At 70.0% G+C, this 111082-nt stretch carries 107 protein-coding genes and 1 tRNA gene (1 of these 108 running past the window's edge); 66 read left to right on the top strand and 42 right to left on the bottom strand.

Features of this window, described 5'->3' with window-relative positions; genetic code table 11:
* Window positions 1–20: 20 nt before the first annotated feature.
* Window positions 21–1145 carry a 2-methylaconitate cis-trans isomerase PrpF family protein gene (locus GT007_RS05955; RefSeq protein ID WP_160120663.1) on the bottom strand — a complete coding sequence of 375 codons (1125 nt, stop codon included), beginning with the start codon at window positions 1143–1145 and terminating at the stop codon, window positions 21–23.
* Window positions 1142–3442, bottom strand: a complete 2301-nt coding sequence (locus GT007_RS05950) for a xanthine dehydrogenase family protein molybdopterin-binding subunit (protein ID WP_160120662.1) — start codon at window positions 3440–3442, stop codon at window positions 1142–1144. The genes GT007_RS05955 and GT007_RS05950 overlap by 4 nt, the downstream gene beginning before the upstream one ends.
* A gap of 34 nt (window positions 3443–3476) precedes the next feature.
* On the opposite strand from GT007_RS05950, the gene GT007_RS05945 reads away from it, so the two are divergent.
* The 3 genes from GT007_RS05945 to GT007_RS05935 are packed head-to-tail and all read left to right on the top strand — an operon-like array spanning window position 3477 to window position 6381.
* Window positions 3477–4628, top strand: coding sequence for an acyl-CoA dehydrogenase family protein (locus tag GT007_RS05945; protein ID WP_328798938.1), 1152 nt, complete (start codon window positions 3477–3479; stop codon window positions 4626–4628).
* Complete coding sequence (locus tag GT007_RS05940) at window positions 4625–5581, top strand: acyl-CoA dehydrogenase family protein (protein WP_160120660.1); 957 nt, start codon at window positions 4625–4627, stop codon at window positions 5579–5581. Before GT007_RS05945 ends, GT007_RS05940 begins: the two co-directional genes overlap by 4 nt.
* Window positions 5578–6381: a crotonase/enoyl-CoA hydratase family protein gene (locus GT007_RS05935; protein WP_160120659.1), complete on the top strand. Its 804-nt coding sequence runs from the start codon at window positions 5578–5580 to the stop codon at window positions 6379–6381. The genes GT007_RS05940 and GT007_RS05935 overlap by 4 nt, the downstream gene beginning before the upstream one ends.
* Here GT007_RS05935 and queE read toward each other — a convergent pair.
* The 6 genes from queE to lepA form a co-directional block, all read right to left on the bottom strand.
* Window positions 6378–7010: a 7-carboxy-7-deazaguanine synthase gene (gene queE, locus GT007_RS05930; RefSeq protein WP_160120658.1), complete on the bottom strand. Its 633-nt coding sequence runs from the start codon at window positions 7008–7010 to the stop codon at window positions 6378–6380. The genes GT007_RS05935 and queE overlap by 4 nt on opposite strands.
* Window positions 7007–7546: a 6-pyruvoyl trahydropterin synthase family protein gene (locus GT007_RS05925; protein WP_160120657.1), complete on the bottom strand. Its 540-nt coding sequence runs from the start codon at window positions 7544–7546 to the stop codon at window positions 7007–7009. Before GT007_RS05925 ends, queE begins: the two co-directional genes overlap by 4 nt.
* Before the next feature lie 58 nt (window positions 7547–7604).
* On the bottom strand, window positions 7605–8858 hold the full coding sequence (locus GT007_RS05920; RefSeq protein WP_160120656.1) for an NRAMP family divalent metal transporter: 1254 nt from the start codon (window positions 8856–8858) through the stop codon (window positions 7605–7607).
* Between the two features lie 55 nt (window positions 8859–8913).
* Window positions 8914–10056, bottom strand: a complete 1143-nt coding sequence (locus GT007_RS05915; RefSeq protein ID WP_160120655.1) for a PepSY-associated TM helix domain-containing protein — start codon at window positions 10054–10056, stop codon at window positions 8914–8916.
* Window positions 10056–12125 (bottom strand): TonB-dependent siderophore receptor, encoded by a 2070-nt coding sequence (locus GT007_RS05910; RefSeq protein WP_160120654.1) that lies wholly within the window; start codon window positions 12123–12125, stop codon window positions 10056–10058. Before GT007_RS05910 ends, GT007_RS05915 begins: the two co-directional genes overlap by 1 nt.
* Before the next feature lie 104 nt (window positions 12126–12229).
* Window positions 12230–14035: a translation elongation factor 4 gene (gene lepA, locus GT007_RS05905; RefSeq protein WP_160120653.1), complete on the bottom strand. Its 1806-nt coding sequence runs from the start codon at window positions 14033–14035 to the stop codon at window positions 12230–12232.
* An 89-nt stretch (window positions 14036–14124) separates the two neighbouring features.
* Between lepA and GT007_RS05900 the strand changes: the two genes are divergently transcribed.
* The gene (locus tag GT007_RS05900; protein ID WP_236571525.1) at window positions 14125–15891 is read left to right on the top strand and encodes an aminopeptidase P family protein; all 1767 of its coding nucleotides are present in this window, start codon (window positions 14125–14127) and stop codon (window positions 15889–15891) included.
* A 42-nt stretch (window positions 15892–15933) separates the two neighbouring features.
* On the opposite strand, the gene GT007_RS05895 is transcribed toward GT007_RS05900, so the two are convergent.
* Both GT007_RS05895 and GT007_RS05890 read right to left on the bottom strand, forming a co-directional pair.
* Window positions 15934–19068: an efflux RND transporter permease subunit gene (locus GT007_RS05895; protein WP_160120652.1), complete on the bottom strand. Its 3135-nt coding sequence runs from the start codon at window positions 19066–19068 to the stop codon at window positions 15934–15936.
* 12 nt (window positions 19069–19080) lie between these two features.
* A complete protein-coding gene (locus tag GT007_RS05890; protein WP_160120651.1) occupies window positions 19081–20247 on the bottom strand; it encodes an efflux RND transporter periplasmic adaptor subunit in 1167 nt (388 codons plus the stop codon).
* A 146-nt stretch (window positions 20248–20393) separates the two neighbouring features.
* Here GT007_RS05890 and pbpC point away from each other — a divergent pair, with 146 nt between their 5' ends.
* The 4 genes from pbpC to GT007_RS05870 are packed head-to-tail and all read left to right on the top strand — an operon-like array spanning window position 20394 to window position 24119.
* Window positions 20394–22328 carry a penicillin-binding protein 1C gene (pbpC, locus tag GT007_RS05885; RefSeq protein WP_160120650.1) on the top strand — a complete coding sequence of 645 codons (1935 nt, stop codon included), beginning with the start codon at window positions 20394–20396 and terminating at the stop codon, window positions 22326–22328.
* A 45-nt stretch (window positions 22329–22373) separates the two neighbouring features.
* Window positions 22374–22862, top strand: coding sequence for a YcgN family cysteine cluster protein (locus GT007_RS05880; protein ID WP_160120649.1), 489 nt, complete (start codon window positions 22374–22376; stop codon window positions 22860–22862).
* Entirely contained in the window at window positions 22859–23797 is a 939-nt protein-coding gene (locus tag GT007_RS05875) for a dihydrodipicolinate synthase family protein (RefSeq protein WP_160120648.1), read from the top strand. Before GT007_RS05880 ends, GT007_RS05875 begins: the two co-directional genes overlap by 4 nt.
* Window positions 23798–23801: 4 nt before the next feature.
* The gene (locus GT007_RS05870; protein WP_160120647.1) at window positions 23802–24119 is read left to right on the top strand and encodes a cupin domain-containing protein; all 318 of its coding nucleotides are present in this window, start codon (window positions 23802–23804) and stop codon (window positions 24117–24119) included.
* Between the two features lie 32 nt (window positions 24120–24151).
* Here GT007_RS05870 and dps read toward each other — a convergent pair whose 3' ends face one another.
* Together dps and GT007_RS05860 are read right to left on the bottom strand one after the other, a co-directional pair.
* Window positions 24152–24643 (bottom strand): DNA starvation/stationary phase protection protein Dps, encoded by a 492-nt coding sequence (gene dps, locus GT007_RS05865; protein ID WP_160120646.1) that lies wholly within the window; start codon window positions 24641–24643, stop codon window positions 24152–24154.
* 96 nt (window positions 24644–24739) lie between these two features.
* Window positions 24740–25285, bottom strand: coding sequence for a DUF1643 domain-containing protein (locus tag GT007_RS05860; RefSeq protein WP_160120645.1), 546 nt, complete (start codon window positions 25283–25285; stop codon window positions 24740–24742).
* Between the two features lie 99 nt (window positions 25286–25384).
* Between GT007_RS05860 and GT007_RS05855 the strand changes: the two genes are divergently transcribed.
* The 3 genes from GT007_RS05855 to GT007_RS05845 are packed head-to-tail and all read left to right on the top strand — an operon-like array spanning window position 25385 to window position 28100.
* Window positions 25385–26374, top strand: coding sequence for a TRAP transporter substrate-binding protein (locus tag GT007_RS05855; protein ID WP_160120644.1), 990 nt, complete (start codon window positions 25385–25387; stop codon window positions 26372–26374).
* Window positions 26374–26838 (top strand): TRAP transporter small permease, encoded by a 465-nt coding sequence (locus GT007_RS05850; protein WP_160120643.1) that lies wholly within the window; start codon window positions 26374–26376, stop codon window positions 26836–26838. The genes GT007_RS05855 and GT007_RS05850 overlap by 1 nt, the downstream gene beginning before the upstream one ends.
* Window positions 26835–28100 (top strand): TRAP transporter large permease, encoded by a 1266-nt coding sequence (locus tag GT007_RS05845; protein ID WP_160120642.1) that lies wholly within the window; start codon window positions 26835–26837, stop codon window positions 28098–28100. The genes GT007_RS05850 and GT007_RS05845 overlap by 4 nt, the downstream gene beginning before the upstream one ends.
* A 5-nt stretch (window positions 28101–28105) precedes the next feature.
* Here GT007_RS05845 and GT007_RS05840 read toward each other — a convergent pair whose 3' ends face one another.
* From GT007_RS05840 to panC, 4 genes are all read right to left on the bottom strand, one after another.
* A complete protein-coding gene (locus GT007_RS05840; protein WP_160120641.1) occupies window positions 28106–29224 on the bottom strand; it encodes an alginate O-acetyltransferase AlgX-related protein in 1119 nt (372 codons plus the stop codon).
* Window positions 29225–29236: 12 nt separating this feature from the next.
* Window positions 29237–30649, bottom strand: coding sequence for an MBOAT family O-acyltransferase (locus GT007_RS05835; RefSeq protein WP_160120640.1), 1413 nt, complete (start codon window positions 30647–30649; stop codon window positions 29237–29239).
* An 84-nt stretch (window positions 30650–30733) separates the two neighbouring features.
* On the bottom strand, window positions 30734–31699 hold the full coding sequence (locus GT007_RS05830) for a Bug family tripartite tricarboxylate transporter substrate binding protein (protein ID WP_160120639.1): 966 nt from the start codon (window positions 31697–31699) through the stop codon (window positions 30734–30736).
* A gap of 26 nt (window positions 31700–31725) precedes the next feature.
* Window positions 31726–32565 carry a pantoate--beta-alanine ligase gene (gene panC / locus GT007_RS05825; RefSeq protein WP_160120638.1) on the bottom strand — a complete coding sequence of 280 codons (840 nt, stop codon included), beginning with the start codon at window positions 32563–32565 and terminating at the stop codon, window positions 31726–31728.
* 84 nt (window positions 32566–32649) lie between these two features.
* On the opposite strand from panC, the gene GT007_RS05820 reads away from it, so the two are divergent.
* From GT007_RS05820 to GT007_RS05800, 5 genes are read left to right on the top strand one after another with little or no spacing between them, the layout of a single operon-like run.
* The gene (locus GT007_RS05820) at window positions 32650–33582 is read left to right on the top strand and encodes an ABC transporter permease (protein ID WP_457852335.1); all 933 of its coding nucleotides are present in this window, start codon (window positions 32650–32652) and stop codon (window positions 33580–33582) included.
* Window positions 33579–34397, top strand: a complete 819-nt coding sequence (locus tag GT007_RS05815) for an ABC transporter permease (RefSeq protein ID WP_160120637.1) — start codon at window positions 33579–33581, stop codon at window positions 34395–34397. The genes GT007_RS05820 and GT007_RS05815 overlap by 4 nt, the downstream gene beginning before the upstream one ends.
* The gene (locus GT007_RS05810) at window positions 34394–35338 is read left to right on the top strand and encodes an ABC transporter ATP-binding protein (protein ID WP_160120636.1); all 945 of its coding nucleotides are present in this window, start codon (window positions 34394–34396) and stop codon (window positions 35336–35338) included. Before GT007_RS05815 ends, GT007_RS05810 begins: the two co-directional genes overlap by 4 nt.
* The gene (locus GT007_RS05805; RefSeq protein WP_160120635.1) at window positions 35335–36276 is read left to right on the top strand and encodes an ABC transporter ATP-binding protein; all 942 of its coding nucleotides are present in this window, start codon (window positions 35335–35337) and stop codon (window positions 36274–36276) included. The genes GT007_RS05810 and GT007_RS05805 overlap by 4 nt, the downstream gene beginning before the upstream one ends.
* Window positions 36255–37127 (top strand): DMT family transporter, encoded by an 873-nt coding sequence (locus tag GT007_RS05800; protein ID WP_236571523.1) that lies wholly within the window; start codon window positions 36255–36257, stop codon window positions 37125–37127. The genes GT007_RS05805 and GT007_RS05800 overlap by 22 nt, the downstream gene beginning before the upstream one ends.
* A gap of 24 nt (window positions 37128–37151) precedes the next feature.
* Here the strand turns inward: GT007_RS05800 and GT007_RS05795 are convergent, their stop codons facing one another.
* The 3 genes from GT007_RS05795 to rlmB form a co-directional block, all read right to left on the bottom strand.
* Entirely contained in the window at window positions 37152–37436 is a 285-nt protein-coding gene (locus GT007_RS05795) for a hypothetical protein (protein ID WP_236571522.1), read from the bottom strand.
* A 77-nt stretch (window positions 37437–37513) separates the two neighbouring features.
* Window positions 37514–38278, bottom strand: a complete 765-nt coding sequence (locus GT007_RS05790; protein ID WP_160120634.1) for a 2-keto-4-pentenoate hydratase — start codon at window positions 38276–38278, stop codon at window positions 37514–37516.
* Window positions 38275–39315 (bottom strand): 23S rRNA (guanosine(2251)-2'-O)-methyltransferase RlmB, encoded by a 1041-nt coding sequence (gene rlmB, locus GT007_RS05785; RefSeq protein WP_160120633.1) that lies wholly within the window; start codon window positions 39313–39315, stop codon window positions 38275–38277. Before rlmB ends, GT007_RS05790 begins: the two co-directional genes overlap by 4 nt.
* Before the next feature lie 83 nt (window positions 39316–39398).
* Here rlmB and GT007_RS05780 point away from each other — a divergent pair, with 83 nt between their 5' ends.
* Together GT007_RS05780 and GT007_RS05775 are read left to right on the top strand one after the other, a co-directional pair.
* The gene (locus GT007_RS05780; protein ID WP_160120632.1) at window positions 39399–39776 is read left to right on the top strand and encodes a hypothetical protein; all 378 of its coding nucleotides are present in this window, start codon (window positions 39399–39401) and stop codon (window positions 39774–39776) included.
* 23 nt (window positions 39777–39799) lie between these two features.
* A complete protein-coding gene (locus GT007_RS05775) occupies window positions 39800–40789 on the top strand; it encodes a Bug family tripartite tricarboxylate transporter substrate binding protein (RefSeq protein ID WP_160120631.1) in 990 nt (329 codons plus the stop codon).
* A 26-nt stretch (window positions 40790–40815) separates the two neighbouring features.
* On the opposite strand, the gene metC is transcribed toward GT007_RS05775, so the two are convergent.
* The 4 genes from metC to GT007_RS05755 are packed head-to-tail and all read right to left on the bottom strand — an operon-like array spanning window position 40816 to window position 44202.
* Entirely contained in the window at window positions 40816–41997 is a 1182-nt protein-coding gene (gene metC / locus GT007_RS05770; protein WP_160120630.1) for a cystathionine beta-lyase, read from the bottom strand.
* 2 nt (window positions 41998–41999) lie between these two features.
* A complete protein-coding gene (locus GT007_RS05765; RefSeq protein WP_160120629.1) occupies window positions 42000–42839 on the bottom strand; it encodes a sulfurtransferase in 840 nt (279 codons plus the stop codon).
* A gap of 2 nt (window positions 42840–42841) precedes the next feature.
* Window positions 42842–43561, bottom strand: coding sequence for an alanyl-tRNA editing protein (locus tag GT007_RS05760; protein ID WP_160120628.1), 720 nt, complete (start codon window positions 43559–43561; stop codon window positions 42842–42844).
* Window positions 43558–44202 carry an NUDIX domain-containing protein gene (locus tag GT007_RS05755; protein WP_160120627.1) on the bottom strand — a complete coding sequence of 215 codons (645 nt, stop codon included), beginning with the start codon at window positions 44200–44202 and terminating at the stop codon, window positions 43558–43560. The genes GT007_RS05760 and GT007_RS05755 overlap by 4 nt, the downstream gene beginning before the upstream one ends.
* A gap of 37 nt (window positions 44203–44239) precedes the next feature.
* Between GT007_RS05755 and GT007_RS05750 the strand changes: the two genes are divergently transcribed.
* A complete protein-coding gene (locus GT007_RS05750; RefSeq protein WP_160120626.1) occupies window positions 44240–45133 on the top strand; it encodes a DMT family transporter in 894 nt (297 codons plus the stop codon).
* Window positions 45134–45186: 53 nt separating this feature from the next.
* A complete protein-coding gene (locus GT007_RS05745) occupies window positions 45187–45732 on the top strand; it encodes an RICIN domain-containing protein (RefSeq protein WP_160120625.1) in 546 nt (181 codons plus the stop codon).
* A 12-nt stretch (window positions 45733–45744) separates the two neighbouring features.
* Here GT007_RS05745 and GT007_RS05740 read toward each other — a convergent pair whose 3' ends face one another.
* Together GT007_RS05740 and GT007_RS05735 are read right to left on the bottom strand one after the other, a co-directional pair.
* Window positions 45745–46728: a dipeptidase gene (locus GT007_RS05740; protein WP_236571521.1), complete on the bottom strand. Its 984-nt coding sequence runs from the start codon at window positions 46726–46728 to the stop codon at window positions 45745–45747.
* Complete coding sequence (locus GT007_RS05735) at window positions 46725–47741, bottom strand: histone deacetylase family protein (protein WP_160120623.1); 1017 nt, start codon at window positions 47739–47741, stop codon at window positions 46725–46727. Before GT007_RS05735 ends, GT007_RS05740 begins: the two co-directional genes overlap by 4 nt.
* A gap of 49 nt (window positions 47742–47790) precedes the next feature.
* On the opposite strand from GT007_RS05735, the gene GT007_RS05730 reads away from it, so the two are divergent.
* The 4 genes from GT007_RS05730 (at window position 47791) to GT007_RS05715 (ending at window position 52509) form a co-directional block, all read left to right on the top strand.
* Complete coding sequence (locus tag GT007_RS05730; RefSeq protein ID WP_236571520.1) at window positions 47791–49074, top strand: ArgE/DapE family deacylase; 1284 nt, start codon at window positions 47791–47793, stop codon at window positions 49072–49074.
* Complete coding sequence (locus GT007_RS05725) at window positions 49071–50327, top strand: Zn-dependent hydrolase (protein WP_160120622.1); 1257 nt, start codon at window positions 49071–49073, stop codon at window positions 50325–50327. Before GT007_RS05730 ends, GT007_RS05725 begins: the two co-directional genes overlap by 4 nt.
* Before the next feature lie 118 nt (window positions 50328–50445).
* Window positions 50446–51000: a cytochrome P460 family protein gene (locus GT007_RS05720; protein ID WP_160120621.1), complete on the top strand. Its 555-nt coding sequence runs from the start codon at window positions 50446–50448 to the stop codon at window positions 50998–51000.
* 12 nt (window positions 51001–51012) lie between these two features.
* The gene (locus tag GT007_RS05715; protein WP_160120620.1) at window positions 51013–52509 is read left to right on the top strand and encodes a M81 family metallopeptidase; all 1497 of its coding nucleotides are present in this window, start codon (window positions 51013–51015) and stop codon (window positions 52507–52509) included.
* A gap of 97 nt (window positions 52510–52606) precedes the next feature.
* Here GT007_RS05715 and GT007_RS22880 read toward each other — a convergent pair whose 3' ends face one another.
* From GT007_RS22880 to GT007_RS05680, 7 genes are read right to left on the bottom strand one after another with little or no spacing between them, the layout of a single operon-like run.
* Window positions 52607–53641 (bottom strand): 2Fe-2S iron-sulfur cluster-binding protein, encoded by a 1035-nt coding sequence (locus tag GT007_RS22880; protein ID WP_201451806.1) that lies wholly within the window; start codon window positions 53639–53641, stop codon window positions 52607–52609.
* Window positions 53638–54381 carry an FAD binding domain-containing protein gene (locus GT007_RS05705; protein ID WP_160120619.1) on the bottom strand — a complete coding sequence of 248 codons (744 nt, stop codon included), beginning with the start codon at window positions 54379–54381 and terminating at the stop codon, window positions 53638–53640. The genes GT007_RS22880 and GT007_RS05705 overlap by 4 nt, the downstream gene beginning before the upstream one ends.
* On the bottom strand, window positions 54378–56681 hold the full coding sequence (locus GT007_RS05700) for a xanthine dehydrogenase family protein molybdopterin-binding subunit (RefSeq protein WP_160120618.1): 2304 nt from the start codon (window positions 56679–56681) through the stop codon (window positions 54378–54380). Before GT007_RS05700 ends, GT007_RS05705 begins: the two co-directional genes overlap by 4 nt.
* Window positions 56681–57952: an amidohydrolase/deacetylase family metallohydrolase gene (locus tag GT007_RS05695; RefSeq protein WP_160120617.1), complete on the bottom strand. Its 1272-nt coding sequence runs from the start codon at window positions 57950–57952 to the stop codon at window positions 56681–56683. The genes GT007_RS05700 and GT007_RS05695 overlap by 1 nt, the downstream gene beginning before the upstream one ends.
* Before the next feature lie 10 nt (window positions 57953–57962).
* A complete protein-coding gene (locus GT007_RS05690; protein WP_160120616.1) occupies window positions 57963–58769 on the bottom strand; it encodes an ABC transporter permease in 807 nt (268 codons plus the stop codon).
* Window positions 58766–59530, bottom strand: coding sequence for an ABC transporter ATP-binding protein (locus GT007_RS05685; RefSeq protein WP_160120615.1), 765 nt, complete (start codon window positions 59528–59530; stop codon window positions 58766–58768). The genes GT007_RS05690 and GT007_RS05685 overlap by 4 nt, the downstream gene beginning before the upstream one ends.
* A 4-nt stretch (window positions 59531–59534) precedes the next feature.
* On the bottom strand, window positions 59535–60602 hold the full coding sequence (locus GT007_RS05680; RefSeq protein ID WP_160120614.1) for an ABC transporter substrate-binding protein: 1068 nt from the start codon (window positions 60600–60602) through the stop codon (window positions 59535–59537).
* A gap of 242 nt (window positions 60603–60844) precedes the next feature.
* Between GT007_RS05680 and GT007_RS05675 the strand changes: the two genes are divergently transcribed.
* The 10 genes from GT007_RS05675 to GT007_RS05630 all read left to right on the top strand — a co-directional run bounded on the left by GT007_RS05675 (window position 60845) and on the right by GT007_RS05630 (window position 71312).
* Complete coding sequence (locus tag GT007_RS05675; protein WP_201451805.1) at window positions 60845–61204, top strand: MarR family winged helix-turn-helix transcriptional regulator; 360 nt, start codon at window positions 60845–60847, stop codon at window positions 61202–61204.
* 121 nt (window positions 61205–61325) lie between these two features.
* Window positions 61326–64061: a DNA gyrase subunit A gene (gyrA, locus tag GT007_RS05670; protein ID WP_160120612.1), complete on the top strand. Its 2736-nt coding sequence runs from the start codon at window positions 61326–61328 to the stop codon at window positions 64059–64061.
* Window positions 64054–64569, top strand: a complete 516-nt coding sequence (coaD, locus tag GT007_RS05665; RefSeq protein ID WP_160120611.1) for a pantetheine-phosphate adenylyltransferase — start codon at window positions 64054–64056, stop codon at window positions 64567–64569. The genes gyrA and coaD overlap by 8 nt, the downstream gene beginning before the upstream one ends.
* A 121-nt stretch (window positions 64570–64690) precedes the next feature.
* On the top strand, window positions 64691–65152 hold the full coding sequence (locus tag GT007_RS05660) for a peptidylprolyl isomerase (protein WP_457852334.1): 462 nt from the start codon (window positions 64691–64693) through the stop codon (window positions 65150–65152).
* Window positions 65153–65235: 83 nt separating this feature from the next.
* Window positions 65236–65311 (top strand) — tRNA-Lys (locus GT007_RS05655).
* A gap of 147 nt (window positions 65312–65458) precedes the next feature.
* On the top strand, window positions 65459–67033 hold the full coding sequence (locus GT007_RS05650) for a serine/threonine-protein kinase (RefSeq protein WP_160120609.1): 1575 nt from the start codon (window positions 65459–65461) through the stop codon (window positions 67031–67033).
* A 62-nt stretch (window positions 67034–67095) separates the two neighbouring features.
* Window positions 67096–68412, top strand: coding sequence for an oxygen-independent coproporphyrinogen III oxidase (hemN, locus tag GT007_RS05645; protein WP_160120608.1), 1317 nt, complete (start codon window positions 67096–67098; stop codon window positions 68410–68412).
* Between the two features lie 75 nt (window positions 68413–68487).
* Window positions 68488–69213 (top strand): sulfite exporter TauE/SafE family protein, encoded by a 726-nt coding sequence (locus GT007_RS05640; protein WP_160120607.1) that lies wholly within the window; start codon window positions 68488–68490, stop codon window positions 69211–69213.
* A 111-nt stretch (window positions 69214–69324) separates the two neighbouring features.
* Window positions 69325–70986, top strand: coding sequence for an FAD-binding protein (locus GT007_RS05635; RefSeq protein WP_160120606.1), 1662 nt, complete (start codon window positions 69325–69327; stop codon window positions 70984–70986).
* Window positions 70986–71312, top strand: a complete 327-nt coding sequence (locus GT007_RS05630) for a 2Fe-2S iron-sulfur cluster-binding protein (protein ID WP_236571519.1) — start codon at window positions 70986–70988, stop codon at window positions 71310–71312. Before GT007_RS05635 ends, GT007_RS05630 begins: the two co-directional genes overlap by 1 nt.
* Before the next feature lie 60 nt (window positions 71313–71372).
* On the opposite strand, the gene GT007_RS05625 is transcribed toward GT007_RS05630, so the two are convergent.
* Complete coding sequence (locus GT007_RS05625) at window positions 71373–72161, bottom strand: DUF2189 domain-containing protein (RefSeq protein WP_160120605.1); 789 nt, start codon at window positions 72159–72161, stop codon at window positions 71373–71375.
* A 131-nt stretch (window positions 72162–72292) separates the two neighbouring features.
* Between GT007_RS05625 and ccoN the strand changes: the two genes are divergently transcribed.
* The 10 genes from ccoN to GT007_RS05575 all read left to right on the top strand — a co-directional run bounded on the left by ccoN (window position 72293) and on the right by GT007_RS05575 (window position 80992).
* Window positions 72293–73762: a cytochrome-c oxidase, cbb3-type subunit I gene (gene ccoN / locus GT007_RS05620; RefSeq protein ID WP_160120604.1), complete on the top strand. Its 1470-nt coding sequence runs from the start codon at window positions 72293–72295 to the stop codon at window positions 73760–73762.
* Window positions 73763–73774: 12 nt separating this feature from the next.
* On the top strand, window positions 73775–74506 hold the full coding sequence (gene ccoO / locus GT007_RS05615) for a cytochrome-c oxidase, cbb3-type subunit II (protein WP_160120603.1): 732 nt from the start codon (window positions 73775–73777) through the stop codon (window positions 74504–74506).
* Window positions 74507–74519: 13 nt separating this feature from the next.
* Window positions 74520–74678, top strand: coding sequence for a cbb3-type cytochrome oxidase subunit 3 (locus GT007_RS05610; protein WP_160120602.1), 159 nt, complete (start codon window positions 74520–74522; stop codon window positions 74676–74678).
* 1 nt (window position 74679) lies between these two features.
* Window positions 74680–75549 carry a cytochrome-c oxidase, cbb3-type subunit III gene (gene ccoP / locus GT007_RS05605; RefSeq protein ID WP_160120601.1) on the top strand — a complete coding sequence of 290 codons (870 nt, stop codon included), beginning with the start codon at window positions 74680–74682 and terminating at the stop codon, window positions 75547–75549.
* Window positions 75550–75555: 6 nt separating this feature from the next.
* Window positions 75556–77040 (top strand): cytochrome c oxidase accessory protein CcoG, encoded by a 1485-nt coding sequence (gene ccoG, locus GT007_RS05600; protein ID WP_160120600.1) that lies wholly within the window; start codon window positions 75556–75558, stop codon window positions 77038–77040.
* Complete coding sequence (locus GT007_RS05595) at window positions 77037–77507, top strand: FixH family protein (protein WP_160120599.1); 471 nt, start codon at window positions 77037–77039, stop codon at window positions 77505–77507. Before ccoG ends, GT007_RS05595 begins: the two co-directional genes overlap by 4 nt.
* Window positions 77504–79843, top strand: coding sequence for a heavy metal translocating P-type ATPase metal-binding domain-containing protein (locus GT007_RS05590; protein ID WP_160120598.1), 2340 nt, complete (start codon window positions 77504–77506; stop codon window positions 79841–79843). Before GT007_RS05595 ends, GT007_RS05590 begins: the two co-directional genes overlap by 4 nt.
* Window positions 79840–79998 (top strand): cbb3-type cytochrome oxidase assembly protein CcoS, encoded by a 159-nt coding sequence (gene ccoS, locus GT007_RS05585; protein ID WP_160120597.1) that lies wholly within the window; start codon window positions 79840–79842, stop codon window positions 79996–79998. Before GT007_RS05590 ends, ccoS begins: the two co-directional genes overlap by 4 nt.
* Before the next feature lies 1 nt (window position 79999).
* Entirely contained in the window at window positions 80000–80179 is a 180-nt protein-coding gene (locus GT007_RS05580) for a hypothetical protein (protein WP_160120596.1), read from the top strand.
* 150 nt (window positions 80180–80329) lie between these two features.
* Window positions 80330–80992 (top strand): Crp/Fnr family transcriptional regulator, encoded by a 663-nt coding sequence (locus GT007_RS05575; protein WP_160120595.1) that lies wholly within the window; start codon window positions 80330–80332, stop codon window positions 80990–80992.
* A gap of 164 nt (window positions 80993–81156) precedes the next feature.
* On the opposite strand, the gene GT007_RS05570 is transcribed toward GT007_RS05575, so the two are convergent.
* From GT007_RS05570 to GT007_RS05560, 3 genes are read right to left on the bottom strand one after another with little or no spacing between them, the layout of a single operon-like run.
* Window positions 81157–81444, bottom strand: coding sequence for a hypothetical protein (locus GT007_RS05570; RefSeq protein WP_160120594.1), 288 nt, complete (start codon window positions 81442–81444; stop codon window positions 81157–81159).
* Between the two features lie 12 nt (window positions 81445–81456).
* Window positions 81457–82833 (bottom strand): MBOAT family O-acyltransferase, encoded by a 1377-nt coding sequence (locus GT007_RS05565; protein WP_160120593.1) that lies wholly within the window; start codon window positions 82831–82833, stop codon window positions 81457–81459.
* A gap of 19 nt (window positions 82834–82852) precedes the next feature.
* The gene (locus GT007_RS05560) at window positions 82853–83989 is read right to left on the bottom strand and encodes a GDSL-type esterase/lipase family protein (protein WP_160120592.1); all 1137 of its coding nucleotides are present in this window, start codon (window positions 83987–83989) and stop codon (window positions 82853–82855) included.
* A gap of 267 nt (window positions 83990–84256) precedes the next feature.
* Between GT007_RS05560 and GT007_RS05555 the strand changes: the two genes are divergently transcribed.
* From GT007_RS05555 to GT007_RS05545, 3 genes are all read left to right on the top strand, one after another.
* Entirely contained in the window at window positions 84257–85141 is an 885-nt protein-coding gene (locus GT007_RS05555) for a DUF459 domain-containing protein (protein ID WP_160120591.1), read from the top strand.
* A gap of 89 nt (window positions 85142–85230) precedes the next feature.
* Window positions 85231–86205, top strand: coding sequence for a Gfo/Idh/MocA family protein (locus GT007_RS05550; protein WP_160120590.1), 975 nt, complete (start codon window positions 85231–85233; stop codon window positions 86203–86205).
* A gap of 57 nt (window positions 86206–86262) precedes the next feature.
* Window positions 86263–86613, top strand: coding sequence for a RidA family protein (locus GT007_RS05545; RefSeq protein ID WP_160120589.1), 351 nt, complete (start codon window positions 86263–86265; stop codon window positions 86611–86613).
* 63 nt (window positions 86614–86676) lie between these two features.
* On the opposite strand, the gene GT007_RS05540 is transcribed toward GT007_RS05545, so the two are convergent.
* Entirely contained in the window at window positions 86677–87810 is a 1134-nt protein-coding gene (locus tag GT007_RS05540; RefSeq protein ID WP_160120588.1) for a CaiB/BaiF CoA transferase family protein, read from the bottom strand.
* 168 nt (window positions 87811–87978) lie between these two features.
* Here GT007_RS05540 and GT007_RS05535 point away from each other — a divergent pair, with 168 nt between their 5' ends.
* The 5 genes from GT007_RS05535 (at window position 87979) to GT007_RS05515 (ending at window position 92219) form a co-directional block, all read left to right on the top strand.
* Window positions 87979–89163: a PA0069 family radical SAM protein gene (locus tag GT007_RS05535; protein ID WP_160120587.1), complete on the top strand. Its 1185-nt coding sequence runs from the start codon at window positions 87979–87981 to the stop codon at window positions 89161–89163.
* 128 nt (window positions 89164–89291) lie between these two features.
* Window positions 89292–89591 (top strand): PAAR domain-containing protein, encoded by a 300-nt coding sequence (locus tag GT007_RS05530; protein WP_160120586.1) that lies wholly within the window; start codon window positions 89292–89294, stop codon window positions 89589–89591.
* 56 nt (window positions 89592–89647) lie between these two features.
* Window positions 89648–90718, top strand: a complete 1071-nt coding sequence (locus tag GT007_RS05525; protein WP_160120585.1) for an amidohydrolase family protein — start codon at window positions 89648–89650, stop codon at window positions 90716–90718.
* The gene (locus tag GT007_RS05520; RefSeq protein ID WP_160120584.1) at window positions 90715–91821 is read left to right on the top strand and encodes an amidohydrolase family protein; all 1107 of its coding nucleotides are present in this window, start codon (window positions 90715–90717) and stop codon (window positions 91819–91821) included. Before GT007_RS05525 ends, GT007_RS05520 begins: the two co-directional genes overlap by 4 nt.
* Complete coding sequence (locus tag GT007_RS05515; protein ID WP_160120583.1) at window positions 91821–92219, top strand: Rieske (2Fe-2S) protein; 399 nt, start codon at window positions 91821–91823, stop codon at window positions 92217–92219. The genes GT007_RS05520 and GT007_RS05515 overlap by 1 nt, the downstream gene beginning before the upstream one ends.
* Here GT007_RS05515 and GT007_RS05510 read toward each other — a convergent pair.
* On the bottom strand, window positions 92198–92644 hold the full coding sequence (locus tag GT007_RS05510) for a hypothetical protein (protein WP_160120582.1): 447 nt from the start codon (window positions 92642–92644) through the stop codon (window positions 92198–92200). The two genes, GT007_RS05515 and GT007_RS05510, sit on opposite strands and share 22 nt — an antisense overlap.
* Window positions 92645–92791: 147 nt before the next feature.
* Between GT007_RS05510 and purL the strand changes: the two genes are divergently transcribed.
* The 3 genes from purL to grxD are packed head-to-tail and all read left to right on the top strand — an operon-like array spanning window position 92792 to window position 95574.
* Window positions 92792–94975 carry a phosphoribosylformylglycinamidine synthase subunit PurL gene (gene purL, locus GT007_RS05505; protein WP_160120581.1) on the top strand — a complete coding sequence of 728 codons (2184 nt, stop codon included), beginning with the start codon at window positions 92792–92794 and terminating at the stop codon, window positions 94973–94975.
* Window positions 94976–94984: 9 nt separating this feature from the next.
* Window positions 94985–95224 carry a BolA family protein gene (locus GT007_RS05500; RefSeq protein WP_160120744.1) on the top strand — a complete coding sequence of 80 codons (240 nt, stop codon included), beginning with the start codon at window positions 94985–94987 and terminating at the stop codon, window positions 95222–95224.
* A gap of 11 nt (window positions 95225–95235) precedes the next feature.
* Window positions 95236–95574: a Grx4 family monothiol glutaredoxin gene (grxD, locus tag GT007_RS05495; protein ID WP_160120580.1), complete on the top strand. Its 339-nt coding sequence runs from the start codon at window positions 95236–95238 to the stop codon at window positions 95572–95574.
* 46 nt (window positions 95575–95620) lie between these two features.
* Here the strand turns inward: grxD and GT007_RS05490 are convergent, their stop codons facing one another.
* The gene (locus GT007_RS05490) at window positions 95621–96775 is read right to left on the bottom strand and encodes a phosphoserine transaminase (protein WP_160120579.1); all 1155 of its coding nucleotides are present in this window, start codon (window positions 96773–96775) and stop codon (window positions 95621–95623) included.
* A 45-nt stretch (window positions 96776–96820) separates the two neighbouring features.
* Here GT007_RS05490 and GT007_RS05485 point away from each other — a divergent pair, with 45 nt between their 5' ends.
* From GT007_RS05485 to ybaL, 10 genes are all read left to right on the top strand, one after another.
* The gene (locus tag GT007_RS05485) at window positions 96821–97861 is read left to right on the top strand and encodes an adenosine deaminase family protein (RefSeq protein ID WP_160120578.1); all 1041 of its coding nucleotides are present in this window, start codon (window positions 96821–96823) and stop codon (window positions 97859–97861) included.
* Complete coding sequence (locus GT007_RS05480) at window positions 97858–98826, top strand: Bug family tripartite tricarboxylate transporter substrate binding protein (RefSeq protein ID WP_160120577.1); 969 nt, start codon at window positions 97858–97860, stop codon at window positions 98824–98826. The genes GT007_RS05485 and GT007_RS05480 overlap by 4 nt, the downstream gene beginning before the upstream one ends.
* A 97-nt stretch (window positions 98827–98923) precedes the next feature.
* Window positions 98924–99145: a hypothetical protein gene (locus GT007_RS05475; protein ID WP_160120576.1), complete on the top strand. Its 222-nt coding sequence runs from the start codon at window positions 98924–98926 to the stop codon at window positions 99143–99145.
* 70 nt (window positions 99146–99215) lie between these two features.
* Window positions 99216–100385, top strand: a complete 1170-nt coding sequence (locus tag GT007_RS05470; RefSeq protein ID WP_160120575.1) for an MFS transporter — start codon at window positions 99216–99218, stop codon at window positions 100383–100385.
* A 59-nt stretch (window positions 100386–100444) separates the two neighbouring features.
* On the top strand, window positions 100445–101215 hold the full coding sequence (gene modA, locus GT007_RS05465; RefSeq protein ID WP_160120574.1) for a molybdate ABC transporter substrate-binding protein: 771 nt from the start codon (window positions 100445–100447) through the stop codon (window positions 101213–101215).
* Between the two features lie 4 nt (window positions 101216–101219).
* Complete coding sequence (gene modB / locus GT007_RS05460) at window positions 101220–101915, top strand: molybdate ABC transporter permease subunit (RefSeq protein WP_160120573.1); 696 nt, start codon at window positions 101220–101222, stop codon at window positions 101913–101915.
* Window positions 101915–103015, top strand: coding sequence for a molybdenum ABC transporter ATP-binding protein (gene modC, locus GT007_RS05455; protein WP_160120572.1), 1101 nt, complete (start codon window positions 101915–101917; stop codon window positions 103013–103015). Before modB ends, modC begins: the two co-directional genes overlap by 1 nt.
* A gap of 16 nt (window positions 103016–103031) precedes the next feature.
* The gene (locus GT007_RS05450) at window positions 103032–104513 is read left to right on the top strand and encodes an aldehyde dehydrogenase family protein (RefSeq protein WP_201451802.1); all 1482 of its coding nucleotides are present in this window, start codon (window positions 103032–103034) and stop codon (window positions 104511–104513) included.
* An 11-nt stretch (window positions 104514–104524) separates the two neighbouring features.
* Window positions 104525–104893 carry a winged helix-turn-helix domain-containing protein gene (locus tag GT007_RS05445; protein ID WP_160120570.1) on the top strand — a complete coding sequence of 123 codons (369 nt, stop codon included), beginning with the start codon at window positions 104525–104527 and terminating at the stop codon, window positions 104891–104893.
* A gap of 70 nt (window positions 104894–104963) precedes the next feature.
* A complete protein-coding gene (gene ybaL / locus GT007_RS05440) occupies window positions 104964–106706 on the top strand; it encodes a cation:proton antiporter domain-containing protein (RefSeq protein ID WP_160120569.1) in 1743 nt (580 codons plus the stop codon).
* Window position 106707: 1 nt separating this feature from the next.
* On the opposite strand, the gene GT007_RS05435 is transcribed toward ybaL, so the two are convergent.
* Window positions 106708–109131, bottom strand: a complete 2424-nt coding sequence (locus GT007_RS05435; RefSeq protein WP_160120568.1) for a glycosyltransferase — start codon at window positions 109129–109131, stop codon at window positions 106708–106710.
* A 36-nt stretch (window positions 109132–109167) separates the two neighbouring features.
* On the opposite strand from GT007_RS05435, the gene GT007_RS05430 reads away from it, so the two are divergent.
* On the top strand, window positions 109168–110139 hold the full coding sequence (locus GT007_RS05430; protein ID WP_160120567.1) for a LysR family transcriptional regulator: 972 nt from the start codon (window positions 109168–109170) through the stop codon (window positions 110137–110139).
* Here GT007_RS05430 and GT007_RS05425 read toward each other — a convergent pair.
* Together GT007_RS05425 and GT007_RS05420 are read right to left on the bottom strand one after the other, a co-directional pair.
* Window positions 110136–110879, bottom strand: a complete 744-nt coding sequence (locus GT007_RS05425; protein ID WP_160120566.1) for an enoyl-CoA hydratase — start codon at window positions 110877–110879, stop codon at window positions 110136–110138. The two genes, GT007_RS05430 and GT007_RS05425, sit on opposite strands and share 4 nt — an antisense overlap.
* Window positions 110876–111082, bottom strand: partial view of an SDR family NAD(P)-dependent oxidoreductase gene (locus GT007_RS05420; RefSeq protein WP_160120565.1) — the 3' portion only. 546 nt of this gene lie beyond the right edge of the window; only the last 207 of its 753 coding nucleotides appear in the window; the start codon falls outside the window, past its right edge — the gene reads right to left on this strand; its stop codon occupies window positions 110876–110878. Before GT007_RS05420 ends, GT007_RS05425 begins: the two co-directional genes overlap by 4 nt.

Below are 111082 nucleotides of genomic sequence, written 5' to 3'. Positions count from 1 at the left end.
CAAAGAAAGCGATTATTTTTTCAGTCTTCCCGGATGGACACGGCGCCGATCATCAGGGTGCGCGCGGTCCGATACACGACGGCACTTTCGGCGCGCCAGCCAGTATTGTCGTGGCGCACCTCCGCCCCCACGGCCAGCATGCCGCTGGGCTGGGCCACGCGGATCTCGTCGGGGCGCGGCAGCGGGCCGCACAGGCTGGCCGGCAGGCTGCCCGCCACCTTGCAGGCGCAGGCCAGGCCCAGCGCGCCCGTCAGCGGCACGGCGCGGTGCACGCGCTCCATGGACAGCATGCGCACCTGGATGTCGTGGCTGTCGGGCGTCATGACAGAGCCATCCAGCAGCTTCGGTGCGCCGGGGCGGGCCAGCAGCGCCACGCGGGGCGCGGCGAGGCCCACCTTCTCCGGCGTTTCGGCCAGGCCCATGCGCACGCCCGCCAGGCGCCGCAGATGGTCCAGCCGCGCCATCATGCCGGGGATGGCCTCGATCTGGTCGGGGGTCTCCTCGCCAGTCAGGCCCAGGTCGCTGGCGGCGAAAAACACCGCCGGGTTGGCGGCATCGACCAGGGTGCAGGGCAGGCCCTCGATCTCCTCGATCACCTGGCCGGTGGGCAGCAGGGCGCCGGTCTGGGTGCCGCCCGGGGCCAGGAAATCCAGGCGGATGCGCGCGCCCGTGCCCGCCACGCCCGCGATGGCGTAGTCGCCGCGCACCTCGGCCTTGCCGTTCCTCACCGGGAAGCGGGCGTGGATGATCTTTTTCGTGTTCACCTGATGGATGCGCACCAGCGCCTCGCCATCCGCGACCTGCACCAGCCCGGTATCGACGGCGAATGGCCCGACCGCGGAGGACAAATTCCCGCAATTGCCCTTCCAGTCCACGATCGGCTTGTCCACCGCGACCTGGGCGAAGGTGTAGTCCACATCGGCGTCAGGATGCGTCGGCGGGCCGATGATGACGCCCTTGGAGAGCGAGGAAATCCCGCCCCCCATCCCATCCAGCTGCCGCTGATACGGGTCGGGCGAGCCCAGCACCTCCAGCAGGATCGGGTCCAGCGCGGCCCGGTCGCTGGGCACGTCCTTGGCGTGGAAGAACACGCCCTTGGAGGAACCGCCGCGAATGAAGGTGGCGGGGATGAACTTCTGGCTCATGCGGCGGCGGTCCGGCTTTCAAGCGCGCGCCAGACCTTTTCCGGCGTCGCGGGCATGTCGATGTGTGCCACGCCCAGCGCATCGCACAAGGCCGAGACGATGGCCGGCGGCGCGCCGCAGGCCCCGCCCTCCCCTGCGCCCTTCACGCCCAGGTCGTTGCTGGGGCACGGCACCACATTCAGGTCCACGTTGAACGCCGGCGCGTCCGAGGCACGCGGCATGCAGTAATCCTGGAAGGTGGCGGTCAGGAACTGGCCGGTCTCGTCGTCGTAGCGCGCGTGCTCCAGCAGCGCCTGGCCGAGCCCGGCCATGATGCCGCCATGGCACTGCCCATGCACCAGCAGCGGGTTGATGGGCACGCCCACGTCATCGACGGCGGCATAGCGCACCACCTCCACCAGCCCGGTGTCGGGGTCCACCTCCACCTCGGCCACATGGCAGCCATTGGGGAAGTTGCACTCGGTGTCGCGCTTGTAGACGTGCTGTTCGTCCAGGTTGGGTGCCTCGCCGGCCGCGATCAGCTCGTCCCAGCCGGCGGAGATGTCGGTGCCCGCCACACGGAAGCGGCCGGCCTCGAACTCGATGTCGTCCACGCCGGCTTCCAGCAGGGTGGCGGCGATGCGCCGCGCCTTCTGGATCACCAGCTCGGCGGTGCGCACGGTGGCGACACCGCCCATCTGGGAGGAGCGCGAACCGCCAGTGCCGCCGCCATTTGGCACCACATCGCTGTCGCCCTGCACCAGCCGCACCTTGTCGAAGGGCACGCCCAGCTTGTCGTGCAGCAATTGCGCGAAGGCGGTTTCATGCCCCTGGCCGTGGCTGAAGGTGCCGACCGAAAGGTTCACCATGCCATCGGGCTGGAACGCCACCCGCGCCCATTCGAAGGGCTGCCCGCCCGAGGCCTCGACGAAATAGCCGAGGCCCCTGCCCCGCAGCTTGCCGCGCGCGGCGCTCTCGGCGCGGCGGGCGGCAAAGCCGTCCCAATCGGCCAGTTTCAGGGCCAGCCCCTGGGTTTCCTCGAAATGCCCGCTGTCGATCACGTTGCCGACGCAGTTGGTGTAGGGGATCTGGTCCGGGCGAATGAAGTTGCGGGCGCGGATCGCCTCCCGGCTGAGCCCGAAATCGGGCGCGGCCAGGTCCAGCAGGCGCTCGATCACATAGGCGGTCTCGGGGCGCCCGGCGCCGCGATAGGCATCGGTGGGTGCGGTGTTGGTGAAGACGCAGCGCACCTGCACATCCACCGCCTGCATGTCATAGACCGTGCCCAGGATGCGCCCGCCCGCCACGGTGGGCACGCGGGGCCCGAAATCCAGCAGATAGGCGCCCACCGCCGCATTGGTCCGCACCCGCATGCCCAGGATGCGGGCATTGGCGTCGAAGGCCATCTCGGCCTCGGTCACATGGTCGCGGCCATGGGGGTCGCACAGGAAGGTCTCGGTGCGGTCGGCGCGCCATTTGATGGGCCGGCCCAGGCGCTTCGCCGCCCACAGCACCATCGCCGATTCCGGGAACAGCTTGCCCCGCAGGCCGAAGCCGCCGCCGACATCGGGCGAGATAACGCGCACCTGCGCCTTGTCCACGCCGAACACGTATTGGGCCAGGGCCTCCCGCACGCGGACCACGCCCTGGGTGGGGCTGGTCAGGGTGAAGCGGCCCGTTCCGGCATCGTATTCGCCGACGGCCACGCGCGGTTCCATCGGGTTGCCGACCAGCCGGTTCTGTACCAGCCGGATGCGGGAGACCTTCGCGGCCTTGGCGAAGGCCTCATCCGCCAGGGCCTCGCGCCCGTTGGACCACAACACGCAGGTGTTGCGCGGGGCCTCGGGCCAGATCTGGGGCGCGCCCTCGGCGTCCGCCGCACCCGTGTCGGTGATGCTGGGCAGGATGTCGTAGTCGACCAGGATCAGCTCGGCCGCGTCCTGCGCCTGGGCGCGGGTTTCGGCCACGACCAGGGCCACCGGGTCCCCCACGAAGCGCACCGTGTCCTTTTGCAGGATGGCGCGCGGGGGTGCCGCCAGCTTGGTGCCGCCCTTGCCGGGCACATCCACCATCACGGGGAACAGGCCGAGGCCATCGGCCGCCGCCTCATCGGCCGTCAGCACCGCCAGAACGCCGGGGGCGGCGCGCGCCTCCGTCACATCCAGGGACAGAATCCGGGCATGGGCGTGCGGGGAACGCAGCACCACCAGATGCGCCTGGCCCTCGCGGTTCAGGTCGTCGGTGTAGTGGCCACGGCCGGTCAGGAGCCTCGTATCCTCCTTGCGGCGTACGGGCTGGCCCATGCCGAATTTTTCCATGATGATGCTCCCGGTTTCCTCGGCCGCGCAGCCTATGGCAGCGTTCGGGGACGTAAAGGGGGAAACAATGCGGTTCGACATACCGAACCTGCCGGAAGGCACAGACGCCTTGCGTGCCAACGTGCGCGCATTCCTGGCCGGATATGATTGGGGGCCCGCCGTGCGCGCCCGTTCCTGGATGGGTTTTGACCGCGGCTTCTCGCGCGAACTGGGCAAGCGCGGCTGGATCGGCATGGTCTGGCCGAAGGAATATGGCGGGCATGAACGCTCCGGCCTGGAACGCACCGTGGTGCTGGAGGAACTGCTGGCCCAGGGCGCGCCGGTCGGTGCGCATTGGATCGGCGACCGGCAATCGGGGCCGCTGATCCTGCGCCTGGGCACCGAGGAGCAGAAGCGCCGCATCCTGCCCGGCATCGCGGCGGGCGAACTCGCCTTCTGCATCGGTCTGTCCGAGCCCGATTCCGGTAGCGACCTGGCCAGCCTGCGCACCAAGGCCGAACGCACCAACGAAGGCTGGAAGATCAACGGCCGGAAAATCTGGACCACCTTCGCGCATCTGTCGGACTACATGATCGCGCTGGTGCGGACATCGCCGGCGCCGGAGGGCGGGTCGCGCCATGCGGGGCTCTCGCAATTCCTGGTGGACCTGCGCACGCCCGGCATCACCATCCGCCCCATCAAGGACATGCTGGGCGAGGAAAGCTTCAACGAAGTCACCTTCGACGACGTGCTGCTGCCCGCCGACGCGCTGCTGGGCCGGGAGGGCGCGGGGTGGGAACAGGCCACCGCCGAACTCGCCTTCGAGCGCAGCGGGCCGGACCGGGTGCTGTCCTCCTTCCCCGCACTGAGCGCGGGGATCGACGCGGTGGGGCCGGAGGCCGCCGTGCCCATCGGCCGGCTGGTCGCGCGGCTGAACACGCTGCGCGGCATGTCGCTGTCGGTCGCCGGCATGCTGGAGCAAGGCCAATCCCCCGCGCGGGAGGCCGCCCTGGTGAAGGATGTCGGCAACAGCTTCGAGCAGCACCTGCCCGAGGCCATCCGCGCCCTGCTGGAACCCGAGGACACGCCCCCCGCCCTGCGCGCCCTGCTGCATGACCTGGTGCAGCTTTCCCCCACCTTCAGCCTGAGGGGCGGCACGCGCGAGATCCTGCGCGGCATCATCGCCCGGGAGCTTGGCCTCAGATGAGCGAGATCGGAGACGCGATCACCGGGCAGATCGACCGGTTGCTGAATGACGGCAACGGCCCCACCCGGCTGCGCCGCCTGGAGGCCGGGGAATGGCTGGCAGAGACCTGGACCGCGCTGGAGGAACAGGGCCTGACCCTGGCCCTGGTGCCGGAGGATGCGGGCGGGGTGGGCCTGTCCTGGGCCGATGCCGTGGCGATCTGGCAGGTGTTGGGCCGCCACGGCGCCCCCGTGCCGGTGGCCGAGGCGATGCTGGCCAATGCCCTGCTGGCCTCCCCGGTCGAGGGCGTGCTGACGTTGGGGGCCAGCGACGCGCCCTTTGGCCGCTTCGCCGCCCATGCCGTGACGGAGGCCGGCGTGCGGCCCGTGACCGGCCACACCCCCGGCCTGAACCTGGCGCGGGAGCCGCGCGACGCGCTGCGCCTGGGCGCATCGCTGACGGCGGGCGGGCCCTCGCCGCGCGCGATGCGGCTGGGGCTGGCCTTGCTGCGCGCGGCGCAGATGGCCGGTGCCGCGCGCCACGCGCTGAACCTGGCCGTGGAATGGGCGAACACCCGCAAGCAGTTCGGCCGCCCGATCGGGAAATTCCAGGCCATCCAGCAATCCCTGGCCCTGGTGGCGGGTGAGGTGGCGGCGCTGGAATCCGCCGTGGGCATCGCCGCCCGCGCGGTGGACGCGCGCGGGCTGCTGGATGCGGGCTTCGAGATCGCCTGCGCCAAGATCATCGCGGGCGAGGCCGCCGAACTCGCCGCCAGCCGCGTGCACCAGGTCTTCGCCGCCATCGGCATCACCGAGGAGCACGAGCTGCACCACTTCACCCGCCGCCTGTGGTCCTGGCGGGACGAAGGCGGCAGCGAACGCGCCTGGGCCGCCGAGATCGGCGCCGAGGCCATTTCCCGGGGCGGCGCCGCGCTCTGGGCCGACATCACCTCTCGTGACGTGAGAACCGCATGACCGATTTCATCAAGTACGAGCAGGACGGCCCGGTCGTCACGCTCACCCTGAACGCGCCGGCCAAGCGCAACGCCATCGGCAGCCGCGACGAGTGCGAGGAGGTGGTCGCCGCCTGCCGCCGCATCGAGCGCGATGACAGCGTGCGCTGCGTGATCGTGACCGGCGCCGACCCGGCCTTCTGCGCCGGCGGCGACCTGAAGAGCATGCGCGACCGCAGCGGCATGATGTCCGGCGAGGGCCCGGCCAGCATGCGCGAGAACTACCGGCGCGGCATCCAGATGATCCCGCTGGCGCTGTATGACCTGAACCTGCCGACGATCGCTGCCATCAACGGCCCGGCCATCGGCGCGGGGCTCGATCTGGCGCTGATGTGCGACATGCGCATCGCCAGCGACAAGGCGATCTTCGCCGAGAGCTTCATCCGGGTCGGCATCGTGCCCGGCGATGGCGGGGCCTGGCTGCTGCCGCGCGTGGTGGGCATGTCCGTCGCCTGCGAGATGAGCTTCACCGGCGATCCGCTGACGCCGGAACAGGGGCTGAAGGTCGGGCTGGTCTCTCAGGTGGTGCCGCATGCGGAATTGCTGCCCGCGGCCCGCGCCCTGGCCGCGCGCGTGGCCAAGAACCCGCCCCAGATGCTGCGCATGACCAAGCGGCTGTTGCGTGAGGGGCAGCACACCCGCCTGGACACGTTGCTGGAGATGAGCGCGGCCTTCCAGGCCATCGCGCACGAAACCGCCGACCACAAGGAAGCGGTGGACGCGATGCTGAACAAGCGGGCGCCGAATTTTACCGGAAGCTAGCGGATATCCAGCAGCTTGTGCGTCTGCAGGCTGAGCTGCCATTGCGGGCGGGCCAGGCAGAGTTCCAGCGCCGCCTGGGTGTTCCGGGCGGCGTCCGGCCCGTCCATGGGCTGCAGGGAGAAGCGGGTGAAATCCAGCTTCTCCATCGCTTCCAGCTCGATGCCGGGCTGGGGGATCACCAGCTTCAGCTCATGGCCCCGGGTCAGGCGCAGCTCGGCGCCGGCCTTGGGGCTGACGCAGATCCAGTCGAGCCCCGCGGGTGCGGGGGCGATGGTGCCGTTGGTCTCCACCGCCACCTCGAAGCCGCGGGCATGCAGGGCCTCGATCAGGGATTCGTCCAGTTGCAGCAGCGGCTCACCGCCCGTGCAGACGACGAAGGGGCGCCCGCCGGAGGGCCAATGCGCCGCGACCGCATCGGCCAGCGCCGCCGCATCGGGGTATTTCCCGCCCGCCGTGCCGTCGGTGCCCACGAAATCGGTGTCGCAGAACTGGCAGACGGCCTGGGCGCGGTCTTCCTCGCGGCCAGACCATAGGTTGCAGCCCGCGAAGCGGCAGAACACCGCCGGCCGGCCGGCCTGCGCGCCCTCACCCTGCAGGGTGTAGAAGATCTCCTTGACCGCGTAGGTCACGCCAGCACCGGCGCCAGGTCGTTGATGCTCATATCCGCGCGCAGCCACCACGGGTTGCCGCGCATCACGCGCGGCAGTGCCGCCAGCGGATCGCCCTCGAAGGTGACGGCGTTGGTGGGGGTTTCCTCGATGCGGATGGCGGCGCAGCTCAGCCGCCCGCCATCGGCGGCCAGGAAGGCGTTCAGCTTGGCCATCAGGCAAGCGGCCAGAACCTCGGTCGTCGGGTCCCCGGGGGTGACCAGGATACGGGGCAGCCGGTGCGGCTCGCGCTCCGCGAACCAGTCCAGCAGCGGGTCGTCGCCCGACAGGTGCAGGGAATGGTCCAGATGCCCGTCGATCCAGCGATGCCAGGTGGATTTGGCGCGCTCGAAGGGCTCGACCATGTTGGCGTTGCCGTCCAGCCGCGCGGGGGCGGTGGCGCGCAGGGTGACCGTCACGGTCTCATTATGGCCATGCGGGATCGCGCAGGCCTCGGAGAGGCCCGCGATCAGGCGGTGCGCCATGGCGTAGCGGCGGCTGAAGACGAGGCTGAACACGCGCCCTCCCTAGGGGCCGAAGGGCGCGCCTGTCCAGTGCAAGACTTGGGGGCCGCCCTCACACCAGGAACATGGCGAGGGCGGCGGCGGCCATCACGGCGGTGGCCAGCCACCCCAGCACCCGCAGCCAGAACCCCGCCACGAAGGGGCCCAGATGCTTCCGGCTGCCGACCACGATCATGGTGGCGGCCATCAGCGGCACTGCGATCACACCGTTCAGCACGGCGCTCCAGAACAGGGCGCGGATGGGGTCGATGGGCAGGAACAGCATCAGCAGCCCGGCGGCGAAGCCCAGCGCGATGATGCCATAGAAACCCTTGGCGTTGCGGGGCTTCTCCTCCAGCCCCGCGCGCCAGCCATAGAGCTCCCCCACCGCGTAGGCCACGGACCCCGCCAGCACCGGCAGCGCCAGCAGCCCGGTGCCGATGATGCCCAGGCTGAACAGGAAGAAGGCCATCTCCCCCGCGATGGGCCGAAGCGCGCGCGCCGCGTCGGCGGAGGTCGCGATGTCCGAGATGCCGGCCGCGTGCAGCGTGACCGCCGTGGTCAGCATGATGCAGAAGGCGATGGCGTTGGAAAAACCCATCCCCACCAGCGTGTCGCCGCCGATGCGGTTCAGTTCGGCGGGCGCGGCCTCGGGGTGGTCCAGCAGGGCGCCCTGGCCGGTCGCGTCCTCCACCTCCTCCGCGCTCTGCCAGAAGAACAGATAGGGGCTGATGGTGGTGCCGAACACGGCCACGATCAGGGTGAAGGCGTCGGCGGTCCAGGCCAGGCGCGGCCAGAACACGCCCTGGGCCACGCCCGCCCAGTCGATCCGCACGCTGAACAGGATGCCGGCGTAGGCGAACAGCGCCAGCGTCAGCCATTTCAGCACATGGACATAGCGGTGATAGGGCACGAACACCTGCAACAGCAGGGAGACCGCCGCGAACAGCACGGCGAACAGCACCTGCCCCCAGCCCAGCAGCAGCTGCATGGCGGCACCCATGGCGGCCAGGTCCGCGCCGATATTCACCGCATTGGCCAGGAACAGCAGCGCCACCAGCCCCTGCACCAGCGGGCGCGGCAGCACATGCACCATGTTGGCCGCCAGCCCCTGCCCCGTCACCCGGCCGATGCGCGCGCAGATGGCCTGGATCGCCGCCATCAGCGGAAAGGTCAGCACCACCGTCCACAGCATGTTCACGCCGAACTGCGCGCCGGCCTGGGAGTAGGTGGCGATGCCGCTGGGGTCGTCGTCGGCGGCACCCGTGATCAGGCCGGGGCCGAGGCGGCGGAACCAGCTGGTGTTACCGTGTTGATCTGCGGGCATTCATATCCTGGGCGTATTCCGTGGCAGGCAGAATACCCTGCCCTGGCCCGCCGCGTCAGCCCACCGCGGCCTGGCCGCCCACCAGGCGCGGGCCGGCCTGCCGCAACCGGCGCTTGCGCAGCCAGTACAGCACCCCGGAGACCCACAGCACCGGCAGGGAAAGCCCCGTCAGCAGCGACAGCACTTGCCCCGGCCGGCCGAACAGCACGCCGCTGTGCAGCCAGATCGCGTCCTTTTCCATCCGCGCGCCCAGCGCGCCATGGCCCTCGCCCAGAATGCCCAATAGCTGGCCGTTGGCGGGGTCGATCCAGACGAAGCTGCGGCTGCGGATGCGCGGGTCGCCCCCCAGGCCACGCAGCCCCACCTGCCAGGCATTGCGCCGGGGCAGCGGGGGCGAGACATAGCCCGCGACGGCTCCGGGCACGGCGGCCTCGGCCAGGGCCTGGGCGCGGGCGGCCCCGATGGCGGGCGGCCAGGTGAAGCGCGCCTCGGAGACCGGCGCGCGTTCGCGGGTATCGGTCACCAGCCCGACCACGGGGCGCACCACCCCGGGCAGCGCCAGCCACACCCCCGTCAGCACCACAGCCAGCAGTGGGACGGCCAGCCAGGCCCCGGCCAGATTGTGCAGGTCGATATAGAGGATCTGGCGCGGGCGGGTGCGCAGCCGCACCAGCGCCGCGCCGAACCCGTCCTTCGGCCACCACAGCCACAGCCCGCTGCCGATCGAGACCAGCGCGAACAGCCCGGCGATGCCCACCATCTCCTTTCCCCACCATTCGCGCAGCAGCAGGTTGGAATGCAGCCGGTTCACGGTGCGGGAGAAGGAGGCATCGAAATCCCGGCTGCCCAGCACCCGCCCCGAGGCGGGGTCCAGATGCACCATCCACAGCCGTTGCCCATCATGGCCGCGCCGGGTCTGGTTCACGGTGATCACGGGCCAGACCGGGTCCGGCAGGCGCACCAGCGTGACACGGCCCGTCCGGTCCTGCGCCAGGGCGGCGGCCATCGCTTCCTCCACCCCGATGGTGGCGGGGCCGGGGCTGGCGGTGAACAGGGCCGGGTTCAGCCAGGCGTCGATCTCGCGCTGGAAGGTGGTCAGCGCGCCGGTCAGCCCGATCAGGGCCAGTAGCGTGCCCATGACCAGCCCGATCCAGCGATGCGCCACCCGCCAGACCATCCGCGCGCCGGGCCCGCGCATCAGAAGCTGAACCGCAGGGAGGCGAGCACCGTGCGCGGGCTGCCGGCGTAGTTCTCGGTGCGGCTGACCGGTGCCTCGATATAGCGCGCGTCCGTCAGGTTGCGCACCGCGAGCTGGATGCGGGCATTCGGATGCACCGGGTAGCTGGCGCTGAGGTCGATGCGCGTATAGCCGGAGACGCGGAAGCTGTTGTTCAGATCCCCCGACCGCGCCGAGACCGCGAACACGCCCCCGCCCAGGTTCAGCCCTTGCAGCGGGCCGTCCCGGAATTCGTAGCTGTTCCAGAAACTGGCGCTCCAGCGCGGCACGCCGGTCAGGGCGCGGCCGCTGGCATAGGTGGTGTCGGCGATCACCACCGCATCCAGATAGGCGGCGGAGGCGAAGACACGCCAGCCGGGCAGCACCTCGCCCGCCACGTCCAGCTCGATCCCGCGGGAGCGCTGGGTGCCGGTCTGGATGGAATAGCCGCTGTTCACCGGGTCCGTCGCCAGCACGTTCTGGCGGCGGATGTTGAAGAAGGCCAGCGTGGCGGTCAGGCCGGGGCGCACATCCACGCGCACGCCGGCCTCGTATTGCTCGCCGGTTTCGGGGGCGAAGCCCGCGCCGCTGAAGGACAGGCCCGATTGCGGCACGAAGCTGCGGCTCCATCCCGCGAACAGGGCCAGATTGTCCCGCAGGCGGTACAGGGCGCTGGCGCGGGGGGCCACATTGTCCCCGCCGGCGGCGCTGCGGGCGCCGTTGCTGATCGTGCGCTGGTGGAAATTGTCGTAGCGGAAGCCGCCCAGCAGGATCAGCCGGTCATTCCAGCTGATCTGGTGCTGCAGGAAACCCGAGGTCATATCCAGCACGTCATTGCGCACCGTGCGCAGCGCCAGCCGCCCCGGAGCCGCGCCATAGACCGGGTTCAGCAGGTCGATCGAGGCCAGCGTGCCCTGGTACAGCGCCAGGCTGCGCTTGGCGTGGATGTATTCCACCCCCGCCGTGGTGCTGTGGGCCAGCGGCCCGGTCTGGAAGCGCGCCGTCGCGTCGAACAGCAGGTCCACGCTTTGCGAATTGTCGTCCTGGTCGGTGGCGCGGCGCGTCAGCGTGCGGCCATCGGCGGCCAGCGCCACCGGGTCCGCGCTGTAGCGGTGCGCGCTGCCCCAGTCGAAGCGGGTGGACTGGCGTAGGGTCAGCCAGTCGGTTGCCTGGTGCTCGGTGCGGATGTTGAAGTCGGAGGCGATGGAGCGGTTGTTGGACCAGCGCTCGCCGTAATAGTTGTCCCGCCGGACCACCACGCCGCGCCCCTGGGCCACCAGCCCGCGGTCGAAGGGACCGGTCTGGTCGTAGTGGGTGGCGCCGATGGTCACGCGGGTGCGCTCGTCGGGCTGCCACGTCACGCTGGGGGCGATGAACACGCGCTCCGTGCGGCGGGCGATCTCGCGGTAGCCTTCGTCGCGCGTCAGCGACCCGCTGAGCCGCGCGGCCACCCCTGTCTCCGGCAGGCCGCCCGTGATGTCGAATTCGTTGCGGACATAGCCGAACTGCCCGCCCGTCAGCGTCAAGCTGCCCGAGGGGGTGAATTGCGGCCGGCGGGTGACGAGGTTGATCAGCCCGCCCGGGTCGCCGATGCCATAGAGCACGGAGGCCGGGCCCTTCAGCACCTCCACCCGTTCGAGATTGGAGAGGTCGCGGAAGCCGTTCACGAATTCGGCGGCCGGGTTCTGCATCACGCCGTCGATGGCGTAGTTCTGGGTGCGGAAGCCCCGGATCAGATAGGCCTCCGTGCGGTTGCCTCCCGAACCGCCCGGGCGGACGGCGCTGACATTGCGCAGCGCATCATCGAGCCGCACCACCGCCTGGTCCTCCAGCACCTGGCGCGGCACCACCACCACGGCCTGGGGCGTGTCGCGCAGCGCCGTATCGGTGCGGGTGGCGCTGGAGGAACGCTCGGCGCGATAGCCCTGGACCGGGCCGTCGGCGCGCTCGGCCAGCCCTTCGACCTGGATCTGCGGCAGTTGCACATCGGGGGCCGCCTGTTGGGCAACGGCGCCGGTGGCCAGCAGCAGGGCCGGCAGGGCGAGGGTCATGTGTCGGGGCATTGGAAATCCGCAAATGCGAGTCAGTCGCATTTAATGCGCGGAATCCGCCCTGGCAATAGGCGGCCCGGGGCTACCGGGCCGCCATCCTCGTCTCAGGCATCCATCTTCAAGGCGGCGATGAAGGCGCTCTGCGGGATTTCGACCTTGCCGAACTGCCGCATGCGCTTCTTGCCTTCCTTCTGCTTGTCCAGCAGCTTGCGCTTGCGGCTGATGTCGCCGCCATAGCACTTGGCGGTCACGTCCTTGGACATGGCGCTGATGGTCTCACGCGCGATCACCCGCCCGCCGATCGCGGCCTGAATGGGGATCTTGAACAACTGGCGGGGGATCAGCTCCTTCAGCTTCTCGCAGATGGAGCGCCCGCGCCGGTCCGCCTGGGCGCGGTGCGCCATGAAGGACAGCGCGTCCACCGGCTCGGCATTCACCAGGATGGAGATTTTCACCAGGTCGCCCGGCTCATACCCGTCCATCGCGTAGTCGAAGCTGGCATAGCCGCGGCTGACCGATTTCAGGCGGTCGTAGAAGTCGAACACCACCTCGTTCAGCGGCAGGCGATAGACGGCCATGGCGCGGCTGCCGACATAGGTCAGCTCCACCTGCTGGCCCCGGCGCTCGTTGCACAGGGTCAGGATGGAGCCGAGATACTCGTCGGGCACGAAGATGGTGGCCTTGATCCAGGGCTCGGAGATGGTCTGGATCAGCGTGGGATCGGGCATGTCGGCGGGGTTGTGGATGTCCTCCTCCGTGCCGTCATTGCGCTTCAGCTTGTAGACCACGCTGGGGGCCGTCGCGATCAGGTCCAGGTCGAACTCGCGCGACAGGCGCTCCTGGATGATTTCCAGGTGCAGCAGGCCCAGGAAGCCGCAGCGATAGCCGAAGCCCAGCGCCGCCGAGGTCTCGGGTTCGAAATGGAAGCTGGCGTCGTTCAGCCGCAGCTTGGCCAGGCTGTCGCGCAGCTTCTCGTAGTCATCGGCATCGACCGGGTACAGGCCGCACCACACCACGGGCACGCTGGGCTTGAAGCCCGCCAGCGCCTCGGTGGCCGGGTGGCGGTCGTCGGTGACGGTGTCGCCCACATTGGTGTCGGCCACGGTTTTGATGGCGGCGGTGAAGAAGCCCATCTCGCCCGGGCCCAGGCTGTCCACGGCCACCATCTTGGGGCTGAACACGCCAACCTGCTCCAGCGTGTGGATGGAGCCGGAGGACATCATCCGCACCTTCTGGCCCTTGCGCAGATGCCCGTCCTTCACGCGCACCAGCACGATCACGCCCAGATAGGCGTCGTACCAGCTATCGACCAGCAGGGCCTTGGTGGGGGCGTTGGGGTCGCCCTTGGGGGCCGGCAGGCGGGTGACGATGGCTTCCAGCACCTGGTCGATGTTCAGGCCGGTCTTGGCCGAGATCATCACCGCGTCATCGGCCGGAATGCCGATCACGTCCTCGATCTGGGTCTTCACGCGCTCGGGCTCGGCGGCGGGCAGGTCCACCTTGTTCAGCACCGGAACGATTTCATGGCCCGCGTCGATCGCCTGATAGACATTGGCCAGCGTCTGCGCCTCGACCCCCTGGGAGGCATCGACGACCAGCAGCGAGCCCTCGCAGGCAGCCAGGCTGCGGCTGACTTCGTATGCGAAGTCCACATGGCCCGGCGTGTCCATCAGGTTCAAGACATAGGTGTGGCCGTCCTTCGCCAGGTAGTTCAGGCGCACGGTCTGCGCCTTGATGGTGATGCCGCGCTCCTTCTCCAGCTCCATGTTGTCCAGGACCTGTTCGGTCATCTCGCGCGCGCTGATGGCGCCCGTGGTCTGGATCAGCCGGTCCGCCAGGGTGGACTTGCCGTGGTCGATATGCGCGATGATGGAGAAGTTGCGGATGCGATCCAGCGGCGTGTCGGGCATTGGGTTTCCGGTAGTCAGGGGTGCTCAGTGCCCCACATAGGGCCAAACGACGGCTTCATGAAGGGCTTTGACCGGGTTATGCCTGCATCATGATGAATGCCGCCGACCGTTTGGCCGCCCTGCGCGCCGAAATCGCAGCCCAGGGGGTGGATGGGTTCCTGATCCCCCGCGCCGATGAATATCTGGGCGAGTATGTGCCGCCCTCCGGCGAGAGGCTTTCCTGGCTCACGGGCTTCACCGGCAGCGCGGGGCTGGCGGTGGTGCTGAAGGACAAGGCCGCCATCTTCACCGATGGCCGCTACACCACCCAGGTGCGGCAGCAGGTGGACGGCAGGCTGTACGAATACCGCCACCTGATCGAGGAACCGGCGCCCGACTGGCTGGCCGCCACGGCCCCCGGGGCGCGCATCGGCTACGACCCCTGGCTGCACACGGAAGCCGCGATCGCCCGCTATACTGGCGTGACCATGGTGCCCCTGGCCCGCAACCCGGTGGATGCCGTCTGGAAGGACCGCCCTGCCCCGCCCGTGGCCCAGGCCCGGGTGCATGGCCCCGAATACGCCGGCAAGGACAGCGCCACCAAGCGTGCCGAAGCCGCGGCCGAACTGCAAAAGGCCGGCGAGGCCGCCGCCGTGCTGGCGGACCCGCACTCGCTCGCCTGGCTGCTGAACATCCGGGGCGGGGATCTGTCCCACACCCCCCTGGCGCTCGGCTTCGCCCTGCTGGGCGCCGATGGCGGCGTGCAGCTGTTCATGGACCCCGCCAAGATCGGGCCCGAGGTGCGCGCCCATCTGGGCAATGCCGTTTCCGTTTCCAGCCGGGAGGCCCTGCCCGCCGCCCTGAAGGCCCTGGCGGGCCGCAAGGTGCGGCTGGACCCGGACCTGACCCCCGCCTGGTTCGCCCGTACCCTGCGCGACGCCGGCGCGGCCCTGACCGTGGGCGAGGACCCCTGCCGCCTGCCCCGCGCCTGCAAGAACGCCGTCGAGCAGCAAGGCGCCCGCAACGCGCATGAGCGCGACGCGGTGGCCATGGCCCGCTTCCTGGCCTGGTTCGCCCGCGAGGCGCCCAAGGGCGGCCTGACCGAGGTCTCCGCCGCCGAGCAGTTGCTGGCCTTCCGCCGCGAGGTGCCGCTGTTCCAGGCCGAGAGCTTCCCGGCCATCTCCGGCGCGGGTGAGAACGGCGCGGTGGTGCATTACCGCGCCACCGCCGAATCCGACCGCCCGATCAAGCCGGATGAATGCTACCTGATCGATTCGGGCGCCCAGTATCTGGACGGCACCACGGACATCACCCGCACCCTGTTCACCGGGCCCGGCCCCGCGCCCCAGGGCCTGCGGGAGCGCTACACCCGTGTGCTACAGGGCCATATCGCCTTGGCCGTGGCCCGCTTCCCGCGCGGCGTCGCCGGGCCGCATCTGGACGCCCTGGCGCGGCGGCCGTTGTGGGAGGCGGGGCTGGACTACGACCACGGCACCGGCCATGGCGTGGGCAGCTTCCTGTCGGTGCATGAGGGGCCGGTCGCATTCTCCCGCGCCGCGAAGATCGTGCCGCTGGCCCCGGGGATGATCCTGTCGGATGAGCCGGGTTACTACCTGCCCGGCGCCTACGGCATCCGGATCGAGAACCTGCTGCTGGTGCGCGAGGCAGCCCCCCAGCCCGACCAGGCCAAGCCTTTCCTGGAATTCGAAACGATCACCCTGGCGCCCTATGCCCGCGCCCTGATCGAACCCGCCCTGCTGACGCCCGCCGAGCGCGCCTGGATCGACGCCTATCACGCCCGGGTGCTGGCCGCGCTGGCCGGGGCGCTGGATGACGGCACCCAGGCATGGCTGATGGAGGCTTGCCGGGCGCTTTGACAGAACGGGAGGGCTCGGCCCTCCCGCATGCCGGTTGCCTTGTCAGTGCTGCGCCGCGGGCTTGCGCACGAACCAGCCCTTGATGCGCTCGCGGGTGCCCTGGAACACCACATACAGCATCGGGATCATGAAGATTCCGACCAGTGCCGCCGCGATCATACCGCCGAACACCGGCGTGCCGACCGCGCGGCGCGACAGCATGGCCGCCCCCTCCGCCCAGACCAGCGGCACCAGCCCCAGGATGAAGGCGATGGAGGTCATCATCACCGCGCGGAACCGCATGCCGGCGCCCAGCGCCGCGGCTTCCCGCAGGGGCAGGCCTTCCTCGCGGCGTTCCTTGGCGAATTCCACGATCAGGATGCCGTTCTTGGCCGCCAGCGCGATCAGCACCACCAGGCCGATCTGGGCATACACATCCAGGCTGGCCCCCGCGATGAGGATGGCCCCGAAGGCACCGAGGCCACCCACCGCGACCGACATCAGGACCGGGATGGGGATGGTCCAGCTCTCATACAGCGCCACCAGGAACAGGTAGGCGAACAGGATGGCGAGCGCGATGATGATGCTGGTCTGCCCCGCCGCCTGCCGTTCCTGATAGGCGACATTGGTCCATTCATAGCCAAAGCCCGGCGGCAATGAGCGGGCGGAGATCTGCTCCATCGCCATGAGCGCCGCGCCGGAGGACACGCCGGGCGCCGGCGTGCCGCTCAGCAGCACGGAGCGCGTGTTGTTGTAGCGGCTGATGGTCTGCGCCCCCAGCACCACCCGCACATCGGCGAAGGCGCGCAGCGGCACCATTTGCCCGCGCGCGTTGCGCACCTGGATGCGCCAGATGTCGCTGATATCGTTGCGGTCGGCGGCCTCGGCCTGGATGTTCACCTGCCAGGTGCGGCCGAACAGGTTGAAGTCGTTGACATAATACCCGCCCAACGTCGCCTGCAACGTGGTGAACAGGTCGGAGATGCGCACACCCAGCGCCTGCGCCTTGTCGCGGTCCACATCCAGATAGAGGCTGGGCGTGGTGGGCGAGAAGGTGGTGAAGACGCTGCGCAGCCGCGGGTCCTGGTTGGCCGCCACCATCATGCCGAAGGCGGCGCTGCCGAGCTCGGCCGGGTCGCGCCCCTCGTAATCCTGCAGCTGGTAATCGAAACCCGAGCCGGTGCCGAGGCCGATGATCGGCGGGATATTGAAGGCGAAGACATTGGCCGTGCGGATGCCCTGGGTTTCCCCGAATACCCGCCCGATGGCGGTGAACACGCTGTCCTGCACCTGGGTGCGCTGGGCGAAGGGCTTCATGCGCGCCACCATGAAGGCGGCATTGGCCTGCGCGCCGCCGTCGATCAGCGAGAAGCCGACGATGGCCAGCATGTTATCGATGGCGGGGTTGCGGCGCAGGATCTCCTCCACCTGCTCCACCGCCTCTCGCGTGCGGGCCACGGAGGCACCCTGCGGCAACTGCAACTGGATGAAGAAGGCGCCCTGGTCCTCGGTGGGCAGGAAGCCCTGCGGCGTGCGCGCGCCCACGGCATAGATGCCATAGCCGATCACGGCCGTCAGCGGGATGGAGATGATGGCGAAGCGCAGCAGCTTGCGCACGATCCAGGCATAGCCGTCCCGCATCTTGTCGATGCCGGCCATCACATACTTGATCGGCCCCCGGCGCGGCCCGGTGTGGCGCAGCACCAGCGCGCACAGTGCGGGCGACAGCGTCAGCGCGTTGGTCGCCGAAATCACCATGGCCACGCTGATGGTCACGGCGAATTCGCGGAACATCACGCCCGCCACACCTGGAATGAAAGCCACCGGCACGAACACCGACAGCAGCACCAGCGTGATGGCGATGATGGGCCCCGTGATCTCGCTCATGGCCTTCTTGGTGGCGTCGGCGGGCGAGAGTTCCGGGTGTTCCTCCAGCACGCGCTCGACGTTTTCCACCACCACGATGGCGTCATCGACCACGATGCCGATGGCCAGCACCATGGCGAGCAGCGAGATGGTATTGGCCGAGAAACCGATGGCCAACAGCACCGCGAAAGTGCCGATCAGCGAGACCGGCACGGCGACGGTGGGAATGATGGTGGCGCGAAAACTGCCCAGGAACAGATAGACGACCAGCACCACCAGGATGAAGGCCTCCAGCACCGTCTTCAGCACCTCATAAATGGTGTCGGAGACGAAGGTGGAGGTGTCGTAGAATACCCGGTAGTCCACGCCGCTGGGGAAGCGGGTCTTCACTTCCTCCATGGCGCGGCCCACGGCGCCGGCCACGTTCACCGCATTGGCGCCGGGCGAGAGATAAATGCCCATCGCCACCGTGGGCCGGCCGTTCAGGCGGCTTTCGGTGTCCTCATTCGCGGCGCCCAGCTCGATCCGCGCCACATCCCGCACCCGCAGGATGGAGCCATCGGTGTTGGCGCGGATGACGATCTCGCCGAATTCCTCGGGCGTGGTCAGGCGGCCGCGTGTCTGCACGTTGAACTGGAATTGCTGGTCATCGCCGATCGGGCGCGCGCCGATGCGGCCCACGGCGGCCTGCACGTTCTGGCCCTGGATGGCCGTGATCACATCCGACGGCGCGATGCCCAGGCTGGTCAGCCGGTCCACCTGGAACCAGATGCGCATGGAGTAATCGAGCGCGCCGAACAGGAACACCTGCCCCACCCCCGGCACGCGGGCCAAGCGGTCCACCACGTTGATGGTGGCGTAGTTGGACAGGAACAGCGGATTGCGGGAGCCATCGGGCGAATAGATCTGCAGGAACTGCAGCACCGAGGAGGATTGCTTGCGCACGGTCACGCCGCTGCGCTGCACCTCCTGCGGCAATCTGGCGAGGGCCGCCTGCACCCGGTTGTTCACGTTCACCGTCGCGATGTCCGGGTCCACGCCCAGCGCGAAGCTGACATTCAACTGGTAGGTGCCGTCATTGGCGCTGTTGGAGCGCATGTACAGCATGCGGTCCACGCCGTTCACCGCGGCCTCGATCGGCTGGGCGACGGTCTGTTCCACCACGGCGGAGGAAGCGCCGGGATAACGCGCCGTGACCTGCACCTGGGGCGGCACGATGTCCGGGAACTGGGACACCGGGATCACCGACAGCGCGAGCAGCCCCGCGATGGTGGTGACGATGGCGATGACGATGGCCAGCCGGGGCCTGTCAACAAAGACGCCTGAGAGCATGCGGGTGGCTCCTCAGCGCGCCGGGGCGCGGGGGGCGCCCCCGGCGGCGGGGGCGGCGCTGGCGGGGCCCGGGTTCACCGGGGCGCCGGGGCGCACGCGCTGGATGCCCTCCACGATCACGCTCTCGCCGCCCTGCAACCCGTCCTCGACCACCGCGATGCCGTCCACGGTGCGGCCCAGTCGGATGTTGCGGCGGGTGGCGGCGTTGTTCTCGCCCACGATGAACACATAGAAGCCGCCCTGGTCCTGCAGCACGGCGGCGCGGGGCACCACGACCGAGAGCACGGGTTCGATACCCTCCAGCAGCACGGTCACGAACTGGCCGTCCACCAGCTCCCGCGAATCCACCGCCTGGCCCTGCACCTGGAGGCGGGGGTTGGGCATGCTGGCACGCACCAGCAGCGTGTCGGTGTTGCGGTCCACCTGGGTGTCCAGGAACTCGATCCGCCCGGACTGGCCATACAGGGAGCCATCCACCAGCCGGATGCGCACCCGGGTGGCATCCAGCCCGCCGCGGCCCTCATAGCGCGTGCGCAGCTCCTGCACCTGCCGCTGGGACACATTGAAGGCCACGCGCATCGGGTCCTGGCTGACGATGGTGGCCAGCGGTTCGGTCAGCGTGGGGGAGACGACATTGCCCGGCGCCAGCACCGAACGGCCGATCTTGCCCGCGATGGGGGCCGCGACATCGGTATAGGCCAGGTTGATCTCGGCCACGCGCACCTGGGCCTGGGCGCCCAGCACGGCGGCGTTGGCGGTGCGCTCGGTGGCCTGGGCGGTGTCGAGGGCGGCCTGGGTGCCGGCGCCGCTCGCCCGCAGCTCCCGCGCGCGGGCCAGGGCGACGCGGGCGTTCTCCAGCGTGGCGTTGGCGCTGGCCAGGCTCGCGCGGGCCTGGGCCAGCTGCGCCTCGAAGGGGGGGTGCTCCAGCCGGTAGAGCGGCGCGCCCTCCTCCACCTCGCTGCCCTCCTGGAACAGGCGCTGCTCCAGGAAGCCGGTGACGCGGGCGCGGATGTCCACGCGGTTCACGGCCTCGATGCGGCCCACGAATTCGGCGGATTCGGTCACGGGGCGGCGCTCGGCCGGGGCCACGCCGACGGCCGGCGGGCCCTGGGGGCCGAATTGCGCCAGGGCCGGGCCGGACAAGGCCAGGAAACTCAGCACAGCGGCACGCAACAGCATGGAATTTCCTCTCAAGCCCGGACTGGAAGACTGCAATTTGTTATCATGACCGCTGCGTCAATCCCCGCTCTGCGTGAGGAGATACGGGGCGGCTGTTTGGTATAGACCAAGGCAGTCGTGTTCACTCAGGAGGGGATGGATAGGGGATGCGCCGGCGCTTCGCCATCACCTTCTTGGTCACAGTTCTGCTGGCGGGCGGGGCCTGGCTGCTGGATGCTTTCCTGCCCCCGCCCATGGCGCGCGCCCTGGCCGTGGGTGGCGAGGTGACGGACCGCAACGGCCGCACCCTGTCGGTGCTGCCGGCCCCGGGCGGGGTGTGGCGGCTGGCGACCGGCGTGGGCGATGTGCCCCCGCATCTGCTGGCCATGCTGATCGCGGCCGAAGACCGGCGCTTCCGCCACCACCCGGGCGTGGACCCGCTGGCGCTGGCGCGCGCGGCGGGGCAATGGGTGCGGCGGGGGCGCGTGGTCTCGGGCGGATCGACCCTGACCATGCAGGTGGCGCGCATGCTGGAGCCGCGCCCGCGCACCCTGGCGGCTAAGGCCATCGAGGCGCTGCGCGCCCTGCAACTGGAACGGCGCTACTCGAAGGATGAGATCCTGGGGCTGTGGCTGACCCTCGCCCCCCAGGGCGGCAACATAGAGAGTGTGCGCGCGGGGGCGCTCGCCTGGTTCGGCCGCCCCGCCCGGCAGCTGGACATGGCGGAGGCCGCCCTGCTGGTGGGCCTGGCCCGCCAGCCCACCCGCAGCCGCCCCGACCGCCATCCCGAGGCCGCCCGCCGCGCGCGCGATGCCGTGCTGCTCAGCCGCGCCGCCCCGGCCGTGGAGCAGGAGGACGCGGAAATGGCCCGGCTGGTCGCCATCCCCACCCGCCGCCAGCCCTTGCCGCGCCTGGCGCCGCATCTGGCGCGGCAGCTGCGCAACGGGCCCTCTACCCTGGATGCCGGGCTGCAGCGCGCGGTCGAGGCCATCCTGGCCGAAAGCCTGCCGGGTCTGCCGGAGCGTGCCTCGGTGGCGATCATGCTGGCCGAGACCCAGCCGCGCGCCGTCCGCGCCCTGGCGGGCGGGGCATGGATGGCGGAGGCCCGGGCGGGCGCGCTGGACCTCAGCGCCGCCAGCCGCTCCCCCGGTTCAGCCCTGAAACCCCTGCTGTATGCGCTGGCCTTCCAGGAGGGGCTGGTGACGCCCGCCACCCTGCTGTCGGACATGCCGCGCAGCTTCGGGGCCTATGCGCCGGAGAATTTCGACCGCGGCTTCGCCGGGCAGATCACGGTGGCCGACGCGCTGAGGCAATCGCTGAACCTGCCGGCGGTGGCGCTGCTGGCGCAGTTGGGGCCGGTGCGCTTCGCGGGGCTGCTGAAGGAGGCGGGCTTCGCCCCGCGCCTGCCGACCGGGGCCGATCCCTCTCTGCCTCTGGCGCTGGGTGGGGCGGGGTTCACGCTGCGCGGCATGGTGGGGCTGTATGCCACGCTGGCCGATGGCGGGCGGGCCGCGCCGCTGGCCCTGCGCCCCGGCCCGCGCGCCGAGGCCCGGCAGGTGCTCGAACCCCACGCCGCCGCCCAGGTGGGCGCGGTGCTGGTGCAGCCCTTTCCGGGCGGCGGGCCTGCCGGCGTCGCTTGGAAGACCGGCACCAGCTGGGGCGGGCGCGATGCCTGGGCCATGGGCTTCGATGCCCGGCATGTGGCAGGCGTGTGGGTGGGCCGGCCCGATGGCACGCCCATGCCGGGGGCCACGGGCGCGCGGCTCGCTTTGCCCATCCTGGCGCGGGTGATGGCGCTGGTGCCGCCCGCGCCCCTGGCGCCGCTGCGCGTGCGCGCCCAGGTCGCGCCGATGGCCGAACTGCCGGACCGGCTGCGCCTGCTGTTCCCGCCCCCGGGCGCGGTGCTGGAGGAGGGTTCCGACCTCGTGATCCGCTCGGCGGGCGGGCGGCGGCCGCTGACCTTCCTGGTGGATGGCGCGCCGCTGCCCACCGAGCCCGCCCGGCGGGACGCGCGCTGGCAGCCGCCGGGCCCCGGGCAGTACCGCATCACGGTGCTGGATGCGGAGGGCACGGCGGCGGGTGCGACCATTCGCATTCGCTGACAGGGGAATGGCCCCGGCCGCCATCCCCGACTATGTTGCGCCCCGATGGCAGACCAACAGCCCTTCTGGCGCGCGAAACCCCTTGAGGCGATGACCCGCCCCGAGTGGGAGAGCCTGTGCGACGGCTGCGGCCGCTGCTGCCTGCACAAGCTGCGCGACGACGACACGGGCGAGCTGGGCTTCACCAATGTCGCCTGCCGCCTGCTGGATGGCGCCACCGGCCGCTGCCGCAACTATGAGAAGCGCCGCCGCTTCGTGCCCGACTGCATGCAGCTGACGCCGGAGCTGGTGCGCGAGATCGACTGGCTGCCCCCCACCTGCGCCTACCGGCTGCTGGCCGAGGGGCGCGATCTGCCCGACTGGCACCCGCTGGTCTCCGGCCGGGCGGAAACCGTGTTCGAGGCGGGGGTGTCCGTCGCCCACCGCGTGGTGCCGGAACGCGACGCCGGCGCGCTCGAAACCCATGTCGTGCCCTGGCCCGGCCGTTGGCCGAAACAGGCAGGCCCCCTTCCGAGAAAAAGGAACCGCCCATGAAGGATGCCCTCTACGGTGGCGTGAACGCCGCGGTGCTGACCGCGATGAACGCTGACCTTTCCCTGAACCTGGATGCGATGGCCAAGCATTGCCATTGGCTGCTGGCCAATGGCTGCAACGGCCTGGGCGTGCTGGGCACCACGGGCGAGGCCAACAATTTCGGCCTGCATGAGCGCAAGCAGATCCTGGAAGGCCTGGTCGCGCGCGGCGTGCCGGCGGCCAAGATGATGCCGGGCACCGGCTGCCCCTCCATCACCGACACGGTGGAACTGACCATCCATGCGCGTGAGCAGGGCTGCCGCGGCGTGCTGCTGCTGCCGCCCTTCTACTACAAGGCGCCGTCCGACGACGGGCTGTTCGCCTATTTCTCCGAGGTGGTGAAGCGCGTGGGCGGCGGGATCGCCCTGTATCTGTACCACTTCCCGCAGCAGTCGGCCGTGCCCTTCAGCCTGGACCTGATCGACCGCCTGACCACCGCCTTCCCGGGCGTGATCAAGGGCGTGAAGGACAGCAGCGGCGACTACGCCAACATGAAGGCGATGATCGACCGCTTCGCCAGCCGTGGGTTCGAGGTGTATTCGGGCAGCGACGAATACCTGCAGAAGATCCTGGCCGAGGGTGGCGCGGGCTGCATCACCGCCGCCGGCAATGCCAATTCCCATTGGGGCGGCATCGTCTATGCCAAGCGCACGGGCCCCGAGGCCGATGCGGCCCAGGCCATGCTGACCGCCACGCGCCGGGCCGCGACCTCCGCGCCGCTGATCCCGAACCTGCGCGAAGTGATCGCCCGCAGCAGCGGCGACAAGGGCTGGCTGAACATCCGCCCGCCGCACCTGCCCCTGCAGGGCGCCGCCGCCGACGCGGCCTGGGCTGCCTGGGTGGCCACGGGTGCCATCCCGCTGCCGGGCTTCGCCACCAAGCAGGCGGCGGAGTAAGCCCATGGCCAGCGAACCCTTGCGCTGCCGCGCGCCGGCCACCGGCACGGTGCAGATCGACGACCAGCACGTGCGCGTCACGCGCTGGGATTTCGAGCCCGGCGCCGAGACCGGCTTCCATCGCCATGGCTGGTTCTATGTGGTGGTGCCCGTGACCGACGGCACGCTGATGGCCGAAATGGCCGATGGCACCACCGGCACCTATGAGCTGAAGGCCGGTGTCTCCTACCAGCGTTTCGCCGGGGTGGAGCACAATGTGGTGAATGCGGGGGACAAGTTCCTCAGCTTCGTCGAAACCGAGCTGAAGGCCCTGCCGGGCTGACCAGAAAGGGGGGCTTCGGCCCCCCTTCCCTTTTACGCCTCCAGATGCGCTTCCAGCATCCACAGCGCCTTGTCCAGCACGCGGGACAGGCCGGTCAGCAGGTCGGCGGTATCCGCGTCGCCCGCCTCGGCCGAGGCATCCACCGCGGCGCGGGTGGTCGCGGCGAAGGCCGCGTAACGGTCCTTCAGCGCCTTCACGTGATCGAGCCCCGCGCGCAGCGTGGCGTCATAGGGTGCCAGCCGCGTCAGGCTGCCCACCTGCTGGGTGGTGCCATTGGGCGTGCCGCCCAGCTGCACGATGCGCTCGGCCACATCGTCGGTCTGTTCGCCCAGCTGGTCGTAAAAGGTCTCGAACAGCGCGTGCAGGGCGGCGAATTGCGGGCCCTTCACGGTCCAATGCGCCATACGGACGCTGTTCGTCAGGTCCATGACATCCGCCAGGGCGGCGTTCAGCAGGGTAACACTGGCGGTCTTGGCGTTGTCGCCCAGATCATTGGCGACGGGATGAAGCTTCGGCTTTGCCATGGGTTCGATCCTTCTGTTCGTTGAGAGAAAATGGTCCCACGGCCGGTCCGTGCCAAGGCGCGTCCGGCTATCGTCATGATACCAAAATCTGATCGATCAAGGCTTGTACGGAAGCGGCACCGCGTCGCGCCGCACATAGAGCGGGTGTTTCGGGCTGCCATCGGCATTCACCGCGAAGCACAGCAGCGGCACCCCCGCCCCCGCCAGCATGGCCGCGATCTGCCGCCCGCGCCCCAATAGCGGCTTCGGCGGCTGGCCCCAGGCCGCGATCACCCGCCCCGCCCGGCGGCTGAAATCCAGGATCGCCTGGTCATTGCCCGGTCCGATGGGGTCGTCGGTCTCCAGCAGGCGCTTCTTGTCGGTGGCGCGATAGGCGAAGGCGTTCAGCATCACCGCCGCCCCGAATCCCCAGGCCCGGGCGCGCGCCATGCAGCCCTGCACCGTGGGGTCGTCCACATTCTCATCGGCCGTGGAGGGGTTCATGCCGATGAAGGCCGCGTGGTCGCCGCTGCCGATGGGCTGGCCGTCCCAACGGCGTTCCAGCCAGGTGCGGTACCGCCGGCACGGCGAGAACCCCGCCGCCGACACCACATCGCCAGCCAATGCCAGCCTGACCTTACCGCCCGGATCGTGTTCGCTCATGCCCCGGGTTTTCCGCCATGCGGGGGGCAGGTCAAGGCTTGATGCCACGGCCGTTACAGCGCAGTTTGTGACAAAATCACCAATATTGAGGAAACATTCATGCTGCTCACCCGTCGCGGCGCCCTGCTGGGCGCTTCCGTGCTGGCCACCCCTGTCCTGGCGCGGGCCCAGGCCCGCCCCACCCTGAAGGTGGGCTGGACCACCAGCGACAGCGCGCAGGACCCCTACGCGATGGGCGCGCATTTCTTCAAGGAGGAGCTGGCGAACCGCGTGGGCGAGCGCATCGAGGTGCAGCTGTTCCCCAACCGCGCGCTGGGCGATGAGCGCCCGATGCTGGACGGCATGCGCCTGGGCACGGTGGACCTGGCCGTGATCACCAACGCCGTGATCGCACAGATCGAGCCCGCCTTCCAGATCAACGATATGCCCTTCCTGTTCGCCGATGCCGCCGCCGCCCAGCGCGTGCTGGACGGCGCGGTGGGCCAGTCGCTCGCCCAGCGGCTGGAAAGCAAGAGCGTGGTCAATCTGGGCTATATGGAAGGCGGCTTCCGCCAGATGATCAACAATGTCCGGCCCATCGTGCAGCCGGGCGACCTGCGGGGCGTAAAGTTCCGCGTGCTGCAAAGCCCGATCTATGTGGGGATGTACACGGCCCTCGGCGGCACCGCCGTGCCCATGGCCTGGGGCGAGACCTTCACCGCCGTGCAGCAGGGCGCCATCGACGGGCTGGAAATCCCGCTCGCGGTCATCGACGCCAACAAATACTACGAGGTCACGCGCTACCTCTCCATGACCAACCACATCTATTCGATGATCGGCCTGCTGATGGCCAAGCGCAGCCATGACCGGCTGGCGCCCGATCTGCGCGCCGCCGTGCGTGAGGCCGGTGTCGCCGCGACCGCCCGCCAGCGCACCGCCGCCGCCGCCAATGCGCGCGCGCTGGTGGGCGCGTTGGGCCAGCGCGGCATGGCGGTGAACGAGGTGGCGGACCCCGCCGCCTTCCGCCGCGCCGTGCTGCCCATGTACGAAAGCTTCCGCGGCGCCATCGGCGCCGACATCGTGCGGGACGCGCTGGCGGCGGCGGGCTGATGCGGCGAGCGACTGCCGCGCTGGCCTCTCTGCTGAAGGCCAGCCTGGTCGTGGCGGTGCTGGTGATGTTCGCCGCGATCGTGATCCAGGTGGTGATGCGCTACGTCTTCCTCGCCGCCCCCTCATGGTCCGAGGAGCTGGCGGTGCTCATGTTCTCCTGGGCGACGCTGGGCGGGCTGGCGCTGGGCGTGCGTGAGGGCTTCCACGTCGCCCTCACCCTGCTGCCGGAGGCCCTGCCCCCCGCCCCGCGCGCGGCGCTCGGCCGGGTGATCGCGGCGGGCACGGCGGTGCTGTGCGGCTATCTGTTCTGGTCCGGGCTGCGCTTCATGGACATGGCGGGCGGGTCCTACTCGGCGGCGATGGAATACCCGGCGGAGCTGCTCAACATCATGGCCCCCATCGCGGGCGCGCTGGGCGCGGTCTTCGCCATCGAGCACGCCCTGGCGCCGGAGCGCGCTGCATGAGCGTGACCCTTGCCCTGACCGCCGGGCTGGGGGCGCTGGCCGTCCTCGGCGTGCCCTTCGCCTTCGCCATCATGGGCGTCACCGCCCTGGCGCTGCTGCTGGCCGATATCGAGCCCGCCTTCCTGGCGCAGCAGCTGATCGCGGGCTCCCAGAGCTTCAGCCTGTTGGCCATTCCCCTGTTCATGCTGGCGGGCGAGATCATGTCCGCCGGCGGCATGTCCCAACGGCTGGTGGAGGTCGCGGGCACGCTGGTGCGCCACCGCACCGGGGGGCTCGCCATGGTGACGGTGCTGGCGGCGCTGGTGTTCTCGGCCATTTCGGGCTCGGCACCCGCCACCACGGCGGCCATCGGCGGCATCATGATCCCGGCCATGGTGCGGGCGGGGTATTCGGCGCCTTTCGCGGCCTCCATCGCGGTGTCGGCCGGGGTGCTGGGGCCGCTGATCCCGCCCTCCATCGCCTTCGTCATCTGGGGCATCGTGGCCGAGCAATCCATCGGGAAGCTGTTCCTGTCGGGTGTCGTGCCGGGCTTCACCATCGCGGCGGGGCTGCTGGTGGTGTGCTGGTGGCATGCCCGGCGCCACCAGGTGCCGAAACTGCCCAAGGCCGACTGGAACGAGGTGGGCCAGGCCTTCGTGGCCGGGCGCTGGGCGCTGCTGTCGCCGCTGCTGGTTCTCGGCGGCATCTATGGCGGCGTGTTCACCCCCACCGAGGCCGCGGCGATGAGCTGCCTCTACGCCCTGGTCATCGGCCTGTTCGTGGAACGCCGCATCGCCTGGGCGGAACTGCCGACCATCGTGCTGGGCGCGCTGCGCACCAGCGCCATGGTCACGTCCATCATCGCCGTCTCGACCGGGTTCGGCGTGCTGGTGGCGCAGGAGCAGATCGCGGTGAACTTCGCCTCCTGGCTGGCCGAGAATGTGCAGGAGAAGTGGATGGCCCTGGCCGGGCTGAACATCGCTTTCTTCCTGCTGGCCGCCGTGATGGATGAGATCGCGATCATGGTGGTGCTGGGGCCGATGCTGATCGCCATCGCCAACAAGTTCGGCGTGGACCCGATCCATTTCGGCTCCATGATCGTGGTGAATGTGGCGATCGGCATGGCGGCGCCGCCGATCGGCTATTGCCTGTTCGTGGGCATGGCGATCAGCAAGCAGTCGCTGGCGGCGATCAGCCGGGTGATCTGGCCGCAGATCATCGTCATGCTGATCGTGCTGATGCTGACGACCTATATCCCGGGCTTCGCGCTGATGCTGCAGTAGAGCGACTAGCGGAGGGGGCGTTCCAGAAAGGCCGATTCCTCCGCGCTGACCGGCTGGCCTAGGGCGCGTTCCAGCACTTCCCACACCACCAGCTTCGGCGGGTTTTCCCGCCAGGCCGGGCTGTTGAAATACCGCATGGCGCTGCCCGCGAAGCCGCCGCCCGCCTGGCCGAAATTGGCCACCCGCGCGCCCAGCGCCAATTGCAGCGCACCGTGGAAATCCCCGTTCACCGAGTAGCTGGACCCGATCAGCACCACCTCCGGCGCCGGGGCCTCGTCCAGCAACCCGCCGCCGGCCTCGGGCGCCTGTACGCTGGTGGCGGAATAGACATCCGGGGCGGGGCGCAGGGCGTCGGGCGCGTCCTCCAGGTTCATCAGGCGCAGCAGGTCGCCCACATGCGGCGCGGCGGGCGGTTCCTGGCGCTGGAAGCCGTCCTCTCGCCGATAGGGCAGCGGGCGGGCGGCCACGGCCTGGGCCACGGCGGCGGCGCCCAGGCGATTCCAATGGGTGTCGGTGCGCAGATACACGTCGCCCCGCACCCGTGCCGCGCGCAGGGCCGCCGCGCTGTCGATCACGGGCAGGCCCGCGGCCTCCGTCATGTCCATGAAGGCATGGTAGCGGTCGCGCGCCTGGGCCGAGAGCGGCGCGCCGCACAGGTTTTCCGGGTGCACGCGCGCCTTGTCCGGCGCCACGGTGACCAGCAGGGTGATGCCGCGCGCGGCCAACGCCTGCCGCACCCGCGCCAGCCCCGCCACGCGCCGGGCCATGGCAGCGGAGGCCTCCGGCCAGGGGCGCAGCTCCTCCGTCAGGTACAGCCAGCCCTGGCAGCCCACCCGCACCTGCGGCCCGCCGGAGCCCAGCCCATAGCGCAGCACGCCGCCCGCCATGCGCAGCCAGCCATCCACCGGCAGTTCATGGGCCATGATGTGGTTGATGGCGCCGGCGGTGCGCCCGGCCAGCAGGGCCTCGGCATTCAAGGTGGGGGCCAGGCGTTCCCGCGCGGGGGCGGAGCGCAGGGCCTCGCCCCCCTGCCAGGCGCCGAAGCCCAGCCACGCCACGGCGAAGGCGCCCTGGGCCACGGCTGCCCGCCGCCCGCCCGCGCGAAGGATGTCGAGCCAGGGCATCGCGCACCCCCCTCAGAACTGGAAATACAGGAAGGGAACGGCGGCGCGGCTGTACAGCAGCACCACCGCCAGGATGAAGGCCAGCGACGGCCCCACCTGCCAGCCGAAACGCCAGATGCCGCGGATCGCCCCGGGCTCCCGCTGCCAGGCGATATAGCTGCCGGCGGCGGGCAGCGCGCAGATCACCACGCCCAACGCCATCACCCACCATTGCTCGGGCAGGATCTGCCAGGCGAGCGCGTCGGACATCGCCACCCCATGCAGCCCGGCCATGCCGGCATAGACGCGCAGCGCCTGTTCGATGTTTTCCGCCCGGAACACCACCCAGCCCAGCATCACGGCCAACAGCGTCAGCGGCACGGACAGTGCCACCGGCAGCCGCCCGCCGCCGCGCGACCAGCCGCGATGCAGCGCCAGCAGCCCGCCATGCCAGGCGCCCCAGGCCAGGAAGGTCCAGTTCGCGCCATGCCAGAAGCCGCCGATCAGCATGGTCAGCAGCAGGTTGATATAGGTGCGCACCGCCCCCTGCCGGCTGCCGCCCAGCGGGATGTACAGGTAATCTCGCAGGAAACGGCTGAGCGTCATGTGCCAGCGCTGCCAGAATTCCTGGATGGATTGCGACAGGTAGGGCCAGTTGAAGTTCTCGGGGAAATGGAAGCCCAGCATCAGCGCGAGCCCGATGGCCATGGCCGAATAGCCCGCGAAATCGAAGAACAGCTGCAAGGTATAGGCGAAGGCCGCCACCCAGCCATCGACCAGCGAGGGCGCGGGCAGCGCGAAGGCCGCGTCCACCAGGGGCGAGAGCGTGTCCGCCAGCACCACCTTCATGGCGAAGCCCACCATGAAGCGCCGCGCCCCCGCGCCGAACAGCGCCAGGGAGTGGTCGCGGGATTTCAGCTCATCCGCGATCTCGGCATAGCGCACGATCGGGCCCGCGATCAGCTGGCTGAAAATGGCCTTATAGGCCGCGTAGTTGATGAAGCTGCGGGAGACGGGGACATCGCGCCGGTACACGTCGATCAGATAGCTGACCGATTGCAGCACATAGAAGGACAGGCCGATGGGCAGCATGATCTCCGCCCAGGGCAGCGCCGCCAGCCCCAGCGCGGCCATGGCCTGGTTGAAGCTGTGCACGCCGAAATTGGCGTATTTGAACCAGGCCAGCACGCCCAGATTGCCCGTGAGGCCAAAGGCCAGCCAGCGCCCGCGCGCCCTGCCCTCCGCGCCATCCAGCCGGAGCGCGACCAGGAAGGTGAACAGCGTGACGCCCGCCAGCAGGGCCAGGAAATCCACCCGCCACCAGGCATAGAATGCCCAGGACAGGATCAGGATCGGCCAGTTCCGCAGCCGGAACGGCGTGAGGAAATACACCGCGAAGAACAGCGGCAGGAACAGGAACAGGAACTCGAAACTGGCAAAGATCACAGCGGGTTCTCCATCCCCATTATGCGGCGCGAAGGCAGGCGCCGCCTAGCCGGAGAACCCCCCGATTTCACGCGGGCGTGAGGTTTATGGACGGATATCCTTCTCGCGCACCACGCGGGTCCAGCGCTCCAACTCCGTGTCCACGCGGCGGGCCAGGGCGGTGTGGTCGCCGGTCATGGGGGTGGCGCCCTGCTCGGCGAAGCGGGCCAGCACGTCGGGCATGGCGTTCACCTGGGCCACCGCTTCGCGCAGGCGCTGGGCCACGGCCGGGTCCAGCCCATGCGGGGCGAACATGCCGTACCAGTAACCCAGGTCGAAATCGAAGCCCAACTCGCGCGCCGTGGGCACGCCCGGGAAGGCCGCGACCCGCCCGCCGCTGGTGCTGATGGCCAGCGCGCGCACCGCACCCGCCTGCGCCCCGGACAGCATGGTGGGCGGGGCGGCCAGGGTCAGCTGGATGCGCCCGGCCACCACATCCAGATAGGCGGGCCCGGCACCGCGATACGGCACATGCGTCATGCGCCCGCCCGTCAGGTCCTGGAACACCTCCATGTACAGATGCATGGTCGAGCCATTGCCCATGGAGCCGTAGTTCAGCGCATCCGGCCGGGCGCGGGCGATGGAGACGAGGTCCTGCAGGGTCCGGGCCTCGAAATTCGCGGGCACGGTGAAGACGGCGGGGTATTCCACCATTTCCGTCACCGGCTCGAACTGGCGGCGCACGTCGAAGCCTGGGGCGGGCAGCAGCGGCGGCACGGTCACGATGGAATTGTCGGTGATGAGCAGGGTGGTGCCGTCCGGCCGGGCCTGGGCCACGGCGTTCCAGCCGACGATGCCGCTGCCGCCGGTGCGGTTTTCCACCACGAAGGACTGCCCCGTGACCTGGGACAGCCGCTGGGCATACAGGCGCGCCACGTAATCCGTGGTGCCGCCCGGCGCCCAGGTGATGATGACGCGCACGGTCTGGCCCTGGCCCTGTGCCTGGGCTGGGGCGCCCTGCCCCATCATGCCCAGCGCCAGCAGGGCGCCGAGCCACTTCCTGATATTCATTGTCGTTTCCTCCTGCAGGGCGGGGTTCAACCCACCGGGATATTGTCCAGCAGCCGCACGCTGCCGAGCCTGGCCGCGGCCAGCAGCCGCATCGGCCCGGGCTGGATGGCCGCCAGCGGCTTCAGACTGGGGCCGTCCACCAGGGCCAGGTAATCGGGCTGGAAGCCCTCGCGGGCCAGGGCTTCGGTCTCGGTGGCCAGGGCCTCTGCCACCGGGGCGCCGCCCGCGATGGTCCCGGCCGCGCGGCGCATGGCCGCGATCAACAGCGGTGCCCGGGCGCGCTCATCGGCCGAGAGGAAGCGGTTGCGGGAGGACATGGCCAGCCCGTCCGCCTCCCGCACCGTGGGCACCGGCAGGATGCGGGTGGGGATGTCCAGGTCCAGCGCCATGCGGGTGACGACCTGCAATTGCTGCCAGTCCTTCTCGCCGAAGGCCGCGACATCGGCGCCCGATTGCAGGAACAGCTTGGCGCAGACGGTGGCGACACCCCGGAAATGCCCGGGGCGGGCATCGCCCTCCCAGCCGGCGGTGGGGCCCGTCACCTCGATCGTGGTGCCGGCGCCGGGCGGGTACATCACCTCCACCCCCGGCAGCCAGGCGATGTCGCAGCCGGCCTCTCGCAGCTTGGCCAGGTCGCCCGCCTCATCGCGCGGATAGCGGGAGAGGTCCTCGTTCGGGTTGAACTGCAACGGGTTCACGAAGATCGAGGTGACGACCGCATCCGCATGCTGGCGGGCGGCGGCGACCAGGGCGATATGCCCGGCATGCAGCGCGCCCATGGTGGGCACGATGGCGATGCGGCGGCCGGCCGCGCGCAAGCGGGCGGTCGCGGCCCTGAGGGCCGGCAGTGTTTGGCACGTTTCCATGCCCCGGAGCCTAGTTTGCGGGCAGCACCGCTGGAAGCCCGTCCCGCGCTGCCGAGGCATGCACTAGCCACGACGCGCGCTTGCCTGTTAGCTGTTCAATCGATAGTCAATTTCGTCCTGCGCCGCCTTGTGCTCGCCCTGCTGGTCAGCCTGACGGTGCTGACCCTCGCCTTCACCCTGACGCGCCTGTCGGGCGACCTCGCCATTTCCATCGCGGGGCCCGCCGCCACGCAGGAGGATGTGGAGATGGTCCGCCGCGCCTATGGGCTGGACCGGCCGCTGCTACAGCAGTTCTTCTCCTGGGTGGGCCGGGCCGCGGTGGGCGATTTCGGCGAGAGCTTCTTCTTCCGCGCCCGCGTGTCGGACCTGATCCTGGAGCGCATGCCCGTGACCCTCACCCTTGGGCTGGTGGGGCTGTGCATCGCGCTGGTGGTGTCGATCCCGATGGGCATCCTGGCCGCGGTGCGGGAAAACACCTGGGTGGACCGGCTGGTGCAGCTGGTGGCCATGCTGGGCCAGGCCATGCCGGGCTTCTGGCTGGGGCTGATCATGATGATCTTCTTCGGGCTGCAACTGGGCTGGCTGCCGGTCTCGGGCACCGGCAGCTGGGAGCATTACGTCATGCCCGGCATGGTGCTGGCGTTCTCGGCCATTCCGGCGCTGACGCGCCTCACGCGCTCGGGCATGATCCAGGCGCTGGGGTCGGATTACATCCGCACCGCGCGGGCCAAGGGGCTGTCGCGCTTTTCCATCCTGTTCAAGCACGCGCTGCGCAACGCGGCGCTGCCGGTGGTCTCCATCGCCTCGGTGCAGCTGGGCTTCATGCTGGGCGGCTCGATCGTGATCGAGAGCGTCTTCGCCCTGCATGGCGTGGGTTTCCTGGCGTGGGAGAGCATCACCAAGAACGATTTCCCCGTGGTGCAGGCCGTGGTGCTGGTGCTGGCCTGCATCTACATCGCCCTGACATTGGCGGCCGACATGCTGAACGCCCTGCTGGACCCGAGGCTGCGCGGATGAAGAAGGCCGGATTGTATGTCGGGCTGGCGATCCTGGTGCTGGTGGCGTTGGCCGCCATCCTGGCCCCCTGGATCGCGCCGCATGACCCCTATGCGCAGGATCTGAACAACCGCCTGGCGGTGCCGTTCTGGATGGAGGGCACCAACCCCGCCAACCTGCTGGGCACCGACCAGCTGGGGCGGGATTACCTGTCGCGGTTGCTGTATGGCGCGCGGGTGTCGCTGATCATCGGCGTGCTGACGGTGATCGTCTCGGGCGTCATCGGCATCACGCTGGGGGTGCTGGGCGGCTTCTTCGGCGGGCGGGTGGATGATGTGGTGCTGTTCCTGATCACCACGCGCCTGGCCATTCCGGTGGTGCTGGTGGCGCTCGCCGTGGTGGGGCTGTTCGGGTCCTCGGCGGTGCTGGTGGTGACGGTGCTGGGGCTGCTGCTGTGGGACCGCTTCGCCGTGGTGGCGCGCAGCACCACCATGCAGGTGCGCGGGCTGGACTATGTCTCCGCCGCCTGGGCCGCCGGGTGCTCCACGCCGCGCATCCTGCTCAGCGAGATCCTGCCCAATATCCTGTCGCATCTGGCCGTGGTCGCCACGCTGGAAATGGCGTTGGCCATTCTGCTGGAGGCCTCGCTCTCCTTCCTCGGCCTCGGCGTGCCGCCGCCCTTGCCCAGCTGGGGGCTGATGATCGCTGAGGGGCGCGATTTCATGTTCTTCTCCGCCTGGGTGATCTGGATCCCCGGCATCGCGCTGTTCGTGCTGGTGCTGGGCATCAACCTGCTGGGCGACGGCCTGCGAGACTTGGTGGGGGGCCGCGCATGAGCCTGTTGGAAGTGCGCGACCTGCATGTGCGCTTCGGCCAGACGGCCGCGGTGCGCGGCGCCGACATCGTGGTGGAACGCGGCGAGACCCATTGCATCGTGGGTGAGTCGGGTTGCGGCAAATCCGTCACCTCGCTGGCGGTGATGGGGCTGCTGGCCAAGGGTGCGGAACGCCGCGCCGCCCGCATGGCCTTCGACGGCATCGACCTGCTGCCGATGAACGAACGCGCGCTGTCCCGCCTGCGCGGCGACCGCATCGCGATGATCTTCCAGGAGCCGATGACGAGCCTGAACCCCGCCTATACCGTGGGTTCGCAGATGGCCGAGGTGCGCACCCGCCACAAGGGCGGCACCCGCCGCGCCGCGCTGGACCGCGCGGAGGAACTGTTGGGCCGTGTGGGCATCACTGCCCCGGGTCTGCGGTTGGGGCAGTTTCCGCACCAGCTCTCGGGGGGGCTGCGCCAGCGCGTGATGATCGCCATGGCGCTGATGAACGACCCCGAATTGCTGATCGCGGACGAACCCACCACGGCGCTGGACGTGACCATCCAGGCGCAGATTCTGCGGCTGCTGGCGCAGTTGCAGGCCGAATTGGGGCTGGGGCTGATGCTGATCACCCATGATCTGGGCGTGGTGGCGCGCGTCGCCACCCGGGTTTCCGTGATGTATGCGGGCCAGGTGGTGGAAACCGCCACCACGGCCGAGCTGTTCGCCAACCCCCGCCACCCCTACACGCGCGGCCTGCTGGATTGCCTGCCGGTGCCGGGCAAGCTGCCGCCCGGATCGCAGCTGGGCACCATCCCCGGCATGGTGCCCAAGCTGACCGAGGGCTTCCGGGGCTGCGGCTTCCGCTCCCGCTGCGCCTACGCGCAGCCGGCCTGTGAGGCCGATATCCCGCTGTACGGCACCACCCACCTCTCGCGCTGCGTGCTGTCGGCATGACGCCCGCGATCGAGATCAGGAACCTCGCCAAGCGGTTCAACGTGAAGCAGGGCTTCTTCGGCAAGCCGCGGGAGGTGCGCGCCGTGGACGGCGTGAACCTGCGGCTGGAGGAAGGCGCCACGCTGGGCATCGTGGGCGAATCGGGCTGCGGCAAATCCACCCTGGCCAAGCTGATCCTGGGCCTGCTGGCACCCACGGAGGGCGACGTGCTGGTCGCCGGGCAATCCCTGGGCGCACTCGACCGCCGTGCCCGCGCCCGGCTGATCCAGCCGGTGTTCCAGGACCCCTTCTCCTCGCTCAATCCGCGCCGGCGGGTGGTGGATGTGGTGGCCATGCCGCTGGTGGCCCAGGGCGGGCTGTCCGGCGCCGAGATCCGCGCCCAGTCGCTGGCGATGCTGGAGCGCGTGGGCATCTCCGCCGAGATGGCCGGGCGCTATCCGGCCCAGCTTTCGGGCGGGCAGCGGCAGCGCGTGGCCATCGCCCGCGCCCTGGTGCTGCGGCCGCGCATCCTGCTGTGCGATGAGCCGACCTCGGCGCTCGATGTGTCGGTGCAGGCGCAGATCCTGAACCTGCTGGCCGAGCTGCGGCGGGACATGGGCATCACCACGCTGTTCATCTCCCACAACCTGGCCGTGGTGGAGCATGTGGCCGATGCGGTGGCCGTGATGTATCTGGGCCGCTTCGTGGAATACGCGCCCGCGAAGGAATTGTTCGCGGCGCCGCGCCACCCCTACACGCGGGCCTTGCTGGCCTCCGTGCTGACGCCGGAGCCCGGGTTGGGCGTGCCCGATGTGGGGCTAGGCGATGCGATGCCCGATCCCTCCAACATCCCGCCCGGCTGCCGCTTCCATCCGCGCTGCCCGGTGGCCATCGCGCGTTGTTCGACCGAGGCCCCGCCACTCGTAGGGGGCGCGGAGTGCCATCTGCTCACCCCCTAGGGCTGGTGCTGCTGGTGGTCGCGGCCTTTGGCTGGGGCACCAACTGGCCGTTGCTGAAGGTGCTGCTGCGCGAACTGCCGCCCATGAGCATCCGGGCGCTGGGCTGCTGCATCGCCGCTCTGCTGCTGGCCATCGTCGCCCGCGCCCTGGGGCAGAGCCTGTCCGTGCCGGCCGGCATGCGCGGGCGGCTGGTGCTGGCTTCCTTGTTGAATGTCACGGCCTGGATGGGTTTCGCCACCATCGGCCTCGTCTGGCTGCCTTCCAGCGAGGCCTCCATCGTCACCTATACCGCGCCGATCTTCACGGTGCTGCTGGCTTGGCCGGTGCTGGGTGAGCGGCCGGGCTGGCGGCGGGTGGCGGCCATGCTGCTGTGCTTCACCGGGGTGGGCATCCTGTTCGCGGGCCAGCGCTTCGATGTGGGGCTGGAGAAGCTGCCGGGCGTGCTGTCGGTGATGATGGCCGGGTTCTGCTTCGGCCTGGGCACGGTGCTGGGCAAGCGCATGCCCCTGCGCCTGCCGCCGGTGGCGCTGACGGCGTGGCAGGTGGGCATCGGCGGGCTGCCGCTGATCCCGCTGGCGCTGCTGCTGGAAAGCCCGCGCTGGGCCGAGGCCTCGGGCACCGCCTGGGCGCTGTTCGCCTGGATGACGATCATGCCGCTCGGCCTCGCTTATCTGGCCTGGTTCGAGGCGGTGAAGCGCGTGCCGGCCAACCTGGCCTCCATGGGCACCATGCTGGCGCCCATGTTCGGCGTGGCGGGGGCCGCGATCTTTCTGGGCGAGCCCTTCGGCCCCCGGCAGATCGCGGCGCTGGTGCTGACGGTCTCGGGCGTGGCGCTGGCCGCGCGGGGTTAGGCGTGCCCCATTAGGCGTGCCCCATTAGGCGTGCCCCACTGGGCCCAGCGAATCCGCGTTGGTCGCCCGCACGATGGAGGCGAACAGCCGCAGCGCGTCGGGCCCGCCGCGATCGACCAGCGTGCCCTCCTCCATCTCGAAGGCGAGCAGATCGGCCTGTTCGGCCAGGGTGGCGGCGGCGCGGCGCATGGCTTCGCGCGCCAGCACCAGTTGCAGTTCTTCAGGGATCGCGTGCCAGTCCTGGCCCCTGGGGGAGGAATCCGGCAACTGGGCGGCCCGCTGACGGGCGATGGGCTTGTTGGACGGCATGGTGCCTCTACTCCGCGCGCCGTCCTGGCGTGAACCGGGCCCAAGCTGGCCCCGGTCCGATTCATGCCATGTAACCCTTAAGAAAAGGTGAGCTCGGCGCTGCCCAGCCCCTCGAAACGGGCCTCCACATGGCAGGGGCCCTCCAGCCACAGGGGCGGGATGACGGAGCCCAGCCACACCACCTGCCCCTTCCTCAGCCCGCCAAAGGCATGGGCGGCGCCGGAATCGGCCAGCCAGGCCAGGGCCGCCATCGGGTGGCCCAGCAGGTCGCGCCCATGGCCGCCGCCACGCGAGACGCCATCGACGAACATCTCGCCCCAGATGGCGCCCAGGTCGATCTTGCGCCAGCTCTTCGGCGGCGCGGCCAGCACGCCGCCGGCGTGGAAGACCTGGTCGGCCACCAGCGTCGGCGTGCGCAGCTCCCGCAGGTCGCCGTAGCGTTTTTCCACGATCTCGATCGCGGCCATCACATCGGCGACCGCCGATTCGGCCTCGGCCGCCGTGATCGGCCCTGGCGCGATATCCCGGCCGAGGCGCACCGCCACCTCGCACTCCACGCCAACCGCCAGGAAATCCGCGAAGCGGAAACGCGCGCCGCTGGCCTGGGGCGTGCCCGGCGGCACGAAGCCCGCCGCCGGGCCCGGCAGGCCCAGATACTCCTGCATGACCTTGGTCGTGGCCCCGATCTTGAAGCCCGCGGGCGGCACCGCGCCCAGCGCCCGCGCCACGCGGTGCTGCAAGTCATAGCCCGCCGCGAGGTCGGCGGGCGCGGCCTTGCCCATCGGCGCCAGCACCCGCTTCTCGCGCCGCGCGGTCAGGATCAGGTCCAGCGCATCGGTCATTTTCTGGTTCTCCCGAACTCGTACAGCGCCACCGAGGCGGCGGCGGACACGTTCAGGCTCTCAACCTCCGGGCTGATCGGCAAGCGGCAGATCACGTCGCAGGCCTCCCGCGTCAGGCGGCGCATGCCATCGCCCTCGGCGCCCAGCACCAGCACCACGCGGCGGTCGCGCGGGGCGGCCTCGGCCAGGGTCTCGGTGCCGTCGCCATCCAGGCCCAGCACCCAGAAGCCGGCCTTCTTCAAGGCTTCCAGCGCGCGGGAGAGGTTGACCTCCCGCAATACCGGCACGGTTTCCAGCGTGCCGGAGGCAGCGCGCGCCAGCGCGCCGGTCTCGGGCGGCGCGTGGCGGTCCTGCATGATGACGCAGGCGGCGCCGAAGGCCGCGGCGCTGCGCAGGATGGCGCCGACATTGCGCGGGTCCGTCACCTGGTCCAGCACCAGCACGGGGCCGTCATTGCGGGTGATGGCGGCTTCCCAATCGGGTTCCTCCAGCGGCTCCACCAGGGCGACGGTGCCCTGGTGCACCGCGTCGGCGGGCAGGAAGCTGGAAAGATGGGCCTTGTCCACCTGCTCCGGGATCACGGACCAGGGCAGCGGCACCTGGCGCACCAGGGCCGTGTGGGCCTCCTGCGTCAGCAGCAGGCGGCGGATGGTGCGCCGGGGATTGGCCAGCGCGGCCTGCACCGGGTGCAGCCCATACAGCCAATAGGTGCCGCGCGGGGTGGATTCGGCGGCCAGCATCTGCGGCGCGCGGGCCATCTGCGGCGGGCGGGCGCCACGGCCCGCCTGGCTGGCGGCCTGGCGGGCGGCGGCGGCCTGTGCGGCCTGGCGGGCACCGGGGGCCGCCATGGCGGCGCGCCCCAGGGCGGGCTGCTGCGGCGCCCGCTGCGGGCGTTCGGGCTGGCGTTCGGGTTTGCGCTCGGCTTGCGGCGGGCGCGGCGGCGCGTCCTCACGCCCCTGATGGGGGCCCTTGCTGGGGGAGTGGGGGCGGCCCTTGGCGGGGCGGCCCTGGTTCGGGCGGGAAGGCGGACGAGGCATGGCGCGCATGTGGCGCGGCAGGGGGGGTGATGTCCAGCACCGATGAAACAACCCTGCGGCGCATCATGCGTTATGATGGAGCCATGCAACGCATCACCCTCACCCTGCTTTCCGCGCCCGGGCTGCCCATGGGGGACAGCCGTTGGCGCCTCAGCCTCAGCCTGGAGGCCGGGCCGCATGGGCTGCCGGACACCGCCGCCTGGGCCGCGCGCACCGCCGACTGGAGCGCGGCGCTGACCCCGCCCGATGCCGCGCCGCGGCTGGGGGACATCCATCACGACGATGATTTCGGCTGCTGGTCCCTGCGCCTGGCCGAGGAAGGGCACTCGCTGGGCGATGCGGCGCAGGAATTCATCCAGTTCCCCGCCATGCTGCGCCCGGGCGAGACCCTCGTGACGCGCGCCCCAGATGGTAGCGAACGCGCATGGCGGATTGTCGAGGTGATGACGACGGGCGCCTGAAAAGCTGTTACACAGCGGGCGCCATGTTCACGAACGACCATAAGATCCAACGCCGTGCGGCCCTGGCCCTGCTGGGCGCACCCGCGCTGTCCGCCCCCGCTGTCGCCCAGCCGCATTGGCCCGACCGGCCCCTGCGCATCATCGTGCCCTTCCCCGGCGGCTCCACCCCCGACCTGACGGCGCGCGTGATCTCCCCCGCCTTCGCCGAGGCGCTGGGCCAGCCCTGCGTGGTGGAAAACCGCCCCGGCGCGGGCGGCAATATCGGCACCGATGCCGTGGCCAAGGCGACGGATGGCCATACGCTCGGCATCTCGATCAACGGGCCGCTGGCCACCGCCCCCGCCCTGTTCCCCAACCTGACCTACAACCCCGCGCGCGATCTGGCGCCGGTCTGCCTGATGGTGCGCACGGCGCAGGTGCTGGTGATCCATCCCTCCGTGCCCGCCAACACGCTGGCGGAGTTCATGGCCTATGCCAAGGCGAACCCGGGCAAGCTGTCCTATGGCTCGGTCGGCGCCGGGTCGGGCGCGCATCTGGGCATGGTGGACCTGATCGCGCGCGGCGACCTGGACATGGTGCATGTGCCCTATCGCGGCTTCGCCCAGGCGACGGTGGATCTGGTGGCCGGGCGCATCCAGGCGATGGTGGTGATCGTCTCCGCCGTGCTCTCCCCGGTGCGAGAGGGGCAGTTGAAGGCCCTGGTCTGCACGGGCGAGGAGCGCGTGGCGTCCCTGCCGAACGTGCCGACCCTGGCCGAGGCAGGCATCCCGGATGCCGCGAGCTATGCCTGGTCGGGCCTGATCGCGCCCGCCAGCACGCCGGCCGAGCGCGTGCAGCGCCTGTTCGAGATCACCCGGCGCACCATCACCGCGCCCGAAGGCAAGGCGCGGCTGGAGGCGGCGGGCTTCCAGATCACGGCACAGGGCCCCGAGGCCTTCCGTGCCTTCATCGCGGACGAGGCCGAGCGCTGGGGCGGGTTGATCCGCCGCTACAACATCTCGCCGGACGCGTGAAAAGGGGGCCTTCCGGCCCCCTTCCCTTACCCCAGCGCCGCGAAACCGCGCAGCAGGTCGGTCTTCAGGTCGCCCACATCCTCCAGCCCGATATGCATGCGGATCATCGGGCCGTCGAAATGGCCCGTGCCCGCCGTGCGCGTCAGGAAGCCCGTGGTCGGCAGGGCGAGCGACTCATACCCGCCCCAGCTGGCGCCGATGCCGAACAGCGTGGTCGCTTCCACGAAGCGATAGGCGTCCTCCAGCGTGTAGTGTGGCTGGAACACCACGCCGAACAGGCTGCAAGCGCCGGTGAAGTCGCGCTTGAACAGCTCATGCTGCGGATGGCTCGGCAGGGCGGGATGCACCACCTGCAGCACTTGCGGCTGCTGTTCCAGCCAGCGCGCGATCTCCAGCCCCGAGGCCTCCTGGTGCTTCAGCCGCACGCCCATGGTGCGAAGGCCGCGGATCGCCAGCCACACATCGTCCGGCGAGGCATAGGCGCCCAGCAGCAGCGCGCTCTCGCGCACCTTTTCCCAATGCGCCTTGCTGTTCACGGTGCAGGAGCCCAGCAGGATGTCCGAATGGCCGCCGACATATTTGGTCAGCGCCTGGATCGAGACATCGACGCCATGCTGGAAGGGCTGGAAGTGGTGGATGCCCCAGGTGTTGTCCATCATCACCACCGCGCCGCGCGCATGGGCGGCGCGGGCGATGGCCGGGATGTCCTGCAGCTCGAAGGTGTGGCTGCCCGGGCTCTCGGTATAGACCACGCGGGTGTTGTCGCGGATCAGCGCGGCGATGCCGGCCTCGTCGATGGTGGGGTCGTAGAAGGTGGTCTCGATGTCGAAGCCGGCCAGCATCTTGGTGGCGATGTTCCGCCCCGGGCCATAGACGCTGTCGGGCATCAGCATGTGGTCGCCGGCCTTGAGATAGGCCAGCAGCGGCACCGAAATGGCCGCGAGACCCGTGCCCACGATGGTGCAGTGGGTGCCGCCCTCGATCTCGGCGATCGCGTTCTCAAGCTCGAAATGGGTGGGCCCGCCGCCGGTGCCATAGCTCATCCACTGCTCGTAGCGGTGCTTGGGGCCCTCGGCGCGGGTCGCGCAATCCGGGTAGAGCACGGTGGAGCCGCGATGCACGCCCGTGTTCACGAAGCCATGGGTGCGGATGCCGGGCCGCGCCATATGGGACAGGCGCGTGTCGAACTTCTGCTGGTTGCTGCTCATGTTCAGCTGTTTTCCTTGGGCGTTTCCGGCCGGCCGGCCCATTCGGTCCAGCTGCCGTCATAGATCGCGGGTTCGGGCAGCCCCGCCTGCACCAGCCCCAGCGCCACGACGCAGGCCGTGACCCCGGTGCCGCAGGAGGTGACGAGCGGGCGCGTGCCATCCACCCCGGCGCTTGCGAAGCGGGCGCGCAGCTCGGCCGCGGGCAGCATCAGCCCATCGGCGCCGAACAGCTCGTTGAACGGCACGTTGGCCGCACCCGGCATGTGGCCGGAGGGCAGGCCCGGGCGCGGTTCCGGCGCCGTGCCATCGAAACGGCCCTTGGAGCGCGCATCCAGGATCAGCGCCGAGCCATCGGCGATGATGTTCTTGATGTCGCCGATGCCCTTGATGCGGGCCGCGATCAGGTCCGCGACATAGGTGCCGGGGGCCGGGGCGGCGGGGGTGCCGGCCTCCATGGGGCGGCCTTCGCGCGTCCAGGCCGGCAGGCCGCCATCCAGCACCGCCGCGTTCTTGTGGCCGAACAGGCGCATCAGCCACCAGCCGCGCGGGCTGCTCTGTGCGCCCTTCTGGTCATAGAAGATGACCGCGCTGTCGTTGCTGACGCCCAGCTTGGCCATCAGCTTCTCGAACCGCGCGGCGGTGGGCGCCATGTGCGGCAGGCTGGCGTCGGGATCGGCCACCTCGTCGATGTCGAAGAAGCGGGCGCCGGGGATATGGGCCTCGGCGAATTTCGTCTTCCCGTCGAAGGGCTCGTTGGGCAGGTATTTCGTGGTGTCGAACACCAGCACCCCCGGCTTGCCGAGATGTTCGGCCAGCCAGGCGGTGGATACCAGATCGTTCATGTTCAGCCTTCCTCCAGCACCAGATATACGCGGCGGTTCTGTTTGCCCTTGTTTTCCAGCTTCGTCACCGCGACGCGGCCGATTTCCCCGGTGGCCGCCACATGGGTGCCGCCGCAGGGTTGCAGATCGACCGGGGGTTCGCCCGCGCCGATCCGCACGAGGCGGATCTGCCCGCCCACGCGCGGCGGCTGCACCGACAGCGTCCGCACCAGGGTGGGGTTGGCGTCCAGCTCCTCCGTGGTGATCCAGCTTTGGGTGATGGGGTGGTTGGCCGCGATCAGCGCGTTCAGCCGATCGGTCAGCCATTCCTTGGCGGGCGGCTCGGCCAGGTCGAAATCCAGGCGCGAGCGGTCGGCACCGATCTGCCCGCCGGTCACCCCGGCTCCGGGGATCAGGCTGCACAGCAGGTGCATGCTGGTGTGCATGCGCATGTGGCGATAGCGGCGATCCCAGTCCAGGCGCTGCGTCACCGCCGCACCCACGGGGGGCGTGGCCGCGCCCTCGGCGAGTTTCAGCAGCACGGTGTCGCCCTCGCCCTTCACGGTGTTGGCGATGGGCATCTCGCCGCCCTCCCACACCAGGGTGCCGGTATCGCCCGGCTGGCCGCCGGCCTGGGCGTAGAACAGGGAGGCATCCAGCTCCACCCCGGCCTCGGAAACCGCGAGCACCAGGCCCGGGGCCTCCCGCAGATAGGCGTCGTCGCGGAAGATCAGGCGGGTCATGCGCGGGTCCATTCCTCTCTCAGCCGGGGGCGGTGATGGCGCAGCCACCACAGTGCCAACGCCCCGGTCGCGTTCTGCATGCCATGGGTGTCGAGCAGCGCGAAGGCCTGCTCGGCCGGCAGCACGGTCAGGCGGATGTCCTCATGCTCATCGGCCAGGCCATAGGTGCCGGCCTCCCCGGCTTCGGGCAGGCGCACGCGGGCGCAGTAAAGCTGCACATTCTCGTCGCTGCCGCCCTGCATCAGCATGAACTTGCCGATGGGTTCCAGCAGGTCGGGCTCCAGCCCCGATTCCTCGCGCACCTCGCGGCGGGCGGTGGCCTCCATGTCCTCGCCCGGTTCGCACAGCCCCGCCACGCATTCCTTCATGATGGGCTGGAAGCCCGCGGCATGGGCCGGCAGGCGGAACTGCTCGATCAGCGCGACGCTGTCCGACCAGGGGTCGTAGGGCAGCACGACCACGGCCGGGCCGCGCCGCCACAGCTCCCAGGTCAGCTCGCCAGAGCGGGTGCCGTCGAAGCGTTCGTAAGTGAAACGCACGATCTGCATGGCGAAGCGGCCATTGTAGGCGATGCTGTCCTCGCGGATCTCGAGGCCCGGATAGGGCGGGATCGGCGGTGCCTTGGGGGGTCTGGTGTTCATCGGGCGGGAACCGTAACCTGGGCTCCATCGCCCGTCCATGAGCCCTCCAGACACCCTTCAGACGCAGCGCCGCCGCGCGATATTGTGCGTGCTGGCCGCCGCCGTGACCTATGCCCTGGCCGCCGTCTGCGTGAAGGCGCTGGACGGGCGCATTCCGCTCGCGCAGGTGGTGCTGTTCCGGTCGCTGTTCGCGCTGCCGGTGCTGGTGGTGCTGCTGATGCGCGCGGGCGGCTGGCCCATGCTGCGCACCAAGAACCCGATGGGCCATTTCTGGCGCGCCATCTGGGGGTTGGTGGGCATGGTCACCGTCTATTACGGCTACACCCGCCTGCCGCTGGCCAATGTCACGGCGCTGGGCTTTACCATGCCGCTGTTCCTGACGCTGCTGTCCGTGCCGCTGCTGGGGGAGAAGGTGGGCGTCCGCCGCTTTTCCGCCGTGCTGGTGGGGTTCGGCGGCGTGCTGCTGATGCTTCGCCCGTGGGAGACGCTGGGCGAGGATTGGCTGGCCTCTGGCATCGTGCTGCTGGGGGCGGTGGGCTGGGCGCTGGCCATGATCAGCATCCGCCGCATGGGTGAGAGCGGGGAACCCGGCGTGACCATCGTGATGTGGTTCGCGCTGTATTGCGCCGCGATGTCGCTGGTGGTGGCGGTGCCGGGCTGGGTGTGGCCCTCAGCGTTGCAATGGCTGCTGCTGGCGGGGGTGGGGGCGGTTTCAGGCGTGGCCCAGCTGTTCATGACAGCGGCTTACCGCAGCGGGGATACCACCGTGGTCGCGCCCTTCGAGTATTCCGGCATCATCTGGACCGCCGCGCTGGGCTTCCTGTTCTGGGGCGAGGTGCCGGATGCGCGGGATGCGGCGGGCATGGCGGTGCTGGTCGCCTGCGGCCTGTATATCTGGCACCGCGAGACGCGCCTGGGGCTGAAGCGATAAATGATACGGCATTGTAACTTGAGGGAAACATCCTCTCCCTTGATGTTTCTGACATGAACGTGAAATCGACCGCCTTTTTCGGGTGCATCCTATCCCTTCTTGTCTTGATTGTGCCCGCCGCTTCTTGGGGGCAAGGCAATCTGCGCGGACAGATGCTGGTCAATCGGCTTTCCAACAGGTGCCTCGATGTTTCCGGCGCACCTGGCACGCGCAATGGTGCCCCGCTGATCCTGTATGATTGCGAGCGCAGCGGCATGAATCCGAATGGCTCCCCGACGGATCAGATGTGGGAATTCACGCCCCAGGGCTTCATCCGCAACACCCTGTCCGGACGTTGCCTCGATGTCTCTGGCGCACCCGGCACGCTCAATAGCGCCCCGCTCATCCTGTGGGACTGCGAAACGGACGGCCGCAGCATCAGCGGCAAGCCCACCGACCAGCGGTGGGAACTCCTGCCCTCGGGCCATATCCGCAACCGGCTGTCGGGCCGCTGCATCGACGTGGCCGGCGCGCCGGGCACCAACAACGGCGCCCGGCTGCAGCTGTATGATTGCGAGTTCAATCTGCGCGTCACCGATCAGATCTGGACACGCTATTAGGGGAAGCGTGGGTTACGGCGCTCCCTTCAACACCAGCCGCCACACCCGCAGGAAATTCCCGCTCCAGAGCAGCCCGATCTCCCGCTCGCCATAGCCGCGGCGGCGCAGTTCCTCGGTCACGTTCCGGGTCTCGGCGGCGCTGGACCAGCCATGCACGGCCCCGCCCCCGTCGAAATCGCTGCTGATGCCCACATGGTCCAGCCCGATCCGCGCCACCGCGTGATCGATGTGGTCCACCATCTCCGCCACCCCGGCGCGGGCCGGCTGGTTCGGCGGCGGCTGCTTCAGGAAGGCCGGCACGGCGGTGATCTGCGCCAGGCCGCCGCAGGCCTTCAGGGCGTCCAGCTGCTCATCGTCGATGCCGCGCGGGTGCGGGCACAGCGCGGTGCAGGCGGTGTGGGTCGCCACCACCGGGGTGCGGCTGATCGCGGCCAGCCGCAGCATCGCGGCGCGCGAGGTGTGGCTGACATCGACCATCAGCCCCACGCGGTTCATCTCCGCCACCGCCTGCTCGCCCAGCGCCGACAGCCCGCCATGTTCCTGCGGCGCGTCCCCCAGCGCGGGCTTGGGCCGGGCGCTGTCGGATAGGTCGTTGTGGCCGTCATGCGTCATGGTCAGGTACAGGGCGCCCAACCCGCGCCACAGCGCGATGCGCGACAGGTCATGGCCCATCGCATAGCCATTCTCCACCGCCGAGAGCACCGCGACCTCACCCGCGGCATAGGCCGCCTCGGTCTCGTCGGGGGTGGCGCAGAAGCGGGCGCCGGGCGCCTCTCCGCGCGCGCGGATGTGGCGCAGCATGGCCTCCGCGCGGGCGCCGGCCTGGGCATGGCCCGAGGTATCGCGCTTGCCCTGGGGCACATAGGCGATGAACACGGCCGCACTCATGCCGCCCTGTTTCATCTTGGGCATGTCCACCAGCATCTGGGTGTCGGTGGTCCAGTCCGGCGGCTCCGGCCAGCGGATGTCGATATGGGTATCCAGGCAGAGCGTCATGCCCATGCTCCCAGGAAGCGGTGCAGCAGATGGCCCAGGTGATCGACGGCATAGCCGCCCTCCTGGCAGATGGCGGTGGGCAGTTTCAGCGCCGAGATCGCGGCCCCCGCCCGGGCGAAGCCCTCCGCCGTCACCTTCAGCGAGGCCAGGGGTTCATGCTCCGACGCATCGAAGCCGAGGGGGACCACCAGCGCGTCCGGTTTGAAGGCGCGGATGCGGGCCAGCGCCACCTCCAGCGCCGCCAGCCATTCCGTGTCGCCGGAGCCGAAGGCGAGCGGCAGGTTCAGGTTCTCGCCCGTCCCCACCTCATCGGCGAAGCCGACATACCAGGGGTAATACTGCCCCGGGTCGCCGTGGAGGGAGATGGTCAGCACATCCGTGCGGTCCCAGAAGATGCCCTGGGTGCCGTTGCCGTGGTGGCTGTCGATGTCCAGCACCGCCACCCGGGCCGCCCCCGCATCCCGCAGGCGCTGGGCCGCCAGCGCGGAATTGTTGATGTAGCAATGCCCGCCCGCCCGCGCGGCATAGGCATGGTGCCCGGGCGGGCGGCACAGCGCATAGGCGGTGCCGCCGGCCACCGCGACCTCGGCCGCCGCCAGCGCGCAGCCCACGGCCGACATCGCCGCCTGATAGGTGCCCGCCCCGATCGGGCAGGCGGTATCGGCCGTATAGGCCCCCGCGCGGGCCACGATGTGCTTCGGCGCGGTGCGGGTCTGGGCCAGCATCTCCGGGCTGGGGTGGATGTTTGGCACCACCTCCGGCCCCGGGTCGAGCAGTTCGGCCCACTTCTCGGCGGCCTCGGCCAGGAAGGCGATGTAGTCCGGGCTGTGCAGCCGGGCCGCGTCCACGGCGGTGCCATGGGCCGGAGTCTCGGGCGTGATCCCCAGCGAGGTCAGTCCCTGGCGCAGGCTCTCCGCCCGGGCCGGCACCTCGAAATTGCCGCGCAAACGACCACGGGTGAGGAAGAATTGCGGCGCATGCAGCGCCTCATCGGGATGGGCGAAGGCTTTCATGGGTCGGGAGGCTAGCACCCGCACCGCGTCGCGCCATACTCCCCGCGCGATGAGCATGACATTGGACCCCGGCGCCAAGCGCGCCATCCTGGCCGCCTGCGATGAGTTGCAGTCCGCCACCCTGGACAGCCTGTTCCGCCTGGTGCGCTGCCCCAGCACCCTGGGCAACGAGGCCTCCGCCCTGGATGAGATGGACCGGCAGTACCGGGCGCTGGGCCTGGCCCCGCGCCGGATTCCCACCATCCCCACCGACGACCCCATCTGGTCGCCCCCGCTGGTGCCGTATGAGGGGCGGGACAACGTGGTGGCCATCCACACGCCCCGCGAGAAGCGTGGGCGCTCCCTGGTGTTGCAGGGCCATGTGGATGTGGTGCCCGAGGGTGCCGCCGACATGTGGGAGAGCCCGCCCTATCAGCCGGTCATCCGCGATGGCCGGATCTTCGGGCGCGGCGCGGGTGACATGAAGGGTGGCATCGCCGCCTATCTCGGCGCTTTCGCGGCGCTGCGGCATGCCGGGCTGCAGCCCGCCGCCGAAGTGCAGCTTCAGGCGGTGATCGAGGAGGAATGCACCGGCAATGGTGCCGCCGCCTGCATGCTGGCCCTGCCGAGATGCGATGCCGTCATCATCCCCGAGCCCGGCCCAGGCATCGAGGCGCTCTACACCGCCGAGGTCGGCGTGGTCTGGGCCTGGGTGACGGTCAGCGGCCGCCCCGCCCATGTGCGGGACATGCAGGCGGGCGTGAACGCCATCGAGGCGGCGAACATCATCGCCGGCGCCTTCAAGGACTATGAGAACGAGCGCAACCGCGCCGAGAACATCCACCCGGCCTTCCGGGGCGTGAACCACCCCGTGAACATCAACCTCGGCACCATCGAGGGCGGGGAGTGGAACAGCTCCGTCGCCACGCGTTGCCGCATCGGCCTGCGGGTGGGCGTGATGCAGGGTTACACGGCCGCCCGGACCAAGGCGGATATCGAGCGCCTGGTGGCCCAGGCCGCCACCCATGAACGGTTGCGCGGCGCGCAGGTGAAGCTGGAATTCAAGGGCTTCATGGCCGATCCTTGCGTGTTCGATACGGATGCGGCGATCGTGAAGCTCGCCCGCCGGGCCTGGGCGGACGTGACGGGGGGCAGCCTGCGTGACTACCCGGCCACGGGCCTGACCGATGGCCGGCACTTCGTGTTGCACCAGGGCACGCCGGTGGCGGTGTTCGGGCCGGATGCCGTGGACATCCACGGCATCGACGAGAATGTGGGGGTGGAGAGCATCCACGCCTGCACGCGGGCCATCGCGCTGGCGATGGCCGAATGGTGTGGAGTGGAAAGCCTATGAGCACGAATATCCCCCTCTCCGGCGCGCGGCTGTGGGACAGCCTGATGGAGATGGCGAAGATCGGCGGCACGCCCAAGGGCGGCAGCAATCGCCAGACCCTGACGGAGGTGGACAACCAGGGCCGCCACCTGCTGGCCCGCTGGGCGCAGCAGGTGGGCTGCACCCTGACCGTGGACCGCGTGGGCAACATGATGCTGCGGCGCGAAGGCACGGACCCCAAGGCCAAGCCGGTCGCCTTCGGCAGCCATCTGGACACCCAGCCCACCGGCGGCAAGTTCGACGGCGTGCTGGGCGTGCTGGCGGGCCTGGAACTGATGCGCGCGGTGCATGAGGCCGGCATCCAGACCCGCGCCCCCCTGCTGCTGATCAACTGGACCAATGAGGAAGGCGCCCGCTTCGCGCCGCCCATGATGGGCAGCGGCGTGGCCATGGGCGTCTTCACCGAGGAGGAGATCCTGGCCAAGCAGGACCAGGAAGGCGCCGTCTTCGGCAAGGAGCTGGAGGCCATCGGCTGGCGCGGCGAGGCCGACCCCACCGTGCTGCGCGACTGCGCCGCCTATTTCGAGCTGCACATCGAACAGGGCAAGATCCTGGAGGATGAGGGGCTGGAACTGGGCGTGGTGGACCGCGCCCTGGCCCAGAACTGGCTGGAAGTGGTCGTGACCGGCGAGGACGCCCATGGCGGCAGCCCCATGGCCGGCCGCCGCGACGCCATGATGGGGGCGGCCAAGCTGATCTCCGCGCTGGAGGAGATCGCGCTGACCACCCTGGCCCCGGATGGTGAGCCGGGCCGGGCCACGGTGGGGCAGATGCGGCTGTATCCGTCCTCTCGCAACGTGGCGCCCAGCGAGGTGTGGTTCAGCGTCGATACCCGCCATTCCGATGTGCCGGCGCTGGACCTGATGGCGGCCAAGCTGCGGGAAGCGGGGGCCGCCATCGCCGCCGAACGGGGGCTGGGCATCGAGGTGAAGGATTTCTGGTACAGCCCGCTCACGCCCTTCGACGCGAAGCTGGTGGCGCATTGCCAGGCCTCGGCCAAGGCGCGGGGCCTGAAGTGGAAGACCATGCCGACCGGCATCGGGCATGACGCGGTCTATATGGCCCGCCATGTGCCGACCGTGATGATCTTCACCCCCTGCCATGGCGGGCTTTCGCACAATGAGGCCGAGAGCATCACCCCCGAATGGGCCGAAGCCGGCCTCAAGGTGCTGGCCGATGGTGTGCTGGCCACCGCGGAAGTGGTGAAGGCATGAGCATCCCCGGGCGGGGGCTGACGGCGGGGGCGCGAATCGCCACCGCGAACGCGCCCCTGGTAAGCCCCGCGTCCGGGGCCATGTGATCCTGGCCCAAGAAAGACAGCCAGGAGCCACCATGCGCCCAGCCATCGCCGCCATCGCCCTGCTTCTGGCCGGGGTGTCGCCAGCGCCCGCCCAGGCGCCCTACACGCCGGGGCCGCTGAACATCAGCATGCCCGCCGATTGGGCGCAGCGTTTCCTGAACTACAGCAGCATCGACAATGTGGAACGGCGGATCATCCGCCGCTTCTACGTGAACCCGGAGGCGCTGTTCGCCGCCACCCCGGGCGCGCCGCTGCCCAACGGCACCATGATCGTGATGGCCGACCACCGCGCCCGCACCGGCCCGGACGGCGCGTTGTTGCGCGACATCCGCGGCCGGCTGATCCCGGAACCCGCGCCCTTCCTGCTTTCCGTGCAGGAAAAGCGCGAAGGCTGGGGCGAGGGCTATCCGGCTGATATCCGCAACGGAAACTGGGAATACGCCCGCTTCAACCCTGACCTGACCCGCCAGGCGGGGATGGACACCGCGGCGTCGATGCGGGCCTGCTTCACCTGTCATCTGGGTGCGCGCGCCCAGCAGGATTTCGCTTTCGATTTCTGGGACTATACCCAGAGCCGACCACGTTAAAGAGGGGTAACCATGCGTGTAGCCATCGGCGGTTTTCAGCACGAAAGCCATTCCTTCGCTCCTTTGCCGACAGGCTATCGCGAGTTCATCGAGACGGGCGGCTTCCCCACCCTGCAGCACCCCGAGACGCTGGTGGCCACCATGCGCGGCACGGCCCAGCCCGCCGCCGGCGCCATCGCGGTGGCCGAGGAAGCGGGGGTGGAGATCGCCCCCCTGGTCTGGGCCTTCGCCAACCCCGCCGGCCCCGTGACGCGTGAGGCCTTCGAGCGCATCACCGGGCTGATGATGGCCTCCCTATCCCGTGCGCTGGATGCGGGGCCGCTGGACGGCGTGTTCATCGAACTGCACGGCGCCATGGTCAGCGAGGATTTCCCCGACGCCGAGGGCGAGATCCTGCGCCGGGCGCGCGCCGTGGTGGGCCCGAACGTGCCCATCACCGCCAGCCTGGACCCCCACGCCAACATGACCGCGCTGATGGTCGAGATGGCGGATGCGCTGGTGCCCTATCGCACCTATCCGCATGTGGACATGAAATACGCCGGCGGCCAGGCGATGAAGCTGCTGCTGCGCCGCATCAAGGGCGAGGGGCCGTGGAAGAAGGCCTTCCGCGTGGCCGATTTCCTGCTGCCCATCACCAGCCAGTGCACGATGGTCGAACCCATGGCGGGCATGATGGCCACCCGCGCCGCGATGGCCGAGGAATACGGCCTGGCCGAACTCGCCTATTGCTTCGGCTTCCCCTACGCGGATTTCCCGGGCTGCGGCCAGGCGATCGCTGCCTTCGGTGAGCGCGCGGAGGAAGCGGCCGACGCCTTCCTGGCGGCGCTGAACGCGCAGGAAGCGGCCTTCAGCGGCGGCGTGCTGCCGGCCGGTGAGGCGGTGGCCCAGGCCATCCGCATCGCCACCACGGCGAGCAAGCCCGTGGTCATCGCCGACACCCAGGACAACCCGGGCGGCGGCGGCCATGGCGACACCACCGGCCTGCTGGCCGAGCTGATCCGCCAGGGCGCAGAGGGCGCGGCGCTCGCCATCTTCAACGACGAACGCTCCGCCGCCGCCTGCCACGCGGCCGGCGAGGGCGCCACCCTGCAACTGATCCTGGGCGGTGCCAGCGGCGAGGCACCGCTGGAGGTGACCGCGACGGTCGAGAAGCTGACCAACGGGCAGTTCACCCTCAGCGGCCCGATGGGCGGCGGCAACCGCGCCAATCTGGGCCCCAGCGCGCGCATCCGCGTGGCGCCGGGCGTGCAGGTGGTGCTGACCTCGCTGAAGATGCAGGCCCATGACCAGGAGGCCTTCCGCAGCGTGGGCATCGAGCCCGCCGCGATGAAGATCGTGGCGGTGAAGAGCAGCGTGCATTTCCGCGCGCATTTCCAGCCCATCGCGGAAACCGTGCTGGTGGCGGCGGCGCCGGGGCCCGTGGTGGCCGATCCGGCCACCCTGCCCTTCACCAATCTGCGGCCGGACCTGCGGCTGCGGCCCGGCGACAACCGGACCTTCGGCGGTTAGAGCATGATCCGTGCGCCTTCGCGCACGGCTCACACTCTAACTTTAATTGAGCCGCGTGATTCACGCCTGCGGTGATTCCACCTCCGGCGATCACGCTCTACCGCCCGAAGATCCAGGCCCGGATCAGGGCCCACAGGGAGAGGCGCTTCGCCGGCGCCTCTCCGCGCGCGGCGCGTTCCAGGTTGCGGGCGAACTGCCCGGCCAGCCCCGCCACCAGCCCGCGCAGCAAGGCCGGGCGCGAGAATTGCGCCAAGGGCCCGGTCAGCCGCCAGGACAGCACGACATTCAGCAGCGCGCCTTCCGGTGCCGGGGTCAGGTGGAACTCCACCTGGCCTTCGGCGGCGTTGGCGCCGTCCCGGCCCCGGCCGCGCACGCTGCCGGCATGATCGCCCACGGCCCATTCGCCCACCCCCGCGAAGCTGGCGGAGATCGGCCCCAGGCTGGCGGTGAAGGTGCCTTCCAGCACCGCGCCCTCATGCCGGGTCAGCGCCGCGCCCGGCAGGCAGGCGGCAATGCGCGCGGGGTCTGAGAGGATGGCCCAGGCGGCCTCCAGCGGCACGGCCAGGGCCTCCTGGTGCTCGATCCGGTTGGGCAGCTCCACGGCGGGAGCCACGGTTGCCAGCACGGGGGCCGCGACCGCCGGGGCTTCCCGGCGCGGGGCGGCGGCGGGCAGGACGGGGCGGTTGGCCGCCACCTCCGCGATCGCGCGCACGATGCCGCGATAGCCGGTGCAGCGGCACAGGTTGCCGGCGAGCTCCTCGCGGATGCGCTCCTCATCCACGGCGCCCAGGCGCAGCACGATGTCGCGCGCCGTCACCATCATCCCCGGCGTGCAATAGCCGCATTGCAGGGCATGATGGCGGCTGAAGGCAGCGCGCAGCGCCTCGGCCACCGCATCGTCGTCCAACCCCTCGATGGTGGTCACGGTCTTGCCCGCGGCCTCATGGGCATAGAGCAGGCAGGAGCGCGCGGGCTTGCCGTCGACCAGCACGGTGCAGGCGCCGCAGACGCCCTGCTCGCAGCCGATATGGGTGCCGGTCAGGCCGCAGCCATCGCGCAGCGCATCGGCCAGATGGGTGCGGGCTGGGGTGTCGAGGCGCCGGGCCTCGCCATTCACGGTCAGGGTGATCATGCGGCGTCCCTCATCGCGGCGGCGCGGGTGACGGCCACGGCGGCCAGTTGGCGGTGCTGGGCGTCGAGGCCCGGCGGGAGGTCGTCCAGGCTGCCGAGCAACGCGGGTGGTCCCTCGATGGCGCCGGCCAGCAGCACACCCGGCAAGGCGACGCCGAGGGCCTTGGCGAATTCGCCCACCTTGCGGTTGATCTTGGCATAGCCCCAACGGCTGCCGGGCGGCAGACGCGGGATCTCCACGGCCAGCAGGATTTCCCCAGCCGCCAGCGCCGTGACGAAGGGCGCGCGCATCCATTCGCGTGCCGGAATGCGGCGCTCACCGCCCTGCCCGGCCACGATCATGGTGGCGTTGAGTGCGGCCATGCAGCTCGGCCAATCGGCGGCGGGGTCGGCGTGGCACAGGCTGCCGCCGATGGTGCCCCGGTTGCGCACGGCGCGGTACGCGATGCCGCGCGCCACATGCGCCAAGAAGCCGCAGGTCACATCCGGCACCGCGCCGTCCTCGATCTCGGCATGGGTGATGGCCGCGCCCAGGCGCAGGCCGGTCGGGGTTTCCAGCGCGTCGCGCAGGCCCGGCAGCGGCTTCACATCCACCAGGGTCGCGGGCCGCACCAAGCGCAGGTTCATGGTCGGCGCCAGGGATTGCCCGCCCGAAAGCGGCTTGGCGCCGGGGGCGGCCAGGGCGGCCAGCGCGCCCGCCAGGGTCTCGGCGGGCGCGTAGTCGAAGGCGACGGGCTTCATGCCAAGGCCGCCAGGATGCGCTCGGGGGTGGCCGGGATATCCGTCACCTCGCGCCCCAGATGGGCGATGGCGTCGTTGATGGCGTTCACGATGGCCGCCGGCGGGCCGATGGCGCCGCTCTCGCCGATGCCCTTCTGGCCGAAGCGGCTGATGGGGCTCGGCGTTTCCATGTGCAGGATCTCGATATCGGGCACCTCGCCGGCGCCGGGCAGCAGATAGTCCACGAAGGTGGAGGCCAGCGGCTGCCCCGCCGTGTCGAAGGGCATTTCCTCATACAGTGCCGTGCCGATGCCCTGGGCCGCGCCGCCCAGCACCTGGCCATCGGCCACCAGCGGGTTCAGCAACACGCCGCCATCCTCCACGATCAGATAGCGCCGCAGCTTCACCTGGCCGGTGGCCGCATCCACCTCCGCCTCCACCGCATGGGCGGCGTAGCTGAAGGTGCCGGTGTCGCGCACCGTCTTGTGGCCGAGCGTGACCTCCAGGCTTTGCGTCTGCATCTCGGGCGGCAACTGCTGCGGGGCGCGGTGGAAGATGCGGGCGATCTCGGCGACCGGCACGCTGGCCGCGCCCGCGTGGATGGCGCCGTCGCGGTATTCGACGTGTTCGGCTTGCAGCAGATGCGCGCCGATGGCCAGCACGCGCTCTCGCAGCAGGGCGCAGGCATCGCCCACCGCCCCGCCCGCCATCACCGCGCTGCGGCTGCCCCAGGTGCCGGTGGAATAGGGCGTCAGCGCCGTGTCGCCATGGATGATGCGGATACGATCGAGCGGCATGCCCAGCAATTCATGCGCGACCTGGGCAAGCGTGGTTTCCATCCCCTGCCCGTGGTTCTGCACGCCCACGCGCACTTCCAGCCCCCCATCGGGGGTTAGGCGCACCTGGGCGGCCTCGGCGCCGGGCACGAAGGGAATGCCCCAGCCGTGATAGACGCTGGTGCCATGCGCGCCCTGCTCGCAGAACACCGCGAAGCCCAGGCCGATCAGCCGGCCCTCGGCGCGGGCGGCGGCCTGGCGGGCGGGGAAGCCCGCGGCATCCACGGCATCGGCCGCGCGGCGCAGGGCCTCCGGGTAGTCGCCGCTGTCGAAGATCTTGTTGGTGATGTTGATGTAGGGCATCGCCTCGGGCCCCGGCAGGTTGCGCAGGCGCAGCTCCACCGGGGAGATGCCCGCCTGCCGCGCCACCGCATCCAGCGTGGTTTCCAGCGCGTAGCACACGCCCGTCCGCGCCACGCCGCGATAGGGCAGGATCGGCGCCTTGTTGGTCGCCACGCTCCAGGTGCGGCAGCGATAGCGCGGCACCACATAGGGCCCGGGCAGGATGGAGGCGACCTGCGCCGCCTCCAGGCAGGCGCTGAAGGGGTAGGCGGAATAGGCGCCGCTATCGACATGCGCCTCGCAGTCGATGGCCAGGATGCGGCCGTCATGGTCGGCGTGCACGGCGATGTCGTAATGGTGCTCGCGGCAATTGGCCTGGGCCGAGAGCGCCTCCCGCCGGTCCTCGATCCAGCGCAGGGCGGTGCCGCCCAGCCGCCGGGCGAGCCAGCCCATCGCCACTTCCTCCTGCAGCAGGATGCCCTTGTAGCCGAAGCCGCCGCCCACATCGGGGGCGATGATGCGCACCGCGGCCTCCGGCAGGCCGAGGCATTCGGCGAGCCCCGTCTTGGTCACATGCACCATCTGGCTGGAGCTGTGCATCTCCAGCTGTTCCATGCGCTCATCCCAGCGCACCACCACGCCGCGCCCCTCCATGGGCGCCATGTGCTGGCGCGCGGTGCGCAATTGGCGGCGGACGACGATGGGCGCCGCCACATCGCTGATGTCGTCATCGACCAGCGTGTGCAGCACCACATTGTCGGGCCAGTTCTCATGGATCGGCGGGCCGGCGCGGTGCGCCAGCATGTCGGTGGCCGCCGGCAGTTCCTCGATGTCCAGGCCGATCATCTCGGCGATATCCTCGGCCTCGGCGCGGGTGGCGGCCATCACCATGGCGATGGGCTCGCCCACCTGGCGCACGCGGCCATGGGCCAGCGGATATTGGTCGGATTTGCGGAAGCCCGGCAGCGATGAGGGCGCGCGGATCGGCTGCACGCCCTCCAGATCCGCCCAGGTGAAGACCTGGGCCTCATACCCCTGGGGCTTGGTGATCGCGCGGATGATGCCATGCGCCACCGGGCTGCGCAGGAAGGCGACCTCCCGCATGCCCGGGAAGGCGATGTCGCCCACATAGCGCCCGCGCCCGCGCAGGAAGCGCCCATCCTCCTTCCGGAGGACCGGCGCCCCCACCCCCTGGCGTGACATCAGGCCGCCACGGCCTGGGGCAGGATCGGCGCGTCGGCCTCGTAGCGCACGCCCTCACGCAGGCAGAAGTCGGGCGTCAGCATGCGGTCGGCCACCACCACGGTGCCCTCATTATCTTCCAGCTTGAAGCGGCCGCGCGCGTCGTCCAGCACCGAGACATCGGCGATGGCACCCACGCGCAGCGTGCCGATGCCCTCATCCTGCATGCGCAGCATGGCGGCGGGGCCAGTCGTGACCATGCGCACCACCTTGTCCAGCGGCACGCCGAGCGCCAGCAGCTCCGTCATCGCCAATGTCAGGGAGAAGCGGGCCTTGCCGGTGAAGGGGTGATCCTCCTCCGGGTCCGAATGCTGGTCGGGCGTGCCCGGGGCCGGCATGCGGGTGTTGTAGCCGTGCATGTCCGCCCCCAGCGTGTCCGGCATGATGCCGGCATCCAGGCTGATGCGCGCCATGTTGAAGCTGAAATGGCTGCCGTGGCCCACATCCACCTTCAGCCCGGCATCCAGCGCCGCCTGCACGATGGCGTGCACCTTGCCCGTGCGCTTGTCCACGAAGCCGCCGGGGTGGCGGGTGAAGGGATGGGCCAGGATGTCGCCCGCGCGCAGCAGCGGCACGACCTGGGGCAGGATCTCATCCGGGTCCACGCCGTTGCGGCCGGTGCTGGGCGTGGGCCACAGCTGGCCGAAATGGCAATAGACCGGCAGATCGGCCTCGCGCCCGATCTGGGCGGCCTTCTTCAGCACTTCCAGCCCGAAGCGGGCGATGCCGCCGAGTTCCGCATGCGCCTTCACGCCGCGCACCAGCTGCGGGTGGGCGTGGGCCATCTTGACGGTGGCCTCCACGTCCACGTTCTCGGGCCCGTACAGCGTGGGGTAGTAGTGGCCTTCCAGCCCGCCCACCACATAGGCGCTGATGAAGCTGAACACGCGGGATTTCGCGGGCTTGGCGATGAACTCGCGGAAGCCCGGCATGGTCATGCAGGAGGCACCGCCCTGGTCGATCAGGCTGGTCACGCCCGAATGCACGCCCGCCATGTCCGCCGGCAGGCCGAAGCGGCCGGAGACATAGGTGTAGATATGCGCATGGGTGTCGATCATGCCGGGCAGCACCAGCTTGCCCTTCACATCGGTCACGGTCTTCGCGGCGCTGGGGAGGATCTCGGCCTCGATGGTTGCGATGCGGCCATCCTTGATGGCCACGTCGCGGATGCCGTCGATGCCCTGGGCCGGGCAGATCACATGGCCGCCCTTGAGCAGCAGGTCGTATTGCATGGTGATGCTCCTAGTGACCGTAGCGCTTGAGAATGATCCGCTCGGCGCCCGCGACGATGCCGTAGAGCACGAGCCCCACGACACACAGCATGGCGATGGCGGCGAGAATGAGCGGGGTTTCCGCCTGGCTGGAGGCGAACAGCACCAGATAGCCAAGCCCCGCCTGGGCGGTGATGAACTCGCCCACGATCACACCGATGATGGCGAAGGTGACAGCGATCTTTAGCCCCGAGAAGATGTGCGGCAGCGCATAGGGAAAGCGCACCGACAGGAACACCTGCCAGTTGCGCGCCGTCAGCGCCTTGCACAGCCGCAGCATGTCGGGCGGCGTGGAGTTCAGCCCCGTCAGCGTGGCGATCACCACCGGGAAGAAGGCGATGAACACCGAGAACGCCAGCCGCGAGGAAGGCCCGATGCCCAGCCACACGATGAACAGCGGCGCCAGCGCGATCTTGGGGATCAGCTGGAAGAACACGACGTTGGGATACAGCGCCGCATAGGCCCAGCGCGAATAGACCAGCAGCACCGAGAGCAGGATGCCGAACACGGTCGCGATCACGAAGCCGAGCGCCGCCTCCACTGCGGTCGGCACCGAATGCTGCACCAGGAAGGGCCAGGCCGAGAGGATGCGCCGCCAGATCACGCTGGGCGCGGGCAGGATGACCTCGGGCACCTGGTACCAGCGCACCAGCGCCTCCCAGATGCCCAGGACAGCCGCCGCGAACAGCACGGGCAGCACGACCTGCGCGACCCAATGCCGCGCGAGCGAGGTGGGCGGCGCCACGCTGGGCGCCGCGGGCAGGACGGCGTCGCTCATGCGGCCTCCTTGATGCTGTGCTCGATCATGCCGCGCAGGCGGGCCACGATCGCGTTGAATTCGGCGCTGTCCTGGATGCTTTCGTCGCGCGGGCGGGCGAAGGGGATGGTCACATCGGCCACCACCACCGCCGGGCGGCGCGTCATGACCAGCACGCGGTCGGACAGCAACACCGCCTCCCGGATCGAATGGGTGATGAACACGCCCGTCTTGCGGTGGCGCGACCACAGGTCGAGCAGCACCAGCGCCATCTCGTCGCGCGTGATGGCGTCCAGCGCGCTGAACGGTTCGTCCATCAGCATGATGCTGGGTTCGTGGATCAGGCTGCGGCACAGAGCCACGCGCTGGCGCATGCCGCCCGACAGCTCACGCGGGCGCTTGTCCATGAAATCGCCGAGGCCCACGGAGCGCAGCAGTTCCTCCGCGCGGGCCACGTATTTGTCCCGCTCCAGCCGCATCATCTTGATGGGGAACAGCACGTTGTCGCGCGCCGAGAGCCAGGGCAGCAGGGTCGCATCCTGGAACACCAGCCCGGCGTCGCGGCGGGGGCCGGTCAGGGCCTCCCCCGCCACCTGGATCGTGCCGGCGGAGGCATGCTCCAGCCCCGCCAGCATCATCAGCAGCGTGGATTTGCCGCAGCCCGAAGGGCCGAGGATGGAGACGAACTCCCCTTCCTTGATGTCGAAGGACACCCCGGCCACCGCCTCCACCGGCCCGGCCGGGGAGGCATAGGTCTTACGGACCCCACGCAGGCTGATCATGGCCTCAGCCCAGCATCTGGCCGAAGGGGGCCAGGTTGGTGCGGATCGTGGCCCATTCGGCGGCGGAGAGCTTGACCTTGCCGGCGAAGGTGTTGCTGACGACCGCCTCGGTGGCCGGGCGGGTGGCGTCGGCGGGGGCGCCATACTGCATCACCAAGTCGGTCATGGCGGTCCACTTGGCCATGTCGGTGTAGCCCAGGCCGTTGTCGATGGCCTCCGGCGCGACCATGGTCCACTGCATCAGCCCCTGGGAAAGCCGCGCATTCTCGCGCCCGCCCTGGGTGATGCCGATCTCGGGCACCTGCTTGATGAACATGTCGATGGCGCGCTCGGGCTCCTTCAACTGGAAGGCGGCGGCTTCGAGCAGGGCCTCGGTCACGGCCTCCACCTGGCTGCGGCGGCTGGCCAGCACCTCGGGGCGGGTGCAGATCACGTTGGCGTAGAAGTTCACGCCCGCCGAGGAATAGGGGATGAAGCGGTGCGCCGCGCGCTGGGCCTGCATTACGGGGATGGAGGAGGAGCCGATGGCCGTGATCGCGTCCACCTGGCGGTCGATCAGCCCGCGCTCCAGCACGCGGTTGTCCATCTGCACGATGGTGATGGTGCTGGTGTTGATGCCGGCGCGCTGGGCGAAGGCGGGCCAGAAAGGGAATTCGGCGCTGGTCGGCACGGCGCCCAGCTTCTTGCCTTCCAGGTCCTTCGCGGTGCGGATCGGGCTGTCCTCACGCAGGGCGATGCCCATGGTCATGTCGTAGTTGACCGTGGCGGTGGCCAGGATGGGCAGGCCGCGCGCGGCGGCCAGGATCATGGGGCCCGCGCCCACGATGCCATAGTCGAACTGCCCCTGGGACACGGCCTGGGCGGCGGCGACGGACCCCGTGCCGCGGCTGACATCCACATTCAGGCCCCGGCGCTGGAAGGCGCCCATTTCCTTGGCGATATAGGCATAGGCGGTGGAACCCTGGGCCAGCCAGGGCAGCGTCAGCTTGATGTTCGCGGTCTGCGCCACGGCGGGGGCGGCCAGCGGCGCGGCGGCCAGCGCCAGCGCGGCGCGGCGGGTCATGAAGGGCATGGTCACGGGCTCCACCAGATGTTACGTGCACTGAAGGTTTGGTCGCATCACCGCGTGCGCGCAATGTGACAGAGAGCGCAGATATGGATGAGATTCCCCGCCCTGGCGCGGCATTGGGCATTGATGCGGATCAAGCGCCGATTTCGTCGGCACCAGTTGGGGCGCCGGTTGGGGCCTGGCCCCTGGCCGACCGCCCCGGCTACCTGATCCGCCGCCTGCATCAGTTGCACGGCGCGCTGTTCATGGAATTGACGGCCGCCTTCAACGTCACCCCTGTGCAGTACAGCCTGATGAGCGCCATCGCCGCGCGCGGCGAGGCCGACCAGACCACCCTGGCCCATGACGTGGCGCTGGACCGCTCGACCACCGCCAGCAGCCTGGCGCGGCTGGATGCGCGCGGGCTGGTGCAGCGCCGGCGGGGCCTGAAGGATGGCCGGGAGATGCGCTGCGCCCTGAGCCCCGAGGGCCAGGCGCTGCTCGCCGCCATGGAGCCCCTGGCGCGTGAGGCCCATGCCCGCACCCTGGCCGCCCTGCCAGCGGAGGAGGCATCGGCGCTGACCGCCCTGATGCGCCGCGCGCTGGGCGCCGGAAACCCTGCCTGATCAAGGGCTTCCGGGGCTGTTGGCGAGGGCGCCCGGAACGCCTATACGAGTGTGACCGAATGTGGCGCGCGGGGTGATTCCGGCGCGCCAATCCTTATGCCCTGAAAGCCAAGAGCACCCCTTGAGCGACACACCGGATACCCCGCCCGAAGCACCGCGCTATGATGTGGCGCCCATCGGTATCGCGCGGGAGATGCGCAAGAGCTTCCTCGATTACGCCATGAGCGTGATCGTCTCCCGCGCATTGCCCGATGTGCGGGACGGCCTGAAGCCCGTGCATCGCCGCATCTTGTTCGCGATGCATGAGGCCGGCTACGGCGCCGACAAGCCCCACCGCAAATCCGCCCGCGTGGTCGGCGACGTGATGGGTAAGTATCACCCGCATGGCGACAGCGCGATCTATGACGCCATGGTGCGCATGGCGCAGCCTTTCTCCATGCGTGTGCCGCTGATCGACGGCCAGGGCAATTTCGGCTCCATGGACGGCGATGCGGCCGCCGCCATGCGGTACACGGAAGCCCGGCTGGCCAAGGCCGCCGCCGCCCTGCTGGAAGGCATCGACGAGGACACGGTCGAGTTCCAGCCGAACTACGACGAAAGCTCCCAGGAGCCGCGGGTGCTGCCCGCCGCCTACCCGAACCTGCTGGTCAATGGCGCCAACGGCATCGCGGTGGGCATGGCCACCAACATCCCGACGCACAACCCCGGCGAGGTGATCGACGCCACCCTTAAGCTGATCGAGGACCCGGCGACCAGCCTCGAGGAGCTGATGAAGATCATCCCGGGGCCGGATTTCCCCACGGGCGGCATCATCCTCGGGCGCTCGGGCATCCGCTCGGCCTTCGAGACCGGGCGCGGCTCCATCCCGCTGCGCGCGGCCTGCGAGATCGAGGAGATGCGCGGCGGCCGGCAGATGATCGTGGTGTCGGAAATCCCGTACCAGGTGAACAAGTCCTCGCTGATCGAGAAGATCGCGGAGCTGACGCGCGCCAAGGCGATCGAGGGCATCTCCGACCTGCGCGACGAGAGCGACCGCGAGGGCCTGCGCATCGTGATCGAGCTGAAGCGCGAGGCGACGGCGGAGGTGGTGCTGAACCAGCTCTACCGGATGACGCAGCTGCAGATCAGCTTCGCCGTGAACTTCCTGGCGCTGAACGACGGCACGCCGGAGCAGATGGGCCTGCGCGACGCGCTGCTGGCCTTCATCCGCTTTCGGGAGGACGTGATCCTCCGCCGGTCCCGCTACCGCCTGGCCAAGGCGCGGGAGCGCGGCCACAACCTGATCGGCCTGGCCATCGCGGTGGCCAATATCGACGCCGTGATCCGCGTCATCCGCGAAAGCCCGGATGCCGCCAGCGCCCGCGTGGCCCTGATGTCCCGTGACTGGCCGGCCGGCGATGTCGGCGTGCTGCTGGAACTGATCCAGGACGAGGGCAACGTCATCACCCCCGAGGGCACGGTGCGCCTGACAGAAGCCCAGGCGCGCGGCATCCTGGAACTGCGCCTGCAGCGCCTGACGGGCCTGGAGCGCGACAAGATCACCAACGAGCTGGGCGAGGTGGGTGAGACCATCCGCGACCTGCTGGACATCCTGGGCTCCCGCCCGCGCCGGATGGAGGTGATGACCGGGGAGCTGATCGCCGTGCGCGGCCAGATCGCCAGCCCCCGCCTGACGCGCATCGACGATGTGGTGGCCGATCTGGACGATGAGAGCCTGATCGAGCCGGGCACCATGGTCGTGACCATCACCCGCGACGGCTATGTGAAGCGCACGCCGCTCGACACCTTCCGCGCGCAGAACCGCGGCGGGCGCGGGCGTTCGGCGGCCTCCACGCGTGAGGACGATGTGGTGATGCGCAGCTTCGTCGCGCACACGCATCAATGGGTGCTGTTCTTCACCAGCCGTGGCATCGCCTTCCGCAGCAAGGTCTGGCAGCTGCCCGAGGGCGGGCCGAACGGCCGTGGCCGCAGCCTGCGCCAGTTGCTGGCCTTGCAGGAAGGCGAGGGCATCACCGCCGTGCTGCCGCTGCCGCAGGATGAAAGCCTGTGGGAGAACCTGCATCTGGTCTTCGCCACCGTGCAGGGCAATGTGCGCCGCAACCGCCTGTCGGACTTCAAGAATGTCCGCGCTTCCGGCCTGATCGCCATGAAGCTGGATGAGGGTGACGCGCTGGTGGGTGTGGCCACCTGCCGCGAGGGCGACGACGTGTTCCTCTCGACCCGCGCGGGCAAGTGCATCCGCTTCGTGGCGGAAAGCGAGACGCTGCGCGTCTTCGCCGGGCGCGACAGCAGCGGCGTGCGCGGCATCCGCCTGCTGGGCGACGATGTGGTGATCTCGCTGGCGGTGCTGAGCCATGTGGAGACCACCGTCGAGGAACGGGCCGCCTATCTGCGCTATGCCGGGGCCAAGCGCCGTGCCGTGGGCGCCGAGGAAGTCGAGACCGCGCCGATCCCCGAGGAGGAGGCCGAGGTCGCGGCCGAAGTGACGCTGAGCCCCGAGCGCATCGCCGCGCTGGAGCTGGCCGAACAGTTCATCCTGACCATCACCGACCAGGGTTTCGGCAAGAAATCCAGCGCCTACGAGTACCGGGTGACGGGCCGTGGCGGTCAGGGCATCACGAATATCGGCTTCTCCGCGCGCACGGGCCGCGCGGTCGCCGCCAGCTTCCTGGTGAACCCGGGCGACGACGTGATGATGGTGACCGATGGCGGGCGGCTCATCCGCCTGCCCTCCGACCAGGTGCGCATCACCGGCCGTCAGGCCATGGGGGTGACCATGCTGCGCATGGAGGAAGGGGAGCACATCACGAGCTGCTTCCCTGTTCTCGACAGTGGGGAGGAAGAACCAGATGCCTGAACGGGTGGCCCTTTATCCGGGCACATTCGACCCGGTGACCAACGGCCATCTCGACATCATCGGCCGCGCGGCGCGTCTTGTTGACCGCCTAGTGGTGGGTGTCGCGATCAATATCGGCAAGGGGCCGCTGTTCCCGCTCGATGAGCGGGCGGAGCTGGTCCGGGCCGAAACCGACAAGTTCGCCGCGCGTTATGGCATGAAGATCGATGTGATGCCCTTCACCGGGCTGCTCATCGGTTTCGCGCGGCAGGTGGGTGCGCAGATGATCATCCGTGGCCTGCGTGCCGTGTCCGATTTCGACTACGAATTCCAGATGGCGGGGATGAACCGCCGTCTGGACAACGACATCGAGACGGTGTTCCTGACGGCGAGCGAGACGAACCAGTTCATCTCCTCGCGCTTCGTCAAGGAGATCGCGAATCTGGGCGGGGACATCTCCTCCTTCGTCCCGAAGCTGACGCTGGAACGCACCCTCGCCCGTGTTTCCCCGCAACCTTCGCCGCAATAAAAGGGAGCACCGCATGCAACGCCGTGCCCTGCTTGCCACCATTCCTTTAGCTGGAGCCATCATGTCCGACAGCACCGAAGCCGACGCCCAGCGCGCGCAGGACCCCGAGAACACCCTGCTGATGGAGCTGAAGGACGGCACCGTCACCATTCAGCTGCGCCCCGACCTGGCGCCGCAGCACGTGGAGCGCATCAAGACGCTCACGCGCCGCGGCTTCTACAACGGCGTCGTGTTCCACCGCGTGATCGAGGGCTTCATGGCCCAGGGCGGCGACCCGACCGGCACCGGCACGGGCGGTTCCGACCTGCCGAACCTGCCGGCCGAGTTCAGCCAGCCGTCGCGCGCGCGCTTCCTGCGCGGCACCTGCGGCATGGCCCGCACCCAGGACCCGAACAGCGCGAACAGCCAGTTCTTCATCATGTTCGCCCCGGGCAGCTTCCTGGACGGCCAGTACACCATCTGGGGCCAGGTCGTGGCCGGGATGGAGACGGTGGACAAGATCAAGCGCGGCGCCGGCCAGTCCGGCCAGGTGCGCGATCCGGACAAGATCATCCGCATGCGCGTGGCCGCCGACCCGGCATAAGGCTGGGGGCTGATTGACGAGCGGCGCGCTCTGCCCCATGAGGCAGCGCGCGCCGTGCGCCGGGCTCACCCGGCGCGCTGCCAGGGCCGGTAGCTCAGTTGGTAGAGCACGTGACTTTTAATCATGTGGTCGCGGGTTCGAGTCCCGCCCGGCTCACCAGTTTTCATGCAATTCGTCGGTATTTCCGGGGCTTGGGTGACAAATTTCATCCGATCATGGCCGATGGCGAAGTTCGCGTTAAACATTTGAATGATAGACTGCCGGTCCGTGGCCCCTGTGGCCGCAAGGAAGGGGCCCAGCCGGCGCATGCCGCAGGATAGCAGTTTCAGCGGCGGGCCCGATGCCACCCACGGCGCTGGCGCCAGCCAGACGGGCATGATCGGCGCCCTGGTAGCCGAACGCTACGAGATCCGGGACATGATCGGGCGCGGTGCCTTCGGCACGGTGTTCGAGGCCTATGACCGCAACCTCGCCCGGCTGGTCGCGCTGAAGACCATGCCCCTGCGGGGGGCCAGCCGCGACGAATTGCTGCGCTTCTACCGGGAGGCGAAGTCGCTCGCCCGGCTGTCCCATCCCGGCATCGTCTCCGTGCACGATTTCGGCGAGATGCCGGATTTCGCCTGGATCGTGATGGAGCTGGTGATCGGCGACACGCTGCGCCAGGTGCTGGAACAGGGCCGTCCGCCCCTGGCCGAGGCCGTGCGCGTGACCTGCGACCTGCTGGACGCGCTGCAGGCCGCACATGACCGCGGCATCGTCCACCGGGATGTGAAGCCCGCCAACATCCTGCTGACCGCGACAGCCGAGGAAAGGCTGGGCCAGGTGCGGCTGGTCGATTTCGGCATCGCGCGCGTCGAGGCCACGGACATGACCGTGGCGGGCGACATGCTCGGCACACCCTACGCCATGGCGCCGGAACAGTTGCAGCATGGCGAGATCACGCCGCGCACCGACATCTGGGCCGTGGGCATCGTCCTGCATGAGATGCTGACCGGCGAGCGCCCCTTCGCGGGGCATGTGCCGGCCATTTTCAATGCCATCCTGCGGCAGGAGCCCCCTGCCCCCTCCAGCCTGGCCCCCGGTCTGCCCGGCGCGCTGGATCTGGTGGTGGCCCGCGCCCTGGCGAAGGAGCCGGGCGACCGCTTCCCCAGCGCCGCCGCGATGGCGGAGGCATTGCGCCAAGCCCTGCGCGCGCCCGAGGCGCCGTTGGCGCCGCGCCCGGTGCTAGTGGTGGCGCCTGTGCCTCCGCCGCCCGCCCGGCGGCCAATCTGGCCGGTGGCGCTGGCCTTGTTGCTGGGCGCGGGGTTGGGTGGCGTCGGCGTGTGGGGCTGGCTGGGCCGCCCCGCGCCGCAGGCCGCGCTGGCCATGCCGGAACCGGAGCCCGCCCCGCCGCAGCTGCGCGCGAGGGAGCCGGAAGCCCCGCAATTCGCCAATGTGACGCCGGAGCCGCCGGCCCCCGTGGCGGAACGCGCGCCGGAAGCACCCGCCGAACCCGAAGCCGTGGCGCCCGCCCCGGCCGCGCTCCCGGAACCTGTGCCGCCTCCGGCCGAAGCCGCCCCGCCTCCCGCGCCCGTGCCTACCTTGCCCGCCTGTGGCCCGGCGCAGCTCGTGGTCCGTGCCGCCCGGCACCCCACCTACACGCGGTTGGTGCTGGAATGGCGCACCCCCACCCCCTATCGGCTGGAGCGCCAGGGCGACGCCGCGCTGCTGACCTTCCCCGGCGCCACCTGCATGCCGCGCGGCCTGCCGACGGTGGCGCCGCTGCGCGCCACCGCCGAGCGGAACGGCGCCCTGCTGCTGGAATTGGCACCCGGCACGCAGCTGCGGCATTTCCGCCTCGACAATCGCGTGGTGATCGATCTTTCTCCCATAGCGCCTTGATCCGCATCAACGCGGGGGCACCGCTGCCCTGGCATGGAAGCCTAGAATTGAAAGGGCTTTCCATGTCCGAGGACCGCCTGGCTTTCGCCGAGCGCGCCGTGCCGCGCTACACCTCCTATCCCACCGCGCCCCATTTCCACCCGGGCGTCGATGCGGACACCTATGCCCGCTGGCTGGAGGCATTGCCGACGGAAACCGGGCTGTCGCTCTATCTGCATGTGCCTTTCTGCACCGCGCTGTGCACCTATTGCGGCTGCCACACCCAGGCGGTGAACCACCCCGAACCCGTCATGGCCTATCTGGAAGGGCTGCTGGCGGAGGTGGAGCTGGTGGCCAGCCACACCCAGGCGCGGCGTGTCACGCGCATCCATTGGGGCGGCGGCACCCCCACCATGCTGGGCCTGCCGGGCATGGAGCAGGTGATAGCCCACATCGCGGCCCGCTTCGACCTGTCTCATGTGACGGAGCACGCGATCGAGCTGGACCCGCGCGGGCTGGACCAGGCCCTGGCGCGGGGCCTCGCGCGCCTCGGCATCACCCGCGCCAGCCTGGGCGCGCAGGATTTCAACGCCGAGGTGCAGCGCGCCATCGGCCGCATCCAGCCCTTCGAGGTGGTGATGGCCGGCGTCGGCCACCTGCGGGAGGCCGGGATCGACGCCATCAACCTGGACCTGATGTACGGCCTGCCGCACCAGGGGTGCGACGAGCTGGAACGCAGCCTGCTGATGGCCCACAGCCTGTCGCCGGACCGCATCGCCCTGTTCGGCTATGCCCATGTGCCCTGGATGCGCAAGCAGCAGAAGCTGATCCAGGAATCCTGGCTGCCCGGCGCCCAGGCGCGGTTGGAGCAGGCGGAGGCCGCCCGGCGCCTGCTGGCGGGGCTCGGCTACACCGCCATCGGGCTGGACCATTTCACCCGCCCGGACGATGCTCTGGCGATCGCTGCGCGTGAGGGGCGGTTGATGCGCAATTTCCAGGGCTACACCGACGATACGGCGGATGCGCTGCTGGGGCTGGGTGCGTCCTCCATCGGCAAGCTGCCGCAGGGTTTCGTGCAGAATCAGCCCGATATCCGCACCTATCGCAACACCATCAAGCAGGGCCGCTTCGCCACCATCCGTGGGCTTGAGCTGACCGATGACGACCGCCGCCGGGGGGCCGTGATCGAGCGCCTGATGTGCGACTTCATGGTCGAGGTGCCGGCCGACCTGCTGCCCGACGCCATGCCCACCCTGGTGCCGCTGATGGAGGCCGGCATGGTGCTGGTGCGCGGGCGCTGGGTGACGATGACGTCGCGCGGGCGGCCCTTCGTGCGCGTGGTGGCCGCGGCCTTCGATGCCTGGCTGGCCAAGGCCGGGCGGCATTCCGCCGCGGTGTGAGGCATGAACCATGCCCTTACCCTTGGTTGATCGGCCGTTTCAGCGCTTCCGATCTCAGCGGATCGGGCGCTGATCATGGAATTCCTCGCCAACTGCCTGCATGACCTGACGGCGCTGGGCCCGGGCGGCGTGCTGGCCATGGCCGGGGCGTTGTTCCTGGCGGGGCTCGCGGGCGGAGTCACGCATTGCGCGGGCATGTGCGCGCCCTTCGTGCTGGCCCAGGCGGGCCAGGGCGCCGGCGGGCCGATGCTGTCGCGGCTGATGGGGGCCATGCTGCTGCCCTATCACGCCGGGCGCATGCTGGGTTACGGGGTGCTGGGCGCCGTGGCGGGCGCCGGGGCGGGGCTCGTCGCGGGTGTCAGCGGCCTGCGCTGGCTGTTGGCCGGGCTGCTGGTCTTCGCGGCCCTGCTGATGTTCGCCGAGGCCGCGCGGCGTGCTGGACTGCGGATGCCCCAGGGGCCGAAGCCCGCCTTTCCACGGGCGCTCCAGGCGCCATTGCAGGCGCTGCTGGCCCGCCCGGGCGGGTGGCGGGGCTTCGCGCTGGGGCTGCTGCTCTCGGCCCTGCCCTGCGGCATGATCTATGGCGCGCTGGCCGCCGCCGCCGCCTCGGGATCGGCGCTGGGCGGCTTTATCGGCATGGCGGCCTTCGCGGCGGGCACGGCGCCGGGGCTGGTGGGGGTGGCACTGCTGGGCGGCTTCTTCTCGCGCGCCATCGGGCCGGTCTTCGCGCGCGTCGCCATCCTGCTGTTCGTGCTGAATGGCGCGGTGCTGGGCGGTATGGCCTGGCGCATGCTGGCTTGATGGCCATTCCGCGCCCCCGCGCCTGAAAGGCCGGCGGCGGGGGCTTGGCCGGCGCGGGCACGCCGCGCATGATCCTCAGCATACGGCGCAATTGTGGGGCATCTGCCGGCTATGAGACATTTCACCACCGAGGTGCTGATCATCGGCGCGGGCGGTGCCGGCATGTATGCCGCCATCGAGGCCAGCCGCCAGGGCGCGGGCGATGTGCTGCTGCTGGAACGCAGCCTGATCGGCCGTGGCGGCGCCACCGTGATGGCGCAGATGACCGTCGCCGCCGCGCTGGAGGCCGATGACGACTGGCATTTCCACTACCAGGACACGCTGACCGCTGGGCGCGGTCTGTGCGACCCGGCCCTGGCCGCCCTGTTGTGCGAGGTGGGGGTGGATGTGATCCGCGAGATGGAGGGCTGGAAGGTCGGCTGGGCGCGGGACGGCAACCGCCTGCGCGCCGTGCAGGCCCCGGGGCATGACCGCGCGCGCTGCGTCTATGTGGATTTCCTGTCCACCGGCCCCGCGGTTTCCCGCACCCTGCGCACGCAGTTGCAGCGGCATGAGCGCATCCGCCGCCTGGGCGATGTGGTGGTGACGGATCTGGTGACGCAGGAAGGGCATGTGACCGGCGCCGTGGGGTTCGACATCGCCTCCGGCACGCCCGTGACCATTGAGGCGAAGGCCACCATCCTGGCCACCGGGGGCCTGACGCGGCTGTACCGGCGCAACAGCGCCTCCGCCCATATGTCGGGCGATGGCTTCGCGCTGGCGCTGCGGGCGGGGGCGAAGCTGCTGGGGATGGAGTTCGTCCAGTTCTTCCCCATCGGGCACCTGGCGCCGCGCATGGTCGGCATGGACCCGATCATGTGGGACCCCTTCCGCTACAAGCTGGGCGGGCGGCTGCTGAACGGTGCGAAGGAGGAGTTCATCGACCGCTACGGCGGCACCGATGAGGGCCGCTACACCACCACGCGCGACCTCGCGACCTATGCCATCACGCAGGAAGTCGCGGCCGGGCGGGGTTCGCCCGCCGGGGGCGCCTGGCTCAGCTTCCGCCATGTGCCGCAGGCCACGCTGCGCGAAGCCTTCGGCCCGGTGATCGACAAGCTGGCCGCCAATGGCATCGACCTGACGCGCGACGATGTGGAGGTCGCGCCCATCGCGCACTACCACATGGGCGGCGTGCGGGTGGACACGGGAATGCGCACCGATGTGCCCGGCCTGTTCGCCGCCGGCGAGGTGGTGGGCGGCGCCAATGGCGCCAACCGCCTGTCGGGCAATGCGATCACGGAGGCCCTGGCCTTCGGCAAGATCGCGGGTGCCGAGGCGGCCCGCGCCGCCCCTGGCCCGGCCTTCTCGCCCGCCGCCGCGGCCGAGGCGTTGGCGCTGGTCGGCGCCGAGGGCCCGGCGCGCAACACCGCCGCCCTGGTGGTGGCGTTGCAGGCCGCCATGGCCGACCATGCGGGCCCCTTCCGCGACGCGGCGGGGCTGGCCCGCGCCAGTGCCGCCATCGCCGCCATCCGCGCCGAGGCAGGCCCCCTGCCCCCGGGCGCGCCCGGCCTGCCGCATGACATGGTGCGGCTCGACTGGTTCGACCTGCGGCAGATGCTGCTGGTGGCCGACAGCATCGTGGCCGCCGCCCTGGCCCGCACCGAGAGCCGGGGCGCGCACCAGCGCATCGACCACCCGGAAACCGAGGAGGATTGGCGGGTGAACCTGCTGCTCTCGGGCGATGAGCGGGGCCTCGACATCACCCGTATTCCCGTGCCGGAGGCCGCCTGATGCCCCAAGCCACCCTGCTGATCCGCCGTGGCGTGGCGGGCGAGCCCCCCCGCCATGACAGCTTCACCCTGGAATTCGAGCCGGGGGCCTCGGTGCTCGACGGCCTGCGCCGAATCCGCGCGGAGCAGGACCCGACCCTGGCCATCCGCTATGCCTGCCTGAACGCCAACGCCTGCAAGGAATGCATGATGGTGGTGAACGGACGCGTCACCTACGCCTGCACCGCGCGGCTGGAGGAAGGGACCACCACGCTGGAACCGCTGCCCAACAAGGCCCTGCTGCGTGATTTGGTGACCCAGATCGCGCCACCGGATGAGCGGTTTTAGATCATCACCCGGTCGGATGGAATCATCCGACCGGGCAAAGATGATCGTGAAAACAAATGCCTAGGGCTCCACGCCCTCGATCAGGTCACGATAGGCATGCCAGCTGGCATGCCCGATCAGCGGCAGCGCCACCGCCAGCCCCAGGAAGAACGGCACCAGCCCCAGCCCGGTGAACACCACGATCAGCCCCGCCCACAGGATCATCGGGCGCGGGTTGGCCAGCACCACGGTGATGCTGGCCGCGATCGCCTCCGGCACCGAGGTGTCACGCGCCACCAGCATCGGGATGCCCACGGCGCAGGCCGCGAAGGTGACGGCGGCGAAGACGAAGCCCACCGCCGTGCCCACCACCAGGAAGGGTAGCAGCTGCGGGGATTGCAGCAGCGCGATGGGCAGCTGCTCCATTGGCACCGCGAATCCGTGGCTGAAGAACAGCGCGAAGATCAGCCCCGCCACCCGCACCCAGGCCAGGTGCACCAGCAGCAACAGGGCGCCCATCAGGGCCAGCTGCCCGCCTTGGCGGCGGAAGGGCGCCAGCACAGCGTCCAGCCCCACCGCCTGCCCCAGCTCCCGTCGGCGGCTGACCTCATACAGGCCGGCGGCCAGCAGCGGCGCCATGATGAAGAAACCCGCAGTGGCCGGCAGAATCGCCCAGGCCGCCCCGGCATTCAGCATGATGGCGGCCATGATCCAGCCGAACACGGTCAGCACCGCGCCATAGCCCAGCGCGATCCGCTTCTCCGCCAGGATATCCTGCCAGCCGCGCGCCAGCCACAGCCAGGGGCGGTCGGTGCGGATCACCCGCCCGGCCCCAGCCGGGGGCGATCCCTCCAGAGCTTCGATTTTCATGGAACAGCTCCCTCGTTCTTCAATAGCTTGCATATCATAATGATATGAGTCGGTCCCCACTCTTGATTCACCTCAAGGACGGGGGAGCCCGAATCCCGTCATGTAGCCAGAGGTTCGAGGAGAGTGAGGGTATGGCTACGACCGTCCCGATGACAGCGCCGGATACAGATATCCGCTACGTGGAGAGCCCGATCCGGGCCTTCGCCATCGCCACCATGTTCTGGGGCGTGGTCGGCTTCCTGATGGGCGTGACGATCGCCTCTCAGCTGGCTTGGCCGCTGCTGAACCTGGATCTGGAATGGACGACCTTCGGGCGGCTGCGCCCGGTTCACACGTCCGCCGTGATTTTCGCCTTCGGCGGCAACGCCCTGCTGTGCACCAGCCTGTATGTCGTGCAGCGCACCTGCCGCGCCCGCCTGTTCGGCGGCGAGGAGATGGGCTGGTTCCTGTTCTGGGGTTACAATTTCTTTATCGTGACGGCCGCTCTCGGCTACGTGCTCGGCGTGACGCAGGGCAAGGAATACGCCGAACCCGAATGGTTCGTGGACCTGTGGCTGACCCTGGTGTGGGTGCTGTACCTGGTGGCCTTCGGCGGCACGATCCTGAAGCGCGAGGAACCCCACATCTATGTGGCGAACTGGTTCTATCTCGCCTTCATCATCACCGTCGCCATGCTGCACATCGGCAACAACCTGGCGCTGCCCGTGGGCGGCACGGGGCGTTCCTTCGGCGTCGCCGGCGGCGTGCAGGATGCGATGATCCAGTGGTGGTATGGCCACAACGCGGTGGGCTTCTTCCTGACCGCCGGCTTCCTGGGCATGATGTACTACTTCATCCCCAAGCAGGCCGAGCGCCCGGTCTATTCCTACCGGCTGTCGATCATCCACTTCTGGTCGCTGATCTTCCTCTACATCTGGGCCGGCCCGCACCACCTGCACTACACCGCGCTGCCCGACTGGGCGCAGACGCTGGGCATGGTGTTCTCCATCATGCTGTGGATGCCGTCCTGGGGCGGCATGATCAACGGGCTGATGACGCTGTCGGGCGCCTGGGACAAGCTGCGCACCAACCCCGCGCTGCGCTTCTCGGTCACGGCCGTGGGCTTCTACGGCATGTCGACCTTCGAGGGCCCGGTGATGTCCATCCGCGCCGTCAACGCCCTGTCCCACTACACGGACTGGACGATCGGCCACGTGCATTCCGGTGCCATGGGCTGGGTGGGCTTCATCACCTTCGGCGCGCTGTACTGGCTGTTCCCGGTGCTGTGGCGCAAGTCCCGCCTGTATTCCGAGCGCTTGGTGGCCTGGCACTTCTGGATCGCCACCCTGGGCATCGTGCTCTACATCACCGCGATGTGGGTCTCGGGCATCATGCAAGGCCTGATGTGGCGCGCGACGGATGAGCTGGGCTTCCTGCAGTACAGCTTCATCGAGACCGTGGCGGCGATGCACCCCTACTACGTCATCCGCATGCTGGGCGGCCTGCTGTATCTGGCCGGTTCGCTGATCATGGTCTGGAACCTCTATAAGACCGTGACGATGGTCGAGAGCGAGGAGCCGCAGGCCCTTCCCTCCGGCGCTGTCGCCGCGGCGGCCGAGTAAGGAGGCACGCACATGGCATTCAAGTTCAGCCACGGCACCATTGAGCGGAACCTCATCCTGCTCGGCGTGCTGACCCTGATCACCGTTTCCATCGGCGGCCTGGCGCAGGTCGTGCCGCTGTTCACGGTGGAATCCACCATCGAGCGGGTGGAGGGCACCCGCCCGTACTCCCCGCTCGAACTGATGGGCCGCGAGATCTATGTGCGTGAGGGGTGCTACACCTGCCACAGCCAGATGATCCGCCCCTTCCGCGACGAGGCGGAGCGCTACGGCCACTACTCGCTGGCGGCCGAGAGCATGTACGACCGCCCCTTCCAGTGGGGTTCCAAGCGCACCGGGCCCGACCTGGCGCGCGTGGGCGGGCGCTATTCGGATGACTGGCACGCCCAGCATCTGCGCAGCCCCCGCGCCGTGGTGCCCGAAAGCGTGATGCCGCCCTACGCCTTCCTGGACCGCCCGCTGGACTATCGCCGGGTGGGTGCCAGCATGGCCACGCTGCGCGCGCTGGGCGTTCCCTACACGGATGAGATGATCCGCAACGCCGACGCCGACCTGCGCGCCCAGGCGAACCCCGAGGCCGATGGCGCGGGCCTTGCCTCGCGCTATGCCCGGGCCCGCCAGGGGGTGTTCGACGGCAACAGCGCCGAAGTGACGGAGATGGATGCCGTCGTCGCCTTTCTGCAGATGTTGGGCACGCTCGTGCAGTTCCGCGACGTGACGCCCGAACAGCTGCGGCAACAGTAAGGGAGAGGGATCGATGATCGACGAACTCGCCCGCCACCACGGCGTCTTCGCCACGCTCTGGGTGGTGTGGTTCTTCGTTCTGTTCAGCGGGATCCTGGTCTGGGTCCTGCTGCCCTCCCGCAAGCGCGAGCTGGAAAGCCACGCGCAGATTCCCCTCCGCAAGGACGGCTGACATGCCCACGAAGATCGAGAAGGACGCCATCTCCGGCCAGAACACCACTGGCCATGAGTGGGATGGGCTGAAGGAGCTGAACACGCCCCTGCCCCGCTGGTGGCTGTACACCTTCTATGCCTGCATCCTGTTCGCGCTGGTCTGGATGGTCATGTACCCGTCCATCCCCATCCGCGGCCTGACCGGCGTCACCGGCTATATCGCGCGTGAGGCAGGCACCGCCGAGTTGGCCGAGGCGCGCACCCGGGCCGAGCCGATGATGGCCCGGCTGCGCGCGGCCACCCCGGCCCAGATCGCGGCGGACCCGGAGCTGCGCGCCTATGCCATCGCCGGCGGGCGCGTGGCCTTCGCCAACAACTGCGCCGCCTGCCATGGCGCGGGTGGGCAGGGTGCCACGGGCGGCTACCCGACCCTGGCCGACGATGACTGGCTGTGGGGCGGCACGCTGGCCGATATCCGCACCACCATCACCCACGGCATCCGCAACCAGGATGACGATGAGGCCCGCACCTCCGTCATGCCGCGCTTTCTGGGCGATGGCATGCTGAACCGGGCGCAGATCCAGGACGTGGCCCAGCATGTGCTGGGGCTCTCGGGCCTGGCGACGGACCAGGCTGCCGCTGCGCGCGGTGCCACCGTGTTCGCCGAGAACTGCGTGAGCTGCCATGGCGAGCAAGGCGAGGGCAATCAGGAACTGGGTGCCCCCCGCCTGAGCGACCGTATCTGGCTGAACGGTCCTGACGTGCGCACCATCGAGGCGTTCATCAGCAACCCGCGCCTGGGCGTGATGCCGGCCTTCGGCCAGCGCCTGGATGGGGCGACCATCAACATGCTGGCCGTCTATGTGCACTCCCTGGGTGGGGGCCGGTAAAGCATCATGTCGCATATCGGCGCCGTCGAACCGGAACAGCCGCAGAGCCTCTACGCGGACCATAAGAAGGTCTATCCGCGTGCCGTCTCCGGCAGGGTTCGGCGGGTGAAGTGGGCGGTGCTGATCCTGCTCCTGGGTCTGTACTACATCGTGCCCTGGCTGCGGTGGGACCGCGGCCCGGGTGCGCCCGATCAGGCGGTGCTGGTGGATATGAGCCACGCCCGCCTGTTCTTCTTTTGGATCGAGTTGTGGCCGCAGGAGGTCTATTTCCTGACCGGCATCCTGGTGCTGGCGGCGATCGGCCTGTTCGCCGCCACATCCCTGTTCGGCCGCGTCTGGTGTGGCTTCACCTGCCCGCAGACGGTCTGGACCGACCTGTTCATGTGGGTGGAACGTCAGATCGAGGGCGACCGCAACGCCCGCATGAAGCTCGATGCCCAGCCCATGTCGGGCCACAAGCTGATGCTGAAATCGGCCAAGCACGCGGCCTGGCTGCTGATCGCGGCGGTCACCGGCGGTGCCTGGATCATGTATTTCGTGGATGCGCCGACCTTCGTGCGCGGCGTCTTCACCGGAGCCGCCAGCCTGCAGGCCTATTTCTTCTTCGGCCTGTTCACCGTCACCACCTACACGCTCGCGGGCTTCGCGCGCGAACAGGTGTGCACCTACATGTGCCCCTGGCCGCGCTTCCAGGGCGCGATGCTGGACGACCAGTCCTATGTCGTCAGCTACCGCGCTTGGCGTGGGGAGCCGCGCGGCAAGGCCAAGGCCGACAATGTGGGCGATTGCGTGGATTGCGGGGCCTGCGTGCATGTCTGCCCCACGGGCATCGACATCCGCGACGGCCAGCAGCTGGAATGCATCGGCTGCGGCCTGTGCGTGGATGCCTGCAACGACGTGATGCGCAAGTTGCACCGCCCCGAGGGGCTGATCGCCTTCGAGACGCTGGCCAATATCGCAGCCAGCACCGCCGCCACCCAGTCCATGCCGGCCTGCGCCGAGCGGCTGGAGGTGGGTATGAAGGTGCGGCATGTGCCCAAGCTGATCCGCTCGCGCACCATCCTGTATAGCGCCGTGCTGGGGGTGGTGGCGGCGATCATGCTGGGCGCCTTCCTGCTGCGGGAAACGGTGGGCCTGTCGGTGATCCGCGACCGCGCGCCGCTGTTCGTGCGACTTTCGGATGGCGGCATCCGCAATGCCTACACCATCAAGATGTCGAACAAGGCCCGCGAGGTGGCACATTACGCCCTGGTGCTGGAAGGCGCGAACACCGCCCGCCTGCAGGTGGTGGCGCAGAATGCCCAGACCGACGCCCAGGGCCGCCCGGTGCTGGAAACCAGGCCCGACGGCATCACGGAATGGCGCGTGCTGGTCACGGCACCCGCCGGGCTTGCGCTGCCTCAAAGCATCCCCGTCTCCTTCCGGCTACTGGATGCTGCGGGGCGGCCGGTCGCCCGGCATGACAGCGTCTTCCTGGGGCCTGAACGATGAGCACGCAAAGCTACGATCCCTCTCGCGGGCGCTGGGTGCCCTGGGCCTTCACGGGGGGGATGCTGCTGGTGGTGGTGGTGAATGGCGTGCTGATCTGGGCCGCCCTCAGCACCTTCACCGGCGTGAACACGCCGCGCGCCTATGATCGCGGCCGCACCTACAATGACGTGCTGCATGAGGCGGCGCGCCAGGATGCGCTGGGCTGGCACCCGCGCGTGCGGCTGGAAGCGGGCACGCTGCGAATCGAGGTCCGCGACACCGCCGGCAACCCGGTGCCCGGGGACCTGCTGGGCCATCTGCTGCGCCCGCTGACGGGTGAGCGCCTGCCGCTGTTGATCTCCAGCACCGCCCCCGGCGTGTGGCGGGCCGATGCCGCCGCTGCCCAGGCCGGGCAGTGGGACACGCAGCTGGTGCTGCATGGGCCGGGCGGCGTGCTGGATATCCGTGAAAGGGTGATCGTGCCGTGAGCGTGATCGGGCGCGTCATTCCCGCCGAGGCGGGCCAGACGGCGGTGTGCGCGCATTGCGCGGCGCCGCTGCCGGCCGGCGCCGCCCGCTTCTGCTGCACGGGCTGCGAGGCCGCGCACGGGCTGGTGGAGGGGCTGGGTCTCGAAGCCTTCTATCGCCGGCGAGAGGCCGAGGCCGGCACGCTGCGCCCGGTCGAGGCGCCCGCCGCCGAACTTTCTGCCCATGCCGAGCGCCTGCCCGATGGCGACCACCGCATCGACCTGTTGGTGGGTGGCTTGGTGTGCGGGGCCTGCGTGTGGCTGGTGGAACAGGCGCTGGCCGCCGAACCCGATGTGATCTCCGCCCGCGCCAGCCTTTCGACCCGGCGCCTGACCATCCGCTGGCGCGGCGGGCCGGAGCGCGCGGACGCGCTGGGCCTGCTGCTGGCGCGGCTGGGTTTCCGCGTCGCCCCCTGGTCCCCCGCCTGCTTCCGCGCGGCCGAGGACAAGGAGGGCCGCGCCCTGGTGCGCGCGCTCGGCATCGCCGCCTTCGGCTCGATGAATGTGATGCTCGTCTCGGTCGCCGTCTGGGTGGGCGAGGATATGGGCGAGGCCACCCGCGCGGCCATGCATTGGCTGGCCATGCTGGTGGCGCTGCCGGTGGTGCTGGTGGCGGGCATGCCCTTCTACCGCCCGGCCTGGGAAGGGCTGCGGGCGGGCCGGCTGACCATGGACCTGGCAGTGTCCATCGGCGTGCTGGCCACCACGCTGATGAGCGTGTCCGAAACCCTCCGCAACGGCCAGTTCACCTGGTTCGATGGCGCGACCTCGCTGCTGGCGCTACTGCTGGCCGGGCGCGTACTGAACCATGCCGGACGCAGGCGCGCCCGCCGCGCGGCGGCCGAGCTGGTGGCCCTGCAGCAGGGCACCGCCACCCGGGTGGAGGCCGATGGCCGCGTGGTGGCGCATGGGCTGGAAGCCTTCGCCCCCGGCGACCGGCTGCTGGTCGCTGCCGGTGAGCGCTTGGGCCTGGACGCCACCCTGGAATCGCCCGAAGCACTTCTGGATACCGCCGCCACCACGGGCGAGAGCCTGCCCCGCCGCTTTGTGCGCGGTGAGGCGCTGCCGGCGGGCGCGATCAACATGGGCGTGCCCTTCACCGCGACCGTCACGGCCCGGGTGGCCGAGGGCTCGCTGGCGGCCATGCAGCGCCTGCTGGAACAGGCCGAGCAGGGCAAGTCCGGCATCGTCTCGATCGCCGACAAGGCCGCGAAGATCTACATGCCGGTCGCCCATGCCGTGGCGCTGGCGACCTTTCTGGGCTGGTGGCTGCTGGGCGGGCTGAACTGGCAGGAGGCGCTGGTGCCCGCCGTGGCCGCGCTGATCGTCACCTGCCCCTGCGGGCTGGCCATCGCCGTGCCCGCCGTGCAGGTGGTGGCGGCGGGCGCGCTGTTCCGGCGCGGCGTGCTGCTGGCCCGCCCCGATGCGCTGGAACGCCTGGCCACCGCCCGCCATGCCGTGCTGGACAAGACCGGCACCCTGACCGAGGGCCGCCCCAGCCTGCTGCCCGGCGCCTGGACCGCCGATGACCTGCGCCAGGCGGCCTCGCTGGCCACGGCCAGCCGCCACCCGCTGGCCCGCGCCCTGGTCCGCGCCTGCCCCGAAGCCCCGCTGGCCGAGGGCGTGGTGGAAATCCCCGGCCACGGGATGGAGCTGGACGGCACCCGCCTGGGTTCCGCCGCCTTCACCGAGGCCTCCGACCCCGCCGATGGCATGGCCCTGTGGCTGGCCCGCCCGGGCGAGACGCCCATCCGCTTCCGCTTCGCCGATGAGCTGCGGGAAGACGCGGCGGCCGCCGTCGCCGATCTGCGGCGGGAGGGGCTGACGATGGAGATCCTCTCGGGCGATGCGGCGCCCGCCGTGGCGGCCGTGGCCACGCAGCTGGCGATCCGCGACTGGCGCGCCTGGGCCGACCCCGCGGCCAAGGAGGCCCGCATGGCCGCCCTGGCCGAGGACGGCCGCAACGCCCTGATGCTGGGCGATGGCATGAACGACGCGGCGGCCCTGGCCCGCGCCTATGTCTCCGCCTGCCCGGCGGGGGCCACCAGCCTCGCGCAGTCCAGCGCCGACATCGTGCTAACGGCGGAGGGGCTGGCGCCCATTCCCGCCGCCATCCGCCTCGCGCGCCGCGCCCAACGCATTGCGCGCCAGAACATCGCGCTCAGCCTGGTCTACAATGTGCTGGCGGTGCCGATGGCGGTCGCGGGCTTGGTCACGCCACTGATCGCGGCGGGGGTGATGGCCACATCCTCCCTGATCGTGATCGGCAACGCGCTGAGAACGGGAGGCGACGCATGAGCGCCCTGATCCTGCTGGTGCCGCTGGCGCTGTTCATGGGCTTGCTCGGCCTGTTCGGCTTCCTCTGGGCGCTGCGCACCCGACAGTATGAGGACCTGGACGGCGCAGCCGCCCGGATCCTGTTCGACGACGAACCTCACAAAAAGGAGAAGTAATATGGTTGCCGGCCGCGTGTTCTTTCTGGCCCTTTCCGCCCTGATCGCCCTGGTGGGTTTGTTCACGGCCGCCCGTTCCGAAGGTTATCTGAATTTCTTCGGCTTCGCGTTGCTGGCCTTCGGCGTGCTCTTCGGCCTGAGCGTGGTGAAGCGTCACTTCGACGAGGCGGACGCTCACTGAGCCCGTTGCTTGAGGTTGCATGCCAACTCAGGCTATCATGACGGCTGCCTACTGGGAGGGCAGCCGGTGAATCCTGTCGACTCGACGCGCGCATCCGAAACTTGCGCCCCCACCAGCGGGCCCGTAGCCTGCGCCAAATGCGGCAGCCGGGTGGCGGGCATCTGCGCCGCCCTGGATATGGCGGGGTTGGAGGAGATTTCCCACGAAACCCGCCGCACGCAGGTGAACCCGCGCGACGTGCTGTATCATGAGGGCGATTCGGCCCAGTCGGTCGTGATGCTGACGCGCGGGGTGGCGAAGCTGACCCGCCAGATGCCCGACGGCCGCCAGCAGGTGCTGGGTTTCCGATTCGCGGGCGACATCCTGGGCTTCACCACCCGCCGCACCTTCCTCTCGGATGCCGAGATGCTGACCGAGGGGCAGGTGTGCCGCATCTCGCGGCGCGATTTCGAGGGCATGCTGGCGCGTTTCCCCGCCACCCAGCGCCGCCTGATCGAACTGTGCAGCCAGGAACTGGCGGAGACCCAGGAACAGCTGGTGACCGTGGGCCGCCGCCAGGCGGAACAGCGCGTGGCCGCCTTCCTGATCACGCTGGCCGAGGCCGCCCGCCGCCGCAACCAGCCGCATGACGTGCTGGACATGCCGATGACCCGCGCCGAGATCGGCGATCTGCTGGGGCTGGCGCTGGAAACCGTCAGCCGCGCCTTCACCGCGCTGAAGAAGCGCGGCCTGGTGAAGGAGCCAGGCGGGCATAAAGTGGAGCTGCCGGATATCCCGGCCCTGGCCGCCCTGGCCGATGGGGATATGGACTAAGTCCAATCGACATTCACGTTGCGGGTGCGTCTGGCGGTGCTTTTTCACGCCAGCAGCGTCAGAACCCTTGCCAATGCCACAGCATTGGCGGCGGCTTCTTCCTCCCCGGCGCGAAAAATCCCCGGCCAGCCGCCTCCCGAACCTGAACGTCGATTGGACCTAGGCTATTCCGAGAAGCGCAGGTGCTCGGCCAGTATGGCCAGCACCCGCGGGATGCCCAGCGCCTCCATGGCGCCGGACCAGCCCTCGGCCACGGCCAGCAGGGTGTCGGAGCCCGGGCCCTCATAGCCGAAGGCGGCGTCCAGGATCTGGGGCGCGCGCCCCATCGCCAGCAACAGCAGGATCAACGCCAGCGCAAGCCCGGCCCGCCGCGCGGGCAGCGTGGCCGTCTTGGCCGAAAAATCATCCGCGCCCCGCATATGGGTGGCATCGGGAAGCCAGGGCTGCCGCATCCGCGCCTCCGATCAGAACTGGAAGTAGATGAAGGGTGCCACACCGGCCGGGCCGAGCGTGAGCACGATGACCAGCGCCAGCCCGAAGCCCAGCCCCAGCGCCCAGGCGGGCAGCGGGCGCAGGGCCGCTTCCAGTCGTTGCGGCCAGTGCGGCGGGGTGACGTGCAGCGCCAGCGCGGCGGCGGTGATGGCGACCAGCCACAGGGTGACCGCCTCCCCTTCCCCACCCTGGCCGAGGGCCGCCAGCATGGCGCCCGCCGTGTCCATGTCCGTGGCCCGGAACAGCACCCAGCCCAGGCAGGTGATGTGGAAGGTGATCAGCACGCCGCCGATGCGCCCGAAGCGCCCTTCCAGCCCCAGCAACCGTTCCAGCACCAGCGCCAGCCCGTGCAGCACGCCCCAAAGCAGGAAGTTCCACGCCGCCCCGTGCCACAGCCCGGACAGCGCCATGGCCAGCAGCGCGTTGCGCGCGGTGAACCAGCGCCCGCCCCGGTCGCCGCCCAGCGGCTTGTAGACGTAATCGCGGAACCAGAAGCTGAGCGAGATATGCCAGCGCCGCCAGAACTCCCGCAGGGAGGCCGCGCGGTAGGGCTGGTCGAAATTGCGCGGGAAGTGATAGCCGAGCAGCGCCGCCACCCCGATCGCCATGTCCGAATAGGCCGAGAAATCGCACCAGATCTGCGCGGCATAGCCATAGATGGCCAGCGCCGCCCGCGCGCCCGAAAGCCCGGCCGGGTCGCGGAAGGCGGGGTCCACCAGCTCCACCGCCAGGGTGTTGGCCAGCCACAGCTTCTTGACCAAGCCGCCCAGGATCAGCAGGCAGGCCATGATGAAGGGCACGCGGCTGGCATCGGGGCGGGCTTGCAGTTGCGGCAGGAAATGCGCGGCGCGCACGATCGGCCCCGCCGCCAGATGCGGAAAGAAGCCCAGATACAGCACCACGTTCAGCGGCCCGCGCTCTGGCTTCAGATCCCCGCGCGAGACATCGACCATGTAGGAAATGGCCTGGAAACAGTAGAAGGAGATGCCGACCGGCAGCACCAGCCCCAGTAGCTCGGGCGGCTGCCAGCCGAACAGCAGGGCGAAGCGGCCCGCGATCTCGGCCAGGAAGAAATCGGCGTATTTGAACAGGCCCAGCACCGCCAGCACGCCCGCCACGCCGGGCCACAGCCAGCGGCGGCCACCCACCGCCAGCAGCCGCCCCATGCCCCAGGCCCACAGCCCTACGCCCCCCAGCAGCAGGCACAGCCGCGCATCCCAGAAGGCATAGAAGCCGGCGCTGGCCAACAGCAGCCACAGCCGGTCCGCCAGCGGCCAGCGGTTCAGCCCCCAGTGCAGGGTGAAGACCAGGGCGAAGAACAGCGCGAAGACGCCGGTGGGGAACAGCATGCGCGCTACTCGCCGCGCATCATGCGGCGGGGTTCTGCATCACGAAGTCGAACAGGCGCTCGGCGGTGGCGCGATAGCCATCGGCGGTGAAATGGATGTGGTCGTCCTGCACCAGCTTCGGCGCGGCGCGCGTGCCGGCATGCAGGCCGCAGGTGCCGCCGGTCAGGCGCGACCAGTCCCACAACGCCACATTCTCGGCCGAGGCCACGCGGCGCTGGGCCTCCCGCACCGCGGGCAGGCCGGGCAGCGGCGCCCAGGCATCGCAGCCGGCGCCCCGGCCCTGGCGGCGGGCGGCGTCGGGGGCGCCCATCAGCAGGATGCCGGCGCCGGGGGCGAAGCGCTTCATGGCCCGCACGCGCTCGGTCAGCTGCGCGGCATAGACGGGGGCGGTGACGCTGCTGCTCACGGCCTCATTGGTGCCGAAGGCCAGGATGATCAGCGCCGGCTGGCGCTCGCGCAGCCCGGCCTCCAGCATGGACTGGTCCATGTTGGACAGCAGGTCGATGGTCGCGCCGTTGATGCCGAAACCCTCGACCAGCACGCCGGGGCCGCGCCGTTCCAGCGCCCAGCCCAGCAGATCCACCGGGCCATCGCCCAGCAATTCCAGCGTGATCTCGCGCTGGGTGCGGCCGGGCTCATAGCGCAGCGGCACGCGGCGGGTCGCCGCGGCATTGGTGGGCAGGGGCGGCCCCTGCTCGCCATTGGCCACCAGGCGGAAGCTGCCGCCGCCGGGCTGGATCAGCACCTCCAGCCCGAAGCGGTCGAAGCCGTCGCTTTCCGTCGAGCGCAGCACCAGACGGCTGCCCGCGCCCTCACCGCGCAGGCGATAGCCCGGCAGGCTGAAGGCGCCGGGGGTGCGCAGGGCGGTCGCACCCTCCCACCGGCCTTGCTGCTCGGCCTGGGCCAGGGAGAGGCGAGTGTAGCGGGGGCCGGTGCCGGGCGGCAGCAGGCCGGGGCCCACGGCACCGTAACGGGCCTGGAACAACTCCCGCAGGCGCGGCACCAGAAAGGGCGAGGCCGTGTGGCTGTCACCGAACTGCACGATGGAAATCGGCTGGCGGCGGGTGCCGGCGGCCAGCGTCGCCAGCTGCAAACGCAGCGGCGCCAAGGGGTTGCCGGTCCAGGCGGCCTGCTGCACGGGCGGTGCGTCGGGCACGGCCTCCGGCCGCCAGGCGCTCAGCTCCCGCAGGTTGCGGAACGGGCCGGGGCTGGCAACTGCGGCATTTGCGTCACGCCGTGCCTCACAAGAGGACAACAGCAAGCCGGCCCCGGCTTGGCCAAGAAATTCACGTCGAGAGGGGCGTTGAAGACTTGCTGACATTCTGCACAATTCCTTTGTGGTGGTTACGGACTGCCAACCTGAATGTCCATAGTGTTGCGGGGGCCGGGCACAGGTGGCTGCCATGCGGGCGCGGGGGAAGTGATGTCGGAGTTTCGTGCGGGCCTGATGGCCCCGATGGTGATACGGCGGCGCGGCTGGCTGCTGGCGGGCGGTGCCCTGCTGGCGCGCGCCGCGCGTGCCGAGGAGGATTCGCCCCCCGAATCCCGCTCCGCCGCCGAGGATCCGGCGCCGGAGGCTCCCGCTCTCGAACAGGCGCCTCCTTCGCCGCCCCCGGCAGAATCTGCCGGGCGGCTTAACATTCAATTGTTCGGGGACAGCCTGGCCCAGGGCCTGTTCCTGTCCACCAACCCGGTGATGCGCCGGCGGGAGGCACCGCGCCTGCTGAACGGCACCCGCCACGCCACCGGCCTGACGCGCGCGGATGAGCATGACTGGGTGGCCGTGGTGCGGGAGAGCCTGCAGCGCACGCCGCCGCAACTGGTCTTCGTCTGGATCGGCGCCAATGACTTCCGCTCCTTCGTGGACCGTGCGAACCGGCGGCGCTGGCAGTTCGGCAGCAGCAATTTCCATGAGGCCTATCGCGGCGCGGTGCAGGCGATCTCCCAGGCGGCATCCGAGGCGCGGGCGCCGCTGGGCTGGCTCGGCCTGCCCAACATGCGCGACCGCGCCTTCGCCGATTCCGCGCGCCAGCTGAACGACATGATCCGCGAAGGCACGGAGGCCGCGGGCGGCACCTATATCTCCACCTGGGAGGCGACGAGCGACGCCGATGGGCGGTTCCGCGCCTCCATCCCCGGGCATGACCGGCTGGAACGCCGGCTGCGCGCCGATGACGGGGTGCATTTCTCGGATCTGGGCTATCGGATGATGGCGCGGCTGGCCTTCGAGAAGATGGCCGAGGCCCGCCCGCCGCTGGCCACCGCGCTGAACCCGGCGCGGGAGGCGCTGGACGCATCTGTGGCTTGACGCGCGGAACCTATTCCTAGCCACCCCCCATTGTCAAGGCTTTCCGCCTGCACCACCCTGCGCCGCCTTCTCGCAGACAGGAATTTCGCATGCTGAACACCGCAATCGTGGGCATGGGCGGCTGGGGCCGCACGCTGGTCAATTCGGTGCAGGGGCGCAATGGCGCGGGCATCCGCTTCGTGGCGGGCGCCACCGGCAATCTGGACAAGGCGCGCGACTACGCCGCCGAGAAGGGCATCCGCCTGCATTCCAGCTATGAGGCCGTGCTGACGGACCCGGAGGTGCAGGCCGTGGCCCTCGCCTCCCCCCATTCCATGCATGCGGAGCAGGTGATCGCCGCCGCCCGCGCGGGCAAGCATGTGTTCGTGGAAAAGCCCTTCACCATGACCAAGGCCAGCGCCGAGGCCGCCGTGGCCGCCTGCCGCAAGGCGGGGGTGGTGATGGCGCTCGGCCACAACCGCCGCTTCCTGCCCGCGGTGGCTGAGATGAAGGCCCAGATGGCCGCCGGCGCCATCGGCACGCTGCTGCATGTGGAAGGCCAGTTCAGCGGCCCCGGTGCCTACAACTACCAGGAGGGCATGTGGCGCGCCGACCGCGACGAAAGCCCGCTGGGCGGCATGGGCGGCATGGGCATCCATATGGTCGATATGATCATCAACCTGGCCGGGCGCTTCCAGGATGTGCGCGTCATCTCCAAGGCGCAGGTCAGCAAGACGATCGACGACACCACCGCCATGCTGGCCACGCTGGAAAGCGGTGCCACCGTGGGCTTCTCCACCCTGGCGCTCGCCGCGCGCTATTGGCGCGTCGCGCTGTTCGGCACTGAGGGGCTGCTGGAACTGCGCGGGCATGAGAACCTGTTCTTCCGCGACCGCCACGGCAAGGAATGGACCCGCGACTTCCCGGTGACGGATATCGAGCACGCCGAGCTGGAGGCCTTCGCGGCCGCCGTCGCCGGCGGGCCCGAATACCCGCTGCCGCTGGAGGAAGCGATCCATGGCGTTTCCGTGTTCGAGACCATGATCCAGGCCGCGACCGCCCACAGCGTCTATGCGGTGGCTTGACGCCACGCCTGCACAGAGGCACCCCCCTTCCCCACCGGAAACCCGAAAGGACCCCCGATGAGCCACATCAAGCGCAACGGCACCAACCAGATCCTCTCCACCAGCGTGGAGTATCATGGCTTCGTCTTCCTGGCCGGCATCACCGCCGATGACCTGAGCAAGGATGTGAAGGGCCAGACCGCCGAGATCCTGGCGAAGATCGACGCCGCCCTGGAGGAGCACGGCACGGACACGACGCGCCTGCTGTCCGCCCAGATCTGGCTGAAGGACATCCGCGACCGCGACGCGATGAACGAGCTGTGGGTGAACTGGCTGCCGGCCGGCGCCCAGCCCGCCCGCGCCTGCGTGGAGGCCAACATGGCCAGCGCGCGGCACCTGGTCGAGATCATGATCACCGCCTGCAAGTAAGGCGCGGTCAGACCGATCGTTCGGTAGGCCGAGGGGGTGTGAGCCCCCTCGGCCTTTTCTTTTTCAATCTCTCCCCAGGATTTCCCGGTTGTGCTGGCCGATGCGCGGCGAGGGCCGGTTCGGCTTCGGGCGGCGGCGGTTGAAGTGGATGGGCAGGCCCAGCACCTTCGGCCCGCCCTCGGGCAGTTCGCAGATCATCTCCACGGCCTGCATCTGGGCGGAATTCGCCACCTCCGCGATGTCGTTCACCGGAGAGACCGGCACGCCCGCCGCACCCAGCGCATCCAGCCATTCCTGGCGGCTGCGGGTGAAGAAGGCCTCCTGCATCAGCGGGATCAGTTCCACCTTGTTGCGCACGCGGTCGCGCCCGCGCAGGAAGCGCTCATCCTGTGCCCATTCCGGATGGCCCAGCACCTGGCAGGTGCGCGCGAAGAACCGGTCGTTCGCGGCGGCCAGCAGCAGCGGCAGGTCAGAGGTCTGGAAAGCCTGGTAGGGCACGATCACGGCCGCGCCCGTGCCGTGGCGGCGGGTGATGTGGCCGTCATACAGATACTGGTTGATCTGTCCTTCCACCCAGAAGGCCGCGGTGTCGAACAGGGAGGTATCGACGATGCCGCCCTTGCCCGTCAGGTCGCGCTGGCGCAGCGCGGCCAGCGCGCCGATCACGGTGAACATCCCCGTCGCCTTGTCGTTGACCGAGGCGCCGCACAGGCTGGGCGGCCCGTCGGGATAGCCCGTGACGCTCATCATGCCGCCATAGGCCTGCAGGATGGGGTCGAAGGCGGGCTTCATCTTCATGGGCCCCGTGAAGCCGAAGCCGGAGATGGTGCAGTAAACGAGGCGGGGATGGCGCGCGACCATCTCCTCCGCGCTCAGGCCCATCTCCTCCATCACGCCGGGGCGCAGGTTGTGGATCAGGATGTCGGCCGTCTCGCACAGCTTGTGCAGGGCCTCGATGCCTTCGGGCGTCTTCAGGTCCAGCGAGACGGAGCGCTTGGAGCGGTTCTGGCCGTAGAAATAGAGGGAGGTCTCGCCATCCGGGCCGAAGGGCGGGCCCCAGGCGCGCGCGTCGTCGCCTTCGGGCTTTTCCACCTTGATCACGTCGGCACCCATATCGGCCATGATGACCCCGGCCAAAGGCCCGGCCAGCGCCTGACCCACCTCGATCACACGGACCCCTGAGAGCGGCAGCTCCATCCCCTGTTCTCCTGTCTTGGACTGCGGGGACTGTAGGCGGGTTGTTGCGTTTGCGCGAGGCCGGGATACCAAGGAAGCGCGCATGTTCATTTTTCGTTCTTGACTGGCGCTTGCATATGCGGGCATGGTGCCTGCGAACGGAACATGAACAGCGTTGGAGTTTCCTCCATGCCCGATGGTCTTCTCTGGGGTCAGCCCTCGCCGCGCCGCATCGTGCCGCCGCATGCCGCCCCGCACGCGGCGGGCGCGCAGTCCCGCACCGGCTTCACCGTTCCCGGCGCCTTCCACAAGGGGCGCGGCGCCATCAGCAACCCGGCCAACCGCTTCGAAAGCGCCGTGGCCGAGCCCTTTGACGATGGCTGGGAAACCCTGGCCGAGGATCTGGCCGACCTGCCGCCGCTGGCCACCACGCTGATCCGCGAGACCTCCCGCTCCGCGCTGACCTACAATGACAGCCCGGATATCGGCTTCGACCGGTCGCTGAACCCGTATCGCGGCTGCGAGCACGGTTGCGTGTACTGCTATGCCCGGCCCAGCCATGCCTATCTGGGCTTCTCCCCGGGCCTCGATTTCGAAACCAAGCTGATGTTCAAGCCGGACCTGCCGGCGCTGCTGGAAAAGGAGCTGTCCAAGCCCGGCTACACGGCCCGCCCGGTGGCGCTCGGCGCCAACACCGACCCCTACCAGCCCGTCGAGCGCCGCCTGCGCCTGACGCGGGAGGTGCTGGAGGTGCTGGAGCGCTTCAACCACCCGGTGACGGTGGTGACGAAATCCGCCGGCGTGCTGCGGGACCTGGACATCCTGGCCCGCATGGCCGAGCGCGGTCTGGCCCAGGTGGCGATCAGCATCACCACGCTGGACGGCACGCTGGCACGCAGGATGGAACCCCGCGCGGCCTCCCCCGTCCGGCGGCTGGCGGCGCTGGCCGAGCTGTCCCGCGCGGGCATCCCCACCGCCGTGCTGGCCGCCCCCATGATCCCCGCGATCAATGACATGGAGCTGGAGCGCATCCTGACCGCCGGCGCCGATGCCGGGGCGCGGCGCGCGGGCTATGTGCTGCTGCGCCTGCCGCTGGAACTGCGGCAGATCTTCGAGGAATGGGTGCAGCGCCATTTCCCCGACCGCGCGCGCAAGGTGCTGGCGCTGATCCGCGACACCCGCGGCGGCGCCAGCTACCAGAGCGATTTCCACACCCGCCAGACCGGCACCGGCGTCTATGCCGGCATGCTGGCCCAGCGTTTCGCCCGTTCGGTGGAAAGCCTGGGCCTGGCGCGGCGGGGCGGCGGCACGCAGGGGCTGGATTGCAGCCAGTTCAGAGTTCCCGGCATGGCGGTGCAACCCGCGCTGCTGTGACCGGAGGGCGAGGGCTGGTCATCGTTTCAGGCGATGCGCCTGTCTTTCAAGGGCGCTATGCTTCATCCTGGCGGCGGGCACCCCCGACTTCCCGCCCCCTCCCCAGCCAGGAAAGGCGACCCTGAGACATGGCCGGCCCTCCCCAAGCGCGCGTGACGGACATGCACGTCTGCCTGATGTTCTCGGGCCCCGTGCCGCATGTGGGCGGGCCCATCGCGCCGCCCTGCGCCGTCACGGTGCTGGTGGGCAAGCTGCCGGCGGCGCGCGTCACGGACCTGTCCATGTGCGTGCCCCTGATCCCGGACCCGATCGTGAAGGGCTCCATGACGGTGCTGATCGAAAAGCTGCCCGCCGCCCGCATCGGTGACATGACCAGCCATGGCGGTGTCATCGTCTCCGGTTTCCCCACGGTGCTGACCGGCGGCTAAGTTCTTTCCGTCCCGTTCCGCCCATGCCAAGCTCAGGGCCAAGAGGAACGTGACCCATGAATTGGCTTCAAGGCGCGATAGACGCCGACCTGCACCCGATGGTGCCCGGGCTGCAGGCCCTGGTGCCCTACCTTCCCCCGTTGTGGCGCGACCAGATCGCGCAGCGCGGCATGGAGGGTTTCGACACCCAGGCCTTCCCACCCAACTCCCCCAAGACCGTGCGCGCCGATTGGCGCCCGGCCGCGGGCCCGCCCGCCGCCACCATCGGGCAATTGCGCGACCAGGTGCTGGACCCCTGGGGCATCGCGCGCGGCATCATCACGCCGTTGTATGGCGTGCAGCTCGTCTTCAATGAGGACATGGCCCAGGCCTTCACCGCCGCGCTGAACGACTGGACGCGCGCGGAATGGCTGGACCGGGACCCGCGCCTCGCGGCCTCCATCGTGCTGCCCATGTTCAACCCCGAACACGCGGTGGCCGAGATCGAGCGCCTGGCCCCCGACCCGCGCTTCGTGCAGGCCATGGTGCTGGTGATGGGCGAAACCCCGCTCGGCCGCCGCCACAACTGGCCGATCTTCGAGGCGCTGGTGCGCCATGACCTGCCGCTGGCCATCCATGCCGGCAGCACCTACCGCAACCCGGTCACCTCGCTTGGCTGGCCCAGCTGGTACGCGGAGGATTACGCGGCCAACCAGCAGGCCTTCCAGTCCACCCTGGCGTCTCTGATCACCGAGGGTACCTTCCAGAAATTCCCGACGCTGAAGGTGGTGCTGCTGGAAAGCGGCGTGTCCTGGCTGCCGGCCTTCCTGTGGCGCTTGTCGAAAACCTGGAAGGGCGTGCGCTTCGAGGTGCCCTGGCTGCAACGCTCGCCGCTGGAGATCGTGCGCGAGAATGTCCGCCTCTCCATCCAGCCCTTCGACGCACCCGACGATGCCGAGACGGTGCAGCGCCTGATGGACCATCTGGGCAGCGACGAGATGCTGCTGTGGTCCAGCGACTGGCCGCACTGGCAGTTCGACGGCCCGCCCCGCCTGCCGCCCGGCATCGGGCCGGACCTCGCCCGCAAGATCTGCATCGAGAACGCCCGCGCCACCTATTCCCGCCTGTCGCAGGAGGCCCTGCCATGAACGTGATCCGCCCCCAGGCCGCGCCCGGCCGGCCGCTCGCCGCCACGCAAGGCTTGATCGACGTGGACATCCATCCGCGCCCGACCTCCCTGCACGACTACGACCCCTGGCTGAGCCAGGAGATGCGCGACCGCCTGCACACCTATGGCATGCGGCCGCGCCACGGCTTCAGCAAGGGCCCGCCCTATTTCAAGGCGATGCCGCTGGCCTGCCGTAAGGATGCCTGGACGCCGGAGGGCGGCGTGCCCGCCAGCGACCCGGCCTTCATGGCCCGCCAGCACCTGGATTTCCACGGGGTGGATGTGGGGGTGCTGAACCCGTTGCAGCCCTCGGGCCAGGGCGACCAGAACAACGCCTTTTCCGCCGCCATGGCCTTCGCGGTGAATGAATGGCAGCTGCACCGCTGGGTGGCCGGGGACGACCGGCTGCGCGCCTCCGTCGTCGTGCCGTATGAGGACCCGGAGGCCTCGGCGCGCGAGATCCGCCTGCGCGGCGGCGACCCGCGCTTCTGCCAGGTGCTATTGATGAGCCGCACCAGCCACCCGCTGGGCAATCCGAAATACTGGCCGATCTTCGAGGCAGCGCAGGAAGTCGGCCTGCCCATCGGCATCCACGCCTTCGGCTATTCCGGCTGGGCGATGACCAATGGCGGCTGGCCCAGCTTCTATATCGAGGAAGTGAGCGAGCACGCGACCTCCTGCCAGTCCCTGGTCAATTCCTTGGTGCTGGAGGGCGCGCTGGAGCGCTTCCCCGGCCTGAAAATCGTGCTGATCGAATGCGGTTTCGGCTGGCTGCCCAGTGTGGCGTGGCGGCTGGACAAGCACTTCCCCAGCCTGCGCCACGAATTGCCGCATCTGAAGCGCCTGCCCTCGGAACAGATCCGCGAGCACATCTGGGTCAGCACCCAGCCCATCGAGGAACCGCCCCGCCCGGAACAATTGCTCGATTGCATGGACTGGATCGGCTGGGACCGGATTCTCTACGCCAGCGACTATCCGCACTGGGATTTCGACGACCCGCGCACCGCCATCCCCACCCATATCCCTGAGGCGCACCGCGCGGCCATCTTCGGCGCCAATGCCCGCCGGGTGTACGGCTTCTGATGGCCCGCCACATCGTGGCCCCCGTGGCCGAGATCGCCCCCGGCGACCGCCGACTGGTGGAGTTGGATGGCCGCCGCATCGTGCTGTTCAACCTGGAGGGCGAGTTCTTCGCCCTGGCCGACCGCTGCCCGCATCAGGGCGGCCCGCTGTCGAAGGGCCCCACCATGGGCCTGGTCGAGAGCCCCTGCCCTGGCGAATACAGCTATGGCCGCGAGGGCGAGATCATCCGCTGCCCCTGGCATGCCTGGGAATTCGACATCCGCACCGGCCGGTCGCGCTTCGACCCGCGGCGGATGAAGGTGCGCGCCTTCCCCGCCTGCGTGGAGAAGGGCGAGGCGCTGCAGGCCGAAACCTTCCCCGTGAGTGTCGAGGCCGATTACGTGGTGGTGGAAGTATAGGCCCCGCGCTCGATGCGTTCGATCTCGGCCCAGAATTCGGTGAAGATCTCGGCCTTCACGCGCTTTTCCACCAGGGTTCCGCGCACGCGGTCGGGGTGGAAGCGCCAGGCGAAGGCGTGCTTGATCTGCTTCACCGCTGTTCCGGCATGGGCCAGCCCTGCCAGTTGCAGGTTGCGCTCCCGCGCCGCGTCGCGCTGGCGGGCGGCGGCGCGGTACAGGGCTTCCAGCTCCATCACCTCGCCCTCCAGCGCCTTCACGCGCATGCGCAGCCGGGCGACTTCGCTCAGCCGGTCGCCTTCCTCGCCGCCGGCCAGGGTGATGACGCGCCCCTGGGCATCCACCAGCGGCACCTGGGCGTCGGCCACCAGCGCCACCCCCACCAGGAAGGCCAGCAGGATCAGGATGAGTTGCAGTTCGGCCCCCATCCGCCCATCTTCTGGCCACGAGGCATAACAAATCCTTGCCACGTCCGTTGCCACGCCGTGTGCCCATGCGGGGCATGCGCCGCCACCCCCTCTCGCGGCGCGGAAAACTCTGCTAACCGGCCCCTGCCGTAAATGCCCGGAGCGCCCATGGAACTCTTGCCCGCCGACCGCGCCAGCCAGCTTGCCGCCCAGTTCGGCCTGAAGCCCGATGAGTTCGAGCGCGCGCTCGCCATCCTGGGCCGCCAGCCGACCCTGACGGAGCTCGGCATCTTCTCCGTCATGTGGTCGGAGCATTGCTCCTACAAATCCTCCCGCGTGTGGCTGAAGCAGCTGCCGACCAAGGCGCCCTGGGTGATCCAGGGCCCGGGCGAGAACGCGGGCGTGATCGACATCGGTGAAGGCCTGGCCGCCGTCTTCAAGATGGAAAGCCACAACCACCCGTCCTTCATCGAGCCCTATTCGGGTGCCGCGACCGGCGTGGGCGGCATCCTGCGCGATGTGTTCACCATGGGTGCCCGCCCGGTGGCCAACCTGAACGCGCTGCGCTTCGGCGACCCGAAGCTGCCCCGCACCCGCCGCATCCTGGATGGCGTGGTCCGCGGCATCGGCGGCTATGGCAATTGCGTGGGCGTGCCGACCGTGGGCGGCGAGGTGAACTTCCACCCCGCCTATAACGGCAACCCGCTGGTGAACGCGATGACGGTGGGCATCGCCCCCGCCGACCGCATCTTCACCGCCGCCGCCAGCGGCGTGGGCAACCCGGTGGTCTATGTCGGCTCCAAGACCGGGCGCGACGGCATCCATGGTGCCACCATGTCCTCGGCCGAGTTCGACAAGGACAGCGAGGAAAAGCGCCCGACCGTGCAGATCGGCGACCCGTTCGCCGAGAAGCTGCTGATCGAGGCCTGCCTGGAGCTGATGGCCACCGATGCGATCGTCGCGATCCAGGACATGGGCGCCGCTGGCCTCACCTCCTCGGGCGTCGAGATGGCGGGCAAGGGCGGCATGGGCGTGGAACTGGTGCTGGACGATGTGCCCCAGCGCGAGGAAGGCATGTCCGCCTATGAGATGATGCTCTCCGAGAGCCAGGAGCGCATGCTGCTGATCCTGAAGCCGGGCCGCGAGGCCGTGGCCGAGGCGATCTTCCACAAATGGGAGCTGGATTTCGCCGTCATCGGCCATCTGACCGATACCGGCCGCATCGTGATCCGCCACAAGGGCCAGATCGAGGCGGACATTCTGCTGGCGCCGCTGGAATCCGAAGCGCCCCTGTACCACCGCCCCACCGAGGAAACCCCCAAGCAGCCCCCGCTGCCCCCGGTGGCCGACCCCGTGGGCATCATCCCGGCGCTGAAGACGCTGGTCGCCAGCCCCGACCTGTGCAGCCGCCGCTGGATCTGGGATCAGTACGACGCCCAGGTGGGCGGCCAGACCAGCAAGCGCCCCGGCCAGGCCGACGCGGCCGTGGTGCGCGTGGAAGGCAAGCGCCGCGCGCTGGCCATGACCACCGACTGCACCCCGCGCTATGTGGTGGCCGACCCCGAGGCGGGCGGTGCCCAGGCCGTGGCCGAGGCATGGCGCAACATCACCGCGACCGGCGCCCTGCCGCTGGCGATCACGGACAACATGAACTTCGGCAACCCCGAGAAGCCGCGGATCATGGGCCAGTTCGCCGCCGCCGTGCGCGGCATGGCCGCCGCCTGCACCGCGCTGGACTTCCCGGTCGTGAGCGGCAACGTCTCGCTGTACAACGAGACCGAGGGCCAGCCGATCCTGCCCACCCCCGCCATCGGCGGCGTGGGCGTGATCGAGGATCTGGCGAACGCCGTGGGCCTGTCCATGCCCGCCAAGGCCGAACTGGTGCTGATCGGCGCGACCGCCGGGCATCTGGGGCAGTCGATCTGGCTGCGCGACATCGCGGGCCAGGAGGCCGGCCCGCCCCCGCCCGTGGACCTGGCCGCCGAGCGCCGCAATGGCGATTTCGTCCGCGCCCAAATCCTGGCCGGTAAGGTCCTGGCCTGCCACGACCTGTCCGATGGCGGGCTGCTGGTGGCGCTGGCCGAGATGGCCATGGCCTCCGGCATCGGCGCCGTCATCAGCGCCTCGGGCGACCATGGTTTCTGGTTCGGTGAGGACCAGGCCCGCTACATCCTGGCCGTGCCGGATGCCGCCGCCCTGCTGGCCGAGGCCCAGGCCGCCGGCGTGCCTGCGCAAAAGCTGGGGGTTTCCGGCGGAGAGAGCTTGGAACTGGACCGGATTGGTTCCATATCTGTCGCTGAACTGACGGACGCGCATGAATCCGCGCTGCCGAAGCTGATGGAAGGGATCTGAGCCTTGCCGATGCAGCCCGAGGAGATCAGCGGCTTTATCAAGGCCGCACTCCCCGACGCCGAAGTGACCATCACCGACCTGGCCGGCGATGGCGATCATTACGCCGCCCATGTCACCAGTGACGCGTTCCGGGGCCTGTCCCGGGTGAAGCAGCACCAGCTGGTCTATGCCGCCCTTCAGGGCCGCATGGGCGGCGTGCTGCACGCCCTGGCCCTGACGACCGCCATTCCCGAATCCACCTCCGTCTGAGGAATCCAGACATGTCCGAGAACCCGGCTTTCGAGCGTATCAAGGCTGAAATCGACAGCTCCCCGGTGGTGCTGTTCATGAAGGGCACCCCGGTGTTCCCGCAATGCGGCTTTTCCGCCCGCGTGGTGCAGATCCTGTCCCACCTGGGCGTGCCGTTCAAAGGCGTGAACGTGCTGGAAGACTACGAGATCCGCGAAGGGATCAAGGCCTACACCAACTGGCCGACCATCCCGCAGCTGTATGTGAACGGCGAGTTCGTCGGCGGCTGCGACATCGTGACCGAGATGTTCCAGGACGGCGAGCTGCAGCAGACGCTGGGCGAAAAGGGCATCATCCCCGCCCAGGCCTGACGGCCCAAGGGGGGAGCCGGGGGGGCCTTGAGCCCCCCCTTATTCTTTACCCGCCTACTTCTTCAAGTGCCCAGTCAAGCCAAGGCAGCAATGCCTTGATATCGCTGGTCTCCACCGTCGCCCCGCCCCAGATGCGCAGAGAGGGCGGCGCGTCGCGGTAGCCGCCCGCATCCAGCGCCACGCCTTCTTCCTCCAGCAGGGCCGCCAGCTTCTTGGCCAGCTTCGCCTGGGCCTCGGGCGCCAGGGCGCGGAACGCCGCGGTGTCGGGTGCGATGCAGATCGACGTGTTGGAGCGCAGCGCCGGGTCCCCGGCCAGAAAGCGCCAGCGCCCGCCATTGCCGACCCACGCTTCCACGGCGGCCAGATTGGCCCGGCTGCGGGCGATCAGCCCATCCAGCCCGCCCACGCTTTCCGCCCAGCGCAGCCCGTCCAGCGCATCCTCCACGCACAGCATGCTGGGGGTGTTGATGGTGTCGCCCTTGAAGATGCCCTCGATCAGCTTGCCGCCGCTGGTCAGGCGGAAGATCTTGGGCATGGGCCAGGCGGGGGTGTGGCTTTCCAGCCGCTCCACCGCGCGCGGGCTCAGCGCCAGCATGCCGTGCGCGGCCTCACCGCCCAGCACCTTCTGCCAGGACCAGGTGACGACATCCAGCTTGTCCCAGGCCAGCTCCATGGCGAAGGCGGCCGAGGTGGCGTCGCAGATCGCCAGCCCTTCGCGGTCGGCCGGGATCCAGTCGCCATTAGGCACCCGGGCGCCGCTGGTGGTGCCGTTCCAGGTGAAGACCACGTCGTTGGACCAGTCCAGCGCCGACAGGTCCGGGATGGAGCCATAGGGCGCCTTCAGCACCTGGGCCGGGATGTGCAGCTGCTTGGTGATGTCGCTGGCCCAGGCATCGCCGAAGCTCTCGAAGGCCACGACCTGCACGCCGCGCGGGCCCAGCAGGTGCCACAGCGCCATCTCGATCGCGCCGGTGTCGGAGGCGGGGACGATGCCCAGCCGCCAGCCCTGGGGCATGCGCAGCACGGATTGGGTGCGCTCGATCACCTCGGCCAGCCGCGCGCGGGCGGGGGCGGCGCGATGGGATCGGCCCACCAGCGCGCCTTCCAGCGCGGACAGGGACCAGCCCGGGCGCTTCGCGCAGGGGCCGGAGGAGAAACAGGGATTCGCCGGGCGCGTGGCCGGCCGCTCAGCCTTGCTCATGCGCGCAGCCATTGCGCCGGAACGGCCATCGCGCAAGGGTGGCCCATGCTGACCGAAGCTTTTTTCCGCGCGATCCCCAAACTCGCGCTGCACGATCACCTGCTGGGCACCATCGCCCGCGAGACCTTCCAGGACCTGGCAAGGCTGCGCGGCGCCGCCATCACGGCCGAGGAGATCGCCGCCTTCTACATCCGCGGGGAGAAGCCTGTGGGCGTGCTGCGCGCCTTCCGAGCCCTGGAAGCGGAGGTGCTGCAACAGCCCGAGGACTTCCACCGCATCACCTATGAATACCTCGCCGCCCATGCGCGCCACGGGGTGGTGCATGCGGAAATCTTCTGGAACCCCACCGGCAGCGCCCGCAATGCCGCCGAATATGCCCGGCTGCGCTCCGGCATCCTGGCCGCCTTCGAGGATGCGAGGCGCGACCTGGGCATCTCGGCCCTGCTGATCCCCTCCATCGACCGCGAGGCCCCGCCCGAGGCCGCCATGGCCCTGGTGGAATGGATGATCGAGGAGCCGGACCCGGTGGCGGTCGGCATCGGCATCGACTACAATGAGGTGAAGGGCCCGCCGGAGCTGTTCGTGCCGGCCTATCAGCTCGCGGGCCGGCACGGGTTGCGCCGCACCGCCCATGCCGGGGAATTCGGCTGCCCGCCCGCCAATATCCGCATCGCCATCCACCAGATGGGGGTGGACCGGCTGGACCACGCCTATACCGCCGTGGACGACCCGGAGCTGTGCCGAGAGATCGTGGACCGGAACCTGATCGTTACCGTGGTGCCCACCAACAGCTACTACCTGCGCACCCTGCCCCGCGAATCCTGGGCCGCCGAGCACCCGATCCGCCGCATGCCGGGCCTCGGCCTGCGCATCCACCCGAACACCGACGACCCGACCATGCATCTGGTGGACCCCAGCCGCGCCTGGTCGATGATGCACCGGGATTTCGGTTTCGGGCCGGAGGCATTGCGCGGCTTCCTGTTGAACGGCATTGAGGGGGCCTTCGTGGAGGAAGCGCAGAAATCCGTCTGGCGGGCCGAGCATCTGGCCGCCTTTGACCGTCTGCTGAAGGATACCGCGCCGTGACCCTGCCCCGCCGCTCGTTGCTCGCCCTGCCCGCTTTGGTGCCTTCCCTGGCCCGGGCGCAGTCCTGGCCCAGCCGCCCCATCACGCTGATTGTGCCCTTCGCGGCCGGCGGCAATGTCGATTCGGCGGCCCGCATGGTGGCGCCGGAACTCGGCCGCCGCCTGGGCCAGAATGTGGTGATCGAGAACGTGCCCGGCGCCGGCGGCACCATCGGGGTGGAGCGCGTGGCCCGCGCCGCGCCCGATGGCCACACGCTGATCGTGGCGGTGGAAAGCACCATGGCGATCTCTCCGGTGCTGACGCCGCAGGCCGTGCGCTATGACGCCGTGCGGGATTTCGCCCCCGTCGCCATGCTGGCCACCCTGCCGCTGACGCTGGTGGGCCGCACCGACCTGCCGGCCGCCGATTTCGCGGCGCTGGTCGAACTCTCCAAGCGCGGCCAGGGGCTGACCTATGCCACCTCCGGCGTCGGCACCGCGCATCACCTGCTGGGTGAGATCATCGCCCAGCGCACCGGCGCGAAGCTGGAGCACGTGCCCTATCGCGTCTCTGCCCAGATCCCGACCGATGTGATGGGCGGGCGGCTGGACCTGACCATCCTGACCGTGACCCTGACCGCACCGCTGGTGCGGGAGGGCAAGCTGAAGGCCTATGCGGTCAGCTCCGCCGCGCCGCATCCGGCGCTGCCGGGCGTGCCCACGCTCAGCAGCCAGCCGGGGTTGGCGGGCGTGAACCTGGAAGTGTGGCAGGGCATTTTCGCCCCCGCGCGGACCGACCCCGCCATCGTCGCCCGCCTGGCCGCCGAGACCAGCGCCACCCTGGCCGACCCCGAGATCCAGCAGCGCCTGGCCGGAATCGGCATGACGCCCTCCACCCTGACGCGCGACGCGCTGGGCGCCTATGTGGCCGAGGAAATCACGCGCTATGGCGAGGTGATCCGCAGCGCGAATATCCGGGTGGATTAACCGGGCCTTCACCTTTGTCCCGCATTTTGGGATTGAAGGAAGGTTTCTGGATATGACCTCGGTCACACCTGCCCTGGGCCCGATCTTTCCGGCAAGCTTGCCGCGGATCAGCCCAGGCAAGATTTCCCCGGACGAGATGATGGGGCGCCACAGCCTGTATTACCCGCTGGGCGCGCCCATTGCCTCGCTGACGACGATTCTGGAGGCCGCGAGCGCCTCCGAACTCGCCGAGCACACGCGCGAAAAGCCCGAGCCCACGCGCCCGCCCCCGATCGCCACGGTGCAGGAGCGCGGGGCGAAGGTGGATATCAGCACCTGATGCCCCCCCGCCTGATGCCAAGGCAACAGGCGGAAGGCGCGGCCTGGCCTGGCCCTCTATGCCTGCGGGCATGCATCATCTCATCCGCGCCGCCGCCGGCATCCACGCCGCCGACCAGCTTCTCCTCGCCGCCCTGCCGCTGATCGGCGGGCTGGTCCTGCATCTGGAACCTTCGGGCATCGCGGCGCTGGTTGCCATGCCGGGCTTCGCCTGGCTGCTGGCCTCCCTGCCCGCGGGCGTGCTGGTGGACCGCTGGCCGCGCCACCGCGTGCTGCTGCTGGCGGCGGGGCTGGTGCTGGGCGGGCAATTGGCCGCGATGCTGGGCCTGCCGCTGGGCGCCGGGGCGCTGGGGCTGGCGGCGCTGCTGGCCAGCCTGGGCACCGTGATCTTCGTGCTGGCGGCCGGGGCCACTGTGCCGGTGCTGGCCGCGCGAGAGGGTTTCGCGGGCGCTAATGCGAAGCTGGAACTGGCGCGCGCCGGGGCCTCCTTGTTGGCCCCCATCCTGGCCGGGTGGTGCGCGGCGCGCGGCCTGGGCGTGCTGGCGCTGGGTTTGGGGGCGCTGGGGTCCGTCGCCGCGCTGCTCGCCACGCGCGGCCTGCCCGCCCTGCCCCCGCCGCCCGCCCGACACGCGCCCATCCTGCAAGGCTTGAAGGAGGGGGCGGGTTTCCTCGCCCGCCAGCCGCTGCTGCGCGCGGTGTTCGGCTGTGCCCTGTGCTGGAATTTCGGCTTCTTCGCCTGGCTGGCGGCGGTGGTGCCCTATGCGCTGAACGTGGCGGGGCTGTCGGCGGCCAGCACGGGTGCGGCGCAGGCGGGGTATGGGCTGGGCATGCTGCTGGGGGCGGCCTCGGCGCCCTGGCTGCTGCGGGGCACGGCGCCCGCGCTGGTGCTGCTGGGCGGGCCGGGCGTGTCGGTGCTGGCCGCCCCGTTGCTGCTGGGCGCGCCGGGTGCCGCCTCCCTGGCGCTGGCGGCGTTCCTGCTGGGGTTCGGCCCCATGCAATGGGCCATCGCCCAAGTCAGCCTGCGCCAGGCCGTGACCCCGCCGGAGTTGCTGGGCCGGGTCGGTGCCTCGCTGCAACTGGCCATCTATGGCGTGCGGCCGCTGGGCGCGCTGTCGGCGGGTGCGGTCATGGCCGCCTGGGGGCCGGGGGCGGGCATCGCGCTGGCGGGCTGCGCCTTCCTCGCTTCCTTCCTGGTGTCCGCGGCCTCCCCGCTCGCCCGGCTGCGCGTCATGCCGGGGTGATGGACGCGGGTCGCCCGGGTCGCTATATTTTTTGGAATATAGAGCCCGGGAACCTCACCATGATCTTCCGCCGCGCCTTGCTGGCCTGCGCGCTGGCCTTCGCCATCCCTGGCGCCGCCAAGGCGCAGGAGCAGCTGACCGTCTTCGCCGCCGCCAGCCTGACGGACGCGCTGCGCGCCCTCGGCCTGGCCTGGCAGCAGAAGGGCAACCCGGCGCCGCGCTTCTCCTTCGCGGCCTCCTCCGGCCTCGCGCGGCAGATCGAACAGGGCGCGCCGGCGGACCTGTTCATCTCGGCCGACGAGCCCTGGGCCGACTATCTGCAGGAACGCAACCTGCTGGTGAACGCCACCCGCGTCAGCCCCATCGGCAATTCCCTGGTGCTGATCTCCCCGGCCGGCGCCGCCCGGCCCGTGGCGCTGGCGCGCGGCACCGATCTGGTGGCGCTGCTCGGCCCCCAAGGCCGCATCGCCACCGGCGACCCGGCGCATGTGCCCGTGGGCCGCTATGCCCAGGCCGCGCTCACCTGGATGGGCCAGTGGGATGCCCTGGCCCCCCGCCTGGCCCGGGCGGACAGCGTGCGCTCCGCCCTGCTGCTGGTGGAACGCGGCGAGGCCCCCTATGGCATCGTCTATGGCACCGATGCCGCGATCAGCCAGGGCGTGCGGGTGGTCGGCACCTTCCCCGCCGAAAGCCACACCCCCGTCACCTACCCCTTCGCCGTCACCCGCCGGGCGGAGGGCAATGCCCAGGCCCGCGCCTTCCTGGCCTTTCTGACCGGGCCCGAGGCGCGGCCGACCTGGGAACGGTTCGGCTTCCGCCTCGCGCAGTAAGGCATTGGATTTCCTCTCCCCCGAGGAATGGCAGGCGGTCAGGCTCAGCCTGATCGTCGCGCTGCGGTCGGTCGCCGTCTCCCTGGTGCCGGCGATCGCCATCGCCTGGGTGCTGGTGCGCGGGCGCTTCCCCGGGCGGATGCTGCTGGATGCGCTGGTGCACCTGCCGCTGGTGGTGCCGCCCGTGGTGGTGGGCTGGGGGTTGCTGATGCTATTCGGCGTGCGCGGGCCCATCGGCGCGCCCTTGCAGCACTGGTTCGGCATCCGGCTGGTGTTCAGCACGGATGGCGCGGCGCTGGCCACCGCCGTCATGTCCTTCCCGCTGATCGTGCGCGCGGTGCGGCTGGGGCTGGAGCACGCGGATCTGGGCCTGGAACAGGCCGCCCGCACCCTGGGCGCCGGCCGGTGGGACGTGTTCCTGACCGTGACCCTGCCGCTGATGACCCCGGGCATCCTGGCCGGGGCCGTCACCGCCTTCGCGGCGGGCTTGGGGGAATTCGGCGCGGTGATCACCTTCGCCTCGAACATCCCCGGTGAGACCCAGACCCTGCCGCTGGCCATCTATGCCGCCACGCAATCCCCGGGCGGCGAGGGCACGGCGGCGCGGCTCGCCCTCGTCTCCTTCATCCTGGCCATCACCGGGCTGCTGGCGGCGGAGCTGATCGCGCGCCGCATGAACCGCCTGCTGGGGCGGGGCTGATGCTCTCGGTCGCGCTGCAACATGCCTTTCCCGGCGGCTTCGCGCTGGACCTGGCCTTCGAGGCGCCGTCGGAGGGCGTGACGGTGCTGTTCGGGCCCTCCGGCTGCGGCAAGAGCACCGTGCTGGCCGCCGTTGCCGGGTTGCTGCGGCCGGACCATGGGCGGGTCGCGCTGGATGGCGCCGTGCTGCTGGACACCGCCGCCCGCATCGCCCTGCCGCCCGAGGCCCGGCGCTGCGCCACCGTCTTCCAGGATGCCCGGCTGTTCCCGCACATGTCGGTGGACAGCAACCTGCGCTACGGCCTGCGCCGCGCGCCCCGGGGTGCGGCCGGCCCGGCTTTCGAGGAGGTGGTGGCGCTGCTCGGCATCGGCCATCTGCTGGGCCGCCGCCCGGCCGGGCTGTCGGGCGGGGAGCGCCAGCGCGTCGCACTCGGCCGCGCCCTGCTGGCCCGCCCGCGCCTGCTGCTGATGGATGAGCCGCTGGCCGCCCTCGATTCCGGCAGGCGGGCGGAGGTGCTGCCCTTCCTGGCCCGGCTGCGAGACGCGGCGCGCCTGCCCATCCTGTACGTGACCCACGCGCTGGATGAGGTGGATGCGCTGGCCGACCACCTGGTGCTGCTGCGCGAAGGCCGCATCCTGGCCCATGGCCGGCCGGAGGATCTGACCGCCCGCACCGACCTGCCGCTGGCCGCGCGCCGCGATGCGGGCGTGCTGCTGCCGGTCTGCGTGCTGGGGCACGACCCGCATGGCGGCATCACGCGCCTCGGCTTTCCCGGCGGCGAACTGGTCACCAGCCTGCGGCCGGAGGCCCCGGGCAGCGTGATGCGCCTGCGCCTGCGCGCGCGCGACGTGGCGGTGGCCACGGAGGAACCGCGCAACATCTCCACCCGCAACATCCTGCCGGTGCGGCTGGTGGCCATCGCCCCGGCGGCCGAGGCGCGGGAGGTGTTCCTGCACCTCGCCATCGGCCCCACCATCATCCTCGCCCGCGTCACGCAGGACAGCGTGGAGCGGCTGGGCCTGGCCCCGGGGCGTGACCTCTGGGCCTTGATCAAGGCGGTCACTTTCGACCATGCAGGGCTGCCAGAGCCCCGCCGATAAGCATGAGGAACCAGCCATGAACCATATCCCCTCGACCCACCCCTTTCTGGACGGCAAGCCCAAGCGCCTGCTGATCGACGGCAAATGGCTGGAGGCCGCGAGCGGGCGCACCTTCACCACCATCAACCCCGCGACCGGCGAGACACTGGCCGAGGTCGCGGAGGGCGACGCGGAGGATATCGACCGCGCCGTCGCCGCCGCCCGCCGTGCCTTCGAGGGGCCGTGGTCGCGCGTCACGCCCTATGAGCGGCAATGCATCCTGCTGCGCCTGGCCGATCTGCTGGATAAGAACTTCGAGGAAATGGCGGCGCTGGACACGCTGGACATGGGCGCGCCCATGCAGCGCACCCTGGCCAACCGCCAGCGCGCCGTGGGCATGCTGCGCTATTATGCGGGCCAGGCCGTCAGCATCCATGGCGTGACGACCGATGTCTCGATCCCCGGCGATTTCGCGGCCTTCACCCGCAAGGAAGCGGTGGGCGTGGTGGGGGCGATCATCCCCTGGAACGCGCCGCTCTCCTCCTCGATCTGGAAGCTGGGGCCGGTGCTGGCCACCGGCTGCACCGTGGTGCTGAAGCCCGCCGAGGAAGCGCCGCTGACGCCCCTGCGCCTGGCCGAGCTGTGCCTGGAGGCCGGCGTGCCGCCGGGGGTGGTGAATGTGGTGCCGGGCTTCGGCGAGACCGCGGGTGCGGCGCTCGCCGCCCATATGGGCGTGGACAAGGTGGCCTTCACCGGCAGCCACTTCACCGGCCAGAAGATCGTGCAGGCGAGTGCGACCAACCTGAAGCGCGTCTCGCTGGAACTGGGCGGCAAGTCGCCCGACATCGTCTTCGCCGACGCCGATCTGGATGCCGCCGTGCCGGGCGCCGCCATGGCCGTCTTCGCCAATTCCGGCCAGATTTGCAGCGCCGGCACGCGCCTGTTCGTCGAACAGAAGGTCTATGAGGAATTCACCCATCGCGTGGCCGATTTCGCCAGCAAGCTGCGCGTGGGCGATGGCCGCGACCCCGAGACCCAGGTCGGCCCCCTCGTCTCCACCGAGCAGCTGGAGCGCGTCACGGGTTATCTCGCGATCGGCCGGCAGGAAGGGGCGAAGCCGCTTTCGGGCGGCGAGCGCCTGACCGAGGGCGCGCTGGCCAATGGCTATTTCGTGCCGCCCACCATCTTCGCCGATGTGCGCGATGAGATGCGCATCGCGCAGGAGGAAATCTTCGGCCCCGTGATCTCCGCCATCCCCTTCACCGACATCGACGAGGTGCTGGCGCGCGGCAACGCCAGCAATTTCGGCCTGGGCAGCGGCGTGTGGACGCGCGATGTCAGCAAGGCGCACAAGCTGGCCAAGGGGCTGCGGGCGGGCTCCGTCTGGGTGAACTGCTATCAGGCGATGGACCCGGCCATGCCCTTCGGCGGCTATAAGATGAGCGGCTACGGCCGTGAGGGCGGCCCCACCCATGTGGACGAGTACCTGAACACCAAGGCCGTCTGGATCAAGACCTGAAGGGATCGCCCATGAGCCGCCATCGCAACGCCCCCCCGCCCGAGGCCGCCGTGCTGAGCCTGCGGGTGGACCTGCCCCAGGGCCGCATCGGCCCGGGCAAGGTGGCGCTGCTGGAGGCCATCGGGCGGGAGGGCTCGATCTCCGCCGCCGGGCGCGCCATGGGCATGAGCTACAAGCGTGCCTGGGACCTGGTGGACACGCTGAACCAGATGCTGGCCGAACCCGTGGTGGCCGCCACCCCGGGCGGGGTCGGCGGCGGCGGCGCGGCGCTGACCCCGGCGGGCGAGGCGCTGATCCGCGACTATCGCCTGCTGGAAGCGGCGGCGGAGGAAGCGGCGGCCGGGTATCTGGCCTCGCTCGCGGCGCGCATGAAGGGCTGAATTCTCCATTCCGATGGTTGCGCTGCCGTAAGCGCCGCGCAATCTGAGGGGAGCCACCGCAGAGACCTTCATGCCCGCACACCAGACACCGCTGATCGCCACCATCGCCGCGGGTCTGGTGCTGGCCTATATCATCGGGCTGATCGCGCACCGGCTGCGCATCCAGCCGCTGGTGGGGTATCTGCTGGCGGGCGTCATGGTCGGGCCCTTCACCCCGGGCTTCGTGGCGGACCAGGCCCTGGCCAGCGAATTGGCCGAGATCGGCGTGATCCTGCTGATGTTCGGCGTGGGGCTGCATTTCTCCCTGAAGGACCTGATGGCGGTGGCCCGCGTCGCGGTGCCGGGCGCCCTGCTGGAAATCTCGGCGGCGACGCTGCTGGGCGGGGGGCTTGCCTGGCTGATGGGCTGGGGGCTGGCGGCGGCCGTGGTGTTCGGCTTGGCGCTGTCGGTGGCCAGCACCGCCGTGGTGGTGCGGGGCTTGCAGGAACGCCGCATGCTGGAAACCGAGCGCGGCCGCATCATCGTGGGCTGGCTGGTGGTCGAGGACCTGGCCATGGTGGTGGCGCTGGTGCTGCTGCCGGCGCTGGCGGGCATGGCGGGCGGGCACGGCCCCGCGCTGTCGCACCAGGCGGTGCTGACCACGTTGGGCATCACGCTGGCCAAGGTCGCGGGCTTCATCATCTTCATGCTGGTGGCCGGGCGGCGGATCATCCCCTGGCTGATGCACTACACCGCCCATACCGGCTCGCGGGAGCTGTTCCGCCTCGCGGTCTATGCCACGGCCTTGGGCATCGCCTTCGTGGCGGCGCATTTCTTCGAGGCCTCCTTCGCGCTGGGGGCTTTCGTGGCGGGCATCGTGCTGGGTGAGACCAAGCTGAGCCAGCGCGCCACCGAGGAAGCCATGCCGCTGCGCGATGCCTTCGGCGTGCTGTTCTTCGTCTCGGTGGGCATGCTGTTCAACCCGGCGATCCTGCTGGCCCGGCCGCTGGCGGTGCTGGGCACCATCGCCGTTATCATGCTGGCCAAGACCGCCGTGGTGTATGGCGCGCTGCGGCTGTTCGGCTACCGGCGCACCACCTCGCTTTCGGTCGCGGCGCGGCTGGGGCTGATCGGGGAGTTCAGCTTCATCCTGATCGGCCTGGGCGTGGCGCTGGGGCTGGTGCCGCCGGCGGCGCGCGACCTGGTGCTGGCGGGCGCCATCCTGTCCATCCTACTGAACCCGGTGCTGGTCTCGCTGGCCGATGGGGTGGTGGAGGTGAAGGCCCGCGTGCTGGCCGCCGTGGGGCGCGGCCCCGTGGTCCCGGCCCCCTTGCCCGAACCGGTCGCCGAGCCCGAACCCGCCCCCGAACCCGAGGTGGTGGCCCCCACCCCCACCAGCCTGTCCGGGCATGACATCGTGGTGGGGCATGGCCGGGTGGGCTCGCTGGTCACGGCCGGTCTGCTGGCCGCCGGCCGCCCGGTACTGGTCATCGAGGACCGCAGCGAGGCGCGGGAGGCAGCCCGGCTGGCCGGGGCCGAGGTGATTGACGGCAACGCCGCCACCCCGGCCGCCCTGGCGCTGGCCAATCTGGCGGGGGCACAGCGCCTGTTCGTCACCATCCCCGAGAGCTTCGAGGCCGGCCAGGTGGTGATGCAGGCCCGCGCCGCCAACCCGGGGCTGGAGATCCTGGCCCGCGCCCATTCCGATGCCTGCTACGAGCATCTGGAGAATATGGGCTCCAACCTGACCATCCTGGGCGAGCGCGAGATCGCCCACCGCATGCTGGAACGCGCCCGGCAGGATGAAGTGGCGGAGCTGGTGAAGGCCGAGTAACCTATACTCTCGCCGCCGCGATCGCGGCCTGGAAATCCGCCCGCACGGCGGCCTCACCGAAGCGGTCCGCGATGAATCGCAACCCCTCCGCCGAAAGATGCGCGTTCCAGGCGGCGTCGGTTTCCAGCCGGTGCAGCTTGGCGGCGATGCCGGGGGCGTCCTCCGCCAGCAGCCAGGCCAGGTCGCCGGTCAGGCCCAGCCCCTCCGCCGCGATGGCGGTCATCACGCAGGGCAGGCCATGGGCCAGGCTGTCCAGCACCTTGCCCTTGATGCCCGCGCCATAGCGCAAGGGCGCCACCGCCGAGCGGTGGCGGTGCAGCGCCGGCGCCAGCTCCGGCACGAAGCCCGCCACCTGGATATCCCCATGGCTTTCGGCCAACACGGGCGGGGTGGGGTTACTGCCATAGACGGTGACGGGCAGGCCGCGCAGCAGCGGGCGCAGCTCACGGCCCATCCACAGCACGGCATCGGCATTGGGGGCGTGGTTGAAGCCGCCCAGGAAGCAGGAGCCGCGCCGCTCGGTGAAGGGCAGCGGGGGCGGGTGGATCGCCACCGGCCAGGTGACGACATGCACCCGCGCCTGGGGCACCAGCTCCCGCAGCAGACTCGCCTCCAGCGCGGAATGCACGATGGTGGCGTCCGCGATGCCGATCAGGGCGAGTTCGGCATGGCGCATCGCCTCCGCCCGGGCGGTGGCGCGCGGGTCGGCTTCCAGCGCGGCCTCGCGTTCCAGCCGCAGGAAATGCAGGTCGCATACCGAGAAGATGACGGTGGCCTTCGGTGCCAGCCGGCGCGCCAGGCCCAGGTATTTGTCGGCGCTGCCGTAGCGGTACAGGTAGATCAGGTCGGGCGGCTGCGGCATGCGGCGCAGCACTTCCTCCACACTGTGGCGATAGGGGGCGTGGAAGCACTGGATGCCACGCCGTTCCAGCGCCGTGGTGTAGGGGCCGTCGGCCTCCATCACCTCCGACGGCACGAAGGACAGGCGATAGCCGAGCCCCTGCAACAGCCGCATATGCTGCACGGAGGCTTGGCTGCCCGCATCCTTGTCCGGCGTCGGCGTGGCCTCGTCGATGAACAGGGCGCGGGGGGCGGCGGAACGCTCGGCCTCCTGTTCCGGGTTCTGGCCGGTGGTGCCGTGGCTTGCCAGCACATCGGCCCAGCGGGCGCGGAACTTCGCCTGGTTCAGCTTCTGGTGGCGCTTCACGCCCGCCTCGATGTCGGTGCCGTGGGAACGGCCCTCCAGGTGGATGATGCGGGCGGCGGGCTGCACCACCACCCGCCGCCCAGCGGCGCGGGCGCGGAAGCACAAATCCACATCCTCGTAATAGGCGGGGGAGAAATGCGCGTCGAAGCCGCCCAGTTGCCGGAACAGCACGGCCGGCAGCATCAGTGCCGCCCCCGAGACGTAATCGGCATCGCGCAGGAAGCTGTAGCGCGGGTCCTCGGCTTCCTCGTTGCGGCCGTAGTTCCAGGCATCGCCGTGGCGCCAGACGATGCCGCCCGATTCCTGCAGCGTGCCGTCCTCATTCAGCAGGGCCGCGCCCACCACACCGATGGCGGGGTCCAACGCGAAGGTGGCCAGCATCTCATCGAGCCAGCCGGGGGTGGCCAGGGTATCGTTGTTCAGGAACAGCAGGGTGCGGCCGCGCGCGGCCGCCGCCCCGGCATTGCAGGCGCCGATGAAGCCGAGGTTCCTCTCCTGCCGCAGCGGGCGGATATTGCCCGACAGCCGCGCCTGCGCGGTGCCGTCGGTCGAGGCATCATCGACCAGGATCACCTCGAACGCCGTGCGCGGGGCATGGGCGATCAGGCTGGCAATGCAGGCATGGGTCAGCGCCCACTGGTTGTGGGCGGGGATGATGACGCTGACTTCCGGCAGCCCCTCGGGCAGGTGCAGGGGCATGGAGGCATCGTATTCGGTGCTGGCCGCGGCTTCCTCGGGCAGGGCGGCCTGGGCGGCCTCGGCCAGGGCCAGGGCGCGGCGCAGGCTGGTGATCACGGGCGCCAGGTCACCGGCCGCGCGGGCCCGGCGGGCGCTGTTCTCCACCAGGCCGGAGAGCAGCCGCCCCACCCCGGCATCGAAGCCCCCGGCGCGGTGGATGATCCGGCCCATGCCCTCGATCAGTTCATGGCCCGTGGCGGCATCGCGCAGGCGCACCAGGGCGGTGGTGCCCGCCATCAGCGCATGCACGGGGCGGATGCTGAAGCCATGGCGGCCATCGCCGATGCCGGCCGCTTCCAGATCCGGGCGGTAATTGGCGGCGATGACGCGCGCCATCGGCACGTCATCCAGCAGCAGTTCCAGCTCGACACGGCGCTCGGGGGCGGCGGGGTCGCGCACCCAGCCCGCGATCTCCTGCGCGGAGAACACATCCACGCTGCATTGCAGGGCGGCGGCGAGGGGTGGTGTTTCATCCGGCATGGACCGCCATTTAGGCGCAGGGCCGCCGGCACGTCCATGCCGCGCGCGTGCTATAGCGGCGGCATGGATATCCGCCAGTTGAGCCTGTTCCGCCGCGTGGCCGAGGAAGGCAGCTTCTCCCGCGCCGCCGCCGTGCTGGGCATCACCCAGCCCGCCCTCAGCCGCCGCATCCGCGCGCTGGAGGAGGAGCTGGGCACCGCCCTGCTCTATCGCAACGGCCGCGGCGTGGTACTGACCGAGGAAGGGCGCCGCTTCTCGGAGGCCGTGGTGCCGGTGCTGGAGGAACTGTCGCGCATCCGCGCCGCCGCCATGGCCGCGAGCGGGGCGGTGCGCGGCAAGCTGAGCATCGCCATGCCGCCCTCCGTCGCGGCCAGCCTGGCGCCGCCCCTGCTGCGCCACGCGCGGGAGAAGATGCCCGATCTGGAACTGCACCTGATGGATGCCTTCACCGGCACCATCCATGAATGGCTGACCAGCGGGCGGGTGGATATCGCGGTGCTGAACCCGATGCGCCAGAACCCCGCCATCCACAGCGAGCCCCTGTTCGACGCGGTGCTGTATCTGTGCCACGCGCCGGGTGACGCGCGAGTGGCCGGGCTGCTGAACGCCGAGGGCGACATCCCGATGGCGGCGCTGGCCGGCCTGCCGCTAATGCTGCCCGGCCGCCACCACGGGCTGCGGCGGGAGCTGGAGGCAGGCTTCGCCGCCGCCGGCATCGCCCCCGGCCGCATCGAGGATGTGGATTCCCTGCACGCCCTGGCCCATCTGGTGGCCGAGGGCATGGGCTACACCATCTCGGCCTGGGATGCGCTGGGCATGGAACTGCGCCAGGGCCATGTCGCCGCCACCCGGATCGTGGCGCCGGTGCTGCTGCACGAATTCGTGCTGGCGACCTCGGCCGAGCGCCAAGTCTCACCCGCCGCGCGCGCGGTGATCCGCTTCCTGCGGGCGGAGGTCAGGCGGCTGGTGGAGACCGGCCGCCTGAAGGGGCTGCTGCCAGAAAGCTAGTGCTTCTTCCCGAACCCCGCCATCATCCGCTTGGGCTCATCCGTCAGCCAGCTTCTCGCGAAGGCCGGAATGCCCGCCGCGATGCCTTGCGTCACGGATTTGTCCTCCCATTCGCGGATCAGCGCCTTCTGGTTGCGGATGGAAACGGGGCCGGCCAACAGCAGCAGGTCGATCCATTCCTGCACCGCACCGTCCAGCGCCTCGGGTTCCGCCACGCGCTCCACCAGGCCCCAGTCGAGGGCCTCCTCGGCCGAGATGGTCTCACCCAGCAGCAGCAGGCGGCGGGTGCGGCCCCAGCCGATCAGCCCCGGCAGCAACGCCGCCTCGACCACCGAGGGGATGCCGACGCGCACCTCCGGCATGCCGAACTTGGCGGCGCTGGATGCGATGCGCAGGTCGCAGGCGGCCGCGATCTCCAGCCCCGCACCCAGGCACCAGCCATTGATGCGGGCGAAGACCGGCACCGGGCAGTCGCGGATGGCGCGGCAGGCGGCGTGGACATTCTCGATGAAGGCCTGGCCCTGGGCGGGGGTTTCGACGCGCCCCATCTCCGTGATGTCGGCGCCGCCGACGAAGGCGCGCCCGCCCTCTCCGGTCAGCACCACGCAGCGGGCGGTGTCGGGCACGGCGGCGAAGGCCGCGGCGAACTCGCGCAGCAGCGCCGAGCCCATGGAATTCAGCTTGCGATCGTTTGCAATGGTGATGCGCGCGACCTCACGCGAGAAATCTTTCTCGATCAATGCATTACATCTCCTCCGTTGGGCGACAGGGTAGCGCCGCAATAGAAGCTGCCCCCTGGACCCGCGAGGAGCAAGGCCGTGTATGCGATGTCGATGGGCTGACCGAGCCGGCCCATGGGCAGGCTGCGTTCCATCGCCTCGTGCCATTCGCGCGGGCGCTGGGCCGTCAGGTCGGTCACGATCGGGCCAGGGGCCACGGCATT

The sequence above is a fragment of the Rhodovarius lipocyclicus genome (assembly GCF_009900765.1).
Lineage (GTDB): Bacteria > Pseudomonadota > Alphaproteobacteria > Acetobacterales > Acetobacteraceae > Rhodovarius > Rhodovarius lipocyclicus.
This window is presented reverse-complemented; position numbering and strand designations above follow the sequence as displayed.

Excerpts from the sequence above, each read along its gene's own strand:
- GT007_RS05840 (WP_160120641.1), bottom strand. The coding sequence starts at position 29,224 with ATGCCCTGGCTCGACATCCTTCGCGCGGGCGGGCGGCGGGCAGCCGTG.
- GT007_RS22880 (WP_201451806.1), bottom strand. The coding sequence starts at position 53,641 with ATGATCACCCTGACCGTGAATGGCGAGGCCCGGCGCCTCGACACCCCA.
- ccoP (WP_160120601.1), top strand. The coding sequence starts at position 74,680 with ATGCCCACGAAGATCGAGAAGGACGCCATCTCCGGCCAGAACACCACT.
- GT007_RS05845 (WP_160120642.1), top strand. The coding sequence starts at position 26,835 with ATGAGCGTGACCCTTGCCCTGACCGCCGGGCTGGGGGCGCTGGCCGTC.
- GT007_RS05740 (WP_236571521.1), bottom strand. The coding sequence starts at position 46,728 with ATGACGCTCTGCCTGGATACCCATATCGACATCCGCTGGCCGGAGCCG.
- ccoO (WP_160120603.1), top strand. The coding sequence starts at position 73,775 with ATGGCATTCAAGTTCAGCCACGGCACCATTGAGCGGAACCTCATCCTG.
- GT007_RS05725 (WP_160120622.1), top strand. The coding sequence starts at position 49,071 with ATGAGCACGAATATCCCCCTCTCCGGCGCGCGGCTGTGGGACAGCCTG.
- GT007_RS05610 (WP_160120602.1), top strand. The coding sequence starts at position 74,520 with ATGATCGACGAACTCGCCCGCCACCACGGCGTCTTCGCCACGCTCTGG.
- GT007_RS05430 (WP_160120567.1), top strand. The coding sequence starts at position 109,168 with ATGCCGCGCGCGTGCTATAGCGGCGGCATGGATATCCGCCAGTTGAGC.
- GT007_RS05950 (WP_160120662.1), bottom strand. The coding sequence starts at position 3,442 with ATGGAAAAATTCGGCATGGGCCAGCCCGTACGCCGCAAGGAGGATACG.
- GT007_RS05765 (WP_160120629.1), bottom strand. The coding sequence starts at position 42,839 with ATGAACGATCTGGTATCCACCGCCTGGCTGGCCGAACATCTCGGCAAG.
- coaD (WP_160120611.1), top strand. The coding sequence starts at position 64,054 with ATGCCTGAACGGGTGGCCCTTTATCCGGGCACATTCGACCCGGTGACC.
- panC (WP_160120638.1), bottom strand. The coding sequence starts at position 32,565 with ATGGAAACGTGCCAAACACTGCCGGCCCTCAGGGCCGCGACCGCCCGC.
- GT007_RS05450 (WP_201451802.1), top strand. The coding sequence starts at position 103,032 with ATGAACCATATCCCCTCGACCCACCCCTTTCTGGACGGCAAGCCCAAG.
- modC (WP_160120572.1), top strand. The coding sequence starts at position 101,915 with ATGCTCTCGGTCGCGCTGCAACATGCCTTTCCCGGCGGCTTCGCGCTG.
- GT007_RS05570 (WP_160120594.1), bottom strand. The coding sequence starts at position 81,444 with ATGCGGCAGCCCTGGCTTCCCGATGCCACCCATATGCGGGGCGCGGAT.
- GT007_RS05955 (WP_160120663.1), bottom strand. The coding sequence starts at position 1,145 with ATGAGCCAGAAGTTCATCCCCGCCACCTTCATTCGCGGCGGTTCCTCC.
- GT007_RS05720 (WP_160120621.1), top strand. The coding sequence starts at position 50,446 with ATGCGCCCAGCCATCGCCGCCATCGCCCTGCTTCTGGCCGGGGTGTCG.
- hemN (WP_160120608.1), top strand. The coding sequence starts at position 67,096 with ATGTCCGAGGACCGCCTGGCTTTCGCCGAGCGCGCCGTGCCGCGCTAC.
- ccoN (WP_160120604.1), top strand. The coding sequence starts at position 72,293 with ATGGCTACGACCGTCCCGATGACAGCGCCGGATACAGATATCCGCTAC.
- GT007_RS05650 (WP_160120609.1), top strand. The coding sequence starts at position 65,459 with ATGCCGCAGGATAGCAGTTTCAGCGGCGGGCCCGATGCCACCCACGGC.
- GT007_RS05515 (WP_160120583.1), top strand. The coding sequence starts at position 91,821 with ATGGCCCGCCACATCGTGGCCCCCGTGGCCGAGATCGCCCCCGGCGAC.
- GT007_RS05745 (WP_160120625.1), top strand. The coding sequence starts at position 45,187 with ATGAACGTGAAATCGACCGCCTTTTTCGGGTGCATCCTATCCCTTCTT.
- GT007_RS05900 (WP_236571525.1), top strand. The coding sequence starts at position 14,125 with ATGATGAATGCCGCCGACCGTTTGGCCGCCCTGCGCGCCGAAATCGCA.
- GT007_RS05790 (WP_160120634.1), bottom strand. The coding sequence starts at position 38,278 with ATGACCGATGCGCTGGACCTGATCCTGACCGCGCGGCGCGAGAAGCGG.
- GT007_RS05815 (WP_160120637.1), top strand. The coding sequence starts at position 33,579 with ATGAAGAAGGCCGGATTGTATGTCGGGCTGGCGATCCTGGTGCTGGTG.
- GT007_RS05935 (WP_160120659.1), top strand. The coding sequence starts at position 5,578 with ATGACCGATTTCATCAAGTACGAGCAGGACGGCCCGGTCGTCACGCTC.
- GT007_RS05860 (WP_160120645.1), bottom strand. The coding sequence starts at position 25,285 with ATGAGCGAACACGATCCGGGCGGTAAGGTCAGGCTGGCATTGGCTGGC.
- GT007_RS05550 (WP_160120590.1), top strand. The coding sequence starts at position 85,231 with ATGCTGAACACCGCAATCGTGGGCATGGGCGGCTGGGGCCGCACGCTG.
- GT007_RS05945 (WP_328798938.1), top strand. The coding sequence starts at position 3,477 with ATGGCAGCGTTCGGGGACGTAAAGGGGGAAACAATGCGGTTCGACATA.
- GT007_RS05760 (WP_160120628.1), bottom strand. The coding sequence starts at position 43,561 with ATGACCCGCCTGATCTTCCGCGACGACGCCTATCTGCGGGAGGCCCCG.
- GT007_RS05635 (WP_160120606.1), top strand. The coding sequence starts at position 69,325 with ATGAGACATTTCACCACCGAGGTGCTGATCATCGGCGCGGGCGGTGCC.
- GT007_RS05695 (WP_160120617.1), bottom strand. The coding sequence starts at position 57,952 with ATGCAATACGACCTGCTGCTCAAGGGCGGCCATGTGATCTGCCCGGCC.
- GT007_RS05565 (WP_160120593.1), bottom strand. The coding sequence starts at position 82,833 with ATGCTGTTCCCCACCGGCGTCTTCGCGCTGTTCTTCGCCCTGGTCTTC.
- GT007_RS05545 (WP_160120589.1), top strand. The coding sequence starts at position 86,263 with ATGAGCCACATCAAGCGCAACGGCACCAACCAGATCCTCTCCACCAGC.
- GT007_RS05580 (WP_160120596.1), top strand. The coding sequence starts at position 80,000 with ATGGTTGCCGGCCGCGTGTTCTTTCTGGCCCTTTCCGCCCTGATCGCC.
- GT007_RS05555 (WP_160120591.1), top strand. The coding sequence starts at position 84,257 with ATGTCGGAGTTTCGTGCGGGCCTGATGGCCCCGATGGTGATACGGCGG.
- GT007_RS05520 (WP_160120584.1), top strand. The coding sequence starts at position 90,715 with ATGAACGTGATCCGCCCCCAGGCCGCGCCCGGCCGGCCGCTCGCCGCC.
- grxD (WP_160120580.1), top strand. The coding sequence starts at position 95,236 with ATGTCCGAGAACCCGGCTTTCGAGCGTATCAAGGCTGAAATCGACAGC.
- GT007_RS05875 (WP_160120648.1), top strand. The coding sequence starts at position 22,859 with ATGAAGGATGCCCTCTACGGTGGCGTGAACGCCGCGGTGCTGACCGCG.
- GT007_RS05910 (WP_160120654.1), bottom strand. The coding sequence starts at position 12,125 with ATGACCCTCGCCCTGCCGGCCCTGCTGCTGGCCACCGGCGCCGTTGCC.
- GT007_RS05795 (WP_236571522.1), bottom strand. The coding sequence starts at position 37,436 with ATGCCGTCCAACAAGCCCATCGCCCGTCAGCGGGCCGCCCAGTTGCCG.
- ccoS (WP_160120597.1), top strand. The coding sequence starts at position 79,840 with ATGAGCGCCCTGATCCTGCTGGTGCCGCTGGCGCTGTTCATGGGCTTG.
- GT007_RS05830 (WP_160120639.1), bottom strand. The coding sequence starts at position 31,699 with ATGAATATCAGGAAGTGGCTCGGCGCCCTGCTGGCGCTGGGCATGATG.
- GT007_RS05510 (WP_160120582.1), bottom strand. The coding sequence starts at position 92,644 with ATGGGGGCCGAACTGCAACTCATCCTGATCCTGCTGGCCTTCCTGGTG.
- pbpC (WP_160120650.1), top strand. The coding sequence starts at position 20,394 with ATGCGCCGGCGCTTCGCCATCACCTTCTTGGTCACAGTTCTGCTGGCG.
- ccoG (WP_160120600.1), top strand. The coding sequence starts at position 75,556 with ATGTCGCATATCGGCGCCGTCGAACCGGAACAGCCGCAGAGCCTCTAC.
- GT007_RS05730 (WP_236571520.1), top strand. The coding sequence starts at position 47,791 with ATGAGCATGACATTGGACCCCGGCGCCAAGCGCGCCATCCTGGCCGCC.
- ybaL (WP_160120569.1), top strand. The coding sequence starts at position 104,964 with ATGCCCGCACACCAGACACCGCTGATCGCCACCATCGCCGCGGGTCTG.
- rlmB (WP_160120633.1), bottom strand. The coding sequence starts at position 39,315 with ATGCCTCGTCCGCCTTCCCGCCCGAACCAGGGCCGCCCCGCCAAGGGC.
- GT007_RS05810 (WP_160120636.1), top strand. The coding sequence starts at position 34,394 with ATGAGCCTGTTGGAAGTGCGCGACCTGCATGTGCGCTTCGGCCAGACG.
- dps (WP_160120646.1), bottom strand. The coding sequence starts at position 24,643 with ATGGCAAAGCCGAAGCTTCATCCCGTCGCCAATGATCTGGGCGACAAC.
- GT007_RS05775 (WP_160120631.1), top strand. The coding sequence starts at position 39,800 with ATGTTCACGAACGACCATAAGATCCAACGCCGTGCGGCCCTGGCCCTG.
- GT007_RS05870 (WP_160120647.1), top strand. The coding sequence starts at position 23,802 with ATGGCCAGCGAACCCTTGCGCTGCCGCGCGCCGGCCACCGGCACGGTG.
- GT007_RS05715 (WP_160120620.1), top strand. The coding sequence starts at position 51,013 with ATGCGTGTAGCCATCGGCGGTTTTCAGCACGAAAGCCATTCCTTCGCT.
- GT007_RS05660 (WP_457852334.1), top strand. The coding sequence starts at position 64,691 with ATGGAGCTGAAGGACGGCACCGTCACCATTCAGCTGCGCCCCGACCTG.
- modA (WP_160120574.1), top strand. The coding sequence starts at position 100,445 with ATGATCTTCCGCCGCGCCTTGCTGGCCTGCGCGCTGGCCTTCGCCATC.
- GT007_RS05630 (WP_236571519.1), top strand. The coding sequence starts at position 70,986 with ATGCCCCAAGCCACCCTGCTGATCCGCCGTGGCGTGGCGGGCGAGCCC.
- GT007_RS05540 (WP_160120588.1), bottom strand. The coding sequence starts at position 87,810 with ATGGAGCTGCCGCTCTCAGGGGTCCGTGTGATCGAGGTGGGTCAGGCG.
- GT007_RS05685 (WP_160120615.1), bottom strand. The coding sequence starts at position 59,530 with ATGATCAGCCTGCGTGGGGTCCGTAAGACCTATGCCTCCCCGGCCGGG.
- purL (WP_160120581.1), top strand. The coding sequence starts at position 92,792 with ATGGAACTCTTGCCCGCCGACCGCGCCAGCCAGCTTGCCGCCCAGTTC.
- GT007_RS05445 (WP_160120570.1), top strand. The coding sequence starts at position 104,525 with ATGAGCCGCCATCGCAACGCCCCCCCGCCCGAGGCCGCCGTGCTGAGC.
- GT007_RS05535 (WP_160120587.1), top strand. The coding sequence starts at position 87,979 with ATGCCCGATGGTCTTCTCTGGGGTCAGCCCTCGCCGCGCCGCATCGTG.
- GT007_RS05750 (WP_160120626.1), top strand. The coding sequence starts at position 44,240 with ATGAGCCCTCCAGACACCCTTCAGACGCAGCGCCGCCGCGCGATATTG.
- GT007_RS05435 (WP_160120568.1), bottom strand. The coding sequence starts at position 109,131 with ATGCCGGATGAAACACCACCCCTCGCCGCCGCCCTGCAATGCAGCGTG.
- GT007_RS05850 (WP_160120643.1), top strand. The coding sequence starts at position 26,374 with ATGCGGCGAGCGACTGCCGCGCTGGCCTCTCTGCTGAAGGCCAGCCTG.
- GT007_RS05500 (WP_160120744.1), top strand. The coding sequence starts at position 94,985 with ATGCAGCCCGAGGAGATCAGCGGCTTTATCAAGGCCGCACTCCCCGAC.
- GT007_RS05915 (WP_160120655.1), bottom strand. The coding sequence starts at position 10,056 with ATGCGCGGGCCCGGCGCGCGGATGGTCTGGCGGGTGGCGCATCGCTGG.
- GT007_RS05895 (WP_160120652.1), bottom strand. The coding sequence starts at position 19,068 with ATGCTCTCAGGCGTCTTTGTTGACAGGCCCCGGCTGGCCATCGTCATC.
- GT007_RS05490 (WP_160120579.1), bottom strand. The coding sequence starts at position 96,775 with ATGAGCAAGGCTGAGCGGCCGGCCACGCGCCCGGCGAATCCCTGTTTC.
- GT007_RS05595 (WP_160120599.1), top strand. The coding sequence starts at position 77,037 with ATGAGCACGCAAAGCTACGATCCCTCTCGCGGGCGCTGGGTGCCCTGG.
- GT007_RS05920 (WP_160120656.1), bottom strand. The coding sequence starts at position 8,858 with ATGCCCGCAGATCAACACGGTAACACCAGCTGGTTCCGCCGCCTCGGC.
- GT007_RS05805 (WP_160120635.1), top strand. The coding sequence starts at position 35,335 with ATGACGCCCGCGATCGAGATCAGGAACCTCGCCAAGCGGTTCAACGTG.
- GT007_RS05640 (WP_160120607.1), top strand. The coding sequence starts at position 68,488 with ATGGAATTCCTCGCCAACTGCCTGCATGACCTGACGGCGCTGGGCCCG.
- GT007_RS05780 (WP_160120632.1), top strand. The coding sequence starts at position 39,399 with ATGCAACGCATCACCCTCACCCTGCTTTCCGCGCCCGGGCTGCCCATG.
- GT007_RS05940 (WP_160120660.1), top strand. The coding sequence starts at position 4,625 with ATGAGCGAGATCGGAGACGCGATCACCGGGCAGATCGACCGGTTGCTG.
- GT007_RS05525 (WP_160120585.1), top strand. The coding sequence starts at position 89,648 with ATGAATTGGCTTCAAGGCGCGATAGACGCCGACCTGCACCCGATGGTG.
- GT007_RS05625 (WP_160120605.1), bottom strand. The coding sequence starts at position 72,161 with ATGAAAATCGAAGCTCTGGAGGGATCGCCCCCGGCTGGGGCCGGGCGG.
- GT007_RS05680 (WP_160120614.1), bottom strand. The coding sequence starts at position 60,602 with ATGCCCTTCATGACCCGCCGCGCCGCGCTGGCGCTGGCCGCCGCGCCG.
- GT007_RS05675 (WP_201451805.1), top strand. The coding sequence starts at position 60,845 with ATGGAATTGACGGCCGCCTTCAACGTCACCCCTGTGCAGTACAGCCTG.
- GT007_RS05470 (WP_160120575.1), top strand. The coding sequence starts at position 99,216 with ATGCATCATCTCATCCGCGCCGCCGCCGGCATCCACGCCGCCGACCAG.
- GT007_RS05735 (WP_160120623.1), bottom strand. The coding sequence starts at position 47,741 with ATGAAAGCCTTCGCCCATCCCGATGAGGCGCTGCATGCGCCGCAATTC.
- lepA (WP_160120653.1), bottom strand. The coding sequence starts at position 14,035 with ATGCCCGACACGCCGCTGGATCGCATCCGCAACTTCTCCATCATCGCG.
- GT007_RS05705 (WP_160120619.1), bottom strand. The coding sequence starts at position 54,381 with ATGAAGCCCGTCGCCTTCGACTACGCGCCCGCCGAGACCCTGGCGGGC.
- GT007_RS05485 (WP_160120578.1), top strand. The coding sequence starts at position 96,821 with ATGCTGACCGAAGCTTTTTTCCGCGCGATCCCCAAACTCGCGCTGCAC.
- GT007_RS05755 (WP_160120627.1), bottom strand. The coding sequence starts at position 44,202 with ATGAACACCAGACCCCCCAAGGCACCGCCGATCCCGCCCTATCCGGGC.
- metC (WP_160120630.1), bottom strand. The coding sequence starts at position 41,997 with ATGAGCAGCAACCAGCAGAAGTTCGACACGCGCCTGTCCCATATGGCG.
- GT007_RS05855 (WP_160120644.1), top strand. The coding sequence starts at position 25,385 with ATGCTGCTCACCCGTCGCGGCGCCCTGCTGGGCGCTTCCGTGCTGGCC.
- GT007_RS05880 (WP_160120649.1), top strand. The coding sequence starts at position 22,374 with ATGGCAGACCAACAGCCCTTCTGGCGCGCGAAACCCCTTGAGGCGATG.
- GT007_RS05690 (WP_160120616.1), bottom strand. The coding sequence starts at position 58,769 with ATGAGCGACGCCGTCCTGCCCGCGGCGCCCAGCGTGGCGCCGCCCACC.
- GT007_RS05700 (WP_160120618.1), bottom strand. The coding sequence starts at position 56,681 with ATGTCACGCCAGGGGGTGGGGGCGCCGGTCCTCCGGAAGGAGGATGGG.
- GT007_RS05890 (WP_160120651.1), bottom strand. The coding sequence starts at position 20,247 with ATGCTGTTGCGTGCCGCTGTGCTGAGTTTCCTGGCCTTGTCCGGCCCG.
- GT007_RS05530 (WP_160120586.1), top strand. The coding sequence starts at position 89,292 with ATGGCCGGCCCTCCCCAAGCGCGCGTGACGGACATGCACGTCTGCCTG.